The sequence below is a fragment of the Paenibacillus sp. FSL R10-2771 genome (assembly GCF_038000205.1).
Classification (GTDB): Bacteria; Bacillota; Bacilli; order Paenibacillales; family Paenibacillaceae; genus Paenibacillus_AQ; species Paenibacillus_AQ phytohabitans.
Genome location: NZ_JBBOBM010000001.1, coordinates 2883576 through 2998918 on the forward strand (window position 1 = coordinate 2883576; position 115343 = coordinate 2998918).

Annotated in this window: 113 protein-coding genes, 1 pseudogene and 2 riboswitches (2 of these 116 cut by a window edge); of the genes and pseudogenes, 85 read left to right on the plus strand and 29 right to left on the minus strand. The window is 49.7% G+C overall.

The annotated features are described in order from the left end of the window. A protein-coding gene (locus NSU14_RS12560) for an amino acid ABC transporter ATP-binding protein (RefSeq protein WP_039299084.1) crosses the window boundary here: on the plus strand, positions 1–633 show its 3' portion. The gene continues 90 nt to the left of window position 1, outside the view; the window shows 633 of its 723 coding nt (coding positions 91–723); its start codon lies beyond the left edge, outside the window; it ends in the stop codon at positions 631–633. 128 nt (positions 634–761) lie between these two features. Then, positions 762–2288 carry a Ppx/GppA phosphatase family protein gene (locus NSU14_RS12565; RefSeq protein WP_042137803.1) on the plus strand — a complete coding sequence of 509 codons (1527 nt, stop codon included), beginning with the start codon at positions 762–764 and terminating at the stop codon, positions 2286–2288. Here the strand turns inward: NSU14_RS12565 and ppk1 are convergent. Further along, positions 2236–4356 carry a polyphosphate kinase 1 gene (gene ppk1 / locus NSU14_RS12570; RefSeq protein ID WP_042137801.1) on the minus strand — a complete coding sequence of 707 codons (2121 nt, stop codon included), beginning with the start codon at positions 4354–4356 and terminating at the stop codon, positions 2236–2238. The genes NSU14_RS12565 and ppk1 overlap by 53 nt on opposite strands. Before the next feature lie 392 nt (positions 4357–4748). On the opposite strand from ppk1, the gene NSU14_RS12575 reads away from it, so the two are divergent. After that, on the plus strand, positions 4749–5426 hold the full coding sequence (locus NSU14_RS12575; protein ID WP_039299072.1) for a 3D domain-containing protein: 678 nt from the start codon (positions 4749–4751) through the stop codon (positions 5424–5426). 158 nt (positions 5427–5584) lie between these two features. On the opposite strand, the gene NSU14_RS12580 is transcribed toward NSU14_RS12575, so the two are convergent. Beyond that, entirely contained in the window at positions 5585–6445 is an 861-nt protein-coding gene (locus tag NSU14_RS12580; protein WP_340945096.1) for a polysaccharide deacetylase family protein, read from the minus strand. 193 nt (positions 6446–6638) lie between these two features. Between NSU14_RS12580 and NSU14_RS12585 the strand changes: the two genes are divergently transcribed. From NSU14_RS12585 to NSU14_RS12620, 8 genes are all read left to right on the plus strand, one after another. Then, on the plus strand, positions 6639–7679 hold the full coding sequence (locus NSU14_RS12585) for an NADH:flavin oxidoreductase/NADH oxidase (RefSeq protein ID WP_042137799.1): 1041 nt from the start codon (positions 6639–6641) through the stop codon (positions 7677–7679). Positions 7680–7765: 86 nt separating this feature from the next. Continuing rightward, entirely contained in the window at positions 7766–8470 is a 705-nt protein-coding gene (locus NSU14_RS12590; protein WP_076243028.1) for a dihydroorotate dehydrogenase electron transfer subunit, read from the plus strand. Further along, positions 8463–9395 carry a dihydroorotate dehydrogenase gene (locus tag NSU14_RS12595; protein WP_042137792.1) on the plus strand — a complete coding sequence of 311 codons (933 nt, stop codon included), beginning with the start codon at positions 8463–8465 and terminating at the stop codon, positions 9393–9395. Before NSU14_RS12590 ends, NSU14_RS12595 begins: the two co-directional genes overlap by 8 nt. A 97-nt stretch (positions 9396–9492) precedes the next feature. Next, entirely contained in the window at positions 9493–9831 is a 339-nt protein-coding gene (gene lpdD, locus NSU14_RS12600) for a prenylated flavin chaperone LpdD (protein WP_042137791.1), read from the plus strand. 80 nt (positions 9832–9911) lie between these two features. Further along, on the plus strand, positions 9912–10580 hold the full coding sequence (locus NSU14_RS12605) for a PspA/IM30 family protein (RefSeq protein ID WP_039299055.1): 669 nt from the start codon (positions 9912–9914) through the stop codon (positions 10578–10580). A gap of 126 nt (positions 10581–10706) precedes the next feature. Next, positions 10707–11117 carry a DUF350 domain-containing protein gene (locus NSU14_RS12610; RefSeq protein WP_042137790.1) on the plus strand — a complete coding sequence of 137 codons (411 nt, stop codon included), beginning with the start codon at positions 10707–10709 and terminating at the stop codon, positions 11115–11117. A 166-nt stretch (positions 11118–11283) separates the two neighbouring features. Beyond that, complete coding sequence (locus tag NSU14_RS12615) at positions 11284–11790, plus strand: DUF4178 domain-containing protein (protein WP_039299317.1); 507 nt, start codon at positions 11284–11286, stop codon at positions 11788–11790. Between the two features lie 210 nt (positions 11791–12000). After that, positions 12001–13293 carry a molybdopterin molybdotransferase MoeA gene (locus tag NSU14_RS12620; protein ID WP_340945104.1) on the plus strand — a complete coding sequence of 431 codons (1293 nt, stop codon included), beginning with the start codon at positions 12001–12003 and terminating at the stop codon, positions 13291–13293. 1332 nt (positions 13294–14625) lie between these two features. Here NSU14_RS12620 and NSU14_RS12625 read toward each other — a convergent pair. The 3 genes from NSU14_RS12625 to NSU14_RS12635 all read right to left on the minus strand — a co-directional run bounded on the left by NSU14_RS12625 (position 14626) and on the right by NSU14_RS12635 (position 18234). After that, the gene (locus NSU14_RS12625) at positions 14626–15504 is read right to left on the minus strand and encodes a pentapeptide repeat-containing protein (RefSeq protein ID WP_445670017.1); all 879 of its coding nucleotides are present in this window, start codon (positions 15502–15504) and stop codon (positions 14626–14628) included. Positions 15505–15564: 60 nt separating this feature from the next. Further along, a complete protein-coding gene (gene xerS, locus NSU14_RS12630; protein WP_340948932.1) occupies positions 15565–16659 on the minus strand; it encodes a tyrosine recombinase XerS in 1095 nt (364 codons plus the stop codon). Between the two features lie 546 nt (positions 16660–17205). Then, positions 17206–18234 (minus strand): hypothetical protein, encoded by a 1029-nt coding sequence (locus tag NSU14_RS12635; protein WP_336101481.1) that lies wholly within the window; start codon positions 18232–18234, stop codon positions 17206–17208. Positions 18235–18402: 168 nt separating this feature from the next. On the opposite strand from NSU14_RS12635, the gene NSU14_RS12640 reads away from it, so the two are divergent. The 3 genes from NSU14_RS12640 (at position 18403) to NSU14_RS12650 (ending at position 20351) form a co-directional block, all read left to right on the plus strand. Beyond that, positions 18403–18633 carry a hypothetical protein gene (locus tag NSU14_RS12640; protein WP_336101480.1) on the plus strand — a complete coding sequence of 77 codons (231 nt, stop codon included), beginning with the start codon at positions 18403–18405 and terminating at the stop codon, positions 18631–18633. A gap of 197 nt (positions 18634–18830) precedes the next feature. Next, complete coding sequence (locus tag NSU14_RS12645) at positions 18831–19655, plus strand: hypothetical protein (protein WP_340945106.1); 825 nt, start codon at positions 18831–18833, stop codon at positions 19653–19655. 42 nt (positions 19656–19697) lie between these two features. Then, positions 19698–20351, plus strand: coding sequence for a hypothetical protein (locus tag NSU14_RS12650; RefSeq protein WP_340945107.1), 654 nt, complete (start codon positions 19698–19700; stop codon positions 20349–20351). Between the two features lie 123 nt (positions 20352–20474). Here the strand turns inward: NSU14_RS12650 and NSU14_RS12655 are convergent, their stop codons facing one another. After that, complete coding sequence (locus tag NSU14_RS12655) at positions 20475–20747, minus strand: helix-turn-helix domain-containing protein (RefSeq protein WP_336101476.1); 273 nt, start codon at positions 20745–20747, stop codon at positions 20475–20477. 862 nt (positions 20748–21609) lie between these two features. Here NSU14_RS12655 and NSU14_RS12660 point away from each other — a divergent pair. From NSU14_RS12660 to NSU14_RS12700, 9 genes are all read left to right on the plus strand, one after another. Further along, complete coding sequence (locus tag NSU14_RS12660) at positions 21610–22653, plus strand: DUF4062 domain-containing protein (protein WP_340945109.1); 1044 nt, start codon at positions 21610–21612, stop codon at positions 22651–22653. Between the two features lie 1371 nt (positions 22654–24024). Then, positions 24025–24534 (plus strand): GNAT family N-acetyltransferase, encoded by a 510-nt coding sequence (locus NSU14_RS12665; protein WP_039299018.1) that lies wholly within the window; start codon positions 24025–24027, stop codon positions 24532–24534. Positions 24535–24649: 115 nt separating this feature from the next. Continuing rightward, positions 24650–25681 (plus strand): hypothetical protein, encoded by a 1032-nt coding sequence (locus NSU14_RS12670; protein ID WP_340945112.1) that lies wholly within the window; start codon positions 24650–24652, stop codon positions 25679–25681. 81 nt (positions 25682–25762) lie between these two features. After that, entirely contained in the window at positions 25763–26164 is a 402-nt protein-coding gene (locus NSU14_RS12675; RefSeq protein ID WP_076243033.1) for an RrF2 family transcriptional regulator, read from the plus strand. A gap of 105 nt (positions 26165–26269) precedes the next feature. Continuing rightward, positions 26270–26923: an MBL fold metallo-hydrolase gene (locus tag NSU14_RS12680; protein ID WP_340945118.1), complete on the plus strand. Its 654-nt coding sequence runs from the start codon at positions 26270–26272 to the stop codon at positions 26921–26923. A gap of 24 nt (positions 26924–26947) precedes the next feature. Further along, positions 26948–28054 carry an AbrB family transcriptional regulator gene (locus tag NSU14_RS12685; protein ID WP_340945120.1) on the plus strand — a complete coding sequence of 369 codons (1107 nt, stop codon included), beginning with the start codon at positions 26948–26950 and terminating at the stop codon, positions 28052–28054. 287 nt (positions 28055–28341) lie between these two features. Further along, positions 28342–28971, plus strand: a complete 630-nt coding sequence (locus tag NSU14_RS12690) for a TetR/AcrR family transcriptional regulator (RefSeq protein ID WP_340945123.1) — start codon at positions 28342–28344, stop codon at positions 28969–28971. Between the two features lie 35 nt (positions 28972–29006). Continuing rightward, entirely contained in the window at positions 29007–29885 is an 879-nt protein-coding gene (locus tag NSU14_RS12695) for a hypothetical protein (protein WP_340945125.1), read from the plus strand. 41 nt (positions 29886–29926) lie between these two features. Continuing rightward, positions 29927–30412: a flavodoxin domain-containing protein gene (locus NSU14_RS12700; protein WP_340945127.1), complete on the plus strand. Its 486-nt coding sequence runs from the start codon at positions 29927–29929 to the stop codon at positions 30410–30412. 379 nt (positions 30413–30791) lie between these two features. On the opposite strand, the gene NSU14_RS12705 is transcribed toward NSU14_RS12700, so the two are convergent. Continuing rightward, complete coding sequence (locus NSU14_RS12705) at positions 30792–31727, minus strand: Gfo/Idh/MocA family protein (protein WP_042137774.1); 936 nt, start codon at positions 31725–31727, stop codon at positions 30792–30794. 118 nt (positions 31728–31845) lie between these two features. Here NSU14_RS12705 and NSU14_RS12710 point away from each other — a divergent pair, with 118 nt between their 5' ends. Next, entirely contained in the window at positions 31846–32802 is a 957-nt protein-coding gene (locus NSU14_RS12710) for a helix-turn-helix transcriptional regulator (RefSeq protein WP_340948933.1), read from the plus strand. Between the two features lie 180 nt (positions 32803–32982). Here the strand turns inward: NSU14_RS12710 and NSU14_RS12715 are convergent, their stop codons facing one another. Then, entirely contained in the window at positions 32983–34224 is a 1242-nt protein-coding gene (locus NSU14_RS12715) for an MDR family MFS transporter (protein ID WP_340945131.1), read from the minus strand. A 142-nt stretch (positions 34225–34366) separates the two neighbouring features. Between NSU14_RS12715 and NSU14_RS12720 the strand changes: the two genes are divergently transcribed. Continuing rightward, positions 34367–36142: an ABC transporter substrate-binding protein gene (locus NSU14_RS12720; RefSeq protein WP_340945134.1), complete on the plus strand. Its 1776-nt coding sequence runs from the start codon at positions 34367–34369 to the stop codon at positions 36140–36142. A gap of 142 nt (positions 36143–36284) precedes the next feature. Next, positions 36285–37271: a cation diffusion facilitator family transporter gene (locus NSU14_RS12725; protein WP_340945137.1), complete on the plus strand. Its 987-nt coding sequence runs from the start codon at positions 36285–36287 to the stop codon at positions 37269–37271. A gap of 105 nt (positions 37272–37376) precedes the next feature. On the opposite strand, the gene NSU14_RS12730 is transcribed toward NSU14_RS12725, so the two are convergent. Continuing rightward, positions 37377–37550 carry a hypothetical protein gene (locus tag NSU14_RS12730; protein ID WP_179093450.1) on the minus strand — a complete coding sequence of 58 codons (174 nt, stop codon included), beginning with the start codon at positions 37548–37550 and terminating at the stop codon, positions 37377–37379. Between the two features lie 353 nt (positions 37551–37903). On the opposite strand from NSU14_RS12730, the gene NSU14_RS12735 reads away from it, so the two are divergent. Then, positions 37904–39124 (plus strand): aminotransferase class I/II-fold pyridoxal phosphate-dependent enzyme, encoded by a 1221-nt coding sequence (locus NSU14_RS12735; protein ID WP_340945140.1) that lies wholly within the window; start codon positions 37904–37906, stop codon positions 39122–39124. Positions 39125–39136: 12 nt separating this feature from the next. On the opposite strand, the gene NSU14_RS12740 is transcribed toward NSU14_RS12735, so the two are convergent. Then, positions 39137–40465, minus strand: coding sequence for an outer membrane protein assembly factor BamB family protein (locus NSU14_RS12740; RefSeq protein ID WP_340945141.1), 1329 nt, complete (start codon positions 40463–40465; stop codon positions 39137–39139). A 235-nt stretch (positions 40466–40700) separates the two neighbouring features. Here NSU14_RS12740 and NSU14_RS12745 point away from each other — a divergent pair, with 235 nt between their 5' ends. Continuing rightward, positions 40701–41057 carry a hypothetical protein gene (locus NSU14_RS12745; RefSeq protein ID WP_052770023.1) on the plus strand — a complete coding sequence of 119 codons (357 nt, stop codon included), beginning with the start codon at positions 40701–40703 and terminating at the stop codon, positions 41055–41057. A gap of 127 nt (positions 41058–41184) precedes the next feature. On the opposite strand, the gene NSU14_RS12750 is transcribed toward NSU14_RS12745, so the two are convergent. Beyond that, on the minus strand, positions 41185–42135 hold the full coding sequence (locus tag NSU14_RS12750; protein ID WP_076243045.1) for an alpha/beta hydrolase: 951 nt from the start codon (positions 42133–42135) through the stop codon (positions 41185–41187). A 189-nt stretch (positions 42136–42324) separates the two neighbouring features. Continuing rightward, positions 42325–43641 (minus strand): APC family permease, encoded by a 1317-nt coding sequence (locus tag NSU14_RS12755; protein WP_340945149.1) that lies wholly within the window; start codon positions 43639–43641, stop codon positions 42325–42327. Between the two features lie 117 nt (positions 43642–43758). Between NSU14_RS12755 and NSU14_RS12760 the strand changes: the two genes are divergently transcribed. Continuing rightward, positions 43759–44673: a LysR family transcriptional regulator gene (locus NSU14_RS12760; RefSeq protein ID WP_340945151.1), complete on the plus strand. Its 915-nt coding sequence runs from the start codon at positions 43759–43761 to the stop codon at positions 44671–44673. After that, entirely contained in the window at positions 44670–45602 is a 933-nt protein-coding gene (locus tag NSU14_RS12765; protein WP_340945153.1) for a tyrosine-type recombinase/integrase, read from the plus strand. Before NSU14_RS12760 ends, NSU14_RS12765 begins: the two co-directional genes overlap by 4 nt. A gap of 369 nt (positions 45603–45971) precedes the next feature. On the opposite strand, the gene NSU14_RS12770 is transcribed toward NSU14_RS12765, so the two are convergent. Then, a complete protein-coding gene (locus NSU14_RS12770; protein WP_039298976.1) occupies positions 45972–46895 on the minus strand; it encodes an L-lactate dehydrogenase in 924 nt (307 codons plus the stop codon). Between the two features lie 267 nt (positions 46896–47162). On the opposite strand from NSU14_RS12770, the gene NSU14_RS12775 reads away from it, so the two are divergent. The 17 genes from NSU14_RS12775 to murB all read left to right on the plus strand — a co-directional run bounded on the left by NSU14_RS12775 (position 47163) and on the right by murB (position 65891). Beyond that, positions 47163–48548, plus strand: coding sequence for an APC family permease (locus tag NSU14_RS12775; RefSeq protein ID WP_042137753.1), 1386 nt, complete (start codon positions 47163–47165; stop codon positions 48546–48548). Between the two features lie 25 nt (positions 48549–48573). After that, positions 48574–49866: a WD40/YVTN/BNR-like repeat-containing protein gene (locus NSU14_RS12780; RefSeq protein WP_042137750.1), complete on the plus strand. Its 1293-nt coding sequence runs from the start codon at positions 48574–48576 to the stop codon at positions 49864–49866. A 215-nt stretch (positions 49867–50081) separates the two neighbouring features. Continuing rightward, the gene (locus tag NSU14_RS12785) at positions 50082–50258 is read left to right on the plus strand and encodes a hypothetical protein (protein ID WP_171715899.1); all 177 of its coding nucleotides are present in this window, start codon (positions 50082–50084) and stop codon (positions 50256–50258) included. Positions 50259–50485: 227 nt separating this feature from the next. Next, on the plus strand, positions 50486–50878 hold the full coding sequence (locus NSU14_RS12790) for a DUF2500 domain-containing protein (protein ID WP_042137749.1): 393 nt from the start codon (positions 50486–50488) through the stop codon (positions 50876–50878). 290 nt (positions 50879–51168) lie between these two features. Next, complete coding sequence (locus NSU14_RS12795; RefSeq protein WP_336101464.1) at positions 51169–51591, plus strand: cell wall hydrolase; 423 nt, start codon at positions 51169–51171, stop codon at positions 51589–51591. Between the two features lie 197 nt (positions 51592–51788). Continuing rightward, the gene (gerQ, locus tag NSU14_RS12800) at positions 51789–52193 is read left to right on the plus strand and encodes a spore coat protein GerQ (RefSeq protein ID WP_340948934.1); all 405 of its coding nucleotides are present in this window, start codon (positions 51789–51791) and stop codon (positions 52191–52193) included. 313 nt (positions 52194–52506) lie between these two features. After that, complete coding sequence (locus tag NSU14_RS12805) at positions 52507–53823, plus strand: hemolysin family protein (protein WP_042137745.1); 1317 nt, start codon at positions 52507–52509, stop codon at positions 53821–53823. Positions 53824–54027: 204 nt separating this feature from the next. After that, complete coding sequence (locus tag NSU14_RS12810; RefSeq protein WP_340945162.1) at positions 54028–55947, plus strand: ATP-binding protein; 1920 nt, start codon at positions 54028–54030, stop codon at positions 55945–55947. A gap of 72 nt (positions 55948–56019) precedes the next feature. Next, positions 56020–56796, plus strand: a complete 777-nt coding sequence (locus tag NSU14_RS12815) for a DsbA family protein (RefSeq protein WP_340945164.1) — start codon at positions 56020–56022, stop codon at positions 56794–56796. Next, positions 56793–57227 (plus strand): disulfide oxidoreductase, encoded by a 435-nt coding sequence (locus tag NSU14_RS12820; RefSeq protein ID WP_039298958.1) that lies wholly within the window; start codon positions 56793–56795, stop codon positions 57225–57227. Before NSU14_RS12815 ends, NSU14_RS12820 begins: the two co-directional genes overlap by 4 nt. A 226-nt stretch (positions 57228–57453) precedes the next feature. Next, positions 57454–57613: riboswitch (cyclic di-AMP (ydaO/yuaA leader) on the plus strand. A gap of 128 nt (positions 57614–57741) precedes the next feature. Further along, entirely contained in the window at positions 57742–59559 is a 1818-nt protein-coding gene (locus NSU14_RS12825; RefSeq protein ID WP_340945166.1) for an APC family permease, read from the plus strand. Between the two features lie 198 nt (positions 59560–59757). Then, complete coding sequence (locus tag NSU14_RS12830; protein WP_340945169.1) at positions 59758–60780, plus strand: iron-hydroxamate ABC transporter substrate-binding protein; 1023 nt, start codon at positions 59758–59760, stop codon at positions 60778–60780. Positions 60781–61000: 220 nt separating this feature from the next. Then, complete coding sequence (locus NSU14_RS12835) at positions 61001–62059, plus strand: FecCD family ABC transporter permease (RefSeq protein WP_340945172.1); 1059 nt, start codon at positions 61001–61003, stop codon at positions 62057–62059. An 11-nt stretch (positions 62060–62070) separates the two neighbouring features. Then, positions 62071–63093 (plus strand): FecCD family ABC transporter permease, encoded by a 1023-nt coding sequence (locus NSU14_RS12840; RefSeq protein WP_371916262.1) that lies wholly within the window; start codon positions 62071–62073, stop codon positions 63091–63093. 57 nt (positions 63094–63150) lie between these two features. Then, positions 63151–63957 carry an ABC transporter ATP-binding protein gene (locus NSU14_RS12845; protein WP_039298947.1) on the plus strand — a complete coding sequence of 269 codons (807 nt, stop codon included), beginning with the start codon at positions 63151–63153 and terminating at the stop codon, positions 63955–63957. Between the two features lie 42 nt (positions 63958–63999). Continuing rightward, a complete protein-coding gene (locus NSU14_RS12850) occupies positions 64000–64809 on the plus strand; it encodes a (2Fe-2S)-binding protein (RefSeq protein WP_340945177.1) in 810 nt (269 codons plus the stop codon). A gap of 167 nt (positions 64810–64976) precedes the next feature. Further along, positions 64977–65891, plus strand: coding sequence for a UDP-N-acetylmuramate dehydrogenase (murB, locus tag NSU14_RS12855; protein WP_336101458.1), 915 nt, complete (start codon positions 64977–64979; stop codon positions 65889–65891). 138 nt (positions 65892–66029) lie between these two features. Here murB and NSU14_RS12860 read toward each other — a convergent pair whose 3' ends face one another. Further along, the gene (locus NSU14_RS12860; protein ID WP_039298941.1) at positions 66030–66365 is read right to left on the minus strand and encodes a hypothetical protein; all 336 of its coding nucleotides are present in this window, start codon (positions 66363–66365) and stop codon (positions 66030–66032) included. A gap of 243 nt (positions 66366–66608) precedes the next feature. Between NSU14_RS12860 and NSU14_RS12865 the strand changes: the two genes are divergently transcribed. The 12 genes from NSU14_RS12865 to NSU14_RS12920 all read left to right on the plus strand — a co-directional run bounded on the left by NSU14_RS12865 (position 66609) and on the right by NSU14_RS12920 (position 75476). Next, on the plus strand, positions 66609–67349 hold the full coding sequence (locus tag NSU14_RS12865) for a ZIP family metal transporter (RefSeq protein ID WP_042137733.1): 741 nt from the start codon (positions 66609–66611) through the stop codon (positions 67347–67349). Between the two features lie 90 nt (positions 67350–67439). Then, positions 67440–67483: riboswitch (PreQ1 riboswitch) on the plus strand. Between the two features lie 175 nt (positions 67484–67658). Further along, positions 67659–68159, plus strand: coding sequence for a preQ(1) synthase (gene queF / locus NSU14_RS12870; RefSeq protein WP_340945182.1), 501 nt, complete (start codon positions 67659–67661; stop codon positions 68157–68159). A gap of 48 nt (positions 68160–68207) precedes the next feature. Next, positions 68208–68870 carry a 7-cyano-7-deazaguanine synthase QueC gene (gene queC / locus NSU14_RS12875; RefSeq protein ID WP_340945183.1) on the plus strand — a complete coding sequence of 221 codons (663 nt, stop codon included), beginning with the start codon at positions 68208–68210 and terminating at the stop codon, positions 68868–68870. Then, complete coding sequence (queD, locus tag NSU14_RS12880) at positions 68870–69352, plus strand: 6-carboxytetrahydropterin synthase QueD (protein WP_039298931.1); 483 nt, start codon at positions 68870–68872, stop codon at positions 69350–69352. The genes queC and queD overlap by 1 nt, the downstream gene beginning before the upstream one ends. Next, entirely contained in the window at positions 69345–70067 is a 723-nt protein-coding gene (queE, locus tag NSU14_RS12885; protein ID WP_340945187.1) for a 7-carboxy-7-deazaguanine synthase QueE, read from the plus strand. Before queD ends, queE begins: the two co-directional genes overlap by 8 nt. Before the next feature lie 216 nt (positions 70068–70283). Further along, positions 70284–70445, plus strand: coding sequence for a hypothetical protein (locus tag NSU14_RS12890; RefSeq protein ID WP_340945189.1), 162 nt, complete (start codon positions 70284–70286; stop codon positions 70443–70445). 72 nt (positions 70446–70517) lie between these two features. Next, positions 70518–70916, plus strand: a complete 399-nt coding sequence (locus tag NSU14_RS12895; protein WP_052421903.1) for a VOC family protein — start codon at positions 70518–70520, stop codon at positions 70914–70916. Positions 70917–70934: 18 nt separating this feature from the next. Continuing rightward, entirely contained in the window at positions 70935–71462 is a 528-nt protein-coding gene (locus NSU14_RS12900; protein ID WP_340945194.1) for a cysteine hydrolase family protein, read from the plus strand. Next, positions 71459–72277 carry a VanW family protein gene (locus NSU14_RS12905; RefSeq protein ID WP_042137725.1) on the plus strand — a complete coding sequence of 273 codons (819 nt, stop codon included), beginning with the start codon at positions 71459–71461 and terminating at the stop codon, positions 72275–72277. The genes NSU14_RS12900 and NSU14_RS12905 overlap by 4 nt, the downstream gene beginning before the upstream one ends. Positions 72278–72365: 88 nt before the next feature. Next, positions 72366–73502, plus strand: a complete 1137-nt coding sequence (locus NSU14_RS12910; protein WP_340945197.1) for a zinc-dependent alcohol dehydrogenase — start codon at positions 72366–72368, stop codon at positions 73500–73502. 157 nt (positions 73503–73659) lie between these two features. After that, positions 73660–74574 (plus strand): DMT family transporter, encoded by a 915-nt coding sequence (locus tag NSU14_RS12915; RefSeq protein ID WP_340945199.1) that lies wholly within the window; start codon positions 73660–73662, stop codon positions 74572–74574. A 65-nt stretch (positions 74575–74639) separates the two neighbouring features. After that, the gene (locus tag NSU14_RS12920) at positions 74640–75476 is read left to right on the plus strand and encodes a class I SAM-dependent methyltransferase (RefSeq protein ID WP_340945202.1); all 837 of its coding nucleotides are present in this window, start codon (positions 74640–74642) and stop codon (positions 75474–75476) included. A gap of 509 nt (positions 75477–75985) precedes the next feature. Here NSU14_RS12920 and NSU14_RS12925 read toward each other — a convergent pair. Then, the gene (locus tag NSU14_RS12925; protein WP_052421901.1) at positions 75986–76915 is read right to left on the minus strand and encodes a LysR family transcriptional regulator; all 930 of its coding nucleotides are present in this window, start codon (positions 76913–76915) and stop codon (positions 75986–75988) included. 260 nt (positions 76916–77175) lie between these two features. Here NSU14_RS12925 and NSU14_RS12930 point away from each other — a divergent pair, with 260 nt between their 5' ends. From NSU14_RS12930 to NSU14_RS12965, 8 genes and pseudogenes are all read left to right on the plus strand, one after another. Next, positions 77176–78123 (plus strand): phosphate ABC transporter substrate-binding protein PstS family protein, encoded by a 948-nt coding sequence (locus NSU14_RS12930; protein ID WP_042137717.1) that lies wholly within the window; start codon positions 77176–77178, stop codon positions 78121–78123. A 99-nt stretch (positions 78124–78222) separates the two neighbouring features. Further along, positions 78223–79125 (plus strand): phosphate ABC transporter permease subunit PstC, encoded by a 903-nt coding sequence (pstC, locus tag NSU14_RS12935; RefSeq protein ID WP_039298909.1) that lies wholly within the window; start codon positions 78223–78225, stop codon positions 79123–79125. Beyond that, positions 79122–80018, plus strand: coding sequence for a phosphate ABC transporter permease PstA (gene pstA, locus NSU14_RS12940; protein ID WP_042137714.1), 897 nt, complete (start codon positions 79122–79124; stop codon positions 80016–80018). Before pstC ends, pstA begins: the two co-directional genes overlap by 4 nt. Before the next feature lie 108 nt (positions 80019–80126). Next, the gene (pstB, locus tag NSU14_RS12945; protein WP_039298903.1) at positions 80127–80903 is read left to right on the plus strand and encodes a phosphate ABC transporter ATP-binding protein PstB; all 777 of its coding nucleotides are present in this window, start codon (positions 80127–80129) and stop codon (positions 80901–80903) included. 151 nt (positions 80904–81054) lie between these two features. Beyond that, a pseudogene (gene tnpA, locus NSU14_RS12950) lies at positions 81055–81536 on the plus strand (IS200/IS605 family transposase). A gap of 915 nt (positions 81537–82451) precedes the next feature. Beyond that, positions 82452–83180: an MBL fold metallo-hydrolase gene (locus NSU14_RS12955; protein WP_076243055.1), complete on the plus strand. Its 729-nt coding sequence runs from the start codon at positions 82452–82454 to the stop codon at positions 83178–83180. Then, positions 83173–83757: a TetR/AcrR family transcriptional regulator gene (locus tag NSU14_RS12960; RefSeq protein ID WP_340945209.1), complete on the plus strand. Its 585-nt coding sequence runs from the start codon at positions 83173–83175 to the stop codon at positions 83755–83757. Before NSU14_RS12955 ends, NSU14_RS12960 begins: the two co-directional genes overlap by 8 nt. 24 nt (positions 83758–83781) lie before the next feature. After that, positions 83782–84474 (plus strand): AlkZ-related protein, encoded by a 693-nt coding sequence (locus NSU14_RS12965; protein ID WP_340945212.1) that lies wholly within the window; start codon positions 83782–83784, stop codon positions 84472–84474. 177 nt (positions 84475–84651) lie between these two features. On the opposite strand, the gene NSU14_RS12970 is transcribed toward NSU14_RS12965, so the two are convergent. The 3 genes from NSU14_RS12970 to NSU14_RS12980 form a co-directional block, all read right to left on the minus strand. Further along, a complete protein-coding gene (locus NSU14_RS12970) occupies positions 84652–84825 on the minus strand; it encodes a hypothetical protein (RefSeq protein WP_156118649.1) in 174 nt (57 codons plus the stop codon). Positions 84826–85278: 453 nt separating this feature from the next. Further along, positions 85279–86508, minus strand: coding sequence for an aminopeptidase (locus tag NSU14_RS12975; RefSeq protein ID WP_340945214.1), 1230 nt, complete (start codon positions 86506–86508; stop codon positions 85279–85281). A 53-nt stretch (positions 86509–86561) separates the two neighbouring features. Further along, the gene (locus NSU14_RS12980) at positions 86562–87800 is read right to left on the minus strand and encodes an aminopeptidase (RefSeq protein ID WP_340945217.1); all 1239 of its coding nucleotides are present in this window, start codon (positions 87798–87800) and stop codon (positions 86562–86564) included. Between the two features lie 166 nt (positions 87801–87966). Between NSU14_RS12980 and NSU14_RS12985 the strand changes: the two genes are divergently transcribed. Further along, complete coding sequence (locus tag NSU14_RS12985) at positions 87967–88248, plus strand: hypothetical protein (protein WP_039298880.1); 282 nt, start codon at positions 87967–87969, stop codon at positions 88246–88248. A 132-nt stretch (positions 88249–88380) separates the two neighbouring features. Here the strand turns inward: NSU14_RS12985 and NSU14_RS12990 are convergent, their stop codons facing one another. Next, entirely contained in the window at positions 88381–89727 is a 1347-nt protein-coding gene (locus NSU14_RS12990; RefSeq protein ID WP_042137702.1) for a TrkH family potassium uptake protein, read from the minus strand. Positions 89728–89877: 150 nt separating this feature from the next. Between NSU14_RS12990 and NSU14_RS12995 the strand changes: the two genes are divergently transcribed. Genes NSU14_RS12995 through NSU14_RS13005 form a run of 3 tightly spaced genes read left to right on the plus strand, consistent with a single transcriptional unit; the run spans position 89878 to position 91265 of the window. Continuing rightward, positions 89878–90237 carry a VOC family protein gene (locus NSU14_RS12995; protein ID WP_042137700.1) on the plus strand — a complete coding sequence of 120 codons (360 nt, stop codon included), beginning with the start codon at positions 89878–89880 and terminating at the stop codon, positions 90235–90237. Positions 90238–90295: 58 nt separating this feature from the next. After that, positions 90296–90730: a GNAT family N-acetyltransferase gene (locus tag NSU14_RS13000; protein ID WP_340945221.1), complete on the plus strand. Its 435-nt coding sequence runs from the start codon at positions 90296–90298 to the stop codon at positions 90728–90730. 16 nt (positions 90731–90746) lie between these two features. Further along, the gene (locus tag NSU14_RS13005) at positions 90747–91265 is read left to right on the plus strand and encodes a GNAT family N-acetyltransferase (protein ID WP_083442545.1); all 519 of its coding nucleotides are present in this window, start codon (positions 90747–90749) and stop codon (positions 91263–91265) included. Positions 91266–91375: 110 nt separating this feature from the next. Here the strand turns inward: NSU14_RS13005 and NSU14_RS13010 are convergent, their stop codons facing one another. After that, positions 91376–92698 carry a hemolysin family protein gene (locus NSU14_RS13010; RefSeq protein ID WP_042137696.1) on the minus strand — a complete coding sequence of 441 codons (1323 nt, stop codon included), beginning with the start codon at positions 92696–92698 and terminating at the stop codon, positions 91376–91378. Positions 92699–92813: 115 nt separating this feature from the next. On the opposite strand from NSU14_RS13010, the gene NSU14_RS13015 reads away from it, so the two are divergent. The 5 genes from NSU14_RS13015 to NSU14_RS13035 all read left to right on the plus strand — a co-directional run bounded on the left by NSU14_RS13015 (position 92814) and on the right by NSU14_RS13035 (position 100490). Next, the gene (locus NSU14_RS13015; RefSeq protein ID WP_042137694.1) at positions 92814–93581 is read left to right on the plus strand and encodes a DUF1836 domain-containing protein; all 768 of its coding nucleotides are present in this window, start codon (positions 92814–92816) and stop codon (positions 93579–93581) included. Positions 93582–93663: 82 nt separating this feature from the next. Beyond that, positions 93664–94875: an MFS transporter gene (locus tag NSU14_RS13020; RefSeq protein ID WP_039299274.1), complete on the plus strand. Its 1212-nt coding sequence runs from the start codon at positions 93664–93666 to the stop codon at positions 94873–94875. Between the two features lie 499 nt (positions 94876–95374). Further along, positions 95375–96964, plus strand: coding sequence for a TerB N-terminal domain-containing protein (locus tag NSU14_RS13025; protein WP_340945229.1), 1590 nt, complete (start codon positions 95375–95377; stop codon positions 96962–96964). 8 nt (positions 96965–96972) lie between these two features. Then, the gene (locus tag NSU14_RS13030) at positions 96973–98292 is read left to right on the plus strand and encodes an ATP-binding protein (protein ID WP_042141234.1); all 1320 of its coding nucleotides are present in this window, start codon (positions 96973–96975) and stop codon (positions 98290–98292) included. Beyond that, positions 98289–100490, plus strand: a complete 2202-nt coding sequence (locus NSU14_RS13035; RefSeq protein ID WP_336101451.1) for a DEAD/DEAH box helicase — start codon at positions 98289–98291, stop codon at positions 100488–100490. The genes NSU14_RS13030 and NSU14_RS13035 overlap by 4 nt, the downstream gene beginning before the upstream one ends. Positions 100491–100715: 225 nt before the next feature. Here NSU14_RS13035 and NSU14_RS13040 read toward each other — a convergent pair whose 3' ends face one another. Next, positions 100716–102026, minus strand: coding sequence for an amidohydrolase family protein (locus tag NSU14_RS13040; protein WP_340948936.1), 1311 nt, complete (start codon positions 102024–102026; stop codon positions 100716–100718). Between the two features lie 165 nt (positions 102027–102191). Here NSU14_RS13040 and NSU14_RS13045 point away from each other — a divergent pair, with 165 nt between their 5' ends. The 8 genes from NSU14_RS13045 (at position 102192) to NSU14_RS13080 (ending at position 110179) form a co-directional block, all read left to right on the plus strand. Beyond that, a complete protein-coding gene (locus NSU14_RS13045) occupies positions 102192–102623 on the plus strand; it encodes a MarR family winged helix-turn-helix transcriptional regulator (protein ID WP_042137690.1) in 432 nt (143 codons plus the stop codon). Positions 102624–102867: 244 nt separating this feature from the next. Next, a complete protein-coding gene (locus NSU14_RS13050; protein WP_076243061.1) occupies positions 102868–103245 on the plus strand; it encodes a hypothetical protein in 378 nt (125 codons plus the stop codon). Positions 103246–103271: 26 nt separating this feature from the next. Then, positions 103272–103712: a GNAT family N-acetyltransferase gene (locus NSU14_RS13055; protein ID WP_042137688.1), complete on the plus strand. Its 441-nt coding sequence runs from the start codon at positions 103272–103274 to the stop codon at positions 103710–103712. A 117-nt stretch (positions 103713–103829) separates the two neighbouring features. Continuing rightward, a complete protein-coding gene (locus tag NSU14_RS13060) occupies positions 103830–105203 on the plus strand; it encodes an extracellular solute-binding protein (protein WP_042137686.1) in 1374 nt (457 codons plus the stop codon). 162 nt (positions 105204–105365) lie between these two features. Beyond that, complete coding sequence (locus tag NSU14_RS13065; RefSeq protein WP_039301056.1) at positions 105366–106256, plus strand: carbohydrate ABC transporter permease; 891 nt, start codon at positions 105366–105368, stop codon at positions 106254–106256. A gap of 18 nt (positions 106257–106274) precedes the next feature. Further along, entirely contained in the window at positions 106275–107099 is an 825-nt protein-coding gene (locus NSU14_RS13070; RefSeq protein WP_042137684.1) for a carbohydrate ABC transporter permease, read from the plus strand. 93 nt (positions 107100–107192) lie between these two features. After that, positions 107193–108971 (plus strand): cache domain-containing sensor histidine kinase, encoded by a 1779-nt coding sequence (locus NSU14_RS13075; RefSeq protein ID WP_336101449.1) that lies wholly within the window; start codon positions 107193–107195, stop codon positions 108969–108971. After that, the gene (locus tag NSU14_RS13080; RefSeq protein ID WP_336101448.1) at positions 108968–110179 is read left to right on the plus strand and encodes a response regulator; all 1212 of its coding nucleotides are present in this window, start codon (positions 108968–108970) and stop codon (positions 110177–110179) included. The genes NSU14_RS13075 and NSU14_RS13080 overlap by 4 nt, the downstream gene beginning before the upstream one ends. Positions 110180–110240: 61 nt before the next feature. Here NSU14_RS13080 and NSU14_RS13085 read toward each other — a convergent pair whose 3' ends face one another. The 4 genes from NSU14_RS13085 to NSU14_RS13100 form a co-directional block, all read right to left on the minus strand. Continuing rightward, positions 110241–110606 (minus strand): DUF4190 domain-containing protein, encoded by a 366-nt coding sequence (locus tag NSU14_RS13085; protein WP_042137678.1) that lies wholly within the window; start codon positions 110604–110606, stop codon positions 110241–110243. Positions 110607–110697: 91 nt separating this feature from the next. Then, positions 110698–111450, minus strand: coding sequence for a GNAT family N-acetyltransferase (locus NSU14_RS13090; protein WP_340945243.1), 753 nt, complete (start codon positions 111448–111450; stop codon positions 110698–110700). Between the two features lie 73 nt (positions 111451–111523). Then, the gene (murI, locus tag NSU14_RS13095; RefSeq protein WP_340945245.1) at positions 111524–112303 is read right to left on the minus strand and encodes a glutamate racemase; all 780 of its coding nucleotides are present in this window, start codon (positions 112301–112303) and stop codon (positions 111524–111526) included. A 212-nt stretch (positions 112304–112515) separates the two neighbouring features. Continuing rightward, entirely contained in the window at positions 112516–112686 is a 171-nt protein-coding gene (locus NSU14_RS13100) for a hypothetical protein (RefSeq protein WP_179093454.1), read from the minus strand. Between the two features lie 246 nt (positions 112687–112932). Between NSU14_RS13100 and NSU14_RS13105 the strand changes: the two genes are divergently transcribed. After that, positions 112933–113385 (plus strand): GrpB family protein, encoded by a 453-nt coding sequence (locus tag NSU14_RS13105; protein ID WP_231575149.1) that lies wholly within the window; start codon positions 112933–112935, stop codon positions 113383–113385. Here the strand turns inward: NSU14_RS13105 and NSU14_RS13110 are convergent. The 4 genes from NSU14_RS13110 to NSU14_RS13125 form a co-directional block, all read right to left on the minus strand. Then, the gene (locus tag NSU14_RS13110; protein ID WP_340945248.1) at positions 113345–114505 is read right to left on the minus strand and encodes a C45 family peptidase; all 1161 of its coding nucleotides are present in this window, start codon (positions 114503–114505) and stop codon (positions 113345–113347) included. The genes NSU14_RS13105 and NSU14_RS13110 overlap by 41 nt on opposite strands. 129 nt (positions 114506–114634) lie before the next feature. Next, a complete protein-coding gene (locus NSU14_RS13115; protein ID WP_042137667.1) occupies positions 114635–114958 on the minus strand; it encodes a hypothetical protein in 324 nt (107 codons plus the stop codon). 98 nt (positions 114959–115056) lie between these two features. Continuing rightward, positions 115057–115179 (minus strand): hypothetical protein, encoded by a 123-nt coding sequence (locus NSU14_RS13120; RefSeq protein ID WP_268794596.1) that lies wholly within the window; start codon positions 115177–115179, stop codon positions 115057–115059. 59 nt (positions 115180–115238) lie between these two features. Continuing rightward, positions 115239–115343: the 3' portion of a hypothetical protein gene (locus tag NSU14_RS13125; protein WP_042137665.1), read on the minus strand. The gene runs 117 nt beyond the window's last position; the window shows 105 of its 222 coding nt (coding positions 118–222); the start codon falls outside the window, past its right edge; the stop codon is at positions 115239–115241.

Below are 115343 nucleotides of genomic sequence, written 5' to 3' on the forward strand. Positions count from 1 at the left end.
GTAGTGATCGGTCCCAGCGGCTCGGGCAAAAGCACCTTCCTGCGTTGTCTGAACCTGCTGGAGCAGCCTACCGGCGGTGAGATTTCGTTTGAAGGACAATCGATTACAGCCAAAAAGCATGATATCAACGTGACCCGCGAGAAAATGGGGATGGTGTTCCAGCAGTTCAATCTGTTCCCGCATAAGTCTGTGCTGCAGAACATTATGCTCGCGCCATTGAAGGTGCGGAAACAGCAAGCTTCCGAAGCGGAAAAAATCGCCACGGAGCTGCTCCGCACCGTCGGCCTTGAGGACAAGCGGGATGCGTATCCGGCCCAGCTCTCCGGCGGACAGAAGCAGCGGATCGCGATTGCCCGGGCGCTGGCGATGCAGCCGCATGTGATGCTGTTCGATGAGCCTACCTCGGCGCTTGACCCGGAGATGGTCGGTGAGGTGCTGGAGGTTATGAAACAGCTGGCAGTAGACGGTATGACGATGGTCATTGTGACGCATGAAATGGGCTTTGCCCGTGAAGTCGGCGACCGGATCCTGTTCATGGATGGCGGGGTTATCGTAGAACAGGGGACCCCGGCAGAAGTGTTCGGCAATCCCAAACACGCCCGTACCCGTGATTTCTTGAGCAAAGTTTTATAAAATTACTGGAACGGCCGCTGAAAATTCCTTCAGCGGCCGTTTTTGTGAGGGAATTAAATTTTGGCGGAGCGTGAAATGGGTGATATAGTATACAAATGATCAATCTACTTGAAAGGGAGTACATACAGATGAGAGATGATCTTTGCCGGATAGGCATTATTGATATTGGTTCCAACTCCATACGGCTTGTAATTTATGATACGACGCAGGCAGGCGGCTACAAAATTATTAAGGAATGCAAGTACTCTGCCCGTCTGAGTGAGAAAATTACCAAGGAAGGCAGACTGGAGAAGAAGGATATGGATACGATTATTCCTGTCCTCCACCAGTTCAAAGAGATTTGTGATGATTTCGAAGTGGACAACATCCGCGCAGGAGCTACCGCCGCAATCCGCAACGCAGCCAACTCCGCCGAGATTATAAGCTATCTGTCTGAAGCGTCATCCATCCGGATTGAAGTAATCAGCGGGCATCAGGAGGCTTATTTCGGATTTCTCGGGGTCATCAATGCCTTTGATATTCAGGACGGGTTCGTGATTGACATCGGAGGCGGAAGCACGGAGGTCACCTTGTTCCGCGGACGGCGTTATCAGCACAGCATCTCTTTCCCGTTCGGTGCGGTCAATACGAATCTGATGTTCAGCCAGGGCGGCAACTGGAACGCTGATCAGGTCCGTAAGCTGCAGCTATACGTTACCGGCAGGCTGGTAGAGCATGATTGGCTCACTACGGGCAACGGGCTTCCGTTATATGGACTCGGCGGAACGCTGCGTTCACTCGGCAAGCTGGACCAGAAGAACCGGGAATATTCGCTGCCGAACTCCCATGGCTACGTGCTGGAAGGGGAGACCATAGAGAAGTTCATGGAGACATTGCCAGCGACTCCATATGAGAAGCGCAAGGATCTGGATGGTTTGTCGAAAAGCCGGGGAGACATCATCGTGTCCGGTCTGGTTATTTTCCATACGGTGTACCATTATATCGGGGCCAGCCGTGCTGTAATTAGCGGGGAAGGCTTGCGTGAGGGCATGCTGCATGATCTGCTGAAGCCGGAGCAGCCGGTCCGTGACAGCGCGCTGGAGTACAGCCTGGATACCATTATCCGCTTTGATATCCGTACCTCCAAGCGGCATCTGGATCATATCTATAAGCTGGCACTCGGCCTGCTGGGGGCTTTTGAGAGGGAAGGTGACCGGGAGGAGCATGAGATGCTGATCTACGTGGCGATTATGCTGCACCGTACCGGCTCCAACATTAATTATTATCAGTCCAAGCGGCATACCCGCTACTGGCTGATGAATTCCCCGATCCGCGGCCTGACCCACCGGCAGCTGATTCTAAGTGCGTACATTGCTTCCTACAGCACCAAAAGCCGGAAGCAGAAATTGTCCCAGATGCATAAGGACATTTTGCTTGCTTCCGACGAAGAGTGGATTCATAAGCTGGGTACGCTGGTGCAGTTAAGCATTGCCCTGGACAGCACCGAGATCGGCATTGTCAGCGGGGTCAACGCCCGGCTGCATAACAATACGCTGGATCTGGAGCTGCAGGGCGGACAAGTTCTTATCGGGCTGGAGGACATTGAGAATGCGCTCAAAGCCTTCAGGAATGCTTGGTCGGTGAAGGTAAAGCTCGGCTTCCCTTCCAGCGGGTAACATTCATAGCAGCGAACTGGCTCCGGAACGGGGCCTTTTTGTCGTCCGCCCGTTCGTAATAACCGTTAGGCTGCAGGAAGCTGGATTTCACATTATCCATCAGCGACAGGTCCAGTATTTTGACGATCTGCTTGCGGATGCTGCTGTCCTTCACCGGACACATCAGTTCAATCCGCCGCGTCAGGTTCCGGGTCATCCAGTCCGCACTGGACAGATAGACCTCCGGTTTACCGCCGTTCTCGAAATAATAGATGCGTGAATGCTCCAGGAAACGGTCGACAATGCTGCGGACTGTAATCCGTTCGCTTAATCCTTCAATGCCCGGACGCAGACAGCAGACACCGCGTACAATCAAATCAATCGATACACCGGCCTGTGCTGCGCTGTACAGGTTGTCGATGACCTCCTGATTGGACAGGGAGTTCATCTTGGCGATGATCCGTGCAGGTCTGCCGGCGGCAGCATGCTCTGCTTCGCGCAGGATCAGCTTCTGGAGCGACAGGCTCATATTGGTCGGTGCCACAATGAAGGAGTTCCAGTTATAGTTGGCAGAATAACCGGTCATCTGGTTGAACAGCTCCGAGGCATCCAGGCCGATCTCATGATTGGCGGTGAACAGGCTAAGGTCTGTATACGCCTTGGCCGTGCTGTCATTATAGTTACCTGTCCCTACATGCACATAACGGCGCAGCTCAGGGCCTTCCTGGCGTACAATCAGCGTGACCTTGGCATGGGTTTTGAGACCTACAAGGCCATAGACTACGTGGCAGCCCGACTGCTCCAGCTTACGTGCCCAGGCAATGTTACGTTCCTCGTCAAATCGGGCTTTCAGCTCCACAACTACCGTAACCTGCTTACCTGATTCGGCGGCATTGGCCAGGGCGGTGATCAGCGGGGAGTTCCCGCTGACCCGGTACAGGGTCATTTTGATCGCCATAACCTGCTCATCTTCGGAAGCCTGAATGATGAAGTCCGTCATGGCATCGAAGGATTCATACGGATGATAGACCAGCACATCACGTTCGCCAAGCACCTCGAAGAAGTCCTCATTCTCCTCGAATTCCGCCGGATAGAGCGGCTCGATCGGTGCATGATGCAGGTAGCTGAAGCCCTTGACGCTGCCGGCGAACCCCCGCAGGAAACTGAGATCCAGCGGCCCCTCAATTTCAAACACGAAATCCTCAAGCTCGAATTCGGCCTGCAGCTGCTCCAGGGCATAAGGGTGAATCCCCTTTTGTACTTCAAGACGGGCAGGGACGCCGCGGCGGCGTTTGCGCAGCTCCTTCTCAATCTCCTCCAGCAGATCCTCTGCACCTTCCTCATCAATGGTCAGATCGGAATTGCGGGTCAGGCGGAATTCACTGACAGCCACAGGATCATACCCGCTGAACAAGGTCTGGATATGCTGGCGGATCACATCTTCAATGAAGACAAACTGCCGTTTCTTACTGTTGGAGCGGTGGGGCAGCGGGATACAGCGCGGCAGATTCGACGGAATCTGCAGGATTGCGAAATAAGGTTCTTCTTCCTGGCTGTTCTTGCGTGTCAGCACTACTGCCAGATAGATGAACTGGCTGTGCACAAGCGGAAATGGACGGCTCTGATCCACGGCCATCGGCGTTAAGACTGGATAGATGATATCACGGTAATATTGCTCAATGGATTGCTCCTGGGCATGCGTGAGGTCCTTGTAATCGACGAACACGATCCCTTCCTTGTGCAGACTCCGGGAAATGTCCTTGAAGGTACGGTATTGGTCGGCGATGATTTTGGTGACCCGCTTGATCAGACGCTTGTACAGGCCGGAGGGGGTGTAGCCGGTGAAATCCTTTTTGGTATAACCCGCCCGGATCTGATCCTGAATGCCCGCTACCCGGACACTGATGAATTCATCCAGATTGCTGGACACAATCGCCAGAAATTTGGCCCGCTCCATAAGCGGGTTCTCCGGATCCTGTGCTTCGGCAAGGACACGGCGGTTGAATTCAATCCAGCTCAAATCGCGGTTCAGATAGGCTGTTGCGGGACTGGTGTGGTTGTTTTTTTTCTCTTCTGCATTCACGTTCATTGACCCTCCAAGTTATGCTTCAGTCTCTACATTATCTATCGTATTCTATCATTCTACTATTTGCCAAAGGGAGAAATGTTAAAACTGTGTAAAATTTTCGCGAAAACTTAAAAAAGATTGCCGAAGCCACGATAATTCCAACGCGAAATATTAAGAATATGTAATAATTAACCCGATGAAAACGCTGTATATAGGCAAAATATTTCCAAACGTAACAAAAACATAGCCACTGGTTACAAAGTTGTGATATATTCATAACTGTTAGTTTACAAAGCGCCGCAATTCCAGAGACCTGGCAACAAAAAAGTACATAGGTCCAGCGTTATCTTGGCGTCACTGGCGGAGCCGTATCCGTTATATCCTGGACGCCCACTAATGAAGGAGGCTATTTAATGAAAATCAAGTTCGGAGCCATCACAGCCCTGGCTGCTGTACTGGGACTCGGCACATTGCTCCAAGCCGCCCCTGTTCAAGCTGACAGCGTACATATCGCTGGAGAAGCAACTACCTTTTATACGCTGTCCAATCATTATGACATCAGCGTAGAAGAGCTCATGAGCGCAAATCCGCAGATCTCTGCAAGCAACATCTACCCGGGTCTTAAGCTTGCCATTCCCGGCACTGTTCAGGCCAAGACGGTAGCAGTCACAGAATCGGCAGCCGCCGCCGTTGTAACTAACGCAGACTTGTCAGCACTGAGTGTGGAGCCTGCATCAAACACCGTTCAAGCCTGGGGCAAAGCTTATACTTATGCCAAATCCATACAGGTAAAGGCTTCGGCTTATTCCTCTGCTGCCAGTGAGAATGGAAAATGGGGCGCGGTTGATTATTTCGGCAATGCGCTTAAGCTGGGAACGATTGCAGTTGATCCTAGTGTCATTCCGCTGGGTACCAAGGTTCTCGTTACCGGATATTCTCATCCGGGTCTCCCGAAGCAGGCATTCCTGGCGACCGCCACTGACATGGGGAGCGCGATTAAGGGCAACCGGATTGACATCTTCATTCCCGGCAGCCAGAGCTTTGTAGCCGATTTCGGCTATCAATATGTACAGTTGTATATTATTCAATAACCCGATAAATGTATAGCTGCACCATTTACTAAAGGAAACAAAACCCGGCCGTTCTCCGGCAGGTTTTGTTTCCTTTTTTTAATATATAAAGGGCTTCAAGCTATATTTTATCCCTCTGCTTCTATTTGATATACTGGCTCTCCGGTGCATCAGCCGGTTCATTTGCTTTTGCTGACTTCGAACATTTGCGGAACAGTCACGAAGCTATACCCGCGTTTGCGCATAATGCTGATGACTTCCGGAAGCGCCTGTATGGTACCCTGCAGATTGCTGCCCCGGCCGCCGCCGCCGTGCTGGAGTATAATTGCGCCTTTTCCGGCCCTGGAGAGGATATTGTTCCGTACCTGGGTCTTGGATAAGCCTCTCCAGTCCAGGGAATCGACGTTCCAGTTCACCAGCTTGTAGCCGTGGGCTCTGGCCCATTTCAGCTGCTGCTCACTGATGTCACCGTACGGGGGACGGATCAGCCGCGGTTTGTAGCCCGCAAGAGCCTGGATGATATTCTCGGTACGGATAATCTGGGTGCGGAATTCATTCATCCCCAGTTTGCCGAATTCGGGATGATTGTAGGAGTGGTTGCCAATCGCATGGCCTTCCCGGATGATCCGCGCAACCAGACCGGGATGTTTCTCGGCACGGCTGCCGACCACGAAAAAGGTGGCCTTGACATTATATTTATGGAGAACATCCAGCAGCTGCGGAGTAAAGCGCGGATCAGGCACATCGTCAAAGGTCAGGGCAATAATCTTGCGCCGCGGCCCCTGGGTCTTGATCGTATCCGGATATTTGCGCAGCAGCTGGCTTAGAGAAAGTCCTTTATTTCTTTTGTGGCGCCGGGCTGAAGACTGGGAGGCGGTGGAGCCGGCCGGAACAGCAGGATCTTCTTCCATAGAGACATTCGGCCGGGCGGAGGTTGGAGCGGATGCAGAAGCAGACACAGCAATCGGGAAGATGCTGGGCAGGATCACTATTATTATGAAAATAAGGAGCAAAATGCGGCGGATTCTTGCCAACTTCATGGGTTACGCCTCCTCTGATCACACAGCTGGATATTTTGAAATACAAGGGTTGTTATTCCCAGCCTTTGCGAATTTATGCTGTCAGCATGTGAATCACCTAAAGATTTAACCTGTCCGTAAATACGTGTATACTTAATGAATACGGGGGTAAGCCCGCCAAATGATGAGAGATACGGGAAGGATGGAGACAAGAATGACAGATTTGTTTGCACCTTATGAACTGAAGGCCCTCACTTTGAAGAACCGCGTGGTTATGCCGCCGATGTGCCAATATGCAGTTGAGAAGCAGGACGGGATTCCTACGGACTGGCACTTTGTGCATTATGTCAGCCGCGCTGTCGGCGGTACCGGATTTATCATTGTAGAGATGAGCGGGATTCATCCGGACGGGCGGATTACCAATCAGGATACGGGGATCTGGGAGGACGGGCAGATTGCGGCGTTTAAGCGGATAACAGAGGCTGTTCATGCCCAGGGTGCCAAAATCGCCATCCAGCTCGGACACGCCGGCCGTAAGGCGGTGGATGCCAATCCCCCGGTTGCGCCTTCGGCGATCCCGTTTGATGCACATTCCCAAACGCCCCGTGCGCTGACCCGGGACGGGATTGCAGAGATGATCGGGGCATACAGGGATGCTGCCCGCCGGGCGGTCGAGGCCGGATTTGATACCGTTGAGCTGCATGGTGCTCACGGGTACCTGATCCACCAGTTCCATTCCCCGCTGTCCAATGTCAGGGATGATGAGTACGGCAGCGATCCCGCGCTGTTCGGTGAGCAGGTAGTGGAGGCGGTGCGTGAAGTGCTGCCGGCGGAGATGCCGCTTCTAATGAGAGTTTCCGCTAAGGAATATGTAGAAGGCGGATATAATGAAGCTTACGCGCTGGAATTCTGCCGCCGCTACAAAGCTGCAGGAGTAGACATGTTCCATGTATCATCCGGCGGGGAAGGCCCGATCGGCTCTAATGGAGGTCCTAATGCAGGACCGGCTTATCAGGTGGAGCTTGCTGAGTACATACGCAGCGGACTGCAGGTACCGGTAATAGCTGTAGGCCGTCTGGAATCCTACGGGGAAGCCCAGGCGGTAATTACCGAAGCGAGGGCCGAACTTGTGGCTGTCGGCCGGGGGATGCTTAGTGATCCGTACTGGACTTTGCATGCGGAAGAAGCGCTCGGAGGGGTACATCAGGCCAATTTGCCTAAACCTTATCTGCGCGGGATTTGGAACAAGAAATAGAAGGCTGTGATTGTGAAGTATGTCACAGATTTTAAGCTCCTTCTAAGGCATGGTTAATAAGATTAAATTTGAAGGAGCTTGATAACGTGGCGACGGTGATAAGTAACGAGCGGCTTGGAGACGGAGTATACCACCTGGTGGTTGAAGGAGGTAACGGCGGTGCGATGGGTCAATTCTACATGCTGCGGGCATGGGGAGCCTATCCGCTGCTGTCCAGACCGCTTAGCATACATCAGGTGAATGACAGCGGTGTTGATTTTTTGTATCACGTAGTAGGGGAAGGCACGGAGATTCTTGCCGGACTGAAGCCGGGAGACAAGCTTGAACTCGAAGGGCCATTCGGCACCGGCTTCCCGCATGTGGAAGGTAAGGTTGCGTTAGTAGGCGGGGGCATCGGAATTGCTCCGCTCTATTACTGCGCCCAGGAGCTTCCTGAGAGTGACATCTACCTCGGCTTCAGCAGGGAACCTTTCCGTACCGAAGCCTTCCGTCCGCTTGCTGCCGAGCTAACCGTCGATGTGGGCGGCCACATTCTAGACAGCGTGGATTTCACAGCCTATGATCATATATTTGTCTGCGGTCCCCATCCCATGCTGAAGGCGGCACAGCTCAAGGGCATAGCAGCGGAAACAGCCGGCAAGCGTCCTGACGTATATCTGTCGCTGGAGAACCGCATGGCCTGCGGCATCGGTGCCTGTCTCGTCTGCAGTGTATCCTGCAAGGATGGACAACGGAAGGCCTGCGCAGACGGCCCTGTCTTCCTGGCTGAGGAGGTGCTGTTCCATGATTAATACAACTGCTACTATTGCCGGTGTTCATTTCAAGAACCCGATTGTTATGGCTTCGGGCACGTTTGGCTTCGGCCGTGAATACGGCAAGCTCTATGATGTATCCCTGCTTGGCGGCATCTCCGGCAAAGGGCTGACGCTCCATGCCAAAGCGGGAAATCCCGGTGTACGCGTGTATGAGACAGCATCGGGCATGCTGAACAGTGTAGGACTTGAGAATCCGGGAGTGGAAGCCTTCCTGGCCAAGGAGCTCCCATACTGGGAGACGCTGGACACGGCGCGTATCGTGAATCTGGGCGGCAACACACTGGCTGATTACGTGCTCGGCGCCGAGCTGATCCAGCGCGATGCGGATGCCCGCCTGCTTACAGGCAAACCGGCAGTGGATATGATCGAGCTGAATATCTCTTGCCCGAATGTGAAGGAGGGCGGCATCGCCTTCGGCGTGAAGACTCCGGCAGCACTTGAGGTCGTCCGGGCAGTTAGAGCAGCAACCCGTCTTCCGCTGGCCGTGAAGCTGTCGCCGAATGCCGAGGATATAGCAGAGATGGCTGAGATGTGTGAGGCTGAGGGGGCGGATGCCGTCTCGCTGATCAATACGATCTCAGGAATGAAGATTGATGTGCGCCGCCGCCGCAGTGTATTTAATAATCTGTATGCCGGTCTGTCCGGACCTGCCATTAAACCTGTAGCCTTGCGGATGGTGCATCAGGTATCCAAACGTGTATCCATTCCGGTTATCGGGATGGGCGGCATCACCTCAGCTACCGATATTATTGAATTCATTATGGCCGGGGCAGCCGTCATTCAAGTGGGAACGTACAACTTCATGAATTTACGGGCCGGCAGTACGCTTGTCGAAGAACTGCAGCAGTTTATGGCTGAAGAGAATATCAGCTCGCTGGATGAAATCCGCGGTATTGTATAGCTGGAAGGCTGATCCTGCGATTTCGCATAACTTTTTTGCACAGCCTGAGAGATCTTCACTTGCCATGGTTAATATAATGGGTAGGGGGAATTCTGTTATGACATCCGATCAGCCGCATCCTGATGACATTGAGCTGTCTGAAATCACGGTTGGCCGTGACCTGCTGCTGCTGATTACCGGAGGTGTCCGTCATATCGGTGCGGCAAGCACCGCTTATATGGATGGTGACAATGCCAGGGTCATGACTTCAGCGGTCCCGCATCATAAGGAGCATACCATCAGCGAATCGGTTGCACTCCGGGCAGCAGCTGCGCTGAACGTGACAGTCACGGTTGTGATGGGGATTCATTATGACAATCTGACCAAAGAGGGCATTATGGAGGTCGTAAATATTGTGAATACCAAAGTGGACCAATATTTATTGCAGAAGGTTTAACAATTTTTGAAACGATAGTGGCACTCCCTGCGTAAAAGATACCAAATGAGCAACTAACTTTTATTTTGGAGGAATGAACCATGTCTATATTTAAAAGATTGCGTGATCTGACCATGTCCAATGTGAATGCGATTATTGATAAAGCGGAAGACCCGGTCAAAATGACCGACCAATACATTCGTGATATGACCGAGGATCTGGAAGATGCGGAGAAAGCGGTAGCTGCCCAGATTGCTATTGAGAAGAAGTTCAAGCAACTGTACGAAGAGCAGGAAGCACTGGTGAACAAGCGTAACCAGCAGGCACACGCTGCCGCACAAGCCGGTAATGCAGATCTGGCCCGCCGTGCATTGGAAGAGAAGAAATCGGCTGAAGCCAAGCTCGTAGAGTACAAAACCAGCTTCGATCAGAACAAGGCTTCAGCGGACAATCTCCGCGGCAAGCTAGAAGAAATGCGCAAGCAGCTTACACAGATGAAGAACAAACGTGAGACCCTTGTTGCCCGTTACAACGCAGCGAAGGCGCAGACTGAAATCAACAAAGCCATGAGCGGATTCAGCTCCGATTCGGCTTCCGCCGGTCTCAAACGGATGGAAGACAAGATGCTTCAGGCAGAAGCGCAGGCAGAAGCCAGCAACGAGATGAGCTCCGGCAACAAATCGCTGGATGATGAATTCGAGAAGCTGGGTAAAGACCAGGCGGTAGAAGATGAGCTGGCTGCACTGATGAAGCAGTACGACAAACAATAATATATTGGCATAAGCCGGAGTTCAGGCGGTTGTCCACAGGCGAAGGGGAGACAGAACTAGCGGTTTCTCCTTCGCCTTATCTTTGTCTTACCTGGAAGGTAATCTGAACAAGCGGGGGCTAAAGCAATGGATTTCCATACCCTGGTGTCCATGGTAGTGTGGACGGTCAGCGGCGCAGTACTGCTGTGTGTGCTGATGTTCGTGGATTCGCTGTTTACCCGTTATGATGATTTGGAAGAACTCAAAGCAGGCAATATGGCAGTCACTACGCGCTTTGTGCTGAAGCTGGGGGCTCAGGGCTATATTTTATCGTCATCCATTGCTGCGGCTAGCCGGCTGGGGGAAGCGCTTGTTGTCTCTATTGTATCTTTTGTACTGTTGTTTGTTCTGGAAAAATCAGCCGAGCTGCTGCTGGGCAGGGTAGGCAAGCTTGATCTCGATCATGGCACTCAGCTGGGCAAAGTCGGCTACGGTCTGCTTGCAGGCTCTTTGCATGTAATCGGGGCTTTAATTATTGCTGCATTTATTCGTGGATAACATACTTACTCTGACACAACTAAGCAGATGCTTTTGAAGCGAGTTTTGCGGAGGGAAATCGATGTAGTGTATGCTGACACAACTAAGCGGATGCTTTCGAAGCGAGTTTTGCGAAGGAAAATCGACGTAGTGTATGCTGACACAACTTTTAGGAGGATTGATGGCTTTGGGTTTATGGAAAAGGATCGGTAATATGTTCTCGAAGCCGGAGGCGCCCGCTGCGCCCAAAAGCATGCTCGACCTGTCTCCCGGAGATATTTGCGAAGTATCTTTGGTAACTTACGAAGTAACGGGCCGGACGAAGACCAGCGGCCGCAATGCTGCTGTATTGACGCTTCGCGACGGAAGCCAGATTTCCTATCTGTATATTGAAGAACGGGAACAGCTGCAATACAGATTGTATCATCCGATCGACGGGCGTCTGGATAGCCCTTCCGAGGTACCGGCTACATTGGAGCTGGATGATTGTACCTTTTATCTGGAGGAAGAATACGAGGGGTATGCAGCAGTTACAGGTCAGACTCCTTACATGAATGGCGGAGAGCAGCATGTCTGGCAGTACCAGTCGGATGATTCGCGGCTGCTGCGCGTGGAATGGCAGAATGGCCGGTTCATGCTCTATGAAGGTGAAACTGTCATTCCGGCTGATGTCAGAGTGATTCGTGCGTCTTAAGGTTAACATGGAGCAGAAGAGATCAGTCTGCTAACAACTGAAGCGTATTGAGATTAAGGGATGCAACTGCCTGCTACAGGCCGTGTGCGTCCCTTTTTGCGCGCGAGCCAGCCGGAGCTGAATTTCCCTTTGTAGTGCCGCATGTTAAAATGGGCGTAGCTCAGCAGATGCAGGAAACTGCCAACTTAACAAGGAGGATGGACTACTTCCATGGTTAATCCAGAGAACCATAACAAGGAATATACCAATGATAAATTTCAGCGCTCGGCGCTTCAGGTGACAGAGGCTCAGGTCCGGCTGACAGCATATGCAATCCCCCTTTCGGATGAAGAGGTTCCTTTGAATCAAAGCTGCGGGCGCTATCTGGCCCAGTCTGTTCATGCACCGCATCCTTTTCCGGCATTTGACCGCTCAAGTATGGACGGCTATGCAGTTATCGCAGCAGATACAGCATCTGCTGGTGATAACAGCGTGCTGTGGCTTGAGGTGGTAGATGTTATTCCCTGCGGCGTAGTAGCGTCAAGAGAGATTTCGACGGGGACTGCTGCGCGGATCATGACCGGAGCGCAGGTTCCGGATGGAGCGGACACTGTAATTATGTTGGAGGCCACAGAGAGCCGGATGGAAGATGGTGTTACTTATGTGGGCATTCGCAAGCCGCAAGCGGCGGGTCTTCATATTACGCCGTGCGGCCTGGAGCTGGGGACAGGAGAACTGGTGCTGTCTGAGGGGAAAATAATCGGTGCCGGTGATATCGCTGCACTGGCTGCGCTGGGGGTCGCGAATGTTCCCGTGCATCGCAGACCTAAGGTAGCAATCTTCGCCACCGGGACTGAACTGCTTGAGGTGGACGAGCCGCTGGCTCCGGGTAAAATCCGCAACAGCAACTCTCCTATGCTGGAGGCGCTTGTACGGGAAGCAGGCGGCGAGCCTGTAATGCTGGGTGCGATTGTTGATGATCTGGAGCTTGCCCGAAGTAAAGTGCAGATGGCTCTGGAGAGCTATGATCTAGTAATTACTACTGGAGGTGTGTCCGTCGGAGATTATGACATTATGGGTGATCTGATCCGCGAGCAAAGCGGCGAAATGCTGTTTAACAAAGTAACTATGCGACCGGGCAGCGTTACAACTGCAGCAGTACGTGGAGGGACTATTCTGCTGGCCTTATCAGGCAACCCGGGAGCCTGCTTTGTAGGGTTCCAGCTGTTCGCCCGGCCTGTCATCGGGCTGATGCAGGGGGCGGCGCAGCCTTTTTTGCCGGAATGGACTGCTGCGCTAGGCGTGGATTATAAGCGGGAGAACTCCTTCACCCGGTATGTCCGGGCCCGGCTGGAGATCCGGGAGGGTGTTCTCTATGCTTATCCTGCCGGCGTTGACGAATCCTCCGTGACGGTTACGATCAAAGACAGCGATTGCCTCATCGTCATTCCGCCGGATAGCGGTCAGATGAATTCCGGGAATAAGGTAACCGTACTTAAGCTGCCGGGGGAGATCCGGGGGTGAGTAGTGGGGAGACAGGAACCTCAACAGAAGCGCATATCAGCTTTGAAAGGAAAGTCTAAGAAACTGTACTGAAGCAATTAGAGCAAGTAGAGCAAGTAGAGCAAGTAGAGCCCGGGCGCGAACCCCGACTTTAACCCGAACCGGAATTTGGACAAACCCTCATAGATGGGCGCTCACCAGCATGGACAAGCGTATGGCCATGCTGAGTATGTCATTTTGTGAGAAAATGTAAGGGGAATACTGGGGTTGAATAACTTATGAGTGCGGATAAAACGTAGGCGCTTAATGTATTTTAACGTTTGATGACTTATTATCGTTTGATGTTACTATCGCTTGATGTGTTACTATCGCTTGATGTGTTACTATCGCTTGATGTGTTACTATCGCTTGATGTGTTACTATCGCTTGATGTGTTACTATCGTTTGATGTTTGGTTTTATAATTTATTTAATATTTTCACCATATGAAAAATTCATAATAGAAAAGTGACTTACTGGTAGTGCATGAGATGCTGTCGTGGATGGGATGATGCTTAAGTTTGCTTAAGTTTCATATCGTAGCGGCTTAAATGTTGTACGTAATGCAACTCGGACCCCAAAATATCGGGGTGTTCGGACAGATTGTTGTATGAAATACAAGAATTGGTTTGTTCAACGGCTTGGGGGAGAAGAATTGATGCCTTTTGTACAACAATTCTCGATTATAGCCGGAATCATAAGGGAATTGTTGTATTCTGTGCAGGATTTGGCAAAATAATCAGTCTTCCTCACACGTCACGGGTTGAAAACGTAAAATCTTGCCCCAACAGACTAACAGGTCCAATATTTACTGTGATGAAGGCTAAACTTGATGTGAATATTTTCAATTCTGCTATGGGCAGCAACGAGGCTAATTCTAATATTACAACATATGAAAAATTCACAATAGAAAATCAAAAAAGTAGAGCAACCTGCCAGCAGGATCATCCCATCGTGCTCCTATTTTCATAATGCGCATCCCGAAAAACGGGTTACAAGGGAAAGCCCTAAGTTCTCAGAATACTTAATGAAAATCAAAAAGAAACCCGGATCAACTACGATCCGGGTTTCTTGATAATCTAAGCTCAGAAGCAGAAGTATGCTTCAAACTGCTACTTTGTCGCGTAAAGCCCAATTCAGGCCTAAGGATATCATGATCATCCGCATGCGGCTGGAAAAGGGAGAATCAGGTGTACAAACGCGCTTGTATCCGAAGATATGTAACAGGCAGACTGAAAACCTCAATCAACACACAAATACGCCAGTAACTAGTCACCTGTTGCTATATAAAACAGCAGAGCAGCCTAACTTAGTCTCACCCTTTGTCCGCTAACCAGTGCTCAGGATGCGTAAGCGATCCCGGCAGCTTGGTAGCCGAATCTCCCTTAGCGGCTTGCAGCTGCGCTTGGGTAAGGAAGAGGCTATCCCGCAGATCGGCGCCGCTCAGATTCGTGTCGCGGAGGTCAGCGCCGATCAGGTCGGCATGCCGCAGATCCGCACCGCTGAGGTCAGCGGCGATGAGATATGCGCCGCGTAAGCTGACACAGCGGAGATCGGCCATACGCAGCTTGGCGCCGATCAGATCAGCCCAGCGGCCGTAGTTTTTCTGCCGCTTGGGAGCGGGTTCCAGCTGCGCCCGCGCGGCATTACGTGCCAATTCGCTGGCGCGCAGCAGCAGTTCGTTGACTTCAGCGCGCTGAACTGGCACATCTAGCGTCAGGAGTTCTTCTGGGCTGAGTGTAGTCAGGTTCAAGGTTCGTTCAATCATCAGCATAAGAGAATCACGCAGAATATCAGCGCCGGGGAATGCTATCGCCTCCCGCAGATACCATAGCAGCTCATGAAGCTGGCGCATCACCAGGAAGACCTCGAACATCTGCCCGGCGGTTTCAGGGGCCTGCCGCCAGTCACGGCCTCCATAGGTCAGATTGGAGACCTTCTGCCCGGCTCCGAAGCAGTCATACACTGTGCAGCCCCGGAAGCCCTTCTCCCGCAGTTCCGTGTGAATTCCGCAGCGGAAGTCCTCCCGCAGATTGGGGCAGGGCTGTCCGGCATTCTTATCTATTGCGAAGTCGGAGGAAGCGGCAAAAGGAAGCGCCGCGCAGCAGAGGCCAAAGCAGTTCAGGCAGTCAGAATGCAGCTCATGCAGTCCAGTGTCCTGAGTTTCAGTCCAATTTAAATAATTTTCTATCAAAGGAATAATACCTCCACATGAATAATGAGTTTCAGCCCGGAGCTTTTCGCAAATGTTAGACTATTGGGGGGATTCACTCTCCAGACGGCGCTCAATAGCTTCTGACATTGTTTTGTCCGTGAGATGGGCATAGATTTCGGTGGTTTCAGTTGAAGCATGTCCGAGCTGTTCCTTCGTCCTGTAAATATCATTTTGCAGATAATAGTCGGTTGCGAAGGAGTGCCGCAGCTTGTGTACGGTCAGATAAGGTTTGCCAAACCGCTTGGCGTATTTGATAATCATTTCTTGAATCGCCCGCTTGGTCATCCGTTTGCCCTCAGTGCTGCCATTTGGCAGGGTGATGAAGAGCGCTTTTTCCCGTTTCGGAGTCTTGTATCTGGACTGGCGGAGGCTGAGGTACAAGCTGAGATCGTCCTTGGCCTGCTCGCGGAAATAGACCGGGGTCTTGAAGGTTTCGTCATTATGACCCTTGCGGAAGACATAGAGCAGCTTGTTGTTCACATCCAGATCATCCACATTGAGATTGACTACCTCGGATACGCGCAGGCCGGAGTTCAGAATCAGACTGGCAATACAGGCATCCCGCTCACGGTTCAGCTGAAAAGAATAATAAGCCTGCTTGTTGGCTTCTACATCTTTGCCATAACCCTCGTAGATATAGCCTACGAATTCCAGCAGCTCCTCATCCTCCAGAATTTTGCCCTTCAGCTTGGCGGCCGTATCCTTCGGTTTGTGAATCCGTTTGATCTCCACCTTGGCCATAATATTACGCTTAAGCAGCGGATAAAAGTTCTCATCCTCCGCAATCTGGCTTAAGTAGTGGAAAAGGGAGCGAAGCGCGGACAGCTTGCGGGACACGGTAACGCGTGTATTCGCACTCTCAGCCCGGGTTGTCAGATGCAGGCGGTAGCCGACGATGCTGTCCATATGCAGGGTCTCCAGATCGAGCAGCGTAATTTCAGTATTGCTGGCAGCCACGGACAGACCTTCACCGCGCAGCCATCCGAAAAAGGATTCATAGTCACGGATATACTCCAGCAGCGTGGAGGGGGACAGATCCGGACGTTTATAATCAATGAACTGCTGGACGAACCAGGGCATCTGCGGCAGACGCTGGTCGAGGTTTTTCCGGTCGGTGGTTTTTTGAATACTGATAGGAATCACCTTCTTTATAGTTTGCCGGAAGCCCGATAGGGCTGTCATTCTATCTTAACATGTTTTAGCATTTTATGGCTTGAATCTGCTTCCGGGAAAGGCAGTGCCCTTGCTCCTGATGTGACAAAGTTATATGATGTGAAGTAAAAATCATATAGGCTAATTTTCGCCTCTTGAAAGCACCTTGAAAACACTGAGAAAGCTTACTGTTAAAGGGTTTGTGATGAAATCCTATTTACTGATTTTTACTGATTAATGACTGAAAATACACCGTTTTGACTGCTTTTTGTGACCTATTTGTGATTTGTAAACCGAGTCAAAGCATGTGACTATGCTGGGTTTATTGCTTGTTTTATCAGTTTTCTAATTTGTTTTTTGTGACTTTTCAAATTTAAAAATGCATCAGAAAGATGATAATTGAAATTCTTCTTCATTTACAGGTACATGTACATCTATTGAATACAGATGCATGTACTTTTTTATTGGATTTAACGAATTTGGGATAAAGAAAAAGCCCACTTGTGAGTAGGCTAATAAGAGGAGCTACTAATATTGTATGGCGGTAACAATCCCATCTTCTAAATATATATATCTGTAGTTTGAATAAACCCATTGCTCAGATACTCTATATTCTGTAATTGTTTTATTTACATCTTTTGGTGTACCCCATTTCGAATTAATCACTTCATCTGCGGTCATTCCGATAGAGGGGGAAGGTAATGTTGATTCGGCTTCTTTCTCACTTGTAGATTTAACCGACTTATATTTCTTTTGATTAAGATAATCTTCTTTCCATTCTTCTTTATTTTTCATTTGAAGCTTTTGTTCTAAAATCACATCAGAAAATTTTCCATTATAATCTATTGGAATTTCGTTTAAATAATAAAACATCATATCATCATCACCATCTTGCCCACTAACAACTGATTCGGCAAAATTATAGAGGGCAGAAAAATCTTTATTTGTGTCTTTCAACATTACAGTTTCTGAAATAACAGTGTTAAAATCACCTTGATTTATTGCATTTTCTATTTTGTTCCATGTCACCAATTCTAATTTTTTATTTTCTTTAACTTTTAGCGCTTCATTGATTTCCGCTAACGAATTATAGTAATCATTTCGTTCCTTCTGAAACACTTCAACAAATTTGGTTGTCTGATCTTTAAATTCACCAGAGTAATCTTCAAGTTTGAGTTTGTTTATCTTAGCCAAAATAGGTTCATACAATTTAAGTTCATCATTACTGTTACTTAAATCTGCAAATTCTATTCTGATTTCAATATACGATTTTAACAATTCTAAATCTGCAACATTATGTGAAGTAATGTCTGATGTGTACTTTTTTGCTTCAGTCCACTTTTCTTCAGTTATGTATTTATAAAGAGTGATTTGCTCTATAGAAGGAGGGATAGGGGTGGCAATCGAAGATGTTGTTATTTCATCAGTAGGGGCAGTTTCAATTATCTGAGTAGAACTATTATGTTTCTCTTGTTGGGTTCCATTGCACCCAGTAAGTCCCATCAAAATTATCAATCCTATAATAGCCAATGTGTTTTTATTTCTTGATATATTCAAATCAAACCTAAACCTCCAAAGTGTTTTTCCTAAATTCTACCACTCTAAATATATCAGGTATATAGCAACTCTCACATTTCGCAATACTTTAGCAACCAAATATTAGATGCTAACGTACTATCTTCCGTGGTAAAATATTACTAAAATACTTAGATGGGGGATATTACAATGAATAAATTTGAATATGGACAACTCTCAAAACGGATTGACAGAATAGGATATATGTGGACTTTTTATCTTATTGGATCTGAAAGAGGGTTTGATGATAATTTAGAATTTTTAGATGTTCTAAATATATTAGGACAAGAAGGATGGGAACTTGCAATTAAGGAATCAAGTAATAATGATACTGGTGAAAGAGAGTATATACTTTATAGAGAATTATCTGGAAATGAATAATCTTTTTATACTCTCATTCTCTGTAGCTACTGGTTCAATCATTATGTTGGTACTAAATCTGATATTCTTCACTAATAGTTTTGCCACTACAATACTTGGTGCATCTACAGTGCTGAACTGTGCTGTATTAGCAACTTACTATAAAGAGGAATCATTGGAAGCTTTGAAAAGGTTGTTTGGAAGGAAGTGATAGATAAGTGTGGGAGCAGTTAGCGGGATTATCCATAAAAACATTAAGTTGGGGCGGTTTAATTGCTTTTCTAGCAGCTCTAATTCCAGTAGTGAAAAAAATACAGCCTATTACTACACTAACTTCATCAAATTTTGAAAGGACATTGCTAACAAAAGAGAAGAGAATGCTGGTAAAGTTATTTAGGTTTATAATACAGTCAATAATCTACATGGCAGTTATCGGATTCTTGCTTTATTGCTTTTATGGGTTGTACTCCAACACATATTTTGAAATTCCTAAAAAAATTATGATTGTGTTACCGAATGTCTTTTCATACATATTGGTTATTTCTAGTATGATTTTGATTAACACAAGCATTTCTGAAAAAAGTCTTATAGAGAGGATAACAAGTAATAAGAAAATTCATGCTATAACATTTCTGATATTATTATCTGTATTTATATTATCTGCTACGCTTTTTATCCCCTTGCTATTTGCTCCACTTTTAATTAATGGGGGGATTAAATATAGCAACAATTCTGAACTATTTGCTGTCTTCTTGGTGTTTGTAATGATTTTCTTCGTTTATAGTATTGTAATAATGGGTGGAATGAAATTTTCGCTTACACAGTTTGAAAAAAAGAGAAATATGGAAAGTGGGGATTACTTTTATATCCAAGAGAATGATACTTCTGAGAAATGGTATGTATACTATCCGACAAGTGATGATTTGTACTTATTAGGAGATACACCTTCAACTAAAGAAACTAATGTGTTTAAGACAATGGCAAAGAAAGAGCTGTTAACACAAAAAATTCATGTTCAAAGGCTACAGGAAGAAACCGAATAATTAATTACATAGAATATCCTATAGTTGATGAGGTGAGGATTTATGGATAGTAAAACTATAGTTACTACAACAAGGTTTCTTACACTGATTACAGAACAAAATATAAGTAATATTGAGAAAATACATAATCAAGTAAGAAAAAGTAGGTTCATTGGAATTAATCTGTTCTTTATTTTAAGTCTATTCTTAATACTAACATGTATTTATTTGTTATCTTTAGGAACTGTAAATAATAAAAATTATTTTATTCTAATTCCTATAATTGTAATGTCTCCAGTATTTCTTATTGTAAGTCAAAATAAAAGTCTGAATGAATTTATAAAAGCTATTACGGCAATTGTGTATTGGATCTCTCTTGAAATTTTTCTTGGTGGAATATTGTATGTTTCTATAACTATTTATGGTTTTAATTTTAATATGGAAATATTAATTGGCTGTTTTTTTTCAATTATCCTAATTTCTTTTGGCTTATATTTCTTATTTTCAATGTCCAAGAAAATATCAGAACTATGGATACAAACTTTTTTCAACAAGAAGTATTTGTTAACTGCTAATCTTATTAATGGTCAAAATGTAGCTGGTAGACTCGTGACAATCACTAGAAAAGGAGATTATATTATTAATCCTGCTGAAGATAGTTGCGACTTATTAATAAAAAATGTAGCAATTAGCACCTTGTCGATTCAAGAAATTTGAATAAACACAAGCTCTGAGACAATTCTCTAGGGCTTTTTCTTTGTGTATGTAAGGTTGAACCTCGGACCATTGGTCATTAATTACAACAAGTTGTGTAAGCTATGAATGGTATTCCAGTATGTACTATTCGTTTGGTGATTCATTGGTAATATAGTCAATTTCCTTTATTTCAAATAGATCATTCGGAGTAATATCAAAGTATTTGCACAACTTTACTATCAATGAAGCTGGAATGCGTTTGTTTTCCATATCCTTGTTATGTAAGAGGTCAATAATCGTTGATCTTCGGTGGCCTATGTCTTCTGATAGTTTGTTTGTAGATATATCGTACTTTTCAAGTAGTTCGCCAAGCTTACAATACAAAATATAATTGTTCTCATTATCTTCTTTAAACATTTATATTCCCCCAATTTTATTATTTAGTGCTTGTGCGTTAAACGGACATATGATATATTGTCTTTAGGATAATTGTACGTTAAACGAACAATTTAATAATACCATTTAAAAATAGGAATGTCACCATATTCCTCTATTTAGTCATGCCCATGTGTCCAATCCACCAAACTACAACCAAAAGGGAGATAACAACGATGGAAACAGATTACTATACGACAAGTTGCTTTAGCTATTAATATCAATCAATCAGCCTTTATGATTATGGATGAAATGGAAACAGTGTTAGATACTCAAAGTGAAATGAATGGGTTTATGGAGTATACAATTGGATTGGATTGTAATCAGCCTAGAGATAGACGCGAGGTAGGTAACATACTCAAGAAGCTCAGAAGTCAGAAGCAACTGGATTACAGCCTATCGCTATCCGAGTTTTTATACTGGCATGAGATTGATCCTGTGTTAGCGCTCAGTCATTTGCTGGTCGAGAAAATCAAGCCTATACATATTAGAAGAATCAAATAATACATAGTAAGTCCTAAACAGATATATGAGCGGCATGTGAAAAATCCAGATATGTGTCTGTTTGGCCTATTACATCTGATGTAGTTGATAAACGACAAGAGGGGAAGGGATATAGTGAAGCGTTATAGAACGGGAAGGCTGCTAAATGGCAAATTGTATGTAAAGACGAAGGGGAATAACTGGATTGAGTTGAAGGGAATCATTGGATTGATGAAACTGGAAGGCTGTCACTGATTAATGGTGATGGTCTTTTTTTATGGATACATTTATTATATTTGTATGATGAACCCTGTAACATATTGTATAATTATCTGGAGAAATATACATAAGGAGAATGTACATGAAGAAGAAGCTCCAGGTTTTTATATCGTCAACATACACAGATATGATTGAGGAACGACAAGCGGCTGTCTCAGCGGTTCTTAATGCTGGTCATATTCCTGCTGGTATGGAGCTGTTTAAGTCTGGTGACAAGTCCCAAAAGGTGACTATACAACGTTGGATACAGGAATCTGATGTGTACATGCTTATCCTGGGTGGGAGATATGGAAGTATTGATGAAGAGACGGGAAAGAGCTATACACACTGGGAATATGATTATGCTGGCGAATTAGGAAAGCGTAGATTTGCGATTGTGATAACAGATGATAAATTGCTTGAGAAGACAAAAGTAGATCCGAATAATAGGGAATATGAACACTATAAAGAGTATCAAGCCTTTAAGACTGAAGTGTTAGGGAATATTTCTAAATTCTATGAAGACTTAAAGGACATCAAATTAGCAACAATGGAATCTCTGAAGGAGTTTGAATCAGACGATAGCTTGATTGGATGGGTTAAGGCTGATCAAGTGGGCAATTCAGAAGAGACATTAAAAGACAATGTGGCCCTGTTAAAGGAAAATGCAGAGTTGAAGGTTGAATTAGAAAAGGCAAAGGAGCAGCAGAAACAGAAAGTTATGATTGGTGATTGGGATTATGACGAATTGAAAGAGACACTGATGAGGATAAGGTTCAAATTACCCGAAAATTTGTCAGATAAACAAGAAGAGATTAGTGCCTTACAATTTTTCATTCAATATTCAGAGAAATTAAGTATAGGGGTCAACAACAGTCCAAGCAGTAAGGGAACAGAGAGACTCACTATTTTTCTTAGAATTGCACCGAAATATTTACCATACGGATTATTAGAGAAAGTAAAAGTGGCGAATGCGGCTTGGGAAAGAATTCAGACATCGAAAGAAGGGCATAAATTTTTAGCCATATATCAAATGGAAAATGCAAGAGAAGATTCTATATCGAAAATTAAACCGAGAATAAAAACTTCAGGGACAAGACCAAAAGCAAAAGTAAGTACAGAAACTGATACAGGTGAAAGCGTGTAAATACGCCTATATAACACTTCGACTCTGCGATTATAGTTATTCATTCGATGCGTATTTTAAATTACAAGAACCCTTATAAATTAAGGGTTTTTTCTTATGTGTATTTATTGAATGAATATACATTATAATGCATAAATACTGCATAAATATCGAATATTATGTATAAATCCGCCATCTCATGCACGATAATGATTTCGATGCCATAAATACTGGCTATTTTGCGCTACTAGATTACGCATAAACGTATACGTAGCATAGCTTCTTTCCTCAATTTTCGATAATGTATCTCGATTCATCGCATACATACTCCATCAACTCCTTATGGTACTCCGTATCGGTAAACCCATTGCCACATATGGGAATGCTAATCTCGCTTCTGCTTTATTTTCCACATATGTGTGGAATTCTGTACCCTAAACAGCAATAAAGCCTTGTGCAGCCTACAGTTTACCGATAAGGAGTAGCTTGAATTAGCATAAAACCCAATGTTTATATGGAAATGTAGTTGAAAACCTACGATTACCGATAAGGAGTTGAAGCTGCTTCATGGGAATAACCGCGCGCGGTCAATGGAGAGTAATGGTTATGGTCTCATTTGAAATGATGGCACCTAATAAATCTAAATTACAAGATGACTTGTAATATGAAATAGGTATCTTTGCTTATGAATCTCTTCTATATATCTATTTCACAGCAAAATCACTCTAAAATTATAATGCCACATAACAACAATTATGTTGCATGATGGTCTAATTATTAATTCGCAGATATATGTAACACCACTTAATTTATAGAAAATCAGACAATATTCAATGCAACATAATTGCTGGTACCATGATTAATAAATGCTGAAATTATTTTGATGCTGCTAATTCAAAATGCTTCCCTGACTCCTGTATGACATTGAGACGGTAAGATAATATTTCATATAGACAATCTAATTGTAAATATAAATTATTTAAAGATAATATTTAGAAATTAATTGTGTCTAAAGCAAAGATCATGTACTTAGAACGGAACTCATCAGAATTAAAATCGATACATTGGCAAACAGTTTTACAAGGTGTATTTGTTTGTTAATATAAGAAGAAGTAAAATAGTAAGTGTAGTTGAAGACAAATTTATGAGCTGATCAGGCTATTTAGATAAGACCTTGCTTCTCAAGATTTATAACATTTTTCATTCTCGAGCATAAAAAAATCATTTGAGTGCCTATGAAATGTTGAGGAAATGAAACGAAAAATTGCACAATTTAACTAATGATAAGATGAATAGCTAAAATGGGTAAACTTATAAACATAAGCTTAGACACATAACCTTGTATGGTAAATGTGTCTAAGTTAGTGTTATCAAACGGCAGAGGTGAACCTGATGGAACTTGGAATCGAGCTGGTTCCTAAAGAGCAGAAGCAGATTATAAGCAGATTAATGCAGTTCTATTTGTATGATTTTACGCGGTACCTGGAGCTGCAGGTGGACCGTGATGGATTGTTTCCGTCTTATCCCGGGCTGGAGGCCTACTGGAACAGCGGTCTAAACAAGTTTGCCTACTTATTCACGGTAGACGGCAATATTGCCGGCTTTGCGCTTGTAGACCGGCTACTGCGTGATCCGGAGGGACAGTTCTATATGACGGAGTTTTTTGTGATGCAGAAATACCGCCGCAGCGGCGTAGGAACCTGGGCTGCACACCGGCTGTTCGATATGTTCCCCGGCGACTGGAAGGTCTCGCAGATCCGTGCGAATACGCCTGCGCGTAACTTCTGGCACCGGGTGATCGGTTCCTATACAGGAGGGGAGTTCCAGGAGAGGTTCAACTCCCGGCAAGGCAACCCCAGCCAATACTTCAGCACATTAAATACTAATAGGATTAAGAAATAAATGCGGAATGCCTTAACATGGATGAATTCACTGGTTCATCACATACAATTCCCAGAATGGCGCGCAACTTTAAGGCGCTTCCAGCGTCTGGTAAATGAGGTGATCACAAATGTCCATGTGTAAAAGTGCACTCGGAGCGGGCTGCATTACAATGGTATTAGCGCTCAGCACAGGCTGCGGCAACGGGGCAGAGATTAATTCGTCCGGTGCCGGGGGGATGGCACAGCCGTCCGCAACGACAGCTGCAGTATCCGTTACTCCATCTCCAGCCCCTGCTACCCCGGCAGTAATTCAAACAGAACCGCCTGCGATCAAATCAGTCGCGCTGATTCCGGCAGTACTGGATTATAGCGAGAGCGGCAGAGGATATGTGATTAAGGGAGAGGTTGTACAAGCTTCATTCTCGGCAGATCAGATTTTGCCTTTGGGGCTGTTCATGCCCGAAACGATGGTGCGGTTTGAACAGGACGGAAGGACTGCCTGGGGCACACCGGATAAACAGAATTATATTACTTTAATTAAACTTGATGGAGCGGATACGGCAGCTGGTGATGGAGAATTTGGGCCAGGCAATGATCTGGTGCTGCTGAAATATAAGGAATACCTCGGAAGCAAAGTAGAAGAAAGCAAAGTAAAAGGAAGCCAGACGGCCGAAGCATTCAAATTCACGGCGAAAGATCAGGCTTACAGGGCGGAAATCCATATACAGGATGAACAACGTACAACTTTGCTTCCTGTGTTCATTGATATGCTTAGAGCTGTTGAATATATGAAGAAGCAACCGCCCATCACTCCGGGTGTGTTCTTAACAGCGCCGGATGTAGGAAGTGATCCCGGGAAAAAGCAGGCGCTGCAGGAAACGATGGACTGTCTTGAAGCCTGGGCGGCAGGGGATAAGGAGAAATTCGACTCTACTCTGTACTCACCGCAGCTTAATGAAGCTCTGCAGTTTTTTCTGGATCATAAGAATGTCTATCATTTCTCCGAATTGACCGTCCGGGGCATTCCTATGGAAGGGGCCAAACGGGCTGCCTTCATCGTCAGCTATACCCGGATGACTTCAGAGGGATATATTGTTGATGGAGCTAATGAGATCTCTCTGCTCAAAAACAAGCAAGGTGAATGGAAGATAGCTAGTATTGATTAGCCGGTTAATAAGGTTGTATGCAGATATTAAGTGTGCTATGATTTGCACATATTAGTAGCAGTGAAGGAGTTAGTACTTCCCATGGCAGAGCTCAAACGATTTGGTTATGGATTGCAGGCGTTAGTCGTGCTCGCTTCAGCTAAGGAGCAGTACTCAAGCAGGGAGATTGCTGAACAGATCCGCTGCGAGCCGACAGCGCTGCGCAAGATCCTGTCCCGGCTTACTGAAGCCGGTTATATTGAGGTACGTCAAGGCCGGGGCGGAGGCTATATGCTGGCTAAACAACCCGGAGATATTACCCTGGCAGAGGTATACCTGTCCATGCATGATGATGTACCTATGCTGGACGGCATGCTGGACACTACCGGCAATCATTTGTTTGGACAGAAGGTCCGCCAGTCCTTCGATCAGATTATGACGGATATCCGTTTCCAGGTTGAGCATGTGCTGAAATCCTATACGGTTGCTGATTTGGTGGAGTGACGGCTGAGATTCCGTGGCCGTTCTCCAAACACATGCTTTTTTTGATTTAAAATGTGCAAATAAATGCACAATTTAATAGCACTATTCAATTATGGAGGAGATTAAATGAGAATACACTGGTTTGGACACTCCGCATTTCAGCTAACATCTGAGCAGGGGACGGTAATTCTGATTGATCCGTACGGGAAATTCCTAGGCTACCGGATGCCCCGGGTTAGGGCGGATATACTGGCAGTCACCCATGATCATAAGGATCACAATCAGGTTCATATCGCTGAAGGCGACTACGAACTAATTAATAACCCAGGGCATTTCAGTGTAAAAGGAGTGGAGATTCATGGGGTGCCCACTTATCATGATAATGTTGAAGGGGCCAAAAAAGGCAGCAATACGGTCTTTGTCTTCACCGTCGACGGACTGCGGATTTGTCATGCCGGTGACCTCGGCCATATTCTGACCCCAGGGCAAGTGGAGCAGATAGGGGAGGTTGATGTGTTGATGATTCCTGTCGGCGGAAGAATGACGCTGGATGGTACTGGAGCAGCGGCAGTGGTGAAGCAGCTGCAGCCGGCAGTTGCCATTCCTATGCATTACAGCACCAAAGCGCTGGGACTGCCCGGCCGGTTTTATTTTGCCAAAGCGGATAAGTTCTTGCAGGCTGCAGGCCGGCCTGTTAACGTTGTAGAAGAGCTGGTGATTACCGGTGAGACCCTTACCGGACTGAATCACATCTATACTCTCCAATATGAACCAAGCTGAATGGGCTGGAAAAGAGGATTGTTGATGTCAACCCTATCTGTGACCCGGCGTAAACCGCTATATGTTCTGATTACCCTGATTACCGCTTTGGCTGGCGGGGGGATCTTTATGCTGCTGCATCTGCCGCTGCCTTGGCTGCTCGGCCCTATGATCGCTGTGCTGACCGGTTCCAATCTAAGTAAGCAAGTATATATCTGGCCCGGACAAATACGGAATACCGGGATGATTATTGTCGGCTATACAATTGGACTCTCGTTGATCGGTTCTGCACTGAATCAAATAGCTTATCAGCTGCCCTCTATGCTGCTTATGACTACACTTCTGCTGCTGTTCTGCGCCGGAATTGCGGTAATTGTATCTAAGGTGTCGGGGACCAACTACAAGACCATCCTGCTGGGAAGTATCCCCGGCGGCTTAACCCAGATGCTGGTGCTGGCCGAAGAGTCGGAGGATATCAATCTTACGGTTGTAACCGTCATTCAGGTGGTCCGGCTGATGATGATTATTATCTGTGTGCCGCTGCTGATCTACAGTCCCTTGTTTGCCAGCCATGCTGGCGGGGGAGAGAGTACATCTCTTCTGGTTGAAACTGCGGCCGGGTGGGGAGCGCTATTCCCGAATATCTTTTATTTTGGCGTGGCTTGTACGGTATGCGGAATTGTAGGCCAAAAGATTAAATTTCCCACCGCGTATCTCCTCGGTCCGGCTATTATTACGGCTATTCTGCAGATCAGCGGTCTTCAGGGGCCCACGCTTCCGGATGTTCTGATCAATGCCGCGCAGCTGATGATTGGGGTATATGTCGGACTGCTGCTCGATCCGCGTAAGCTGAACAATAAACTGCTGACACTATCGCTGGCTGTATGCAGCGGGGCAGTGCTGATAGCAGGGGCGTATGGCCTGAGTCTGCTGTTCGCTTATCTGGATTCGGTATCATCAGCAACTGCGTTTCTCAGTCTTGCTCCCGGAGGGATGGATCAGATGAGTCTGATCGCGCATGAGGTAGGGGCGTATTTGCCAACGGTGGCGGGCTATCAGTTATTCCGGACGTTTTTCATCTTTTTTGCGGTTCCGCCGTTGTTTAAATTGATCTTCCGGGAGAAAAAACGCAAGACAGCAGCAGTTAGTTAACATAACTATGATTATGTTAACTAACTGCTGCGTTTGGTCAGCTAAAGCGGAATTGAAGTGAAAAGAGAACTTAAAAAGAGAACTAAAAGTGAACTTAAAGCAAAGCTTGGGATGCCCTCCGGGGGCTGTCCCAGGCTTTTTCTGCACATGCAATTGGGGAATTTCTCAAAATGTAAAAATAGTCACATCTTTTAAGGTATCCCGGTGCATATAATCTGTATTGAACAGTGTTTAAAAACATTACAGTGTTAAATTAAATAACACCTTGTTAAAGGAGTCTTACAATCATGGGCAAAGAAGAGAGACAAGAGCAGGAACGGAAAGCGATGCGCAATTTAATTCTGACAACGGCTGGTGAACTAGTGGCCGAGAAGGGGATTGAGCAGCTGTCTATCCGCAAGATTGCTGAACGGATGGAGTATTCCGCCGGGATCATTTATCACTATTTTCAGGGAAAAGAGGATATAGTGGAGCAGCTTCTTCAGCAGGGGTACATGAAGTTGATGGGCGGGCTAACAGCCGGATCAGACACTGTGCGGAGTGAAGTATCGGCTGAGGATAACTTAAGCCAGTCGCTGTCACAGTTTATCCGGATGACCACCGCGGAAGGATCACAGTACCGGAATGTGATGCTTAATGATTCGCCTGCTGTACTTAAACATACTGCAGTACTGCATAAAGGGGCTGCACTGGAGCGTAATGCGATCAGCATGCTCTGCAGGACTCTACGCCAATTCAGAGGGATGGCAGCCCGCAAAGAGGAGGAAATTGAACTTACTGCCCAAGTGATCTGGAGTGCGGCATTTGGACTGATCATGAGGCTGAGCGTCGAGAAGAATCTGCCGGAGGAGCAGAAGGAGGCGCTGATTGCCCGGCATATCGAGGTAATGCTGCTTATTGCAGGGAGTCGGGAATGAGTTTTTACGATTATTCGGCTAAGGGGTAGAAGGCGATGGGGTATAGACGGTCAGTTGGCATTTTAACGGGATTAATTATTATCCTTGCGATAGCCGCGTCGGGGTACGGAATACTGTCAGGTCACGGACCGGGGGAGAGAGGGAGTTCTGAATCATTTACCTCAATCCGGGGTGAGAAGGTCGAATTATATGGTAGTGGAATCTATAAAAATGATTCAATTTCCGTCGTTGCCCAGGCCAAAGCCCAGGATGGAGTTACACTGGTACTGGGGGTTCCTTTGCTGCTCGTTTCACTTGTTATGAGCATCAGAGGGCGGGTCAGAGGGCGGCTGCTGTTAGCTGGAGCCTTAGGATATTTTACATATACTTATGCGTCTTACAGCTTCCTGTCTATGTACAATAACCTGTTTCTAATCTATGTAATATTGTTCTCATCCAGCTTATTTGCATGTATTCTGACCCTGCTGTCATTAGAGAAGGAGAAGGTAGAACGTTTCTTTAGACCAAGTTTACCGGCACAAAGCATAGGTGTATTCCTGCTTTTCACCTCATTAATGATCATGTTGTTATGGCTGGGCAGGCTCGCTGGTTCTTATCGCCAAGGGATAGCACCTGAAGGATTGGAGCATTACAGCACATTGGTGATTCAGGCACTCGATTTAGCCATTGTTGTTCCGCTATCTTCAATTACCGGGGTACTGCTCATTCGCAGACGGCCTTATGGTTATCTGCTTGCTTCTGTAGTCATAGTAAAAGCTGCGGCCCTGCTAACCTCCATCACTGCCATGATCATTGGGATGCTGAGGGCGGGAGTAAGTGTATCTACAGTAGAGCTGATAGCGTTTCCTGCGTTTAATTTAGGTGCTATTGTTTGTTTATACCTTGTATTAAGCAATGTACAGGAACCGGGATAGTCTTCAAACCCATTTACCATAGATAAGGAGCGGCGGATAATATGAGTAATAGAACACTGATTTTATATGCAGGCAAGTATGGATGTACCGAGAAAGCGGCATTTCTGTTGAAATCGAGGCTTGGAGAGGCTGAGGCTGTGAATCTAAAGTATGCCAAAGTGCCGGCGCTGGCTGCCTATGACACGGTGATTCTGGGCGGTTCCATCTACTACGGTACAATCCGTAAAGAAATGGCGGCATTCACTTCCAAAAACGTACAGGAGCTGTCGGGTAAGCGGCTCGGGTTGTTCATCTGTGCAGGGATGACAGGGGAGAAAGCGGAGCAGGAGCTTCAGCAAGCTTATCCGGAGGTTCTGTACAAGAAGGCACTTGCCAAGGAAATCCTGGGCGATGAGATTTATCCGGAGAGAATTTCAGCACTGGACAAATGGGTTCTGCGGATGGTCAAGGGGAAAGGGAATGAAGCTGGAGCTGGATTATCGATGAATAAGCTCGAAGGATTCGCGCGTGCAATGACAGTGAGTTAGATTGGCTACAAGCAAACGGCAGGGGCTGGAATGATACAGTTTCTGTAAAAGAGCGGCAGCTAAGGGAATTGATCCTGTGCAAAGAGCTGCCGCTGCATTGATTTTGGGAAGATATAGCATTCAACTCTATTTAGGGTAACATAAATATAATTATGTTAACTAACAAACTGTATTTATCTCTAAAAATAACAGACCGTCCCCTTATATATTATACTATTTCAACATATGAAAAATTCATAATAGGAAAGCCTTCCCCAATTACTCCACTTAGCTACCTCACTCGCCTGCAAATTAAATATGTACCTATCCACAAATAGATAGAAAAAGGATGATATTACCACAACCAGCTACAGAAATAAACAGTATTTATTGCGATTAATTAACGGAGCTCTTCCGTCAATTTTGATGCCATTTCCAGTGACCTCAGCGCATGCTGCAGAGAAAGGATGGAGTCCGTACCGTCCTGCAGACATTGGAGTGCATGGCGTAAGCTTTTTTCATAAGGATTGTTAGGAGGCAATGGAATACTCTCTTTGCCTATAGACGTATATGCGGTTAAGCTGGCCTCTATATCCCCGTTCGCATAACCGACCTCGTGGAACACCAGCTTCGCCTGATCGAAATAAGCTTCATAACCGACGGTAAAAGGATAAGACTCCGGCATCTGAGAAGAGACAATCAGCTGTGCGCTCACCTCAGATTGAAGGAAGGAAGCATGCACCAATGCTTCACCGTCTTTAGCTCCAGAGGTACCCCAGACCGCAGAAGGTGCAGGTGAATCCAGCAGCCATTCGATGAAATCCAGATCATGAATCATCAGATTAGCTGCGATCTTGGAGAGGCCCAGGTCCCCCCATAGCGGTGCCGTTTCCCGGCGCAAGGTGACTTGCAGCAATTTGCCGTATGTAAGCTCTTGAACTGCCTTATATAAGTACTCATAGGCATAATCGAATTTGATGAATTGATTGACCAGAATTCTCCGGCCGTATTGCTGTTCAGCCAAGAGCATCTCCCGTGCATCTTCCGGCTCCAGGGCAACCGGCGTTTCGCAAAATACATGCTTCCCGCGTCTCAGTGCCTCCACAGCATAAGTCTTATGAAGCGCAGAAGGCAGACAGATATCTATTACATCCAACCCGGGATCAGACATTATATCTTCTATAGACAATGTGATCTCTACCCCAAGCTCTTCCTTCAGCTTCAGCAGCTTGGCTTCATTTCGTCCGAAGACGACCACACGGTCTGTAGACTCCAGTTGCTTCAAGATCGATGCATGATATGCTCCAAAACCTGTTCCCAATATGCCAATATTCATTTACAGCAGCTCCTTAGATTTGATACATTCATCATAACGTCCTATTGTTGACAACAGAGTGGCAAGAATAGAGTTGTGAAATGATGCGTCTTTGAAATGTAGAAAAAGGAGGGATATGATGCGGCTGCACCGCTTGATTGCAATTCTTTTATTGGTTGAATCCAGGGGCAGGATGAAGGCAGCTGCTCTGGCAGAGGCCCTCGAAACGTCCGTCCGCTCCATTTACAGAGATATTGATGTCCTGGCTGAATCGGGCATTCCTCTCGTTACCACAACCGGGCCGAACGGCGGAATTTCATTGATGGAGGGCTATACGGTGAATCTGCGGCGGCTGCATGGCGAAGAGGTGGTTCAGCTGTTTTTGACAGGGATGGGGATGCCAGCAGGCGGTTCGGGCGAGACCGGTATTCTGCTCCAAAATGCTCTGCTGAAGCTCGAAGCAAGCTTGCCCGCTCCTTATCAGGAGGATATCCGTACCGCGCAGAGCCGTTTTCTGTTCGATGATACACCGTGGTGGAGTGATCGGGCGGTAGTGCCATATCTGGAGGCGCTGCGCACTGCGGTGTGGCGAGGCAGACGAATTGAGACGAAGTACCGCAAAATGAATGGAGATCTCTCCTGCCGGAAGCTGCATCCCTATGGACTTGTTGTCAAGCAGGGCGAATGGTATCTGGCCGCTTATTGCGAGGGCGCGGAGGCTGTTCGTACGTTTAAATGCGAGCGGTTTGCCGCGGTGTCGTTAATAGAGGGAACCTATACTATCCCTGAACACTTCTCCCTGCAGGAATACTGGAAGGAAGGAGAGCTTGCCTTCATTAATGCCAGCAAAGCACGGGAAATCTACCCCGTAGTCATCCGCACGCCAGTGCATAATCAGGGGATCAGTAAGAGGTTAGAAGTTATGAATACGGAACCAGAGGGTGAATTCCAGATCATCACTGCGAATATGTACGACTATGAGACTGCGTGTGAGAAGGTGCTGCCCTTGCTCGTCCAAGCTGAAATTATGGAACCGGCAGAGCTTCGGGAATACATTGGCAGTCAGGTGCGTATATGGAATAAAATGTATTGTTGAGATTGATATTGTTGTGAAATGGTAACATAATTAATATTATGTTAACTTATTAATAGTGAGTGGTTGTTAAGCAATAGCTCGCGAGTGAATTTATGGTAGCATGTTAGTGTTATAGAGACAGGTAGTCAAAATAATCCCCAGACCTAAGCTTCTCAGCGGGGTCTGGGGATTAGTCATGTCTTAGGCACTTAAGTTAGCCTTATTGCCAGCTTCGGCAAGCTCTCTGCTCCGGAGCCTTTTGTGCGCCGTAATCAGGAAAGGCAGACCCAGCGCGGTAGTCAAAGCCAGCGGCACGAATACGGCCGGACCATTCGCCGTACCGAATTGATCGAGCAGCAGGCCTCCCAGAATAGGCGCCATTACATTGCCAAGGTTATTGAAGCCGATGGTGCCGAAATAAGTACCTTTCCACTCCGGACGGGCAATCCGGTCTATCAGCATATCCATCATCGTGAAGAGCAGGACTTCCCCGACTGTGAACAGCACGACACTGAACATAATGAGCGCGACTCCGCCAGGCATGCCAAACAGCAGCAGACTGAGAGCAACGCAGCTATTACCCAGGATCAGAGGAATGACCGGCGGGAATTTGCTGGCTGTACGGACGATCGGATACTGCACAATCAGCACCGTTACCGCATTCAGAGACAGCATGTAGGAGAAGAGCTGTTTGCCATTACTGAAATGGGGGTTGTTCGCCAGATATTGCGCCAGTGTTGAACTGAAGTGCCCATATCCCAGCACGCAGAAGATCGTACCGAGCAGAACGGGCAGGAAGACCTTATCCCTTCCGGTGGTGGACAGCGCTTCAAGCAGCTTCGGTGTACGGGCTTCGCCATGAACCGGCAGGCTGGCACGGTGTACAGAGAATTGCAGGAACAGTACAAGTCCATAGGCGATATAGACGATCCCGGCGATCATGAACGGGAATGTGGATTTGGCTGAGCCCAGCTGCAGGCCAATGATCGGCCCGAATACCACACCCAGATTGACCGCTGCATACCGCAGATTGAAGACCAGCAGCTTGTGATCCGGAGGTGTAATATCCGAGAGTAAAGCCCGCGAGGTCGGTTCGAATACTGCACGGCATAGCCCATTTAGCGTATTGACGAGGAAAAAGACCCATAAATGCTGCGCGGCTGAGAAGCCGAAGAATACGCAGGCCCAGCCGAACACGGAGACCAGCATAACGATTTTGCGGCCGATCACGTCAGATATGTAACCGCCGTAGAAGCTGATCAGAACACCTGCCAGAGAGCTGACGGCTACCGTAAATCCTGTTTGGGTGGCAGTAGCGCCCAGGACTTGTGTCAGGTAAATCGATAGAAAAGGGATACTCATGGAGGTGACCAGCCGGCCAAACATCGTTCCGATGATAATGGTCCAAGCCAGAGGATGAATGTGCCGCAGATGCTGTTTCATAGAATCAGATGTCTCCTAATCGGGTGATTGAATTTGGCGAATGCTTCTTGATGCTGAATTAAGTATAATTGTATAGATAAAAGGATGAAATAAAAGTGTAAGAATTTCATGTGACTTTTCACCTTTAAAGGAGCCTGGATATATGGACAATAGCAGCATGAATTATCTCTGTTTGGCCGCAGCTTTAGACCCGGCTTTCAGTATACAGCAGCCCATTCCGGTCACTATTGAGCAACTAACCGGCATCCTGTGCTGCACGCCGCGCAATGTAAAGTTTATTCTGCGGAAGCTTGAGGAACAGCAATTGATCACATGGATACCCGGCAGAGGCAGAGGGAATTATTCGCAGCTGACGTTCCTGCGCAGTGTGGACGAGGTGCTGGAGGAGAAGTTTCAGGACATGGTCCATAAAGGCCGGATTAAACCGGCGATCGAGTTAATTGGCCAATATCAGGTGAACGAGCCGCTTAAGGAACGCCTGCTGGCAGTACTCGACAAACAAATGGGCTTCTGGAGTGAGCCGGACTCCACATCCGGGCAGGAGGTGCTGCGGATTTCCCGTAACCGCCCGATGGAGAAGCTGGACCCGGCGATGGTGTACACAGCTTTTGAAACCTATTTGCTGGGGCATATTTGCAGTACATTAATTACCTATGATGCAGAGAATGGCAGCTTTCTGCCTGGGCTGGCGCATACTTGGGAGGCCAATCCGGACAGTACAAGTTACCTGTTCTATTTGCGTAAGGGGGTAAGGTTTCACCACGGACGGGGGATGACTTCACGGGATGTCAAAGAGACCTTGCAGCGTCTGACCGATCTGAATAGTCCGGCGATCAGCCATTTTAAGGATATCTGTCATGTCGAGCTGGAAAGTGATTATCGAATCCGGTTTGACCTCGTGCAGCCCAATACCTTTTTTCTGCATCTGTTCAGTTCAATCTATATGTCTATTCTGCCTTATGATGTGGATTTCGCCGCTAATCCGGTAGGGACGGGGCCATATCAGGTACTGGATCTAAATGAGGATGTACTGGTGCTCGGTGCATACGACCTCTATTACGGAATCCGCCCACTGCTGGACCGGGTAGAAATCTGGTATTTACCGCATTTGGGATCGAGTGTCCGCCAGTATCAGCTTACGGATGCCGGGCACAACCCGCTTCCTGCCGGGGAAGAGCAGGGCCATAGCATTGATTACCCGGCCTTGGGCTGCCGCTATATCCTGTTTAACTTTAGAAGAGAAGGACTTCACCATCAGCAGGCTGTACGGCAAGCGTTACGGATATTGTACAATCAGCCGGCCATGATCCGGGAGCTCGGGGGCAACCGGATTATGCCGGCGGACAGCTTTTTACCCTGGAAGAGTAATCAGCAGGAGTTCAGAGAGCCATTGCTTGAGGAAGCAAAAGCGCTGCTTCAGGCTGGCGGCTACGGTGGAGAAGTGCTGACGATTGCCTGCCGGAGCCGGAAGGAGGATCAGGAGGAGGCTATATGGCTGCAGGAACGCGGCGGGAGGATCGGACTTAAGCTCCAGCTGCATCCTTTGACCGAATACGATCTCGCAGATATCATGGGCTATGCTGACTTGCTGATTGCCGAAGAGGTGCTGGAGGATGACTGGCAGTGGGGGATGATCAATTATTTCCGCAATGAGTCGAACTATCTGCATGATCTGCTGCTGGATCGTCAGAAACTGGCGCTGCAGCGGGTACTGGAGCATTTCTCCCGACTGCCTGCTGAAAAGCGGGCGGAGCTGCTGGATCTGGCAGAAGACCAATTGCGCGACAACTGCTGGGTGCTCTATGGCTGCCATATGAACAAAAAAGCGCAGCTTAGCCAAAACCTGTTCGGACTGCAGACCGGCTCTTTCGGATTTCTGGATATTTCGAAGCTATGGGTTAAATCGGGATTCCAGTAATTCAACCTCCAACTCACCGCAGCTGATAGAAAATTGCCGCATGGGGTAAATAGATACATAGACCACGGCGGGAGCCGTACGAAATCAGCTGCGGAGGCGTCTGCCGGATTTCGGTATATGAGCTTAAGGAGGCTGCCGGATAATGGAGCAGACAAACGAAAGCATAAGAAGCTTAATCAAGAAGGGCAATAAATCCTCAGGCTCGGCTGCTATCGGCAATACAGGGATTGCCATCGTTAAGGGAATCGCTTTTGCACTGACAGGCAGCGGTTCAATGTTTGCCACAATGATGCATTCGATTGCCGACGCTGTGAATCAGATGTTTGTATTTACAGGCAGTGTGCTGGCTGAGAAAAGACCGACACGCCGCTTCCCGGACGGTTTCGGCCGGGTGATTAACCTATTCTGTATGGTGGCCGTAATTGTCGTGACCATCATGGCGTACGAGACAATGCATGAAGGTTTCCATCTGCTGAAGCATCCGGCTACGGATTCGCAAGGCTACTGGATCAATGTGCTGGTACTTGTGCTGTCGATCGCGGCAGACGGATTCGTCTGGGTTAAGGCGATGAATGAGGTGCTGCATGAATCACGGGTTGAGGCCAAAGGGCTGGGCAAGTTCACGGCTTCCCTCAAAAATGTGAAAAGAGCCGCCCCGCCTACCCGGCTTGTCTACTATGAGGATCTGGTCGCAACAAGCGGCGGCCTGCTCGCCATGATTGCCATTCTGGTTACCGCTTTTACCAATTTCAAGCTGCTGGATGGTGTGAGCAGTATTCTGATTGCCTTCATGATGATCGGGGTGGCCTTCCGTGTAGGCTACGACAACATGGTCGGGTTGATCGGTGTGGCTGCACCGCCGGAGATTGAGGAGCGGGTGGCGAAGATTATTTTTGATGACCCGTGGGTGACGGATATTTATCAGATGCGGATTCTGCAGGAAGGGCGTTATTATCACGTCGAAGGACTTATCGAGCTGAAACGGGGAATGACGCTCGCCGATGCCGATGACATTAAGTTCAAGGTAAGGGACAAGCTGCTTGCAGACCCGCATATTTCGGATGTGACGCTCGGCATACTCGAGGATAATGGAATTCGGAACTGGGTACCGCAGCTTGATCTGCAATAGTCTCTGCTTAAGCTGGAACAGGAGAGAGGGTTTACTTGAAGAAACGGCTGCTTCCCCTAGGGGACAAGCAAGCCGTTTCTTTGTGCAGGCGAAGCCGGGATTAGCTCAGACCGCTGCCTGCTGCTTGCCGTCACATTTCTTGCAGACGGTGAGCTTCTCGCCCGCAGGACCTTTTCCGAAATACAATAGCTTAATACGGGTGCTCCCGCAGATCGGACAGGTGCCTCTTGCTCTGGAAGGAGTGCGCCAGAGTGCTTTACCGCGCTTGTTTTTGGCCATGATACGTCCCACCTTTGTAATGTATACCCCTATCCTATGCCCAGAGGGAACTTACGGTTCGGCCGGAGCTGAAATCATTTGAAAGGAAGAGAAGTCCGTTGAAAAAGGGGCTAAAATGGCCGAAATATGCCCCAAAAAAACAGCGTATAACATAAATTATACGCTGTTTCAGTTCTGAGGGACTTTTATATGAATTCAGGCACTAGTGATCAGCTCAAATAGAGTCAATTTCATAGAATAATAATATATTATTGTAATATAATCCCATTCGTGAAATTTGCTTAGGCTTTCCTGGTATCTGCGCTCTGAACGCATGCTATAATAATTGGAAAACAAATGCTGGAGGTATTGTATTGGCACATAGCAGCCCGAAACATAAATGGAGATCGGACAAGCTGTCTCATCTGGGGTCATCAATTTTTGCTGAGGTGGCCGCTTGGAAGGCGGAAGCACGAAAGTCTGGACTGGAGGTCATTGATCTCGGGATTGGCAGTCCGGACCGGGCTCCTCTGCCTGAAATCCGTCATGCCTTAAGCGAAGCAGTGCTGCGGGAGGACAGTTATTCGTATCCGGCTTCCAAAGGAAGCGATGCGTTCCGTAAGCAGGCGGCCAAATGGATGAAATGGCGTTTCGATGCTGAAGTTGATCCGGATGAAGAAATCGTAGCCCTGATGGGTTCGCAGGACGGACTGGCACATCTCGCACTCGCGGTCTGCAATCCTGGGGATCTGGCGATTGTGCCGGACCCCGGCTATCCGATCTATTCAGGGTCACTGGCTATAGCCGGCGTTAGAACGTGGCCGCTGCCGCTGCTGGAGGAGAATGCCTTCCGGCCCGATCTGGAGAGCATCCCTGATGAGGTATGGCGTGAAGCGGTATTTATATTACTCAGCTTTCCCGGCAATCCGATTTCGGTCACAGTAGATCTGGCTTACATGGAGCGGTTAGTAGAGCTTGCTCTCAAATGGGACATGCTGATCATTCATGACCTGGCCTATTCGGAGATGGGCTTCGATGGCTACCGGCCCGTCAGTATCCTTCAGGTCCCTGGAGCGCTGGATACGGCCGTTGAATTTCATTCCTTCTCCAAAAGCTTCAATATGGCCGGCTGCCGCATCGGCTTCATGACGGGCAATGCTCAGGCCGTTGGGGCGCTGCGGGAGCTGAAGAGCAATGTGGATTACGGTGTCTTCGATCCCATCCAGGAAGCGGCAGTCGCAGCGCTGGAACAGGCGATGACTTCCGGACCGGAGCAGGGAGTGGCTGCGCTGTATGAACGCCGCAGGAATGTTTTTGTGGAAGCCTTGGCATGTGAAGGCTGGAGTGTGCCATTGCCGGAAGCAACGATGTTTATCTGGGCGAGGCTGCCGGAGACCTATGGGGTGAACGGTGAAGCGGGAAGATCACAGAGCTTCGCTCATGAACTGCTGCTGAAGACCGGGGTAGCGGTAATTCCCGGAAGTGCTTTTGGCAGCCAGGGAGAGGGTTTCGTCAGAATAGCGCTGGTTGAGGATGAAGAGCGGCTTCTGGAAGCCGCCCGGAGGATAGGGGAGTTTCTGCGTACGAACGTTTAAACTTCGCGTATGTTACTGATATTCTTGTGGCAGGGCAACGGCTAAGATATGGTGTTCAGTAGGAATCAGCGCGGTTCCATGATCGATGGTTATATTGCCGAAGTATGGATACTTTGAACCGCTGTTGATCATCCCCAGCAGTGCGCCGGTATCGGAATGGTTAATCGAGATATAGCCATTCTTGTAAATGGCGAATACAGCCTTGCCAACGTGCTGCAGGTGCTCCACCTTGTCTGCCGGATGATCGAACGCAACGACATTGCCGTTCGCAATATTGATTCCGCTAATCTGTGTCTCATGCTGGAAGAAGGCCATTCCGTTCGCGGGACCGGCCAGCCAGTTGCCGAAGCTAGCATAGCTTGTGGGGGCCGTATCGGTATCCGCTCTACGCTTAAAGCGCGTAAGAGTATATCCATCCTGGTCGAGATTGCCGTCTGCCGTATAAACATAAGAGTTCTGGATGGAGGTAGCGGCTCTCCCCAATCTGGAGATGTCGTCCAGCGGATTATAGTTTTCCCGGCCGGAAATCTTGCCTGTAGCGGGATTCAGCTGTACCAGAGTCAGCTGGTAACCCGGCACGGCCGTTGCCGTATTCCCCGCTGCAGTCTTTGCCTGCTCACGGAGTAATAGTTGTCCATTCTGATAAGTTACATAACTATATACCCCCTCAATTCTCCACAGCCGCTTCCCGGTAGCCGGATCAAGGCCGTAGAATTGGGTGCGGATGTTATCGACCGTGCTGGAAACGACAAACACACCTGAATATTCTCCATAAATGGTCCCCGCATACATAGGAATATTCTTATTCTCCCATAGTTTCTTTCCGGTAACCGGGTTATAGGCCGCGACAACGCCGTACTCATTGGCAAAATAGACTTTTCCGTTAATCAGGCGGGCCTGTGCCCCAATCTCTATAGGCCGCTCCGACACCTTAACCTTCCAGATCAGCTTTCCGGTTGCAGCGGACACTTTGACGAGCTGTTCCTGATTGTCGATGAAGAATACGGAGTTATTCGTGACGATTTGCGGATGCGCCCCCTGTTTATAGGACCACTGAACTTTGCCGGAGGCTATATTTTTGGCGTAAAGCGTATTGTTGATGTCTGAGTAGTAGAGAATTCCGTTCATAATAGGCGGCTTGCTGTCATACATGCCCATGCCATCCGTGGCTACTTGCCACTTCAGCGGCAGCAGCTTGTCTTTGGAGACCGCAATGACTGCATTGTTCGCGGAAGCAGCGTATACAGTACCCGGCAAAAGTTCTGCTGAAGAGAGAGCGGTGACGGATGAGAGCAGGGAAAGGGCGAGTATGCTGGTGAGGATGGATTTCATTGGCGGCATCTGAGTCATCTCCTTGATGTGTCTTGTTCTAAATAGTAAGACGCCGGGAGCAAGGATTGGTTGCTAAAATAAGGAAGACAATATTGTAACCGGAGGTAAAGCCACAACGATAACCATAACCATAACTACAATCATAACAATAACGTAACATAACATACATTATGTTAACTAGGTAATTCGCTGAGCGGTATTTAGGGTAATAAGGAGCAACTACAGTTATCAGGAGGTTGCCTTTATGGGATTCAATTTCGGAGGCTTTGGCGATAAAATACAAGGATTAGTGGATACGTTCAAAGAGGGCGGAGTCGGTGAGCTGCTGCAAAAGCTTCCGCTAGATCAGCTGCCTGTCGATCAATTGCTGGAGAAGCTGCCGCTGGATCAATTGTTGTCGGGTTCTTTTCTGCAAAAGTTCACACCGTTCGAATCATTGACGGAGCTTCTGCAAAGCGGGGGATTCTCTGCCGGATCAGCAGAGGAGCTGAAATCGCTGCCGCAGGATCAGCTGAACGAGCATGTCACGAAAACTACCTCCTTCAGCTCACTGAAGGACATGCTGGTCAAAGCGGCGGAGTTCTATTCCCAGCGGAAGTAGCGCGTTTATCTCCATAATTAGACCAGCGGGAACTAGTCTAATTCAATAAAACAGCGGCAGCTCCGGATGTATATCATCCATGGCTGCCGCTGTTTTCATTATGTGATTTCGTATTTTAACGTAATCTCTATTGCTTGAGCCAGGCCGTTGCCAGCAGCAGGGCCCCTTTTTTGGCATGGGTCTCTGCCAGGGCGTTAAGCATCACGAAGTCGTGGATGATGCCCTGGAACCGCACTGCCGTAACCGGCACTCCTGCTTCGCGGAGTTTGGCGGCGTAGGCTTCGCCCTCATCCCGCAGCACATCTGCTTCGCCGGTGATGATTAAGGCTTCCGGCAGACCGCTCAGCTGCTCCAGGCTGGCCCGCAGCGGGGACGCGGTAATCTGTGCCCGCTCCTCCGGATCAGTGGTATACTGATCCCAGAACCATTTCATGCCGGTGCGCTGCAGGAAATATCCTTCGGCGAACAGGTGATATGATTCTGTATCGAAGGCTGCATCGGTCACCGGATAGAACAGCAGCTGCTTGGAGATTGCCGGACCGCTGCGTTCCTTGGCCATAAGTGTGATGGCCGCAGTCATATTGCCGCCAACGCTGTCTCCGGCAACGCTAAGCTTGGACGTATCCAGCCCGTAAGTGGAGCCTTCTTGGGCAATCCATTCCAGTACAGCGTAGATTTCTTCAATGGCTGTAGGATATTTGGCTTCGGGAGAGAGGCTGTACTCCGGGAAAACGACGGCAGCTTCGGCACCGACGGCCAGCTCGCGGATTAAGCGGTCATGCGTATGGCTGTTGCCGAATACCCAGCCGGCTCCATGAATATAGAGTATGACCGGGAGAGAAGTAGAAGCGGAGCCGATAGGACGGACAATTCGTACCTTCACCTCACCACCAGGTCCGCCGGATACCGTCAGATCCTGGATATCGGCTTCGGGCTTGAATATTTCACTGGATTGGACTGTATTTACCGTTTCGCGGCCTTTCTCAGGCCCAAGGTCGGGCAGAAAGGGAGGCTCGGAGTTGTCATCAGCGAATTTCTGGGCTGCAGGTTCGAGAACAATCTTCTTGTCTTCTGGCATGGTTTACAGTCTCCTTCTTAGATCTGATTTAGGTCAGGCTCTCCTTCATCCATAACCATCTGACACTTTTCTGAAACGTAAAGCGAACGGAAGCTCTGGTCAAGGGCTGGAAACTCCGCCGCTTATATATAGATAAACAGGCTGCATCCTCAAATAAGGAGGAGTGCAGCCTGTTTCTGATAAGCGCCCTTATAATGCGCGCCGTGAAATCTTTTCAGCATCACTGGCTACAGGAATATTTCCTGCACGTTTACGTCCCTGTCTTAAATAATCCACCAGAACAAACAACAGTGTAATCAGCAGTGGATACATGATCGCCCAGCCTGTAAACGGAAACACGGCTACCGTAGCGGCAAAAGAAATCCAGCTGATCGTTACGCCTGCCCGGCTGCCACGCAAGAGGCGGATTCCTGCAGCACAACCGCCAATATAGGTGAGGATGAAGGTGGCATTGGGAAATTTAATCAGTGTCGTAATCGAGAGCAGGCCGCTGCCGTAGAGCGATAATACTGCTGTGAAGCAGAGGGTCAGGAAGCCGATCGCTCCCACAGGTGTCTGATAGCGGTCTGATAAGCGGCCCATCCATTTCGGGGCATAGCTCTGCCGTGACAAGGCATAAGCTACGCGTGATGCAGCGCTTGAATAGGCTATGATCGTCGCCGTACAGATGAAAAGTCCGGTGAGTCCGGCAATGAATCCGCCCCAGGCTCCAAGCGGCTGGCTGATGATCCAGACCAGTGAAGAGTCGGCACCTCCGCGCAGATAGCTCTGCGTACCGACTGTAGCGAGTGCCGAGAGGAAATAGAGGACTCCGACAATGACCGCAGCGATGGTGACACCCTTGACCGCAGCGCGCTGCGGGTCCTTGAATTCTTCAGACAGATGTGAAACGGCCTCCCAGCCGATGAAGCACCAGAAGAGAATCGCTGCCGCCTGCCCAACGCTCATCCAGCCATGCGGAACAAATGGGGTGAAGTGAATACTCTCCATTCTTGGCAGAGCCGCAGCAAAAGAGAAGACCAGTACGGCAACAATCGCGATAACCACGGCGATCTGCACTTTACCGGCAACCTTCATGCCGATCCAGTTGACAATCAGGCCAATGGCCAGCATTCCTGCAGCGATGGCAATTCTGGCCGGATCGCCCCAGCCCATGGCGGCTGTCATATAGCCCGCTCCGGTCAGTGCAGCGACAGGACCGCCAATCGGCACGGACATGAGGAAGAACCAGCCAACCAGTGCGCCTGCCTTCGGGCCGAAGGCCAGGGTGACGAAATGGGATACCCCGCCGGCATTAGGGAATTTGGCCGAGAGCAGACCCATGGACAGCGCAAGCGGGAGAATCAACAGGGTCATGAATCCCCAGGCCAGCAGCGAAGCGGGACCAGCCATCTCCGCTGCCAGTCCGGGTACGATTAACACACCTGAGCCGAGGACGGCTCCTATGTACAGGGCAATAGCCTGCGGCATCCCGATATTCCGTTGTAATGATTTATTTTCCTTCATATAAATAGTCCCGCTTTCCTTGTATTTAAATATAGAGTATCAGATAATAGATCCATTGGAAAAACGGAATTATCGAATGGAATCCATTCGAATAACCGATAGGTTGAAGGAGGTACTATGGAGTCTAAGCATCTGTTCACCTTTCTCGTTGTAGTTGAGACCGGCAGCTTTACCCGCGCAGCCCAGAAGCTTGATTACGCCCAGTCCAGCATTACCGCACAGATTCAGGCGCTGGAGGCAGAACTGGAGCAGCCCCTGTTTGACCGGATCAGCAAAAAGATCATTCTCACCGATGCCGGCCGCCGCCTCCTGCCGTATGCCCAGGAAATCTCCAAGATGCACACGATGGCCGAGAACGCCCTGCGGTCGGAGACGGAAATATCCGGTTCGCTGCGGATTGGTGCACCTGAATCTTTGGCGGCCTTCCGCCTCCCGGGGATTATTAAGGAATTCCGCAGCCGGCATCCGCAGGTGCAGATTACGCTGAAGCCGGGAGCCTGCTGGGAGCTGACGGAATTCGTCCGCTCAGGAGAGCTTGATCTGGCCTTTCTTCTCCAACCGGAGACGGAGTATAAGGAGATGTACTGTGACACGCTGATCCATGAAGCGATGACGCTGGTCGCTCCACTGGATCACCCGCTGCTGGAATTGGAAGAAGTAGAACCGCTGCATCTTAAAAATGTAACGATTCTGCATACGGAAACAGGCTGCACCTACCGTACCTTATTTGAGCGCCATCTGAACAGCCATGGAGTGTTCCCAGATCCGAATCTGGAGTTCTGGAGCATTGAAGCGATCAAGCAATGCGTAATGGCAGGACTCGGTATCTCATTCCTGCCGATGATTACGGTCCGCAGGGAATTGGCGGAAGGCAAGCTGGGCCGGCTGAACTGGAATGATGAATCCCAGCGGGTGGCGACCCAAATTGCCTATCACAGTAAAAAGTGGAAATCCCCGGCGTTAAGTGAGTTTCTTGGAACGGTACAGAAGCATGCTGTAATGTGGAGGGAAGAGGAGGAGCACAGGGCATGAATGAGCCGGAGCTTGAATATGAAGAAGAGCTGGATGCCTTTCTGATCTGGATGAAGGACGCCGGCTACACAGCATATACCCAGAAATCCTATCTTGCTGATGCACGGGAATTTCTGGGCAGTCTGAACGGGCGGGAGCTGGGTACTGTCAAAAAACTGCAGGTTGTCTCCTATCTGACTTCTGTGCGGGAACGCGGGGTAAGTGATGCGACACGTAACCGCAAGCATGCCTCAATAAGCTGCCTCTTCAAGGCACTGACGGAGCTGGAGCTGCTGAATATCAACCCGGCCGCCGGAATCAAGAAGTCCAAGACTGAAAAAAACCGTGAGCCGGTCTATCTGGATGAACAAGACCTGCAGCGGTTTCTGTCAGCGGTAGACGGCAAATACAGAAGCCGCAATCTGGCTGTTTTTTTGCTGATGTCGTATATGGGTCTGCGGGTAGGAGAAGTACATACGCTGAATCAGAGTGATTATAATGTAGAGAGACGTTCACTGCGTGTCTTCGGCAAAGGACGCAAATGGCGCAATGTCCCGGTTCCTGAGGATATTTCCCCGTATCTTGACGAGGCGCTGAAGGACCGTCTTAATCCTTGGCACAGCAAGGAGGAGGCGATGTTCATCTCGCAAAAAGGCCGCCGGCTCTCCATCCGCGGCATCCAAGGGATTGCTGCAGATACATTCAGCCGCTTCCAGAGTGAAGTGCCTTTGTCCCAGCGCCGGCCGTACTCCAGCCATAAGCTGCGGCACTCCTTTGCCACTATGCTGCTGCGTAAGGGAGCGGATCTGCGCACGGTGCAGGAGCTGCTGGGCCATTCCTCGATCCAGACGACCACTGTATACACACATATTACGAGCCGTGAGAAGGAAGAAGCTATGTCCAGACTGCAGATCGGCATGCCGTATAAGACAGGCAGCGGTGACTCGTGAACCTGGGGCTAACAGCGTCAATACACACTATGAACTTTTGTTCAAAACATAACGCATAAATCACACGGAATGTGCATTTTTATAATGACAACACCGCCGTGAATTGCTACCATGAGAAGGGGTTATTATTCAGGGTAGAAGGCGGAGAGGGACAAGCCTCGAAGTCGTAGACACAACGATTAGACCATGGATAAAAGAAATCGATAAGCTGGACAGCAATTCTGACTTTAATTGGTTAACGCGTCTGTGCACGTCTGATGGTAAGGCGGGCTGGAGAAGAAGCAGAGTCTGAATCTTGAATCTCTTCCTATAAGTAAAATAGCCGCCAATCCTCAGAGGATTGGCGGCAGGCTTGTCCACACACGGAGATTACAGCTCCAGCTTGGCAATCTCACTTTTGAGCTTATCAGCGGATTGCTGGAACAGAAGCTGTTCTTCGTCACTGAGCGGAAGATCAAGTACTTCACGCACGCCGGAACGGTCTACGACACATGGAGCGCCAAGGAACACGTCTGATACGCCGTTGTAGTTGTTCAGCAGTGTGGAGACATTCAGGACGGAGCCTTCATTGTTCAGGATGGACGCAACAATCCGGTCCAGTGCCAATGCGATGGCATAGGAGGTAGAGCCCTTGGCATCTATGATCTCGTAGGCGGCATTCTTGGTGTCCTCAAAGATCTCATCACGTTCCGCTTCATCGAAGCCAAGGTCAATTCCCGCGACATTGGCGAGACTCCAGACCGGCAGCTCGGAATCGCCATGTTCACCGATGATTTGTCCATGAATACTGCGCGGATCGATTTCCTTATGAAGCCCAATCAGGTAACGGAAGCGGGCGCTGTCCAGTACAGTACCGGAACCGATAACCCGTCTGCGGTCGAAGCCGCTGATCTTCAAGGTGGCATAGGACAGAATATCGACCGGATTTGTGGCAATCAGCAGGATAGCGTGATGATTGTATTTCGTGATTTTTTGGATGATATCTTTGAAGATCGAGATGTTCTTGCGCAGCAGGTCGATCCGGGTTTCACCAGGCTTCTGGGAGGCTCCGGCAGTGACTATGATGATGTCCGCTTCCTTGCAGTCCTCATAGGTGCCGGCCCACAGCTTCACACCGCCGACAAATGGCATGCCGTGGTTCATATCCAGCGCTTCACCAAGCGCCTTCTGATGGTTCACATCGATGAGTACTAGTTCGGGCATGCGCTTACGAAGCAGCAGCGTATAGGCTGTCGTGGTTCCGACTGCACCGGTGCCGATCACTACGACACGATTGGGCTTAAATGGGGCCATTGTTAGATCTCCTCCAGCTTTCGAATTTTGAAATATAAGGGTTTATAAGTTAAACGCCATCATTCATCCTTATATTTCTCGCTGAAACGGTACCGTCCTATATAAGGAAGGCAGAGCCGTTTCCACTTGCGGTCCAATCTTATCCATCATAATCTCTAGGGATAGTGTTTTCAAGCTGTCCGCTTTTAATCCATTACCCCAAAACGGGCATGCTAACAATGTATTTCTTATTATCCACTCAACCACTTGACAGGAGCGAATTTCAGAATGGATTTATTCCGCAAAAAACCGCTGGCTATTCCCCAGAATACCGGAGCGGAGAAACTTAGCAAGACACTGGGTGCAATGGATCTGACCATGCTCGGTGTAGGGGCCATTATCGGCACCGGAATTTTTGTAATGACGGGAGTGGCTGCTGCGGAGCATGCCGGACCGGGACTTGTGCTGTCCTTCATCATCGCCGGCTTTGCCTGTGTGTTATCCGCACTGTGTTACTCCGAATTTGCTTCCACACTGCCGGTATCCGGCAGCGCTTATGCATACAGCTATGTCGCCTTCGGGGAACTGCTGGCCTGGATTCTCGGATGGGATCTGGTGCTTGAATACGGCGTAGCCGCAGCGGCGGTAAGCAGCGGGTGGTCCGGTTATTTCCAGGGACTTCTGGAAGGCTTCGGCATTCATTTGCCCACCGCTTTGTCAGGGGCGTATAATGCAGATAAAGGAACCATTATTAATTTACCCGCAGTTGTCATTATTCTGCTGATCTCTTACCTGCTGACACGCGGGGTCAAGGAGACCGCCCGTTTCAATGCAGTGATGGTTGTGATCAAAATCTCGGTGGTGCTGCTGTTTATCGTCACCGGTATATTCTATGTGAAGCCGGAGAACTGGACGCCATTCCTGCCGTTTGGTTTCCATGGTGTGGTGAATGGTGCGGCAACCGTATTTTTTGCCTATATCGGATTTGATGCCATCTCGACTGCTGCCGAAGAAGTGAAGCGTCCGCAGCGCGATCTGCCGATCGGTATTATCTCGTCGCTTGCGATCTGTACCGTACTCTATATCGCCGTATCCTTGGTACTTACGGGGATCGTGCCTTATCAGAACCTCAATGTAAGTGATCCGGTATCGTTCGCCCTGCGGTTCGTTGACCAGAATATGATCGCCGGTCTGATCTCTGTAGGTGCCATTGCCGGGATGACTACCGTGCTGCTGGTAATGCTGTTCGGACAAACCCGTCTGCTGTTTGCCATTTCCCGAGACGGATTGCTGCCGCAGAGCTTGTCCAAGGTCAGCCCCAAAACACATACGCCAGTGCGCAGCACATGGATGGTCGGCGGACTGATTGCCGTTCTTACCGGCTTCGTCCCGCTTGACCGGCTGGCCAATCTGACCAGTATCGGGACCTTATTCGCCTTCCTGGTGGTTTCGCTGGGTGTTATTGTGCTCCGCCGTACGAAAACAGATCTCAAAAGAGGCTTCAAGGTTCCTTGGGTTCCGTTCATTCCGCTCCTTAGTGCGGCAACCTGCGGTTATCTAATGTATAATCTGGGAAGAGAAACCTGGATTGGCTTCCTGATCTGGCTTGCGGTAGGACTGCTAATCTATGGTCTGTACGGATACAAACGCAGTAATTTAAATACGAAGAAATAACGATTAACGGGAAGAGGAGAGAGCATTGTCATCCACAGCTTCAGGTTACAAGGTTCTGAGAAGGGTGCTGCTGCTTCTCCTGACCTTACTTATTCTCTCGGCTTGTTCTTCTGCTCCTGCTCCCGAGCCTTCCCAGCCCCCGCAGCCGACGGAAGCGCCGGAAGAAGGGCAGATGATTACGGTCATCACACCGGATGCCAAGAACGTCGATAATGAGAATGCCCCGAAATATCAGATTCAGACCCGGCTGACAGACTTCAGGCTGCTTAACCCGTCAGCGGGAATAGCCTGGGGTGTCACCAAAAATGAGCTGCGCATGTATATGACCCTTGATAACGGCAAAACCTGGGCCAATATCTCGCCGGCTACGACTGTGCAGTTTCTGAGCAACCCGGTGTATGGCAAAGAGATTTTCTTCACCGATCCCAGCAACGGCTGGATTATACGAAGCTCTTTCGGCACGACCGAGACCGTGGTGCTGCGCACAACAGATGGGGGACACACCTGGAAAGTTTCTGCTTTTCCTGACACCAACACCTTGTCTTCGTTCTACTTCAGTTCACCGTCCCATGGCTGGCTGATGACTTCATGGGATGCCAGCTCCACCAAAGAGAGCAAAGCCTTGTATGCTACGCAGGACGGCGGGGCAACCTGGGCCCTGGTCATGCAGAATGAGCAGTATAATCCGAATCTGCCTAACAATACAATTCCGCTGCCGGGCGTTACGACCGGAATGATATTTAAGGACGGGAGCCGCGGATTCGTAACGCTTCAGACCGGGGCACTGCCTAAGATCTATGTCACCAAAGACGGCGGGGCAACCTGGGCGGCAGGCTCTGAATTTCTGGTCAACGAGAGCTTTGGAGGCTGTGACCGGGTCATTGCCGGTGAACCTGAATTCTTCGGTACGGATCATACAAGCGGATGGCTGTCTGTAGGTTGTCAAAAAGAAAAAGAGGCCAGCATGACCTACAACGGCTATTTCACTGCAAACGGGGGAGAAAACTGGAAGTTTATCAGCTTCAGCCGGCCGGCGTTGACGGGAATTAACCGGCATGTGGCACCTGAATTCCTCAGCTCGCAGGCGGGCTGGTCTTTAGAGGGGAACCTGTTGTACAAGACGATGAATCAGGGACAGACCTGGACGGCACTTCCGGCCAGCAGTGTACTGCAGTCCAAGCTGCTGGAATACCCGGAAGTAGTGAAGCTGCAATTCATCTCGGATGATGTAGGCTGGCTGCTGATCCAGAAAGAAGAGGACCGCAGATCTATCCTGCTGCAGACTACGAATGGCGGAGTGAGCTGGCGGGTTATGTAAAGGTAATTAAGAGGTTGTCCGCATTGGCGGGCAGCCTTTTCTTTTTGATAATACGGTCGCAAAGCCCTCTTAATATAAGGAAAAATCTTATTTAAAATTTTCTTTAAAAATGTGAAAAAAATCACATGACAAACTTTCACTCCTGTGATATATTTAACACATAGAGAACAAGTTCATTTTTTCACAAACTTTCATCCCGAATAGGAGAGATTATTATGAAAACATTTGAAACGGATTATATGACAAGAAACCTGCTGCAATTGTGCTACAACTGTGACGATGCTCACCTGTGTGAAACGGAAGAACAATGCAGAGCTTGCTGGGCGGACAACGGTATGCTGCCGGAAGAAACTAGCGAAACCAGACAATTGCTAGACCTCGTACATGCTTAATGTGATTGCCTCTCTTGGTATAATGAAGACCATTTAGGTTCCCGGATATAGGGGGATTTAGGTGGTCTTTTTGGCGTGCTGTCATCACCCCAAGTGAAGATTCTCTCGGAGCAGATGGGGGTGTTACACATTTGTTATGCTGTCTTCAAGGGAAGAGGCATATACATGTAGAGAAGACCTGCCAAGGGCAGGGAATCTAACCAGATGGGAACAAGGGGGAAGAGACCATGGGAACGGGACCGGATCCATCCTGGATGTTTGATTTTACAGGAACGGTATTGCCGATATTCCTCGCTGTAGTCGTGGGGATTATCGCTGTGTCTGCAGGCAGAGGACTGCTTCAGTGGAGCCGGAACAATAATGCCCCCCTGCAGTCCATACCCGCCCGCATTGTCAGCAAGCGCAGCGAAGTCCGCCAGCAGCAGGCACAGGATGAGAGCAGCCGCACCAGCACAACCTACTACCTGACGTATGAAGCGGAGGATGGTGTCCGCAGAGAGTTCAAGGTGGACGGCCATGAATATGGTATGAGTGCTGAAGGGGACAGGGGAGTGCTGACATATCAGGGTACAAGATATCATGGCTTTCAGCGGCGCCCGCATTACTCCACAGCGGAATAGTGAACAGGCTTGCTCATGGATAGTGTGATGATTATTTGAAAAGCATTCAGCAGCACCCCCTTGTAACCGTCAGCGGTGGAAGGGGGTATTTGGGTTGTGCTTGCCTCGGCTCAAAAGCAGGTATTTCATGGTATACAAGGTATTGCTGCAGACCGCAAGAAATTGGGCGGGGACTGTCACCACTTAGGCGAATGCACATACAATACAGCGAGCAGTAAAGAACAACGGATGCTTGGCGTTACAGCTTTGTTCCATAACTGTCAATGAAGTGATTACAAGGAGGAGAACGCGTGGCCGTCATCAAAACGAATTCGGAGGATGTAAGGGTGCTTGCGCGGCTGATGCGGGCCGAGGCCGAAGAGGATGGGGAGTCAGGCATGCTGATGGTCGGTAATGTCGGGGTCAACCGGATTCTCGGCAACTGTCTGGACTTCAACAACATCCGCAGTGTGAATGATATGGTGTACCAGAGCCCGGGCGGCTTTGAAGCCCCGCAGAAGGGGTACTTCTATCAGCGTGCACGGGAGGCCGACATCCGTTTGGCAAAACGCGCTATCGCCGGGGAAAGAACCTGGCCAGCATCAAATGCACTGTGGTTCTTCCGGCCTGTCGGGGCCTGTCCGGCCAACTGGTACAACCAGCAGAACACCGGCCGCTACAAGGCACACTGCTTCTTCACTCCGACCCAGGCGGATTGCCCGTCATTATTCTAGGTACGCTTAAGTGAATGCTAATTCAAATTTTAGGAGGTTATTCGTAAATGATCGTTCAACCCTACCGTCCCGTTAATTATATGATGGGCAGCAACCCAGCAGGTGGCATGAGCAACATGAACAATATGAACAACATGAACAATATGAACAACATGAACAATATGAACAGCATGGGCCCGATGAATACTATGGGTGCCATGAGCAACAAGGGGAACATTGGAAACATGGGCACCATGGGTACTATGAGCAGCATGCCGCCGCAGGTCACCAGCGGCAGCCCCATGACGCCAGCCGGAACCGTGGTCTCAACAACTGCACCGGTGTTCGAACAGTCTTATGTGGAGAACATCTTCCGCCTCAACCTTGGCAAGATCGGCACCTTCTACTTCACCTATGAGAACAACAAAGACTGGAACGCCAAGGTCTATACCGGCGTGCTTGAAGCTGCGGGCCGCGACCATCTGATTATCAGCGACCGGGCGACCGGACAGCGGGTTGTGCTGCTGATGGTAAATTTCGATTATGCCACCTTTGAAGAGCCGCTTGTCTATCAATATCCGGGAGTTATCGGAAATCCGGCGGTTGTACGGAGCTGCCGATAAGCTTTCTGGCCATTTATCCATAGAATAACGCAAAAACGGCTGTCCACCTTTGTTTAAAGGCGGTCAGCCGTTTCTTTTGCTACCGTACGCACATATGCTGTATTTTTCGAGGGGACACGCATGCTTGCTGTTTCACCTAATATATTTATATAATAAAAGTATTATTTATAATCCGTGATTTATGTACTGGAGATGAAGGCATTGGGAAATTGATACGGAAAGGAACAGCTGGCATGATCCAGTCTGACATTTTGAACAAACGAAGGAGGTGGGCCTATCCGCCCGCACAGGAAACGGTGGATAGGAGTATAAATTGAGCGACCCTTTACCCGGTATATTAAATGTAGGTCTTATTATTTTGATTGTGCTGCTTAACGGTTTTTTTGTTTCGGTTGAGTATGCGATGGTGAAGGTGCGCAGCGGGCGCATCGATTCACTGATTGAGGAAGGCAGCAAGAGAGCCCCTGCAGCAAGACAGATCGTTCATAATCTGGATGGTTATCTGTCGGCCTGTCAGCTTGGCATAACACTTGCCTCGCTTGCGCTAGGCTGGCTCGGAGAACCGGCGATTGCTACGATTGTGGGGCCGGTTATTACGAACCTCGGCTTCGGAGAAACAACTGTTTTTGTGGTTTCGCTTATCATAGCCTTTATGTTCATCACTGTTCTGCATATTGTACTGGGCGAGCTTGCCCCGAAGACCATTGCAGTGAATAAAGCCGAGGCTGTACTTCTGCTTGCTGCAGGTCCGATGAATGTCTTTTACCGGATCATGTATCCCTTCATCTGGGTGGTTAACGGCCTGGCTCGCGGGCTGTTGCGTATCTTCCGTCTGACGCCGGCATCGGAGCTGGCTACAGCACATACAGAGGAAGAAATACGCATTCTGATGCAGGAGAGCAACAAAAGCGGATTGATCGACAACACGGAAATGACCCTGGTGGATAATATCTTCGAATTTGCCGACACGATGGCCAGGGAGATTATGATTCCGCGCACGGAAATGATCTGTCTCAACACACATCTGGAGACGGACGAGAATCTTGAAATTGCCTTTGACGGAATGAGAACCCGTTATCCGGTCTGCGACGGAGACAAGGACCATATTCTCGGCTTCATTCATATCAAGGATATGATCCGTGATAATGCGCCCAAGTATAACGAATTGATCCGTCCGATATTGACTGTACCGGAATCGATTCAGATTAGCAGCCTCCTCAAGGTCATGCAGCGTGCCAAGACCCAAATCGCTATCCTGATTGATGAGTATGGCGGTACCTCGGGTATGGTTACTCTGGAGGATATTATGGAAGAGATTGTCGGAGAGATTCAGGATGAGTTCGACGAGGAACGTCCCGGCATCGAGAAGCTGGGGGAGGATGAGTTCTCTATCGACGGCCTGATGCTTATCGAGGAGATCAATGATACGCTCGGAATCCACATGGAGACGGATGATTACGATACGATAGGCGGCTGGCTGTATTCCAAGCTGGAGGTCAATCCTCCGCAAAAAGGCCAGACGGTGGAGTTCGACAATCATTTATTTGTGGTTGAAGAGACGGACAATAAGCGGATTTCCCGGATTAAGCTGCTGAAGGTGCAGTTTCTGACGGAGGAAGCCGGAGCTTAATTACGAGATGACAAGAGCATGGCGCTATTACAGCGCTGTGCTTTTTTTAGTATTCAGGGGCTCTCGTTTTGTCAGCGCTTCCCTTAAGCAAAAACTGTCTGTCCTATTAGGCACAATCTACGATTCGACTGGTTTCACCCAGGGTAAGGTTAGTGTAAATAGGTGAAATGCAATATCTTAAAGTTCATGAAAGGAGAGAGGCCTATGGAGCATCATCCGAATCATTACAATGATCTGCTTGTCCTCTTATCTGTTGCTATAGCATTTCTATCGTGCTTCACAGCCCTGGATCTGGCGGAACGGCTGCTCCGTGGCCGCAAGGGGAATCTCTATATTCTGCTTATCTCTGTAGTGCTGGGCACAGGGATGTGGAGTATGCATTTTATCGGAATGCGGGCGATGGATTTGGGAGTTCCGGTATCGTATGATCTGCTGCTGCTTGTGTTCTCGCTGATCATTCCTGTGGCCGCTTCTTATATGCTGTTTGCAATGCTTGGCAACCCCCATACCCGCAGCCGTGTCTATCTGGGTCTTGGCGGCATGCTGTTCAGCAGCGGAATACTGATCATGCATTTCAGCGGTATTCTGGCGATGAAGCTCTCGGCAACGTATGAACAAGGGTTCTTCTCCATTATCCTGTCTATCCTATTCGCCCTGGTTGTCCCTGTAATTACTGCATCCTACGACCCGAAATGGCTGGGGAATGCCTACAATATGCTTAGTGTCAAAAAATTGCTGCTCGTGTTAACCCTAACCGGAGCGTTCACAGGAATACATTATTCTGCAATGGCCGGCGCATCCTTCACAGTAGTAGACTCCTTCTTGTATACAGGGCGCGCTCCGCTCTTGGATGATTCACTGCTGGGCATTATTCTGGGCGGTTCCTTCTTGTTCATTGTGACAATTGTGCTTGGCCTGCTCTATAGGGACCGGCAGCATGTGCTCCGCTTTGCAGCATTTAATGAGCAGCGTTATATGGCCTTGTTCGAGCATAGCCCGGATATGGTGCTGTGTATTGATCCGGCCCTTAAGAAGATCATCAGTGCTAATCCTTCCCTGCGGTATACCACCGGATATGGAAGAGAAGAACTGGGGGAATTCAAGAACATCCTGTACAGTGCCCGGGATGAAGCTGCGGTCAAGGAAGCTGTGCGCAATGCCTCCCAAGGGAAGTCCTCCAAGCTGGAGCTGAGGGTTATCACCAAGGACGGCCAGCAGATGATCTGCAGCGTAACGGTGTTTCCATTGCTTCATAATAAGGAACAGCTGGTCTATCTCGTTGCCGAGGATGTCACTGCCCTGATGCAATACCAGCATGAACTGATTCAGGCCCGGGATGCGGCAGAGAGTGCAGCCAGGATGAAAAGCGAGTTTCTGGCGACGATGAGCCATGAAATCCGTACACCGCTGAACGGAATTATCGGCATCAATCAGCTGCTGGCCGAAGAGATCAGCAAGCCCGAGCATCTGGAGCTGCTGAAGCTGCAGAGTACCAGCAGCCAGGCGCTGCTCCATGTAATGAGTGATGTTCTCGATATCTCCCGCCTGGAAGCAGATGGTCTCGTGTTGAACCAGGAGCCGTTTCAGCTGACTGTGCTGCTGCAGGAGTGTATGGATCTGTTTGAAGTAATTACCAGAGATAAGCAATTGTCGTTTGTGCTGGCGGTAGAAGAGGGTCTTCCCGGCAAGTTCGTGGGAGACATTGCGCGGATCCGTCAGATCCTGGTTAATTTAATCGGCAATGCGGTGAAATTCACTCCTTCGGGAGCGGTTACAGTTACTGTTGAGTCCGCCGGCATGAAGGGAGCTTCTCAGACGCTGCAATTCAAAGTGCATGATACAGGCATCGGCATTCCGCCGGATAAGCTGCAGCTGCTGTTCCAATCCTTTTCCCAGGTGGATGCTTCCCACACGCGTAAATATCCGGGTACCGGTCTGGGATTGGCCATTTGCAAGAAGCTGGTGGAGCTTATGCAGGGAGAAATATGGGCGGAACCGGCGCCGGGCGGCGGGACCCAGTTCTTTTTCAGAATTGTACTGCAGTCGCTGGATTCATCGCCGGAGCTGATTTACAACCAAGAAAATGAAGACAGCGGAGTGCCTGCGGCAACAAAAGCTGTATAATGTAGGGTTTGCCAAGGAGAGAACTTTAATTATATAATTTTAAAGTAACTTATCTTTTATCACGACAGTCCTATGGACAGAAAGGAACTCTCTTTGAGCAAACCGAATAAGAACAATGTCGCGCTTCCCCAGATGAGCAAGCAGGAGAAACGCCGGGCAGAGCAGGAACAGCAGAAGCAGAAAACGAGAATTCTGATCGTGAGTACAGTGGCATTAGTCGTAATTATTTTTGTAGGATTATTCATGCTGGCCTCGAAGGACGGCTCAACCACAGGATCTGCTGCGGCTCCCGTTGACTTCAATTACAGTGAAATGGCACGGCTGGGCAAAGAAGATGCTCCAGTCAAAATCGTTGAATTCGGCGATTACAAATGTCCGGCTTGCGCCCAGTTCACCGGGGTGATTAAACCGCAAATCGTTCAGGAGTATGTCAATCAGGATAAAGCAGCCTTTTACTTCGTCAACCTGGCCTTTATTGGTACGGATTCGAGAACAGCCTCACTCGCGGCACTCTCCGTATACCATCAGAATCAAGAGGCTTTCTGGAAATTCTTCGATGCCATCTATGCTAACCAGGGTGAAGAAAAGGTGGAGTGGGCAACACCGGACTTCCTGGTAAGTCTGGCACAGCAATTAGAACTGCCCATTGACTTCGACCTGCTGCGTAAGGATATTGAAGACAAGACCTACGAAAGCGAATTGGAGAGAGATATCCAGCTTGGCACTGACACCGGCATAACCAACACGCCGTCATTGTTTGTCAATGGAGTCAAAGTGAATGAACCTTTTAATATGGAGGAAATCGATGCTCAAATCCAGGTAGCTGCGGAAGCTGTGGCTGGACAATGAATAAATTCTCTGCATTCTGCCGCCGGAATTGTCTCTACTTGGCCTGGTTCGTCTCGGTTGTTGCTGTAGCAGGCAGTCTGTATCTCAGTGAAGTGCTGAAATATGAGCCCTGCAAGCTATGCTGGTTTCAGCGGATATTTATGTACCCGCAGCTGATTTTGCTCGGAATCGCCACTTACCGGGGGGATAAGCGCATTATCCCGTATGTCCTTCCCTTAAGTTTGATTGGCGGAAGCATTTCGATCTATCATTACGCAGAGCAGAAAATTCCGGCACTCAGCAAGGTGCTTCCATGTACAATCGGTGTGCCGTGCAACACGGATTATCTGAATTATTTCGGATTCATCACCATCCCGCTGCTGGCACTCATTGCGTTCGCATTAATCACAATTCTGCTATGGACAGGGCGTAAAGAGGATGCAGGTGAGTAAGAAGCCGTCAGGCAGAATGAAGAGTAACTATTTCCCTTAAATTAAGTGTAAATTATTATGCAGAAACGCTGTAAAATCACGCGATAAAGGGATAATGAAAGAGAATGAAAGATCAAGACATACCGGATCATGGATTTGGTTGTTTTGGTTGTTTTTCATTCTTTTTTCATTTGTTTCAACGCTTTACGGAAGAGGCATTGTAGATTAATATTAGTCCTTGTGAGAAGTTGAATATGCGCTGAATTTTCCGGAAGGAAAAACGGGGGAACCAAACTTGGCCGAGTGCCAACGGGGTGAATCGGAAGCGGGTCAGCAGACTCGAAAACCGTAGGGCTACCACAGCCCGAATCCGCCAGCTAACCTCGTAAGCAATAGTGGGATAATGACCATGCACTCAAGGCATGCGGATCATTTCCGTATGCTTATTTTTGTGCCTGCATTTATGAAATCCACTTATGAAAACAGCGCGCGGTACTGCCGTTTCAACTTAACAAAGAGAGGAACTGTTACTACAATGGTAAGCAAGGTAAAACGACTATTGATCGGGCGTCCGATGAAGTCGAACGAACTCGATCATGAAAAGTTATCCAAGGTGAAAGCACTGGCTGTCCTGTCTTCTGATGCGCTCTCGTCTGTAGCCTACGGAACAGAACAAATCTTAATCGTACTTGTGGCCGCAGGTTTCACAGCTATCTGGTACTCATTGCCAATTGCATTAGCCGTATTGGGCCTGCTGGCCATCTTAATCCTGTCTTATCGGCAGACCATTTTTGCTTATCCGCAAGGCGGGGGCGCCTATATTGTTGCCAAAACCAATCTCGGGGTTCATACCGGCTTGCTTGCCGGCGGCTCTTTGCTGGTGGATTATATTCTTACGGTGGCGGTAAGCGCCTCGGCGGGAACGGATGCGATCACATCAGCGTTCCCGAGTCTTCATAATCATAGTGTACTCATAGCGGTTACTGTCATTCTGCTCTTAACGATTGTCAATCTGCGGGGTGTTACTGAATCTGCTTCATTCATAGCCATTCCGGTATATCTGTTCGTCGTCTCCATCTTTGTACTGATTATCGCGGGAGTCTTCAAGTATGCAACCGGCGGTGCTCATGCCCAGGTTCCTGAGATCGGCTCGGCGGTATCGAACGTCAGTATGTTCCTTCTGCTTAAGGCCTTCAGCTCCGGCTGTTCGGCACTGACCGGGGTAGAAGCGGTCTCCAATGCGATCCCTAACTTCAAAGCACCGGCTGAGAAAAATGCGGCTAAAACGCTGATGCTGATGGGTCTGATTCTCGGGGCTATGTTCACGGGGATTACGCTTTTGGCTTATTGGTACGGTATCATGCCGGACGAGAAAGCAACGGTTGTGTCACAGATTACCGAGTCTACCTTTGGCCGCGGCGGTTTGTACTTCTTCATCCAAGGCATCACCGCAGTAATCTTGTTCCTGGCGGCGAATACAGCGTATTCGGCCTTCCCGCTGCTGGCGTTCATGTTCGCCAAAGACAAATATTTACCCCACGCCTTCATGGTGCGCGGAGACCGGCTGGGATTCTCCAACGGCATTATTTTCCTCGGCGTAATGTCGGCTGTGCTTGTAGCTGCTTTTCACGGAAATACCGAAGGGTTGATTCCATTATACGCCGTTGGGGTATTCATTCCGTTTACCCTTTCACAGCTTGGCATGATGGTCCAGTGGTACAGAACCAAGCCTAAGGGCTGGCAGAGCAAATTCGCTGTGAATACAGTAGGCATGCTCACAACCTTAACCATTACGCTCATCTTCATTATTACTAAATTCTCGAGTGTATGGATGGCCTTCATCTTCCTGCCGCTTGTAATCATCGTGTTCCACCGGATTCACCGCCATTATATGAATATTGCCGATCAGCTGCGTATTTGTCCGGCTACGGATAAACCTTGCATTAAAGGAAGCACAGTGGTTGTACCTGTTGCCGGTGTCACCCGTGCAGTACTGCATTCGATCAGCTATGCGAAGTCATTGACTGAGAATGTAGTGGCTGTATATGTCGGATTCGATGAAGAAGAGATTCACAAAATGGAACAGAAGTGGGAAGAGTGGAACCCTGGGGTGCGCCTGATTGTACTCCGCTCGCGTTACCGCAGCATCATCCGCCCGCTGGTGAAATTCATCGATACGGTGGAGTGGAAAACCGCTTCTACAGACCACATTACTGTACTCATTCCGCAATTTGTTACGAAGCATTGGTGGCAGGCGATTCTGCATAATCAGACCAGCTTGTTCATCCGCTCTTATCTGATGAATCAGAAGGATATCGTTATAGCAACTGTACCGTATCATTTGCACAAATAGACATACCCTTTATATGTAAAACGGCTGTTTCCGCAGGTTGCGGGAATAGCCGTTTTTTGTTATGCGCAGGGTGAGTATAAATGGAATCAGATAATTTAGTTGACATAGAGAATGAGAATCAATATCATCAGTTTATGTGAGGCGAAGGCCGCAATCACCTTTGACCAATAATGAATGTATATACAGGAGGGGTAATTAATGTTTTCGTTCAACCTGCAAAGATCAACAAGCATGAAGCTGGCTATGGCCGGACTCATGACCACGACGTTGTTATTATCCGCATGCGGAAATAACAATGCAGCCAATAACGGAGCTGCGGCAACTACGGCACCTGCAGCAACTGCAGAAGCCACTACTGCACCGGCAGAAACAACAGCTCCAGCGGTAGAGCAAACAGTAACGGATGCCATGGGACATAAAGTCACTGTCCCTGCGAACCCGCAGCGTGTGCTTGCTTCTTATCTGGAAGACTATCTGGTCGCACTTGGCGTGACTCCGGTTGCCCAATGGTCCGTGACAAACGGCACTCAGGATTACCTTGCAGCTGAGCTTAAGGACATTCCAACCATCAGCTATGACCTTCCACTCGAAGCTGTAACCAGCTTCGCACCGGACTTCACTATTGTACAATCGGAAGGTACTGTCCAGAACGGTCTGTATGACCAGCTGAACAAAATTGCACCAACGTATGTAATCGGCGACGAAGTCAGCAAGGACTGGCGCAAATCGCTGCTCAAGATCGGCGAGCTTTTGAACAAAACGCCTGAAGCTGAAGCAGCCATTGCTGCCTATGATCAAAAAGCGGCTGATGCCAAAACAAAAATCTCCGCTGCGATCGGCGATGAGTCCGTTGCCATTCTCTGGCTGGTATCCAAGAACTTCTATATAGTAGATGAAACCCGCAGCAGCGGGGCAGTCCTGTATGGTGATCTTGGCGTGAAGCTTCCGAATCTGGTTACCGAAATTCCTGCTGAGTCCAGAGCAACGTGGAATCCGATATCACTTGAGAAATTGTCTGAGCTGACTGCAGATCATATCATCCTTGTGAACAGTGACGGGGCGGATGCTGCTGAAGTTACGGATGGCGCGATCTGGAAGGGGATTCCGGCTGTTAAGGCGGGGAATGTTCATGAGTTTAGCAGATCAACCAGCTGGCTGTACAGCGGTCCTATAGCTAACTCCAAAACAATTGATGATGCTCTGAGCAGTCTTGTAAAATAAGATGCGTTCAAAATGCCGGTAATCAGCCTCTGCCGGTATAGAGTGTGCAGGTCCTTGTATCCCCGGATACGATGATCTGCACCTTTTTTTAAATGGAGCGATAGATGAGGGCGTTCAGCATAGATTACGCGTTATCTGCTTGTACAAAATTCACATATTTGCGATAATGAGAATGATAATCAATTAGAAGCAAGTAATAATCCTGTTAAGGAGACGGCTTATGGTTTCATCCACACGTTCTAATCTCAATCCTTCTACGGCTGCAGAGGATAAACCCATCAAGTCGCGGCCGTTGGCTGCAGCTACGATACTGCTGCTCGGAATAGCTGTCATCGTCTTCGGGCTGATGTTGTCTGTATCGGTAGGAGCAGCAGATATCCGGCTGGCTACTGTATGGGAAGCTGTTGTCCGCTTCAATCCGGAGCTGGCGCAGCATCAGGTCATCCGGGAGCTGCGAATCCCCCGGGCTTTGTCCGGAGCACTGGTGGGGGCATGTTTTGCTGTTGCCGGCGCGATCATGCAGGGAATGACCCGGAATCCGCTGGCGGATTCGGGGCTGCTGGGACTCAACGCCGGAGCCGGTGTCGGCCTGGCATTGGCTTTCGCCTTTGCGCCTTCGCTGTCTTTCATGTATATCATGATCTACTGCTTCATTGGAGCGGCTGTGGCATCGCTCTTAGTCTTCGGCATCGGTTCGCTGTCCCATAGCGGGCTGACACCGCTACGCCTAACCTTAGCGGGTGCTGCGGTCAGTGCTATGCTGCTGGCGCTCAGCCAAGGCGTCGCCATTCTGTATCACCTCTCCCAGGATATCGCGTTCTGGATGGCAGGCGGGATTGGGGGAGCGAACTGGACACAGCTCAAGATTATGTCCCCCTGGGTTGCAGGTGCGCTTATCGGGTCGCTGGTGCTCTCGCGTTCCATCACGCTGTTAAGCCTGGGAAGGGATGTTGCCGCTGGACTGGGGCAGCGCACACGGCTGGTACAGACCGCAGGGATGATCATTGTGGTCATTCTTGCCGGAGCGGCGGTCTCGACGGTGGGCCCGATTGCTTTTGTCGGATTAATGGTTCCGCATATTACCCGTTATCTGGTGGGGGTGGATTACCGCTGGATCATTCCTTGCTCGGCAGTACTCGGGAGCGTCCTGATCCTCTTTGCCGATATCGCTGCGAGAATGATTAATGCGCCTTATGAAACACCGATAGGTGCCCTGATTGCAGTAATCGGCGTACCGTTCTTCATCTATCTGGCCAGCAAGCGCAAGGGGGAGCTGTAATGAACAGGACCATGTCTGTACCCTCAGTGAAATCGCGCCGCACCAGAGAAGCCGGTATTCTAACGCTGCTTGCTGCACTTATCGTCATTATTTTTATTGTCAGTATGAATACCGGCTTCATGCGCTTATCACCACTTGATGTTCTACATACTCTGCTCGGTGAAGGAACCAAACAGCAGAAGCTGATTCTGTTTGATTTCCGGCTGCCGCGTATAGTGATCTCACTGCTCATCGGGGCGGGTTTCGCAGTATCCGGATCTATTCTGCAAGGCCTGTCGCGCAATGCTCTTGCTGAACCCTCTACCTTAGGGATTAACGCCGGAGCGGGATTCGCAGTGCTGATCTTCATTTCATTTGTCCCGGCAACCACAGCGGGGCCCATCTTTGTTCTTCCGCTGCTGGCGCTGGCAGGTGCAGCGCTTACGGCCACGCTGATCTATTTTCTCTCCTACCGGAGAGCCGACGGACTCTCGCCGACACGGCTGATCCTGATCGGAATTGCCGTAGGTGCCGGCATTTACGCTTTTCAGCTGATCCTGTCGTTAAGACTGGACCCGCAGAATTATCAGTTCGTAGCCATCTGGCTGGCCGGCAAAATCTGGGGCGGAGACTGGCGGTTCGTGCTGGCATTGCTCCCCTGGATATTGATTCTGCTGCCGTTCGCGTTCTACAAAGCCCGGGTGCTTAACGTACTAAACCTGGGGGATGAAACCTCCAAGGGACTTGGGCTGCCGCTGGAGCGGGAACGTCTGCTGCTCTTGGCTGCTGCTGTGGCTCTCGCAGGCGCCTGCGTCTCGGTCAGCGGAGGCATCGGCTTCGTCGGACTGATTGCACCGCATCTCGCCCGCAGACTTGTAGGCCCGCGTCATCAGATCATGCTGCCTGCAGCCGCTCTGATAGGCGCGCTGCTGCTGCTCACCGCAGACACCATCGGGCGCTGGATTCTGCAGCCTACAGAGATACCTACAGGTATCGTGGTGGCGATCATCGGAGCCCCGTACTTTTTATATCTTTTGGCAAAATCTAAGGCTTAACATAGGCATTCATAGGCGAATTATCATGAAAAATTAAAATCCTGAGGAGTGAGTATCATGTCGGAACGTTTGAATACAGAACAGCTGAGTATCGGATACGCAGAGGCAATGATTGTAAAGGGGCTGAACCTGTCACTTCCGACAGGGAAGATTACAGCGCTGGTTGGAGCGAACGGCTCAGGTAAATCGACTATCCTGAAGACGATGGCACGCATCATGAAGCCGAAGAGCGGCAGCGTCATGCTTGACGGCAAATCCATTCATAACCTGTCCACCAAAGAGGTGGCCAAGCAGCTGGCGATTCTGCCGCAGAATCCTACAGCACCTGACGGTCTTACTGTATCTGAGCTTGTGGGTTACGGCCGCTACCCCCATCAGAAGGGCTTCGGCACCATGACGCCTGAAGACCGCAGCATTATTGCCAATGCAATCGAAGTTACCGGTATGACAGAGTTCCATGACCGACCGATTGACCGGCTCTCCGGCGGACAGCGTCAGCGGGCCTGGATTGCCATGGCTTTGGCGCAGCAGACAGATATTCTGTTCCTTGACGAACCGACGACATTCCTGGATATGGCCCATCAGCTGGAGGTGCTGCAGCTGCTGCAGAAGCTGAATGAAGAAGAAGGCCGGACGATTATTATGGTGGTACATGATTTGAACCATGCATCCCGTTATGCGCAGCATATGGTAGCGATCAAATCCGGCAATGTGATCAGTGAAGGTGCGCCGGTTGATGTAATGACACCGGTAGTTCTGCGTGAGGTATTCGGCATTGAAGCCGATATTGTGCCTGATCCGCGTACCGGAGTGCCGCTGTGCCTCCCTTACGAGCTGGCTGCGTACAAGGCAGCGGGACTATAAGCGCGAGCTGTGCAGGCTAGTGGAGCGGAGAGGGGCAGTGCAATGAATGAACAATTGATTAAGGAATTCACCACTAAGTTTGACCTGCATCCTGCGGTACCGGAGGGAGCTCTGCACTCCTTCGCTGCAGCTGAACTGGTGCATGAGCAGGGTATGAGGGCATTTGTAGACACTTACGGGCCGTTAATGAAAGCACTGGACGATAAAGCGGTTGCTGCATATTTCGGCGGCTATCTGTCCAATCTGGCGCTTGCGGTTCAGTATTCAGTCACAGGATTCTCCTTCGTTCCTGAGCTCAGCCTAGCGAATCTGGGGATTCATCTCATTCCGGCAGACGGATATTGCCGGATTGCCTTCTCCCTTCACGCGTGGAAGACTGAGCAGGCTCCTGAGGAACAGCAGAGCAGGGACGCGTGGCGAAATGATGTGTTTGCCCGCTTTTATCAAGAGACTGCCGGGCCGCTGGTACGCTGTATTTCACAGGTGAGCGGTTTATCACCTGGTGAGATATGGGGACAGATGCCGTCCAAATTCAATTATTATGTGGAGTCCTTTGCAGCCGGAATTACCGATCCTGCAGTGCTTAAGCGGATTGAAGCAGATTACAGCTATCTGAAAGATGAACTGCCTGCTGAAGTATTCCAGATGCCCCGGAATCCGTTTCATGTGAAGGTACGGAGAATTGAATCGCTCGTTGACCCGGAGCAAACTGTACAGATGCGCAACCGCTGCTGTATGTACTACCGGACAGAAGGCGGCCGTCTATGTTATACCTGCCCCCGGATGAAAGAAGAGGAACGTGCAGCGAGAAGGGAAGAATTCCGTTCAGAGCGTGCTGCGGCCGGAAGTTAGGTTATAAACGGGAATGATGAAACATAATAATGCTGTATGCAGCTTCCAAACAGGCTCCTGTCATTGACAAGGGAGCCTGTTCGTTGTTAAAGTTGTGGTTGCCGCGATGCAGTTGAGGCAGGCAGATGATCACGGTCATCATTTTCATAGAGTTAGGGGCATGATGTATGAATATCGACAACATATATAAGGACCTGCAGCAGCTGGTCACAGCAGGCTCGCTGAAGCGCCACGAGAGTCTTAAGCATCTGGTGTATACCCGGATGGGCGGGGAAGCGGATATTTGGGCTGCTCCGGCAACCTACGATGAAATTCAGAGAATATCTACATATGCGCATGATCATCATATTCCGCTTACTGTACTCGGAAACGGCTCGAATGTCATTATCCGGGACGGGGGTATCCGCGGTATTGTGCTTCAGACCTCCGACATGACGGAAATGGGCATCCGGGACGGACTGCTCTACGCGCAGTGCGGGGCGAAGATTATCGATGCTTCAAGATATGCGCTGGAGCTGGAGCTGACGGGGCTGGAGTTCGCCTGCGGCATCCCCGGCACGGTAGGCGGGGCGCTGTATATGAATGCCGGAGCTTACGGCGGTGAGGTTAAGGACGTGCTGCAAAGTGCACTTGTGATCGACAAGGACGGACAGCTTATTACTATGCAGGGCGACCAGCTTCAGTGGGGATACCGCAAAAGTATCTTTGCCAGCGGAGAGTATATTGTGCTGGAGGCCAGATTTGCGCTTCAGCCGGGTGATCCTGCTGCGATCAAGACCTCCATGGATGAGCTGACCTATCTCCGCGAATCCAAACAGCCGCTGGAATATCCTTCCTGCGGCAGTGTGTTCAAGCGGCCGCCGGGCCGCTATGCCGGCCAGCTGATTCAGGAGAGCGGCCTGCAGGGAACACGCATCGGCGGAGCGGAGGTATCTCGCAAGCATGCCGGATTCATCGTCAATGCGGATAATGCGACAGCCAGTGACTACATCGGACTGATTCAGCATGTGCGTTCAACGGTGAAGGAAAAATTCGATGTCGAGCTGGAGACGGAAGTTGAGATTCTCGGGGAAGAAGCATAAATCAGCTAATAAATTCTTGTATCTGAATCAATAGACGTGTGTAAGGCCATGGGTGTGTTTCACCCATGGCCTGTATGTGTCTCAAGTAGAGGGGAAATAAACATGACGCGCACAACTTTCCTGTAATACTTAGATCATTCAGCTTAAGGCTAAGGAATATTTCGCTCTGTCCGTCTCCAGCTCGACATTATCCTCAGCTACTGTATTCAGCTTCAGCCCGCTGACCGCGATCTCATAATTAGGCTGCGGAAGCGGCACAAGCTCACCGTCTGCATTGAGTGTATTTCCCGTTCCCCGCAGAATCAGTGCACTGCCCAGGTATTCATCAAGAACATCCTCGGCATTGCGGTAGTCTACGGTGTCCAGATTAAAGTGAACTGTATCCAGATCATCCAGCTCCTGCTTCTTGATCACCAGGGTTGCATGCTCCTGCGCCTCCAGCCAATCGATAAGTTTCTGTACGTTTTGTTCCATATAGGATCCCATCCTTTGGTTAGTAAGAGATTGATAATTCTAAGTTACCCTTTTCCGGGCAAATGAATCCATCGTATTTATTAATGATATTAATAATTAACATAATGAATAATATATAAGCGTAAAAGAATAGATCTCGAATAGGTGCCCGCCGGAAGATGCATTGTTTGCAGTTCCCCATTAGGGTGTAAACTACATCTATGCACTTCTATTAACAATACATAAACGGGGAAGGTGAGCATAATGTGGGGTGCATTGATGTGGGGCGCCATTTCCGGCTCAGCTGTGTTACTCGGGGCGCTGCTCGCTCTGTTCCTGTCCATTCCCACCAAGCTGATCGGCTTCATTATGGCTTTCGGGACAGGCGTACTTATTGGAGCAGCTGCTTATGAACTGCTGGAGGATTCCGCGAGTGACGGCGGGCTGACCCCGACGATCATCGGTTTTACCGCAGGAGCGTTGGTGTTCACGCTGTTTGACTGGTATATCTCGCGGAAAGGCGGAGCCGGCCGCAAACGCTCAGCCAGAGCATCAGGGAAGACGGAAGCTAAAGGCGGGAGCGGCATGGCTATTTTTGCCGGAACGGTACTGGATGCTATTCCTGAGTCGATCATGATCGGGGCCAGTCTGATTGCCGGCCAAGGTGTAAGTCTGCTGCTGGTTATTGCTATTTTTATCAGCAATATTCCGGAAGGGCTGTCGAGCACGGCAGGGCTGAAGCAGGACGGCTACGGCAAAAGAAAAATTATGCTGCTCTGGCTCGGCGTACTGGTAATCTCCACCCTGGCTTCAGGCGCTGGCTATACATTTATGGACCATGCAAGCGGGTATACGGAGGCGATGATTGCTTCTTTTGCCGGGGGCGGGATTATCGCGATGGTCTCCTCTAGCATGATGCCGGAAGCCTATGAGGACGGTGGACCGCTAACGGGATTTATCGCCGCCATGGGGCTGCTGTGCTCGCTGATCCTGGATCAGCTGTGAGGGTTGTCAAGCCTCCGGCAATCATGGTATAGTTCAAGACGCACCATATGTATAGTCATAAGCACAAAGAAGGAATCTGCGCGCGCAAGCGCAGGAGAGGTTCGCAAACTCCCTCTATAAAAAACTAAGACCGCTACAGGCATGAGCAGCTTTCCGGATATCCGGGGGCTTAAGGAGTACGGGCATTTGCCTGTACTTATTTCTTGTTATGCCGCGCGTGTCTCATCTTAGTAGAGCCAGGTTTTCGAAATCTCGTTCTTCTTTCCAGTTCAGGCCGTGAGCCTAGGGAAAAGAGAGGGGTTTTTTGTCATGTCAGAAGGCAGACTGAAAGAGGAAATGCAGGAGGTTACCCTGCTGGGTAATCAAGGTACGAAGTATAATTTCGGCTATGCTCCGGAAATTCTGGAGGCGTTCGATAACAAGCATCCCGGCCGTGATTATTTTGTCAAATTCAACTGCCCGGAGTTCACCAGCCTGTGTCCGGTTACCGGACAGCCGGATTTCGGTGTGATGTACATCTCGTATATTCCTGATATCAAAATGGTTGAATCCAAATCCCTGAAGCTCTATCTGTTCAGCTTCCGCAATCACGGGGATTTCCATGAAGACTGTGTCAACATTATTATGAATGATCTGATCTCGCTGATGGAGCCCCGCTACATTGAGGTCTGGGGCAAGTTCACGCCGCGCGGCGGCATTTCCATCGATCCTTACTGCAACTGGGGGCGTCCGGGAAAGAAATATGAGGGCATGGCCGAGCACCGGCTGATGAACCACGACCTGTATCCCGAGAAAGTGGATAACCGTTAATCCGGGAGATCCGCAGCACACAGAACAATAAGGAGGAGAGAACTTACGATGAATAAAAAAGCACTGGTCGTCTTCAGCGGCGGCCAAGACAGCACCACCTGTCTGGTATGGGCTTTGCAGCAGTTCCAGGAGGTTCAGGTGGTTACTTTTAATTATAATCAGCGCCATGCGGCAGAGATCGAAGTCGCCAAGGAGATTGCCGCGAAGTTTGGGGTGAAGCAGCATATTCTCGATCTGGGACTGCTGAATCAGCTGGCCCCGAACGCGCTAACCCGGGACGATATCGAAATCGCTGCCGGGGAGGGCGAGGAGCTGCCGAGTACATTTGTAGACGGACGGAACCTGCTGTTCCTGTCCTTTGCAGCGATTCTGGCCAAGCAGCTGGGCTATAGCAATATCATCACCGGTGTCTGCCAGACGGACTTCAGCGGATATCCGGACTGCCGGGATGTGTTCGTGAAATCACTGAATGTTACACTTAATCTGTCGATGGATTATGAGTTCGTGATTCATACCCCCCTGATGTGGCTGGACAAAAAAGAAACCTGGAAAATGGCCGACGAGCTTGGCTATTTCGACTATATCAGTGAGCAGACTCTTACCTGCTACAACGGGATTATCGGCAGCGGCTGCGGCACCTGTCCGGCATGTCTGCTGCGCCAGCGCGGCCTTGAGCAGTATGAGGCGGAGCGCCAGGAGGCTGGACTATAATGCTGGGCGAAGTATCTGTCTGCAAAATCTTTACCTTTGACGCCGCCCATCAGCTGATAGGGCACAAGGGGAAATGCAGTAATCTGCACGGGCATACGTATAAGCTTGAGGTTGTACTGAAGGGCGTTCCGTCCGTGGAGCACGGCCAGTCGGATGAGGGGTTTGTCATCGATTTCAGCGATATCAAAGCGACGGTGAAGCAGCTTGTAGTCGACCAGCTGGATCATGCTTTCCTGGCCATGGGCAATGAGCCTGTACTGGAGACACTTACGGCTACTGGCTCCAAGGTAGCACTGCTGTCGTTCCGTACGACGGCGGAGAACATGTCAGCATACATCGCTTATGAGCTGAAGCGGGCTTCCTTACCGGTCTATTCGGTCAAGCTGTGGGAGACTCCGACCTCCTGGGCGGAGGTGCTGGCGGCAGACATTCCGGAAGCGGGGCCGTCTTACCGTCTGTACGGAGGCTGCGACCATGAGTAAAATACCCGTTATCGAAATGTTCGGCCCGACGATTCAGGGGGAAGGGGCGGTCATCGGTGTCAAAACGATGTTCGTCCGCACCTACGGCTGCGATTACCGCTGCGGCTGGTGTGATTCCGCCTTCACCTGGGACGGATCGGCGAAAGATAAAGTAACCCTGATGGAACCGCAGGAGATTCTCGCCGGGCTGCTTGAGCTGGCAGGAGATAATTTCAATTGCGTAACCATCTCCGGAGGCAATCCGGCGCTTATCGGGGAAGCCATGGGTGAGTTCATCACCCTGCTCCACGAACGCGGTATCCAGGCGGCCATCGAGACACAGGGCAGCCGCTGGCAGGATTGGTTCAGTGATGTCGATGTGCTGACGATCAGCCCCAAGCCGCCAAGCTCCGGGATGAAGACCGACTGGGATAAGCTGGATGAGATTATGCTTAGAGTCGACAGCAGCGGCAAGGCTGCCCATAGCCTGAAGGTGGTTGTTTTTAGCCAGGAGGATTATGAATATGCCCGGAAGGTACATTTCAGGTACCCGGAGGTCCCGCTGTTTCTTCAGCCGGGGAACGAAAATGTCACCGAGGAAGGCGACATTTCAGGCCGCCTGCTGGGCCGGCTGGAATGGCTGTTTAATCTGGTGATTGCCGACCTGCAGATGAACAAGGCGCGGGTGCTGCCGCAGCTTCACGCACTAATCTGGCATAATAAGCGGGGCAAGTAAGGCTTGCGCATTATATATTGAATGAAGACCGAACCTCTGCGATGCGGAGGTCCGGTCTTTGTGTTATAGTCCCCCGGTCCGCCTGCTCTTCCTTCGGGGTGCCGGTACCCAATACCTTTTAATGTAATTATTAGGATTAATGTAACAAGCGGAGGTGCATCACCCATTCTAGGCGTAATATTCTTGATGGATGATCAAGTATGAGGGGGAATTGAAATGGAGAACGGATACTACGCAGGCTGGGGAACGCTGGCACTGATTAATGCGGGAATTGCCCAGGGGAAAAACCGGAGCGGATTAAACTGGTTTCTGCTGTCATTGCTGCTGGGACCGCTGACTACCTTTATCCTGGTGATCTCGGATAAGCTACCAGAGTGAATTATCAGTTATAATATTAGGGAGTATTAGTGCTTAAACGCCATGGTTACAGCATCTGGAGGAGGGAATGAAATGGAATTCAAAAGCCCGCAGATTAATCTGTATGTCACAGATTTAGCCCGTTCAAGAACTTTCTATGAAAAGCTAGGGTTTAAGTTGACTTTCACTGCGGAAATCGAGGGTGAAGCCGTGCATCATGAACTTGTGCTGGATGGCTTCAAGCTGGGGCTGGCCAGCAGGACTTCAGCGAATAAGGTACATGGGCTGACGCCTGGAACCAACACTGGCAGCGAGCTGGCCCTCTGGACAGAGGATACGGATCTGGCGCTTCAATACCTGCTGGAGAACGGCGGTACACTTCTTTCGGCAGCACATGATTTCCTAAATGATCTGCGATCCGCATGGATAAATGATCCGGACGGCAATCCGGTCCAGCTGGTATGCAGAAGAAAGTCTGCAGCAGGAGAATAACAGTCCGGGGAGGAATTGATGATGTCAACCGCATTACTGATTATTGATGTTCAAGAGGCGATGTTTGCTTATCCTGATATGAAGCTGTTTGACGAAGAAGGGGTTCTGGAACGGATCAGCTCGCTGCTGGACAAGGCCCGCTTAGCCGGGGTTCCGGTGATTTACATCCAGCATACTGAAGAAGAGGGGGAATTTGTGAAGGGGATCCCTACCTGGGAGATCAGCAGCCGCATTGCACCGCAGGCAGGGGAGACGATAATCGAGAAGACAACTCCGGACTCCTTCCATCTCACCGGGCTTCAGGAAGAGCTTGAACGGCTTGGAGTGACGGAGCTGATTATCTGCGGGATGCAGACGGATTACTGTGTAAATGCCACCAGCAGACGCGCACATAGCCTTGGGTATTCCAGCGTCCTGGTCAAAGATGCACATAGTACCTTCGATGATAACCATCTCACAGGTGAAGAAATCGTGAAGCAGCATAATGATGCGCTTGGCTCCGGAATTGCTGCGCTGCGCTCGGAACAGGAAGTAACCTTCCGATGAATCCGGTAATTACCGCAATGAAGCCGATCCGCCGCTCCAGGCTGAGATTATTTGCCGGCAAGCGCTATTTTATCTGGAAAAGATATTGGAAATGGATCACAGCACGGGGCAGGCTCGCCAAGGAACTTCGCCCGGAAGCTCTGCCTTATGAGGCGGCCAGCCATGCCACACCTCTGCTTCGGAGCCTGCGTAATGTCGATATGCAGCTGCAGTATAATAAAATAACGAATTTGCGCCTGGCTGTTGCCAAGCTTGACGGACTCGTCATCCGTCCCGGCGAGACTTTCTCCTATTGGCGGAGTATCGGAAAGCCGACCCGCAGGAAGGGATATCTGGATGGAATGGTTCTGCATTATGGCGGCTTCCGGTCCGGAACGGGAGGCGGACTCTGCCAATTGTCGAATCTGATCTACTGGATGGCGCTGCATACACCGCTCACGGTTACTGAACGGCACCGGCACAGCTATGATGTTTTTCCCGATGAGCAGCGGACACAGCCTTTTGGCAGCGGGGCCACCTGTTCCTATAACTATCTGGATTTGCAGCTTAGAAATGATACGGAGTACACCTACCAGCTGAAGCTTCATCTGGATGAGACCCATCTGCACGGGGAGTGGCGTTGTGACAGCCGGCAGCTCTACAATTATGAGGTCTATGAAGACGGCCATGTGATCAGCCTGGAGCCGTGGGGAGGATATGTACGAAGTAACGCTATCCGCCGCAGGGTGCTTACCCATACAGGAGAGCTCGCGGGTGATGAGGCTGTCGCCGAGAACCATGCACTGATGATGTATTCTCCGCTGCTGCACGGATAAAGCCGGAGGATTTGGGGTTATAACATAGTGTAGCGTGAATTTACAGCTGCGATGTCCATACCCAACTTCTGAAGGAGTGACTCTCAACATGAAGGCAGTAACCTATCAGGGCAAGAAGAAAGTCGAGGTTAAGGAAGTCGCTGATGCGCGGCTTGAGAAAAAGGATGATATCATTGTCCGCATTACCTCAACCGCCATTTGCGGATCGGATCTGCATATCTATAATGGCGAAATCCCCGGCATGCATGATGATTACATTATCGGGCATGAGCCTATGGGAATAGTGGAAGATGTGGGACCGGAGGTCACCAAGGTAAGGAAGGGTGACCGTGTCATTATCCCTTTTAATGTAGCCTGCGGGCAATGCTTCTTCTGCCAGCACGAGATGGAGAGCCAATGTGACCACGCGAATGAAGCCAAGGATACCGGCGGCTATCTGGGCTATTCGGATACTTACGGCGGATTCGCCGGTGGGCAGGCCGAACTGCTGCGTGTACCGTACGGAAATTTCGGCCCCTTTGTCGTTCCGGAGGATGCTGAGATGGAAGACGAGAAGCTGCTGTTCCTCTCGGATATTGTACCTACCGCCTGGTGGGGGGTTGAGAATGCCGGCGTGAAGCCCGGAGATACCGTAATTGTGCTCGGATGCGGGCCGGTAGGTCTGCTGACACAAAAATTCGCCTGGATGAAAGGCGCATCCCGGGTCATTGCCGTCGACCATATCCCATACCGGCTGCAGCATGCGAAGCAAACGAATAATGTGGAGATTTTTAATTTTGAGAAAATTAAAGAGTTCGAGAAGCACATGAAGGAGATCACCCGCGGCGGGGCCGATGTGGTCATTGATTGTGTAGGTCTCGACGCCAAGAAGACGGTTGTAGAAAAGGTGGAGACCACATTAATGCTGCAGGGCGGCTCACTAGGGGCGTTCCGTATCGCCTCAGAGGTGGTCCGCAAATTCGGTACGATTCAGCTTGTAGGGGTGTATGGGCTGAACTATAATATGTTCCCGCTAGGTCATCTGTTTGAGCGCAATATTACGCTGAAGATGGGACAGGCTCCGGTCATCCATTATATGCCGGCGCTCTACAGGATGATTAAGGAGAATAAGTTCGATCCTACAGATATCATCACCCACCGGCTGCCGATCAGCAGAGCAGAGCATGGCTATAAGGTGTTTCAAGAGAAGGAAGAGGACTGTATCAAGGTTGTACTTAAGCCATAGATACAGATGCTTATTAGCACTGGTATAGCTCGTATGAGGCATGGAACCCGCTGAAAGACGGATTCTATGTCTCTTTTAATGAAAAATGCTGCTTTTTTCTGCAATTTGCGTTAAATTAACATAATGAGTCTTACAAAACACGAAGGGGCAACTACGTATGATTCCCAAAAAACCGCCCGTTCCCGTACCGCTGCTGATGGTGATCGGAATTGTGGCCATATCCTTTTCTTCTATCTTCATTAAATGGTCGTCTGCTCCGGTGTCGGTTCAGGGGATGTACCGGCTGCTGTTCACCTCACTGCTGATGCTGCCGTTCGCCCGCCGCTATAGCGGAGCAGCTTGGGCGCTGCGCCTGAAAGACTGGTTGCTGCTGGGCGCTTCCGGTGTAATGCTGGCCCTTCATTTTCTGCTCTGGATGGGCTCGCTGAATTACACGTCAGTGGCCAGCTCGACAATGATCATGGCTCTGGAGCCGTTATTCATTATGCTCGGTGCGTACATACTGTATAAAGAGCGAAACAGCGCCTCTGCTATGCTGGGTATGGCTATTGCAATCTTTGGGGTTGTCTTTATCGGCTGGGGCGATATCGGATTGTCCGCCGAGAACCTGAAGGGTGACATGCTGTCGGTTGGCGGAACGGTAGCTGTAGCCGCACATTTACTAATCGGTCAGAAGCTGGTGGCGCATATGCCTTCCTATTTGTACAGCCTGATTGTATTCATCTCTGCGGCCATCGTATTTGCTATTTACAATCTGGTAACAAGTACACCTTTCTTCGCTTATCCCGCCCGGGAATGGGGCATCTTTGTCCTGCTGGCGGTGGTACCAACCGTATTCGGCCATATTCTGTTTAATTGGCTGCTGCAGTATGCATCAGCGACTACAGTATCGATGAATATTCTGGGAGAGCCTGTCGGCGCTAGCATTCTTGCTTTCCTGCTGCTGGGGGAACAGTTGAGCGGTTTACAATGGGCAGGAGGTGTGCTGGTCATGGCCGGCCTCGGGGTCTATCTGTATTCCGGACGCAGGAAGGCGCTCAAGCTCCAGGAAGCTCTGCCTAATGCGTCATAATGCGTTAGAACGGTGGAGCGATGACATTTTTTTCACAGAACATATATAAAGGGGTAACGAACGTAATGAATGAACAAGATCAGAACGAACCTTCAGGTCTAAACGGCGGGGCTGCTCCTTCCAGTGAAGAATTGTGGAATGAGGATACCTATGCGGCATGGACTAGCCGGTTCGGATCACCAGCCGAGGCAGCAGAGAAGCTGGTCAAAGATCCGGCTGGGAAGCTGTTCCCGCTGAATGCCTATATGGGAGATGTGCAAGGCCGCAAGATTATGAACCTGATGGGTTCGAAAGGCATGAAGGCGGTAGCGCTGGGGCTGATGGGGGCAGAAGTGACGGTTGCTGATTTCTCGGAGGCGAATGGGCGTTATGCTGCTGAACTGGCGCAGGAAGCCGGAGTGAAGCTGGATTATATCGTCTCAGATGTGCTGGGACTGCCTGAAGCCGTCTTGGACGGCTCGTATGACCTGGTGTTTGCGGAAATGGGAATTGTCCACTATTTCACTGACCTGGCTCCGTTTATGACTACGGCATACCGGCTGCTGGCACCCGGCGGGAAGTTCGTACTGCGCGATTTCCACCCGGTAACGACCAAGCTGATCTCCTCCAAGGGTTCAACTGCCAAGGTGCGCAAGCATAAAGTGAACGGTGATTATTTCGATACGGCACTGGAAGAGAAGCAGGTGTCCTACTCCAAGTATATGCCTTCTTCCGGAGAAGCAGCGGGGGCAGACAGACCTAATGTAGTCTACTGGCGGCGCTGGACACTCGGCGAGATTGTAACGGCTGCTGCGGCCAGCGGGCTTGTTATTCAGGAACTGGTGGAAGAGCCCAACCTGTCGTCGGATGTATATGACAAGGGAATTCCCAAGACCTTCACTCTGGTGGCGGGAAAAAGATAATAAACGAAGTGGAAACGGCTTTGCCGTCCTTTTTTAAAGACAGCAAAGCCGTTTCAGCGGGAAATAGCAGTAATTTATAGTGTGAAACCTAAGAAGTCATATGTTTCAAACAAACGGTATCTCTTGAAGCACGGTTACGTTCGTGCGCTAAGGGATACCGTTTTTGTTATGTAAATGTAAATTTCAATTCTTTACATTTGATTCGTTACGGCAGAATGGTGACTTCATAGTACGGTACTAGTGAGTGAAGTGTTGTACGTTTTACAACTTTGATGTATGGATAGCCAGGTGTTCAGATCGATTGTTGTATGAAATACAAGAATAATCCTGCTCAGCCGCTTGGAAAAGATGAAATGCTGCCTTTTTTACAACAATTTTAGTTTCGGGTCAATATAATGAGGGAATTGTTTCATTATGGGCAGGATTTTATATAAAGTTACCAGATTCCTGCTCAGGAATGCGGATAATCTGGAAATCCCTGCGATGACATCCACCGCCCGGAAGTCCAGCTATTCACTGGATATCAGATCTTCGCGCTGGTCCTCCTCCTGTAATCCGTCACTGCCTGCCATTCCGGCAAAAGCCTTCTGTAGCGGGGAGAGGGTGTAGTCTTTGCGCCAGGCCAGCACAAATGCACCATCCCCGGGATGAAGTCCCGGCAGCGGGGCATAGGCCAGACTTCCGGCCGCCACCTCGGCCTCAATCCCTGATTTGGAGAATACTCCGACCATCCCGCCGCCGCTAATCATACGTTTGACCGCCTCCGGCGAGCTGAGTACGGCATGGTTCCACACTTTCACATGATTGAGCTGCGTCCACTTGTCGGAGATTCCGCGCAGGAAGGAGGCGGCTTCATGCTGCACCCAGGGTTCTCTTGCTGCCGTTTCTACCGTAATTTCCTGCGCTCCGGCAAAAGGATGTCCAGGCGCAAAAATCAGCACCGTTTCATCTCTGGCAATCACTTGAGTATGGAAGGAATCATCCTGTCCGTCCGCACTGTGCAGCACAGCCAGCTGAATCTCCCGGCTCCGCAGACGCTCCCTGACAGCATCATCCGGCAGTATGGACAGGAACACATCAATTCCATCATGCAGGCCAGTGAATTGGGACAGCAGTTTAGGCACAAGATAATTACCGGGGATGTCGCTTGCTGTAAGCTCCAGATTCCCCGACGCCAGAGAGGTAAACTGCTTAACTGTCCGCTCTGCTTCTGCCGTCAGCGATACAATCCGCACAGCATATTGATACAGGGCGCGTCCGGCATCGGTCAGCAGCACCCGGCCGCTCCGGAACTGGAACAGTGAAGCGCCAAGCTCACTCTCGAGACTCTTCATATGGAAGGAAACGGTCGGCTGCTTAAGTCCCATCTCGGCGGCTACGTCCGTTACCTTTTTATATTTTTCAATCAGGACTACAATTTGTAATTTCACAAAATTCATGCTGATTCCTCCGGTTAGATGGCGATAAATTAGCGATTGTTGCTTATATATAGATTATATCTATGGCGTTATTCATAATCTATTATAACTTTTATCTTCCGCTTTACAAACTCAGTACTTTTACATAACGAACGAGCCCTAGAATAAGAAGAGTCAGAAGAGAAGCTGACATGAGCACAGACAATGCTTCCAAAGTGAGTTTTGTACGAAGCAGACCAATGAAGCAGACACTCACAAAACCTTTAGGAGGAAAAAAAACAATGCAATTCAGAAAATCTTGGATCATGGCTTTGGCTTTAACAAGCGTAGTAGCACTTTCGGCATGTGGCAACGGGGGAAATAATGCGGCAACCAATAACGGAGGCAATGCAGCTGCAACAAATACACAAAACAGCAGCGGCGCCGAACTAAGCGGATCTATCCTGGCTTCGGGCTCCACAGCACTTCAGCCGCTCGTAGAGCAGGCAGCAGAGAAATTTATGGATGCCAATGCAGGCGTGGATATTCAGGTTCAAGGCGGCGGAAGCGGAACAGGCTTGACACAAGTAGCTGAGAAGCAAGTGGATATCGGTAACTCCGACGTATTCGCAGAAGAGAAATTGAAAGATGCTGATGCAGAAAAAGCGGCAGCGCTGGTTGATCATCAGGTAGCCGTTGTAGCTATCGCAGCAGTAAGCAATCCGGATGCAGGCGTAGATACACTGACTAAGCAGCAGCTGGTTGACATCTTCACTGGCAAAATCAAGAACTGGAGCGAAGTCGGCGGCGCTGACCAGGCGATTCAGATCATCAACCGTCCTGCAAGCTCAGGTACACGCGCAACCTTCGAGAGCTTCGCGCTTGGCACCAAAACGGATGATCTTCCAGGATCTATTCAAGAGGATTCCTCCGGTACTGTTAAGAAAATTATCGGCGAAACACCGGGAGCTATCGGTTACCTGGCTCTGTCCTACCTGGACGATTCCGTTAAAACCTTGAGCTATGACGGCGTTGAACCTTCTGTAGACAACGTAATTTCCGGTAAATATCCGGTATGGGCTTACGAGCACATGTACACTAACGGTGAGCCGAATGAAACAGTAAAAGCATTCCTGGACTTCATGATGACTGACGAAGTACAGACAGGTGACGTAGTAGAGCTTGGTTACATCCCGGCTTCGCAGATGCAGGTATCCCGCGATGTAGCAGGAACTGTAACAACTAAGTAAGTACTACAGATTCATTCACAGGTATCATCCATTAGAACTTCATGTGATTAGAGGCGGATTTCTTCTGCCTCTCTTTTCACTTTAGAAAGAGGGAGCATCTTGAGGGTAAAACCAAAGAAAACGCGGTTTGAAAAACATCATATAGAGAATTTTATCGGACGCGCTTATATGTCCTTTTGTGTACTGCTATTGATTGTAATCATTGTATCGATGGTTTATTTTGTAGCCTCTAAAGGAATTGCGAACTTTGTAAGCGGTGAGGTTAAGGTTTCCGATTTCCTGTTCGGCACAAAATGGTCGCCTGAAGCGGATACGCCTTCTTATGGAGCTTTTCCGTTTATAGCCGGTTCCTTCCTGGTAACACTGCTTGCCGCGCTTATCGCAAGTCCGCTTAGCATCTGCGCCGCATTATTTATGACTGAAATCGTCCCTGGGTGGGGCAAAAAACTGCTGCAGCCGGTTATTGAGCTGTTGTCAGGTATTCCGTCTGTCGTATACGGATTCGTTGGCTTAAGTGTCATTGTGCCTTTTCTGCGGAATACATTGCCCGGACAGGGCATCGGGGTTGCTGCAGGCGCGCTAGTACTGTCGGTGATGATCCTGCCGACCATTACCAGCGTGGCTGCAGACGCGCTTGCTTCTTTGCCGCAAAACTTGAAAGAATCCTCATTTGCGCTCGGTGCCACTCGCTGGCAGACGATCTCCCGTGTCATTCTCCCGACGACCTTCCCGGCTATTATGACGGGGGTGGTACTGGGGATGGCCCGTGCATTCGGTGAAGCACTTGCTGTACAGATGGTTATCGGTAATGCTCCTTTTGTGCCGCGTTCGCTGTTCGAATCCGCGTCTACTCTGACCAGTGTTATTACGCTGGGTATGGGGAACACGACGATGGGTTCACCGCAGAACAACGCGCTATGGAGCATGGCTCTCGTGCTTATGCTGATGACATTTGTATTCGTATTGCTTGTTAGAATGCTCGAAAGGAGAAATAAAATTTGAAGCCGAGAACAGCAGACAAAATTGCCACTGCTATTATTGTAACGTTCGCTTTGCTTATCGTAGCTATTCTGGTTGGCCTGCTTGGATATATCCTCATCCGCGGGATGAGTCATATCAGCTGGGACTTTCTGACTTCGGCACCACAGAAGATCCGTGCAGGAGGCGGGGTAGGACCTCAGCTCTTCAACTCCCTGTTCCTGCTGGTGCTGACCCTTATTATTACTATACCGCTTGGACTTGGAGCGGGGATATTCATGGCAGAATATGCCCGTCCCGGCAGACTGACTAACTTCATCCGTCTGGTTGTGGAAGTGTTATCTTCCTTCCCGTCCATCATCGTCGGTCTGTTCGGTCTTTTATTGATCGTCAATACCTTCAATCTCGGATTCTCCCTGATCTCGGGAGCACTCGCGCTTACCTTCTTCAACCTTCCGCTGATGGTTCGTATCACCGAGCAGGCTTTCCGCACGGTGCCTAAGCAGCAGAAGGAAGCAGGCTTCGCGCTTGGTTTATCCAAGTGGAAGATTGTGACTTCGGTACTGCTCCCGGTAGCTCTACCAACGATCATTACGGGAACGATCCTGTCCGCCGGACGCGTCTTCGGTGAAGCGGCGGCATTGATGTTCACGGCGGGGATGAGCAGTCCGCGTCTGGACTTCAGCAACTGGAATCCGCTTAGTCCTTCTTCACCGCTTAACCCGTTCCGTCCGGCAGAAACACTGGCGGTTCATATCTGGAAGGTCAACAGCGAAGGTCTGGCGCCGGATGCGCTGCAGATCGCAGCAGGTGCTTCGGCAGTGCTGGTGCTGACCGTATTAATCTTCAACCTGGCTGCCCGTTACTTCGGCAGATTCATCTACCGCAAGCTTACCGCTTCCAAGAGAATGAACTAGGCTAATAAGAAGCGGATGCTGACAAAACTAAGTGTATGCTTTCGAAGCAAGTTTTGCGAAGGTGATGCAAGAAGCGGATGCTGACAAAACTTTTAGGAGGAGTAAGAGATGGGCATAGCGGAACCGGTGGTACGCGAATCATTTCAAACTGAGGATCTGAGTATTTTTTATGGCACTTATGAGGCGGTTAAAGGAATTAGTCTTCCCTTCGCCCAGAATACGGTAACAGCATTGATCGGCCCTTCCGGCTGCGGGAAATCAACCTTTCTCCGTTCTCTTAACCGGATGAATGATGATATCTCCGGCTCGACTACCAAAGGCAGCATCTGGATTGACGGTATAGATATCAATGCTTCAGGAACAGATGTCATTAAGCTGCGGCAAAAAATCGGCATGGTCTGGCAGAAGCCGAACCCTTTTTACAAATCCATCTATGACAATATCGCTTTTGGTCCTAAGTATCATGGAATTAAAGGCAAAAAAGCACTGGATGAAATCGTGGAGAGCAGCCTGCGCCGCGCCGCCCTGTGGGATGAGGTCAAAGACCGCTTGAAGGACTCTGCACTGGCATTGTCCGGCGGACAGCAGCAGCGTCTGTGTATTGCCCGGGCATTGTCGGTTAACCCTCAGATCCTGCTGCTCGATGAGCCGGCTTCAGCACTTGATCCTGTATCGACAGGCAAGGTGGAGGAGCTGATTAAGGAACTGAAGGAAGAGCTGCGGATCGTAATCGTTACCCATAACATGCAGCAGGCAGCGCGGATCTCGGATTATACAGCCTACTTCTATCTGGGCTCGCTTGTGGAATATGACAAGACCGAGAAGGTCTTCAGCAATCCGGAGAATCAGATGACCCAGGAATATATTATGGGCCGTTTCGGCTGACGGACAGGCATCGGAAGCATCATCCTTGGGGTGGTGCTTTTTTATGGCTTTAGCCAGTTGAGCGCGTGAAACGCGGGAAACAAAAAACCACCCGCTATGCGGGTGGAGGGAGCGAAGGTTTGACCACTAAGACCATTCCGATAGAATTGAGATGTTTAGGCTCGAACGAAAGGAATGGTCAAAGACGGCAAACAAGAGCTATAGTCTAGCTCACACGAAGTGGATGTGCAAATACCCTATAGACGCAAAGAAATCTATACTCAAGTGAGGAAAGATCTAATCGAAATTTTCTGACGTCTATGTAAGTATAAGGGAGTCGAAATCCTAGAAGGCCACATGATGCCGGATCATGTACACATGCTGGTAGCGATCCCACCGAAAATTGCGGCTCAACGTTTATGGGATATCTAAAGGGAAAAAGTTCGCTCATGATATTTGAGAAGCATGCCCAACTCAAGTATAAATACGGAAATCGGAAATTCTGGGCAGAAGGATACTATGTAAGCACAGTAGGTCTGAATGAGGCAACAGTAGCCAAATATATTCGTGAACAAGAAGCACATGACCAGGCGATAGATGAGTGTAAAAGAGTACGAAGATCCATTTAGCGATAAAAGAAACAAAAAGAAATAAACCCGTTTAATGGGTAAGTGAAAATGACAAATTACACTGAGCCTGAACAAATGTGTGGTCAGGCTAGCGTCTTTAGGCGCAGTTTGGCAACAAGGGGTTATACCCCAAGAGCAAACCACCCGTTGGACGGGTGGTCCTGACTGTATAGGAAATTACGATATGCGTCTGTTGTGAATAAGTTTCTCTGGAATTTGAAGCAGGTCCGTCTGAAGGATGAATGTGTTTTTGTATCCGGAATTCCACAGAATCCCCAGAAGTCGGAGGCTTGGAAAATCAAAGGGATAAATCCCTCTGATTCTGCCGAAAGCGGACGGTATGAGGAAATTAAAGGGATAAATCCCTCTGATTCCGCCGAAAGTGGGTGGTATGAGGAAATTAAAGGGATAAATCCCCCTGAATCCGCCAGAAGTGGGCGGCAGGCGGGAATGAGGGGCAAAAGTACCCCTGAATCCGCCAAAAGTGGGTGGTAGGCAGGAATGAAGAGCATTAGTGCCCCTGAATCCGCCAGAAGTGGGCGGCAGGCAGGAATGAGGGGCAAAAGTGCCCCTGAATCCGCCAAAAGTGGGTGGCAGGCAGGAATGAAGAGCATTAGTGCACTCGATTTCACCAGATTCTGCCCCGGAAGTAGTCAGAATAGAGCAATATGAGATGAGCTTAAAATCTACATCAGCTGCACAGGCTGCATAGCTCGGGCTAATTCACCCGTTATGGTGATTTTGTTCATGAAGAGGCGCAGAATCCAGGTTGAACGGATCGCTATCAGCACTGCAGTGGCTAATGATCAAGCGATCCAATAATACTGACAAAATGCTGGATTAGGGGGCAGGATAGACGCGGAATTACAGGTGCCACTTGTAAAACTAATCATATTAGTTTATTATTTAACTAATTACATTAGTTTTGAGGAGGGTCCTTATGAGAGTAACTCAAGAAGGGTATCTGCACCAGCTTACCTGGCTGCCGCGCTTATTTCCCGTTAACTGTTATCTGGTCGAAGAAGAAGAGGAGCTTACTCTAATAGATGCAGGCATGCCATATAGTTTACAAGGTATTCTACAACAGTCCGCCAGGCTTCAAAAGCCGCTTACCCGGATCGTGCTAACCCATGGCCATATGGATCATGTCGGGGCGCTGGATACGCTCAAGAAGCTTGTTCCAGAGGCCAAAGTCTATATCTCGGAGCGGGATGCGGCGCTGCTGGCAGGTGACCGCTCGCTAAGGGCAGGTGAGCTTCAGACCCCGATTAAGGGCAGTGTACCGTCCAAGATAGCAACGAAGCCCGATGTGCTGCTGTACGAAGGGGATACCATCGGTTCATTGACGGCCATAAGTACGCCCGGGCATACTCCGGGATCTATGTCTTTCCGGGATCAGCGCAGTGGCGCACTGATTGTAGGAGATGCGTTCCAGACCTTCCGGGCAACCGCTGTGTCCGGCAAGAAGGTGCCGTTGTTTCCTTTTCCGGCTATGGCGACATGGAGTCTGGAGCAGGCACTGGCCAGTGCCTATAAGCTGATTGATCTAGTGCCTTCAGTGCTGGCTGTAGGACATGGAAATCTGGTGAGGCACCCGGTGGAATCCATGAAACATGCGGCAGCAGAGGCGGGCAGGGTATTGGTGAATGGAGGGAAGGTGCATGGCTAGAGCCGGTTTGGACACATATACTCTGGTGCTGGCAGCAGCAGAGCTGGCTGATGAACAGGGTGTTCAGGAGGTGACGCTGGCTGCACTGGCGGCCAAGCTGGGCGTTCGCCCGCCGTCGTTGTATAATCACATTAACGGACTCGCGGGTCTGCGGACACTGCTGGCGATTCACGGGCTGGAGCAGCTCTATGACGCCATGTCAGCGGCAGCGGAAGGCGCACGGGGCGAACAGGCCGTTCATGCGCTGAGTCAGGCTTACATCGGATTTGCCAGACAACATCCGGGGCTGTACGAAACAACATTGAGAGCACCTGAGCAGGGAGATACCGCACTGGAGGCTGCGGGCGGGAAGGTCCTGTCACTGATTATTCAAGTCCTGTCCTGCTTTGGGCTGGATGAGGAAGGGAACCTGCACGCCGTCCGGGGATTGCGCAGCATACTGCACGGGTTCTCTGCCCTTGAGAATCAAGGCGGCTTCGGAATGCCGCTGGACTTGAATGTCAGTCTTACGCGGCTGATCCGCGCTTATATTGCCGGAATCCGCTGCATGGGTGAGGGAGCAGATGAGCTTGAATGAATTTACATCGAGGAGGCGGAATGAGTGGGTAGTGTAGAAAGCCTAGAGAGTATTACAACATTTGAGGAGATGGCTGAGGTTGTGGCCAAGCTGGGGATCGTACCGCTGGCCCCGTTGATCCCTGGGCATCCTTCTGTAAACGGGCTGACCCTGGCGGAGAACTGGCATACCGGTTCCGAGCTGGACCCCTGGGGCTGGCGGGTGAGATTTCCGGGAGAAGGATTGGCCGGTTATGGAAAGTTTATCAAGAAAAAAGCCGTTCTGGTATCCCGTGAGTGGCTTCCCGCTTATCTGGCGGCAGCAGGAAGTCCGCGTTCCCTGGAGGAGCGGTATGACAGCGGTCTTGCAACCAGAGAAGCGCTAACGTTATTGCAGATTATCCGGGAGCATGAAGGCATAGAGACACGCCAGCTCCGTTCTATGGCTGATATGAAGGCCAAAGAGAAGAAAACGGCTTTTGACAACGCCGTAACCGAGCTTCAGGGCACTCTGGATATTGTAATCTCCGGAGTTAAGCAACGGCTGAATGCGGACGGTGAGCCGAACGGGTGGAACAGTACCTCTTTTGAAACCTCGGGCCACTGGATGAACGAAGCGGGAATTGAATTTTTTGAAGGAACGAGAGAAGAGGCGGTGGCGTGGCTGCGTTCGAGAATGGACGGGAGCTGGACGCCGGAAGCGATAGCCTGGATCAGCAAAGCGTTAGGCTGGAAATAAGCATATTATGGTAGTCCTCGAGATTAGCGGGGGCTACTTTTTTTGTATAGCCGTAGTTGCCAAATTAGAGAGGCTGTTTCTAGAACCCCTATCTGCAAAATAAAACGGCTAATCCATTTCCCTTAGGAACAGACCGGCCGTAAGCGCTTACGGGGAAGCGTATATATTGAAGCAGCCTTATAGCATAGGGGCGAGGTATGCAATCAAAAAGTACAAGAACCCGAACAGCAGCATGATGTAGGCTGTGTACTTGATTGCATCGGAGGCTACGATACTTAAGTCTTTGGGGGCCTGGACTTCCAGACGTTCCGGTTCAGTCGAATCCACTTCTTGGTTAAAAGATTCTTTCATCAGGATTCCCTCCTAAGTGTTTGGTAAGCATAAACTTCCAGCATCACTTCGCAATTCTGGCATCAGAAGCTTCGAGGTAACTTTGGATGCGGAACTTGTAAATACCATCCTTAATTGTATTGTGACATATTTGTGAATTAAATTCAACAATATTGTGAATATTCTTTGAACTAATCTTCAAATTTGGGCTATTGGAGGAATGAACAAGCAGGAAACTAACGATTCTATTTCCAAGCTGTACGATGGGAGCACACCCTGCCAAGGTTACTTAGCGGAATCTGAGTCGGAAAATTCTCGATACACTAACTCCATAGCTCTCTTATACAAAATGACCCCGCCATTCTCCCATAAGGGGAACGGCGGGGCCACAATTCATTAACAAACGTCAAACCACAATCTTCAAGCTACAATCCTCTAGATACTATCCTCAAGCTACAATCTACAAACAAAAGCTTAAGCCCAATCTCCGTTACGGAAGATAGGGTCAACAGAGCCGTCATCGGCAATTCCGTCGATGCTCATCTCCGGGGAGCCCATCATAAAGTCTACATGTGTCAGACTCTGGTTCATGCCTCTTTCAGTGAGCTGTTCCTTCGTCATATTAATGCCGTCCTGCAGCGTGAAAGCATAAGCAGCACCCAGCGCTAGGTGACAGGAAGCATTCTCGTCATACAGCGTGGTGTAGTAGAGAATGCCGCTCTCCGAGATCGGAGAGTGGAAAGGCACTAGAGCCACTTCGCCGAAGTAGGCCGCCCCTTCATCCATAGCCAGCAGGGAAGCCAAGGCCTCCTGGCCGACCTCTGCGGTAAAGTCTGTGACCTTGCCGTTCTCCAGGGTCAAGGTGAAACGGTCGATTATGTTGCCGCCGTAGCTAAGCGGCTTGGTGCTGCTGACCTTGCCGTTAGCACCGGACTTCAGCGGGGCTGTGAACACTTCCTCGGTCGGAATGTTGGCCAGGAAGGACATACCGCGGCTGTTCACCGCACCGGCCTGACACCAGATATGGCCTTCAGGCAGCTCGATCGTCAGATCGGTTCCCGGTGCTGTGTAGTGAAGCTTGCGGTACTTCTTGGCGTTCAGCAGATCGCAGCGCTGCTTGAGGCCGCCCAGATGGCTGCTCCAGGCTGCAACGGGGTTCTCCTGGTCTGCGCGCACAGCTTTGAAGATTGCATCCCATAGCAGTTCAATCTGCTGCTCAGGCGCTGCGTCCGGGAATACCTTGGCGGCCCATGAAGGAGAAGGGAAGGCGATGCCGCTCCAGCTGACATGGTTAGCCATCATCATCTCCCGGTAAGGAGCCATGGCCTGGCCGGCGGTCTTCTGGTTATCAGAGATCCGGCTTGGTTCTACCCCGCTTAGCAAGTCCGGATTAGCCGAGATAATGGTCAGGAACGCAGCGCCATTACGCGCGAGATCCTCCAGCTCATCCGCCTGCCACTTGGGCGGCTCGAGGAAGCTCTCGGATGGAGCAAGATCATAACGTGTCCGTGTAACGAATTCATCGGTATAATTAACCTTTACCAGCTTCGCTCCTGCTTCATAGGCTTGGCGTACAATGAGCCGTACCAGCTCTGCGGAGACGATATCCGCATTGACTACAAGCGTTTGACCGGGCTGAATGTTGACTCCGATCTTTACAGCGAGCAGGGCGTAATTTTCGAGCTTTTGCTTGAAATCCAGCATGATTTCAGCTCCTTTCACTATATTCTATTTTGTAATATGGAGTAGAAAAGGCATTAGAATGCCCAGTTGCCCTTCAGGAATACAGGCTCACGCGTACCGTCAGCAGTAATACCATAAATATCCATCTCTGCTGAACCGATCATGAAATCGACATGGGTTACGCTGGTGTTGAGACCATGGGCGATCAGCTCATCCTGGTTCATTTCTTTGCCGCCTTCGAGGCAGAAGGCATATGCAGTACCGATCGCCAGATGGTTGGACGCATTCTCGTCAAACAAGGTGTTGAAGTAAAGGATGTTGGAGTCGGAGATCGGCGAGTTGTGCGGCACGAGTGCGACTTCACCCAGATACTTGGCGCCTTCATCCAGACTGATCAGATATTCCAGGGCTTCCTGGCCTTGCTCGGCGCTCACGCTGATAATCCGGCCCTGTTCAAAGGTAATCGAGAAGCCGTCAATAATATTTCCGCCGTAGCTGAGCGGCTTCGTGCTTCTGACAGTGCCGTTAACGCCGGTTTTCTTCGGAGCCGTGAACACTTCTTCAGTTGGCATGTTGGCGACAAAAGAATGACCTTTAGCATTGATGCTGTCGCCCTGCGCCCATAGATGGCCTTCAGGCAGCTCAATACTAAGGTCGGTTCCAGGTGCTATGTAATGCAGGCTTTTGTATTTCTTTGCATTGAGAACATCCGCTTTCTGCTCCAGCGTATCCAGATGCTCCTGCCAGGCGGCTACAGGGTCTTCGCGGTCCAGGCGTACAGTGTGGAAGATCGCTTCCCAGAGTTTGTCTACGCGCTCTTCGGCAGGAACGTCAGGAAACACCTTGTCAGCCCAAGGCTGGGACGGGATGGCTACAATGCTCCAGCTGACTTTATCGGACATCTGCATTTCGCGGTATTTCGTAAGTGCAGCCCCCCGGGTCTTCTGGAAGTTGGCAATCCGCTCAGGATCAATGCCTTTGAGCGCGTCCGGATTCTCGGCAATAACGTTCAGAAATGCAGCACCGTTCTCGGCGAATTCGGTCACTTCACCCGCGAACCAGGTTGGAGCCTTGGTGAACACTTCAGGTGCAGCATGCTCGAACTGCTGGCGCGTAATGAACTCGTCACTCCAGTTAACCTTGACCTGGCTTGCGCCGATGGCATATGCTTTGGCGGTAATCAGGTGGACGAACTCGGCTGCGGAAATCGGAGCATTCACGACCAGGATTTGCCCCGGCTGAACATTTACACCGATCTGCACAGCCAGATCAGCATATTTACTTAGCTTGGATTGAAGCTCTGTTTGAGTCATTGCGATTTCCTCCATTACCATAATTTTAGCTCGGAATAAGCATTGTACTAAATTATTAACCGCCGGATGAAAAAAGTCAATTACAGCGCAAAAGGAAAGGAATTGCTTACATATCAATGTTATACTGAATATTGTGGGCATGATCAGATGAAAGGAAGGAAAGAGTATGAACCTAGAAATCACCAAAGCAGAAATGAAACGCGTAGAGGATAGAAGTTTTGTCGGGAGAACGGTGTTTACACTGGAGAATCACAGCTCCCCTTATGAGATCACTTTCTTCAGTTCACGGGGAACCGAATGGGATTACAGCCTGAGCTTCGCCGGTGAACCGGGAAGTGAAGAGCAGTTCCTTGAGGTGGATGCCCTGCTGGAGAATGATGACGATGTATACAATCAGCTGCTGGACGCGGCACTCGACACTCAGGAGATTCCGGAAGAGGAAGCCTAGACCCTTTCCGGATAGCCTTGTCATACAATAGACTTTCTATGTACAAGCTGTTATTAAAAAATGCGACTCCGTTCCGGCAGAATAATCTTGCCGCACAGGGTCGCATTTCACATTTCAAAGGTAACGCAGAGTTTAGCCGATGGTAATATTGCCTTCAGGGTACCGGTAGAGTTCCTTACTATTCTTCGGTTTGAGTGCATAAGCAAGTGTAAGTGGTCCTGTCCGGCCGACAAACATCAGAATGATCACCAGCACCTTACCGATTGTTGTCAGCTCTGTAGTCAGTCCCATTGTTATACCGGAAGTACCGAAAGCGGAGACTGCCTCGAACAGCACGGTCAGAAAATCCGCACTTTCCGTCACGGACAGCAGCATGGTCGAGATGACCACCAGCATCAGTGACAGCAGAGTCATTGTAATCGCCCTGTAGACATTCTCCTTCGAGATCCGGTGGCGGAACATCACGATATCCTCTTTGCCCCGAAGCTTGGCATAGGCTGTGCTGGCCAGAATCGCAAAGGTGGTAATCTTAATTCCGCCGCCGGTGGAGCCGGGAGCTGCTCCGATAAACATCAGCAGAATCATCAGGAATTGCGTGGATTCACGGAGCAGCGGGATCTCGATCGTTGTCACCCCACCAGAGCGTGGCGTAATCGCCTGCAGGAAGGAAGCCATTATCTTGCCTCCGGCATGCAGCGGCTTCAGCGTGGAATTCAGCTCCAGCCAGAAGAAAATAGCCGCGCCAATCACAATGAGAGCAGCAGAAGTGGTAAGGACTACCTTGGAATGAAGAGTCAGCCGCTTACGTTTCGGAAAGTCGATTACATCAGATAATACAATAAAGCCGATACCGCCGAGGAAGATCAGCAGCATGGAGGTAATATTCACAATCGGATCTTCGACATAGCGGGTTAAACCGCTGAAGGGCCCGTGAACATCCCCGAACAGATCAAATCCGGCATTGTTGAAGATGGATATACTATGGAATACTCCGTAATACGCTGCTTTGCCAAAAGGCATGTCCATCATAAATCTTGCGGCAAGAAGAATGGCCCCGGTCAGCTGAATCACCAGCGAGTAGATCAGCACCCGGCGGATCAGCTTCACAATTCCCTGCATGGAATTCTGATTCATGGATTCCTGCAGCAGCAGGCGCTCCTTCAGTGAGATCCGCTTGTTCAGCACCAGCGTGATCAGCGTCGCCATCGTAACGAACCCGAGACCGCCGAACTGGAATAGCACGAGCAGTACAATCTGTCCAAAAGCCGTCAGCTGCGTTCCTGTGTCGATGACAGCAAGTCCGGTTACACAGGTCGCTGAGGTTGCCATGAACAGTGCATCAATGAAAGAGATTCTTCCGCCAGTAGAAGCAGCAGGGAGACACAGAAGCAGGGTGCCGGCCGCGATTAGTATTGCAAAGCCCAGTGATAGTATTTTGGGCGGCGTCAGCCTGAGATACCCAAAGGATAGGTTAGCCAAGTCTCATTCTCCTGACATCTGGATAGGATCTGACAAGATTATAGCATAACTTATATTCCCGTCACCAAAGAGGCAGGAAATTGACATATTTTATCGAAATGATTAAAGGCTCCACCTACTACTGTACTTTTAGAGGAGGCTCTACTTGCTGTGACAAGTCCCATACGGAATCAGGTTGGCGCTGTCTTCATCCCGGTTAGTGATATCGAAAGGTCCAAAAACTGGTATTGCAGCTTGCTTGGACTGCCGCTAGACGGTGAAATTTTGTTCGGGCATCTGTATGACGTGCCGATGCAGGGTCCGGGAATCGTGCTCGACAGCAGAATTTTTACAGCTGAGGCTGTGCTGAAGGTGCCTTCCTTCCATCTGCTTACCGACGACATTGATGCTGCCTATGATTATGTCAAAGCTACCGGAGCTGAAATTCTCACAGATATTGAACATGATCACTGGTTTAATTTCAAAGATCCGGACGGGAATGTGCTGATGATTTGCCGTTCAACCAACTAATTAATTGCATTAACTATATTGATTAATGTTGTTAATTATAATACAGGGAGTATTGCGAATGATAAGAGAAGCCACACCGGAGGATGCCTACGGCTTAGAGAAGCTGTACCGGATTCTGCTGCCGGAGCACACGGATATCCAAGTATCGCCGCAAAGAATCAGCCAAATTGCCAATAATCCGGACAGCCTGCTGATCGTATACGAAGAATACGGGGAGGTAGCGGGTACGTTACATCTGCACTTGTGCATGGATGCGCTTAGCGGTGACCGCCCGTTCGGAGTCATAGAGCGTGTTGTAACTGACCCGCAGCTGCGCGGCAAGGGAATTGGAGCCTCACTGATGCAATTCGCAGAAGAGGCAGCAGCGGCCAGAGGCGCCCTTAAGGTAATGCTGTCCAGCAAGAGCTGCCGCACGGATGCCCACCGCTTCTACGAGCGCCTGGGGTACGACGGAGAGGGAAGCAAGCTTTTCAAAAAATACATACCGGTCTAAATGCAGGAGGAATGTAATGGATATCATACTGAGGGAACTGATTCCTGAAGACGCCGCCGCACTCTTAAGTCTGCAGCACCGGCTGGATCAGGAAACTTCGTATATGCTGCTTGCACCCGGAGAGAGGCAGACCGGAATTCCGCAGGTGGAAGAAATGATCGCAAGCTTCGGGAATGCTCAAACCTCTATCCTGATCGGAGCCGAAGCTGACGGTGAGCTGGCGGGATACCTGTCAGTCAGGGGAGGAAGCGTCAGCCGCAATAAACACAGTGCCTATATAGTCATCGGCATCCTGAAGCAATATCAGGGCATGGGAATCGGCAGCGCATTGTTCCATGAGATGGACTTGTGGGCGAACCGGAGCGGCATTGTGCGTCTGGAGCTTACGGTAATGAAGCATAATGAGCGGGCTGTTGCGCTGTATACGAGGTATGGTTTTGAGATTGAAGGCGTGAAGAAAAAGTCGCTGCTGGTGGATGGGGAATGGGTAGACGAATATTATATGAGTAAAATATTTAACCCCGCCTCTATATAGTTAATGGTATTAATTATAGGCGTGATTACGTTAGTACTCACCAAAGTATGCAAGAAAGGCGCTTCCCCTGGGAAGCGCCTTTCTGTATTACTGCAGCGTATCTATCCGCTTTAGTCGCTGTGTACTGCGGCATCTTCGGTGACCGGAAGATCAATCTTGATCTCAACCTTACGGATACGGTGGCGGTTCATCTCACGCACAGTCAGAGTGACATGCTCATACACATGGCTTTTGCCGACAACCGGCTCTTCCAGGTGACTGTACAGCCATCCGCCGATCGTAGTCACTTCGTCGTCGTGGAAATCAAGACCTGTAAGATCTTTGATCTCCAGCAGAGACACATTGCCGTCAAACAGATAATGGGTCTCGCTCAGCTTCTCTACATTTCTGCGTTCGTCCCCGTCGAATTCGTCTCGGATCTCACCGACAATCTCTTCCAAGATGTCTTCGATCGTAATGAGGCCGGAGGTTCCGCCGTATTCATCCAGCAGCAGGGCGATATGCACGCGCTCCTTCTGCATACGGGTCAGCAGCGTCTTCACCGGCGTTACTTCCGATACGGTAAGAATCGGCAGAATCAGGCTTTTGAAATCAAAATCAGGGTTGTTGTCATATTGCAGGTACAGCTGCTTGGTATTAATCATACCGATGATATTGTCTTTGCTTCCGTCTGCTACAGGGAAACGCGTATACTGCTCCTTGCGGATAATAGAGATATTCTCCAGCAGCGAGTGGTCGGTGAACAGACATACCATATCTGTCCGGGGAACCATGATTTCTTTGGCCAGCATTTCATCAAAGGTGAAGATCCGGTTCACATAACCGTATTCCGCTTTGTTGATTTTGCCGCTCTCATAGCTCTCGGACAAGATCAGGCGGATCTCGTCTTCACTGTGGGCATCGCCATGTTCACTGGCCGGCTTCATTCCGAACATACGGACGAGCAGGTTGGCGGAACCGTTCATGATCCAAATCAAAGGGTACAATACTCTGTAGAACCAAATAATCAGCGGTGCGGTAATCTGACCGATTTTCTCCGGAATGTTTATAGCGGCCGTCTTCGGTGCAAGTTCACCGACAACGACATGCAGGAATGTGGCGATAATGAAGGCCAGTGCAAAAGCAATAGGCTCACTAACGCTGTGGCTCAGGTTCGTCAGGTCGAACAATGGTATCAGCAGCTGCTCAAATGCAGGCTCTGCCAACGCCCCGATCCCGAGTGCAGTAATGGTGATTCCAAGCTGACAAGCAGACAGATATCCATCGAGGTTAGCAGATACCCGCTGTACCGCTAGCGCATTCTTCTTCCCGTCGAGTACCATCTGGCTGACCTGGCTTCCTCTTAATCTCACTACTGCAAACTCCGTTGCTACAAAAAATGCGGTTAAAATAATCAAAATTGCCACGAGCGTCAAACTAAGTCCTATACCCATATAATCTTTACCATCCCTTTCGTCCCTAAAATAGGTTATACTCATATTATGAGTTCATATGAACCTATTGTACGAACTTTTCAATGAAATATCAAATGGTGGAGGGTTGCCATCTATGGAAGCATTTACACTTAGCCGGATAGAGATGTCCGGACTATTACTGTCTCTAAGCGAAAACTCGGAGCGGAAGCCGCTCCATATTCTGCAGGAAGCCTGGACCAAGTTCCACCGTGAAGAGGTGCGGGAGGGGACGTCACTGCCGGCTTTTCTCTCTACGGATATTCCCCCGATCCTGCAGAAATTGATCAAAGGCAGCGGCATCAAAGGGTTATCCCTTGGTGAAATCGCCTCGCTCGGCAGTCTGATTGAGTATTCCACATTATCTGTTACGGCTATGCAGAACTGGGTAAAGCGTGACTTCAAGGAATATCTCGGGGCGCCGCGTGAAGGGAAGAAGTATTCCATTAATCAGGCTGCGCTTCTATTTATAATTGATGATCTCAAGGCTGCACTCGATTTCGAGAGCATCCGCCAGCTCTTCCGTATGCTGTTCCTGGCGCCTGAGCGTGATGATGACGACCTGGTCGAGCCGGCACAGCTGTATCACGGGTATGCAGAGCTGTTCGAGGAGATCAAGACCCGCTCCCCGATGCCGGTGCAGGGGCAGGCTCAGCCTGGTAACCCCAAAGAGTATTTGCTGAAATCCGACAGTGCGCTCAAATCGGCGATGGACGGAATGATGAAGCGGCTCAGCCATCTGACCAGATCACAACGGGATGCCGTGCAGAATATGCTCCTGATCGCGGCCATATCGGTTCAGACCTGTTATTTTCAGGCGATGGCCCGGCAATATTTCAATGCGGTGTTATTCCTTGATTTTTGAACCGTCCGATTCTAGAATGTGTAAGTGAAACTAGTCTTACTCCGAGACTTAGCGGGAATCAGGGAAGAGGGTGCTTGTTATGATGAATCAAATGTCGCTGCTGCAGAATCCGAAGCAAAGAAAACTGCTCTTCAGTGCAGGACTCAGCTGGATGTTCGATGCGATGGATGTGGGGATGATATCTTTTGTGGTGGCTGCGCTGGCCAAGGAATGGTCGCTGGGACCGGAGAAGATCGGATATTTAACCAGTATTAACTCGGTGGGTATGGCGGTGGGAGCGGCTGCAGCCGGGATTCTCGCGGACCGGTTCGGCCGCAAATCCGTACTGCTGTGGACGCTGCTGATCTTCTCCATAGCAAGCGGCCTGTCGGCATTCGCCGCAGGGTATGTAATGCTGTGCGTGCTGCGCTTCATTGCCGGCTTCGGGCTGGGCGGTGAATTGCCGGTTGCCTCGACACTGGTGTCCGAGAGCATGCCGGTCAAAGAAAGAGGACGGGCCGTCGTACTGCTGGAGAGCTTCTGGGCGCTTGGCTGGATTCTGTCCGCGCTGATCGCTTATTTCGTTATTCCGGATTACGGCTGGCGGATTGCCTTCGCGATTGGTGCAGTACCGGCGCTCTATGCGCTCTACCTGCGTAAGGCAATTGATGACTCGCCGAAATTCGCCGAGATCAAGAAGGCTCCGGTATCCCTGCGGAACCGGATTACGGCAGTCTGGTCTGCGGAATACCGCCGTTCGACGATTATGCTGTGGATTCTGTGGTTTACGGTTGTTTTCTCCTACTACGGTATGTTCTTGTGGCTGCCGACAGTTATGGTGCTTAAGGGCTTCAGTCTGGTCAAAAGCTTCGAGTATGTGCTGATCATGACGCTCGCCCAGCTTCCGGGATATTTCACCGCCGCTTATTTCATCGAGAAATTCGGCCGGAAGTTCGTGCTCGTGATCTATCTGCTGCTGACAGCTGTCAGCGCCGCCTGGTTCGGAAATTCCACGACCGAAGGCATGTTGATGGCCGCCGGGATCTGCCTGTCCTTCTTCAACCTGGGGGCATGGGGCGGGATGTATGCTTATACACCGGAGCTGTATCCGACTACCATCCGTTCAACAGGTGCAGGACTGGCAACCTCGTTCGGCCGGATCGGGGGTATTATTGCACCTACACTGGTCGGCGTGATGGTGGGGAATTCGGTCGCGATCAGCACAATCTTCATGCTGTTCTTCGTAACGATTATTATTGGTGCGCTGGCCGTGCTGTTCCTGGGGAAGGAAACGAAGGGCACAGAGCTGCTCTAAGAATAATTGGAAAAACCATCAGGAGTTATACTCCAACAAGGCCAGCCGGAGCTTCCGGCTGGCCTTTGTTGTGGCTTTAGCCAGTTGAGTGCGTGAAATGCGCAATACAAAAAACCACCCGCATAGCGGCTGGAGGGAAGCCTCCGCTATTGCAGCCCATAGGGTGAATATAGTATATTCTTAAGGAAGACACAAACGAACGTTCTCATTGTCCGGCAATGTGCGGTGACAGACACTCTAATCTAGGATCTTGAGGGGCCAGTCTCTCAAGGTCTTTTTTGAAATATACGCCAGCATGGATATGTTTACGCCTGCCGAACTTGCTTGATTTGTTCCAAGTAGCGGTTTTTCAGTCCGGCTTACCTTTTGACGGAACGGCTTGAGCAAGAATAGCTCCATTTGATGCCCCTAGTACAGGACTGGAGACCGCTGCATCACCTCATAAGGCATATGGTATAATGGTAAAAATTATTATGGCACACTAATGGAGCGGGTAAGTATGGCTAAAGACAGGCAGGGCCTGCATTTCACGGAGCTGGTCTGGGAGAGCACGGAGCAGAATATGGCAATTCCGCCGCGGAGTTCTGCAGAAGCGGTTATACCGAAGCCTCCGGAAGGTCCGGGCAAGAAGAAAACGTCCCAATATGATACAGTACAGCTCCAGCTATGGGATATGGAAGAGACACAGGAGCCGGTAACCACTACGGAGAGCCAGTTTGTCCAGCGGGCCCGGGAACTTGCGGATCATAAGGAGCCTGCGGCTTTATTTGTTCCCTTTAAGAGCTATTGGCCGACTTACGGCCATATGACAGGTGCGCAGAGCCGGTGGTATTTCTTCTGGCGGGATGAAGTCCGGCAAGGGAGACACCCTAAGACCGACCTCTCCTATATTTTTCTGCATATATATGAGCTGATTAACGGTGTGGGCTGGGATGAGCCGCAGGATGGATGCCGTCAGCTCGGCTTGCTCTGGGAAGCCTACCGTGACATGTATAAACGTCTGGATCAATACCTTGGCGGATGGATTGCGGATTTCTCATTCGTGCATAAGCTTGATATCCCGCTCTCGGAGATTGTGATCCGTACACGCGGGCTTGCCGGGGACTTGGCTGAGCTTGAGCTTGTCCGCTGCCTGTCTGCTGCCCCGGAGCAGCTTAGCATCGAGGTGCTGAGTGTGATGTCGGATTATGATATCAGCAAATCGAAATTTTATACAGGTGAAGGAAAAGCTGCTGCGGAAAAGTACATCCCCCAAGTAGTGGCACTAATTGATACGTATGTCGCGCGGAAGCACGGCTCGAATCTGATCACGATGTTCCCGCCCGGTCCGCCGGTTGTCCGTGAGCGGTATTTGTTCCGCAGCGCAGTATATGATATCTCACTCTATGGCTACTCTGTTCTTATACCTGTCGTACGAATCAGCAAATCGCCGCCGCTGCGCAGTCTGATTACACGCTTATTCCGGCTGACCGAGAACAAGCTGCGGGCACTTATGGGTTATCGCGGACGGCTCAAGGATGTCAAAGTTGATGCCGACATGGAGGACTTGGTGACCAAGTTCCTGCAGCGTGAATTCCGCAAGGCGGAGCAGGAGGAGAAGGGTCCGGCAGTTGTGATTGATCAGCGGAAGCTGGAACAGCTGAAGAATGACTCCGAGGTGGTGCGTTCGCTGCTCACGGTGGAGGAAGCGCTGGAGAAGGATGATGAAACGGATTGGGAACAGGAGACAGCGGGTGAAGAAGAGCCAGCGGTTAGAGAAAGTGACGAAGAGAAGCTGGACATTATTGTTGAAGAACCTGCTGTGCGAGGACAAGCAGATTCTCCGCTGCCAATTATTGATGGCGAAGCGGACAGCTGGACGTCCTTCGCTTCTGAACTGAGTCTGCTGCAGCGGGATGTGCTGCTTGCGCTGGCAGAGGAAGACGGCCTGGTGAAGGTGAACCGGCTGGCAGCGGGCGGCGGGACCATGGCAGAGCTGCTGTTTGATGAGATTAATGAACTTGCTATGGATAGTCTGGGGGATCTCGTCATCGACGGTGAAGAGCTGACCGAAGAATGTATATCCATGCTGCACTTTATAAAGAGGTGAAATCAGGAATGAACCCACTCAAAATACCGAAGCGGATGACCACGGCGCTTGTCAACTCTTTGACGGCGGGAGTTGTGCCGCGTATCGGTCTTGAATATATTGCCGTCGGCCGCCGGCCGGAGGTTGAAGCCATTCTCCGCGATATGGATAATATCGCCGAGGGCGGAGCCGCCTTCAAGCTGATTACGGGCAAATTCGGCAGCGGCAAAAGCTTTCTGCTGCAGATTATCCGCAATTACGCGATGGACCGGGACTTCGTGGTCGCGGATGCGGACTTGTCGCCGGAGCGGCGGCTTGTCGGTACGAAGGGGCAGGGGCTTGCCACCTACCGCGAGCTGATGAGCCATCTGTCAACCCGGACGCGCCCCGATGGCGGGGCACTGGAGATTATGCTGCAGAAGTGGATTATGTCTCTGCAGCAGGCCGTCATGCAAGAGAAGGGCTATGGGCCGGATGCGCTGGAGCTTGGTGAAGAAGTGGAGCAGCGGATCTATGCGGTTGCCTCCGAGATGCGCGGGCTTGTGCATGGCTTCGACTTCGCGAAGGTGCTGGCCTCTTACTGGAACGGGCATAAGCTGGCTGATGACGCACTGAAGCAGGATTCGCTGCGCTGGCTGCGCGGCGAGTTCGCGACCCGCACGGAAGCGCGCAAGGCGCTGGGTGTGGGCGTTATTATCGATGACGACAACTGGTATGATTATATGAAGCTATGGGCGGAATTCACCGGGGCCATCGGCTATAAGGGGTTGCTGCTGTTCATCGATGAGGGAGTCAACCTCTACAAGATAACCAACAGCATCTCCCGCCAGAGCAATTATGAGAAACTGCTGACCATGTTCAACGATACGATGCAGGGCAAGGCAGAACGGCTGGGGATCTTCGTCGGCGGCACACCGCAGTTCGTTGAAGACCATCGGCGCGGCTTATTCAGCTATGAGGCACTCCGTTCCAGGCTGGTAGCCGGGCGGTATGCCGGTGCCGGACTGAATAACTTCACCGGACCGATCATTGCGCTGGACATGCTCTCCCATGAGGAGATTCTGATTCTGCTACAGAAGCTGCGGGACATTCACGCGCTACACTACGGGTATGAAGCCAGACTGACGCAGGAGCAGCTGGTGCATTTCATGGAAGAGGCTGTGAACCGGCTGGGTGCAGATGAGCTGCTTACCGCGCGTGAGGTCGTGCGCGACTTCATGGATCTGCTGCATACGCTGAACCAGCATCCGGAAATGTCGTTCGAGAAGCTGGTCGGGGAGCGGACTCCGCGGCCTGCCGAGACCGGGCAGAATGAACTGGACGGATTCCTGGCGGAGTTTGACCTATGAGTGATAACCCTTTCTACCGGCTGGCTCCGTTCATTAAAGAATTCATCTACAAGAACCGCTGGGATACGCTGCGTGAGGCCCAGGTAGATGCTTGCCGGGTGCTGTTTGACACACCGCATCATCTGCTTATCGCTTCCGGAACCGCTTCGGGCAAGACAGAGGCGGCTTTTTTCCCCGCGCTTACGGAGCTGTATGAGCGTCCGTCCGCATCTGTAGGTATTCTGTATATCGCTCCGCTGAAGGCGCTGATCAACGATCAGTTCACCCGGTTAAATGATTTGCTCCGCGAAGGGAATATTCCGGTCTGGCACTGGCATGGCGATGTGCCGCAGGCGGATAAGACGAAGCTGATGCAGAACCCTTCCGGGGTGCTGCAGATTACACCGGAATCGCTGGAAGGTCTGCTGATGAACCGCCCGAATGCCATCCCGGCGCTATTCCATGATCTGCGCTTCATCGTAATCGATGAAGTGCATGCCTTCATGGGGGCGGACCGCGGCATTCAGGTGCTGAGCCAGCTGGCCCGGATCTCGCGGATGGCCGGCTGTCATCCGCGGCGGGTGGGTCTGTCCGCAACGCTGAGCGACTACGCCTCCGTCACGGAGTGGCTGGCGGCGGGCACGCGGGAGAGCGTGGAGGTCAGTGCACCGCAGGGCGGGCGCAAGCTGCGCCTGAGCGTGGAGCACTTTTCTTTCCCGGATGCGCGGAATGAGGAAGAAGCCGAACATCTGGAGCGGGCGCGACAGGCTTATTACGGCTTCATCTACGACCATACGCATGTGAAGAAGGCTTTGATCTTCACGAACAGCCGCACGGACGCCGAGGAGGCGATTCTGGAGATGCGGCGCATTGCCGCTAAGCGCGGTGAGCGGGATGTCTTCCATGTGCATCATGGAAGCATCTCCGCGATGCTGCGCGAGGAGACAGAGGCCGCGCTCCGCCAGGGTGCGGGGCCGGCTGTGGCTGCAGCGACGCTGACGCTGGAGCTGGGGATTGACCTGGGCGAGCTGGAGCGGGTGCTGCAGCTCGGCGCGCCTTACAGCTGCGCGAGCTTCGTGCAGCGGCTGGGCCGCTCGGGCAGGCGCGGGGACGCCGCCTCCGAGATGATCTTCGTCACGCCCGAGGAGGAGGACGAGGAGGCGCAGCTGCCTGCGCGGATGCCGTGGACGCTGCTGCGGGCCATTGCCGTAATCGAGCTGTACGTGCGCGAGAAATGGGTAGAGCCGCTGGTCGTGCGCCAGCTGCCGGTCGGGCTGCTCTATCATCAGACGATGAGCATCCTCAAGAGCATGGGAGAGGCGGAGCCGGAGGATCTGAAGGAGGCGGTGCTGAGCCTGCCGTCCTTCCGCAGTATTGATCCCGCTGATTATGACGCCTTCATGGAATACATGCAGGGCATGGGCCATATTGAGAAGATGGATGAGGGCAGTCTGCTGATCGGCATGGCGGGGGAGAAGATCGTCAACAACTTCCGTTTCTATGCGGTATTCAAAGACGATGAAGAGCATGTTGTCTATAATGGCACCGAGGAAATCGGTTCAATTACTACAGTGCCGCCTCCGGGCTACTGCTTCACCCTGGCCGGCAAGCTGTGGAAGGTGGAAGAGGTGGACAACCGCCACAAGGCGGTCTATGTCAAAGGATCACGCGGCAAGGTAGACACCTTATGGCTTGGAGCCGGAGGGGATGTCCACACCCGGATCATGACGAAGATCCGCGAAGTGCTGGGATCGGCAGCCTTATATCCGTATCTTGCGCCAAGCGCGGCCACCAGACTGGAGCGGGCCCGCAGGCTTGCCAAAGAGAGCGGACTCTTGACGCGTTCTGTCCTGCCTGCCGGAGGAGACTCCATGTTCATCCTTCCATGGGCGGGCAGCCGGCAGTTCCGTACGCTGGAGCGCCTGCTGAAGAACAATCTGAAGGGACCGCTCGGTCTGCGGTCCGTCGTACCGATGGAACCTTATTATATGGTTGTCGCCGGCAAGGCAGATGCAGAGACGCTGGAGGAAGAGATCATTGCTGAAACCGCTGCAGCTACGGATGCTATTTCACTGCTCGGACCGGATGAAGCCCCTTACCTCGGCAAATACGATGAATTCATCCCGCATGATCTGCTGCGCAAAGCTTTTTCGCTCGACGGGCTGGATGTTCCGGGATTGCTCAGCGTGATTAAACAGTGGAAGCAGCCGCCAGCATAATTGATATAGTAATATATAACAAGAAGCAGCCGATTCTAACGTGATCGGCTGCTTCTTTTGAATAATTAGTGGCGAAAAGTAATGCTTGCTTTCAACGGGATGCTCCAATGAAATTCATGGACCCAGCGATCAGAATGTTTTATATGTTTGTAGGGCGGCCGTGTAATTATTTCGTTTACACTAAGTAATCGCTCTGACGACATAGTACGGGGATATCGGCTCTGATTAATATCGTTGTTGCACACCTTTGAACCACACGGATTTGATCGACAAGGTATCCGAGATGTTGGTTGTCGGATCACCGGTTACTAAAATAAGGTCAGCGCGTGCGCCTTCGGCAATACGACCGCGATCGTTAAGACCAAAGCAACGGGCCGGTTTTGCGGTAGCTGACTGAAGCGCTTCTATCGGAGTGAACCCGGCCTTCACCAGCAATTGCATTTCATGATGGACGCTGGCTCCATGAGCAAGGCCGCCAAGATTCGGAACAGGAACCGGCGCGACATCCGTCCCTACCAGAATATCAACTCCGGCACGGTGAAGGTCCATCACATTTTTAAAGCTGTTCTCCATATTGCCTTGCGGAAACGTATTGAAGCTTGAGTTCAAGATATCGATCCAATCCGAACTTAACTTGGAATGAACACGCGGATCATTCGCCAATTCCGATGCCGGATTTCCAAGGATAGATGAATTCAACACCAAGCACGGTGTAACAAAAGCGCCTGAAGCCGCTATGGACATTACTAACCCGGACGTATTCTCGGGTCTGTCGATAAACAAGTGGCCCAAACCGTCGACTCCAAAATCGATGGCCTCTTGCGATGAAAGAGCCGTCAATACGTGGGCGATGACCAGCTTATCGAACTTGTGGGCTTCTGTCACGGCTGTTTTTAGAATCTCCTCGCTTAGTACAGGCAGGCCAGGCGCACCCATGACCGTTCCTTCTTCAATCATGATCTTAATATAGTCGGCGCCATTCTCCACTTGGGTATGCACATGTTTAATCGCTTCTTCCACCGTTGTCACTTGCGGTATTTCTTCGTGATCGTGAGCGTATGCAGCCAACATCGATTCCCGGTCTTCCTCCGATAATTTCTCTAGTTCCTTTAATATGAATTCCGGTATTTCATCTCCATCTGGCAATAATTCATCTGGGTGTCCGCCCGGAGCGGTGATCGCTGTGCCAGCAGAACGGACGTCTGCGACGTCATTCACATTTTTTAACTGAATCTCGCGCCCTCTTTTTGTAAAATCGCCGTTCATTTCGAGTTCTGTTGTCACGCCGAATTTTAGTGCATCTCGTAATCCGCCGATCGAAGTGTGGACATGTGCATCAATGAAACCAGGCATTAGAGTCGCATTTTCTCCATCGATAATCGTTGCACCAGCCGGAAGGTCTCCGCCCACTGAAATTATGGACTCCCCCTTAACGACAATATGTCTTGGCGCAATCATTTGATTTCCATCAAAAATACGTATATTTGTAATTGCCGTAACTTGTTCTAACGCAGCATTTTGTGTGACCCTATCCATCTCCATATGAATTCCTCCCAAGTGTTTGTAATTTGAACAATTCGAAGTATAACTATTAGTTAACTAACTGTCAATAATCTAATTATTCTTTTGACAAGCCTATAGGATCACTGTATAGTTTATTTGCTTACAGTTAGATTCCTAACAATCACAGGGGGGAAGATCATGGAATCCCGAAAGGATACGCCTTATCTGGATTTGTTTCAGATTATCGGTCTTAAGTTAAAGAAAAGAGCGGACGAAAGTATAAAAGAGCAGGGGTTAAACGCTCAACAAGGAAAAGTAATCGATTATATTTACCAGAACCAAAATAATCATATTATTCAAAAGGACCTTGCCGATAGGTTTCATCTACGTGGGGCCAGCATTACAAGCATGCTTCAAGGTCTAGAGCAAAAAGGGTTCATCGAGCGCAAAATCCCGGCCAATAATGAACGGCAAAAAAATATATATGTATTGCCAAAAGCGATTGAACTGATTGCAGACTTTCAAGACTCATTCCAAAGGGTGGAGGAAGAAATCGTTCAAGTCCTTACCGAGGAGGAGAAGCAAATCTTGAAGGAAATATTGATCAAAATTAATGAAAGATTATCATAAAGGAAAAAACCTGCTCGACGGCTGCTTTCAAAGAAATACCGAAATAAGGGATTAGTTATTACAGGATAAAATCATTGAACTCCATAACGGGGTAACTATAGCTTAACAATCATTTAACCGAGGTTGCCGGTATGAGACGGCAGCCCCGGTTAGCTATGGGCAGACGTTGAAGTGAGTGGATATTTGTCAAGATGAATGGCTTCGTTACCATAGCTTTGTTCAAAATTGGGACGAGGGTGTTTGTATGGCGAAAATAGATAATGGAGCAGGTGATCATCTAATTATTTTGTTTTCCGCTGATGGCTCCATAATAAAAGGCTTCGATCATGAATCTGAATTAAGCCCGTATGGCGTAAAAACAGCTAACTGGCACAAGGGAAAAGTTGAGATTCCAAAAGGTGTAAGCGATGGTTCTGATTTTTTAGTGGGCTGTATATTCCATACACCAGAGGATTTTGTAGAATTTGCAATAGGTTATTTTGAGTTATCACCATCCTTAGATGTTGTTGCAAAAATTTACGATGATTTCCCCATTACGGAAGAGATGATCAATATCCTAAATTCCAACTGTGATGTACAGGAAGTTCTTCAAGAATTAGAGTTGTTAAACTTTAGGGGTTAGATATAGAAATGGAGGGGTGACCGAAGATGGATTCTGTTGCAAATGTACGGCTGGCATCCTTAACCGATGCTGAAGATCTTTCCAGACTAAATCAGGAATTTAACGGTGGTGCACCAAGACCCGCAGCTAAGATAATTGAACATTTGAATATAAATCATAATGAACTGATTGCCGTAGCAGAGATAAATGGTAGAATCGTTGGTTTTGGCTGTGCTCAATGCTTTTCTTCATTTTGTTATGATGAACCCTATGGAGAAATTACTGAACTCTACGTAGAAGAAGCCGCTCGAAGAAAAGGAATTGCAATTGCCATTATTTCTTGCCTGGAAGAAAATTTTAGAGAACGCGGAGTGAAAAGTATAAAGGTACTGACAGGTAGAAGCAACACTGCTGCAACCAGAACCTATGAACAGTGCAGCTATGTTAAAGACGATGAACAGATGTTAGAGAAAAGGTTGGACGATTAGGCTGCTTAAGTGCAGTATACCTAGAAAAAACAAACCTTTATTCTGTAGTTCCCACCTTGTTGGAAGCGCTTCACAGGATGATAATAAGCATATCACGAACACAGGGGGCATCAATTAATGGTCAACAGAAAAATGAAGCAATCCGCTACCATCGCTTTCACCGCAGTTATGGCGTTAAGCCTTGCAGCATGCGGTAACTCGAACAACAACGCAAATGACGGCGCCAAAAACAACGCCGCACCGAACACAACAGATAGCGGAAACGCCGCAGCAACAACTGCTCCAAGCGACAAGAAAGTAACAATTACCTTCCAGAATATCTATCCTGACCCTGCAACACCGGCCTACAAAATGATCAACGAGCTGACCGAGCAATACCAGAAGGATCATCCGAATGTGAAGATTGAACTGGATACGCTGAACACAGACCAGCAGAAAGTGAAGCTCAAAACACAGGCTGCTTCCAAAGAAGTTCCGGACATCACCATCGTTAACCCGGCTGCACAAATGAAGCCTTTCGTAGATGCAGGATTGTTCGCTCCACTGAATGATATGCTCGATCAGAATGGCCTGAAAGACACTTATCAGGAAGGCCTGCTCGATTACTACAGCTTCGACAACAATGTGTATGCGCTTCCTGACGGCAACAACATCGAAGTCGTGTACTACAACAAAGATCTGTTCGCACAAGCAGGAATTGCTGCTCCTCCGACAACCTTTGAAGAATTGCTCCAGGATGTCAAAATCCTGAAAGATAAGGGAATTACCCCACTAGCTATCGGTGAAAAAGATTCCTGGACCGGCTCGTTCCTGTTCATGAACATCCTGCTCCGCACCAACGGCGGCCCTGGATTCCTGCAGGATGTGCTTGACGGCAAGAAAACCTTCGAAGATCCTGCATTCGTAGAAGCTGTAGAAGCATTCCAGCAACTGGTTCAAGCCGGTGCATTCCCGGATGGAGCTACTTCCATTGATGCCAATGCCGGCGGTAACATCTTCAAAACAGGTAAAGCGGCAATGTGGTCGATCGGATCTTGGGAAACAGGCGCAATTGACGCATCGCCTGTAGCCGGTAAAGTTGGAGCCTTCCAATTCCCTACAGTGAACGGCAAGGGCGATCCTAACGAATTCATGCTTGCACCAGGCAGCGCATTTGCCGTATCTGCAAACAGCGAACACCTGCAAGAAACCAAAGACTTCCTGAACTACTTCGCTTCCGAATATCCTAAGAAACAGTTTGAACTGAAAAATGCTGTAGGTATCGGTCAAAAGGTAGACGGCGACCTCAAAGCTGCCGGTTACTCTGATCTGGCTGTTAACATTGCCGGCCTGTTCAACCAAGTTAAAGGCGGCGACCTGGCGTTCGATAACACGATGAACCCTGCAACAGCTCAAGTTCACCTCAGCAGCATTCAGAACCTGTTCGTTCAGAAAATGGATTCCGCTGCGGTAGCGAAAGAGCACCAGGCTGCATTTGAAGCCAACAAATAAGCAATAAGCAATACGCTACAGGCAACCGTAAAGCTGTCCTTCTCGATGCGAAGCAAGCTGATCCAGGCTTCTTCGCATCGAGTTTATCATGAAGATTTTCAATGTGAATATCGTGAATATCGTAAATAGACAAAGAATCTGCTTGTTTAGGAGGCGGGAAAGATGAAAGTACTTAAGGTGCCAGCACGCACAATAGCCGTCTTCATACTGCCATGTCTGCTCTTGTACGTGTGCCTTGTGTTTGTTCCCATACTGGTATCATTATATACGGGCTTATTGAAGTGGGACGGTCTTACTACTGCGGAGTTTATCGGTTTAGGCAATTTCAAAGATATGTTCTTCAATGATCCTGTGTTCTGGCCTTCCGTACGAAGAACCCTGCTGTATGCAGTGGCTTCCATGCTGGAAATTCCACTTTGCTTAGGAATGGCTATCCTGCTTAACCGTTATCTGAAAAAAGCTAATACACTGGTGTCGATCTACTTCACACCGGTGATCCTGTCGGTTGTTATCATTGGACAACTCTGGAAGACCATCTACAACCCTACTTCCATGGGGGGCATGCTGAATGGCGTGCTAGTGTCACTGGGTCTTGACAGCTGGACTCACAATTGGCTCACCGAGCCGAACATCGCCATGTATTCCCTTTATCTGGTATCACTCTGGCAGTTCTTCGGCTACCATCTGCTGATCCAGTATACCGGAGTGCAGAATATTCCTGATGAGCTATATGAAGCGGCCAAAATTGACGGAGCAGACGGCTTCAAAGCGGACCGTTATATTACCCTCCCGCTGATTGTTCCGATCTTCAAAATATCGATTATCCTGGCGTTTATCGGCTCCCTGCAGGCCTTCGATCTGGTCATGGTCATGACAGGCGGCGGTCCGGCGCATGCGACAGATGTCATCTCAACCCATATGTATAACAGTTCCTTCATGTCCTTCAAGTATGGATACGGCAGTGCGATCGCAACGTTCCTGGTTGTTGTCTGTCTCATCTTTACCGGAGTGATCAATACCATCTTCAATAAACTTGAGAAAAAATACAACTAGGAAAGGAGTGCGCGAATCATGCGTAAATTAAAAAAAGGAATCGTGTATCTTCTTTTTGCCATCCCTGTGGTCACCCAACTGTACCCGCTGTTATGGCTGCTGCTCTATTCACTCAAGACCAACGAAGAAATCATGGACGGCAGCTTCTTTTCTTTTCCCAAAAAAATTCAATGGCATAACTACTATGAAGCTTACACCTCCGGGAGTTATCTGAAGTATCTGTCCAACAGCGTATTCGTTACCGCATTTACGATGATCTGTGTTATCCTGCTGGCCTCAATGGCAGCTTATGCAATCTCACGGTTCCGCTGGAAATACGGCAATCTCGTGATGACCATCTTCCTGATGGGGATGATGATTCCGATGCAGGCTACACTGTTGCCGCTGATGATTATTTTCAAAAATATGCATATCCTGAATACTCACTGGTCGCTGATTCTGCCTTACGTCGCATTCTCCACGCCAATCGCCGTATTCATCTTAAGCGGATTCATGAGAGCTATCCCGCATGAGATTGAAGAGTCGGCGTTCATCGACGGAGCGAGTGTGTACCGGATCTTCCGCAGCATTATTCTTCCGGTGTCTGTACCGCCGGTAATGACGGTATGTATCCTGACCTTCATCAACATCTGGAACGAGTACATCCTGGCGGCAACGTTCATCTCGTCCGAGAAGCTCAAAACCCTGCCATTCGGGGTCTACACCTTCGTCAGCCAGTATTCGGTCAACTACGGCAACATCGGGGCATTCCTCGTTATGGGTGCGCTGCCGGTTATCCTGATCTACTTCTTCCTGTCGAACCAGATCACTAAGGGCATGGTGGCAGGGGCTGTCAAAGGCTGATCTGCAGAATTATGAATTCACGCGTTGCATATAAAATTGGGTTAGATTTATAATAGGAAACGGCAGGACAGGGTGTTGAAAGGAGAGAGTCCTATGAAGAGCGGCTTTCATTCCATCCATCATCGGTTGTTCTTGCTGTTTCTTTTTTGCATGTCCAGTATTCTGCTTATTGTCAGCTTGCTGTACTATAACCGGACTACGGATCAGCTGCATGAGAAGATCAGTGATTTGTCGCAAAAAAACGTTGCCCAGACCGCAGGGTTGTTCACACTCCTCTACAAGGGCTATGATGCATTGTCCAAATCGCTCAGCAATAACTTCGAGATGATTCGTCTGATTAATGAGAAAACCGATGAGCCGGCGGTGGCTTATATCAATGAGCAGACCGTGACGAATATTATCGGCTCGATTTTTTATTCACGGGATGACCTGGTGGGCATTCATGTGATCACAGACAGAGGGAAGATTTATAATTACGGGAATTATATGAACGTGGTCGATCCGGATTACGCCGATGAAGACTGGTATCACCAGCTGCAGGCCTCGTCAGGTAAAATGGTCTGGCTCGGGGTGTACCAGCATTCCCTGATCGATCAGGTGGAGGACAGCCCGGTGTTCGCCTTCGGCCGGCAGATTTATGATCTGAATGAGCATAAGCCGATCGGGATCGTGCTGTATGAGACGAATCCGCAGCCGGTGCTGGATGCCCTTGAGAACTTGAAGCTCGGTGAGCACAGTCAGGTGTATCTGATGTCCCCGGATGGACGGTTTGTCACTTCTGCTACAGATCCGACGCCGGACGTCTCCAATCTGCCTATGCTGCCGACTTCGCAGAATGTGATGGTTGAGCAGCAAAGCGACCGGCTGGTCGTAGCCTCCAAGCTGTCATTCTCCGGCTGGTGGGTGATGAGTATAACCCCGGACAAGGATTTGAATGTAGAGCTGATTGAGATGAAGCGTTATTTGCTGATTGTCATCTCGGCGCTGATTATTGTCTCAACACTGATTGCCTCGATCGTATCTCAGACCATCTCCTCGCCGCTGAAGAAGCTGATCCGGGAGATGAGGCAGGTAGAGGTCGGTAACTTCCGCGGAATGGTCAATGTCTCCTCCTATCAGGAGATTAATATTCTCGTGGCTTCCTTCAACCGGATGGTCCGGCGGATCGAGGAGCTGATTGAACGGGTGAAGCTCTCTTCCGTCAGTGAGAAGAATGCTGAGCTGCATGCGCTGCAGTCCCAGGTCAATCCGCATTTCCTGTACAATACACTCGATATGATCTACTGGATGCTGGATGAGGAAGGCAATGAGCAACTGGGTGAGCTGGTCTTGTCCCTGTCCTCAATGTTCCGTTACAGCAGCCAGTGGGAGGATGGGGCCGAAGTGAGCCTGCGCGAAGAGCTGGAGCAGATTGGCCATTATCTGAAGATTATCTCGATCCGGCTGGAAGGCCGGCTGCAGATTATTACGGAAATCGATGAACGCTGGCTGGACATCCGTGTTCCCAAAATGACGGTCCAGCCTGTAATTGAAAACGCCGTCAAGCACGGTCTGGAATCACTGGGCCGCCAGGGTATATTGAAGGTATATACCAGTGAAGAAGGTTCCGTTCTTAGACTGATTGTGGAAGACAATGGAAATGGAATGAATGAGGAACAGCTGAAACGGCTGCAGGACTCGCTGAATGGGGACGCTCCTGGTCTCAGTCCCAAGGAGAGCGGCAAAAGCGGCATCGGCCTGCAGAATCTGCACCGCCGGCTGCAGTTCATGTTCGGGGAGTGTTACGGCCTGCAGATTCAGAGTTTCCCCGGAGAAGGGACACAGGTTGCCATCGTGCTGCCGATTTCAGTGGAAGGAGAACAGACTACGTGAATATTCTTATTGCCGATGATGAACGGGTCATACGTGAAGGCATCAAGCGCACCATCGGGCAGATTAGCCCGGAGCATCAGGTATTCGTGGCCGCCCGAGCGGAAGAAGCGGTTAAAATCATGGAAGAACAGCGCATCCACATTGTGCTGACCGATATTCTGATGCCGGGAATGAACGGCCTCGAATTCATGAAGATCTCGAAGCGCCGGTATCCGTATGTGAAATGGATTGTCATCTCTGCCCACAGCGAATTCTCCTATGCGCAGGAAGCAGTCCGGCTGGGTGCGAGAGACTATCTGCTTAAGCCGATCGGCAAAACAAAGCTGACTGAGCTTATTGACAGCCTAACAACGGAAATCCAGCAGGACAATAATATCTCGCGGCAAGGCGAACGGCTGAAGGCCAGTCTGAGATTCCTCCGCGAGGGGGTATTCCAGCGGCTGGCCTCTGGGCTGGATATCGGGAATCTGGATATTGAGCCTTTTATTGAAGATTACAACCACTTCTATCTGGTAATGATCCAGCTGGACCCGGGTGACAAAAGTGTCCGCCTGGAGCATTTCATCGTCGAGAATGTGCTGTCTGAGCTGATCGACCAGCATGGACGGGGATTCGTTGTCAGCTATGACCGGCAGAGTCTGCTGGGCCTTATTACGCCGGGTGAGAACGTCCGGGTGGAGCATTTCCAGGAAGAGGTCAAGGCTCATTTGACGCATTACCTGAAGATTCCTTTCCAGATTATCCACTCCGGGCTCAGCTACGACTTCAACACCGTGCCGCAGGTTGTGAAGCGGATGCGGGAGGCTTCGGCCTCCCAGGCGCTTGAGCTGGAGCCGATGAAGGGCAGCGGGGAGAAGGCCATTGATGTTGCGCTGCACTATATCAAGGAGCATTTCTACGAGGATCTGTCACTGGAGAAAATGGCTTCGGTGGTGTTCCTGAATCCGGCGTATTTCAGCCAGCTGTTTAAGCAGAAGACGGGGCAGGGCTACAAGGAATATGTAACCTCCCTGCGGCTGGAGCAGGCCAAGCTGCTGCTGCTCAATCCCAAGCTGAAGCTGGCTGAAATTGCTGAACGGGTGGGTTATCAGGACATGCGGCACTTCACGCAAATGTTCCGTAAGAAATATCAGCTTACACCGACGGAATACCGTCAGCAGGAGAGCATCAACATTCTCATGAGTAAGGGGACTCCGCCGCAACAATAAAAGGAAGCTGATGCCGGTTATCGAAACCGGTGTCAGCTTCCTTTTATTGTTTTTTCACCCTTTAAAAGCTGTTTAAATTGTTGAAATAATTCACCGTGTCGGTGTCAATATTACCAAACATCACGAGTGCAAGAACAAACAGGAGGATTAGTACAGCGTAAATGATGGTGCCGACAATCCCGCAGACCAGCCCGGCAATCGCCAGCCCCCTGCCTTGCTCATAGCGGAGACGGATCTCCTTGAAGGCGAGTGCAGCCAGAACGATCGCAATAATTCCGAAGATAAGTCCGATATAAGGAACTACGATGGAGAGAATGCCGAGCACCAGTGCTGCGATCGCTTTGCCGTTCGTCCGCTCCTGGCGGGGCGGCGGGGGAAACTGTTGATAAAATTCCTGATCTCCAAAGGGTGGGGGTTGATAACTCATAGATTAACTCCTTCATAGTTTGTGAGCAGAGGCTCCATAGACAGATACATGTTTCTAACAGTATATAATATTTTGAATACAGAGATAACCGTTAATAGTTAATCCAGTGCTCAAGCTTCACTGCGGGGGTAAGACCAATCGATTCAGCCAGACGTATGGAGGCGAGATTGTCTTCAAGTACCTGATACCTCGGAATATATCCCCTTTGCAGAGTATGGTACAATGCTGTGCGGACCACGCGCTGCGCCAGTCCGTTTTTTCTTGCGGCAGCAGCCGTATGTACAGCTCCAATCTCCCAGACAGACTCCTCATTGCGGAATACCATACAAGTGCTGAGCGGCACGTCTCCCTCGAACAATGCTACAGAGAAAGCCCCCTCCTGAAAATATTGACTGATTTCCCCCTGTGAGTAGTCGTTGGCCATCCATAACGGCAGCAGCCGTTCATCTATTGCTTCACTTACGATGCATGCCCCGTCTGCGCTGAAGGTTTGGCCTTCGGCCGTAGAATAGGAATAGAGACTGCGGACTTTATGCAGTGTGAAATGCGGCTCCAGCGCCTGGCGGTACGCATCCTCCTGCAGCTTAAATACGAGCCTTGCGTCCCTTGGCAGCAGCTTCAGCAGGGCGGGGAAGACCTCCGGGCTGCTGTAGTCCATTAGCACAACGGTGTCGGCCTCAGGATAGGTCCGGTGATCGTAGGGGAAGGTCACGGCAGGCATCATCAATAATACTCCCCAGTGATCCTGCTGTTCGATCAGCGTACTGTCAATCTGACTGTGATAGGCAGTCATCATTTTGAGCAGCGTTATATTCTTCAGGGGGTTTCGGCGTAATTTCCCCATGACCGCTTCATAGTGGCTCAAGTCATACACTTCCTTTTCTCCGGTAATCATCAGCAGCTGAACATAATTAAATTCACAGTTCATCCAGAAGTTTAAACAGGCGATGGTAATTGCCTAACGTGCAGGTATCCTCAACTATCACACCAGACTTGAAAAAGATGATATCGCCGGTACCACTCTGGTTAACCTGACCTTTGAGTTCGAGTATGCGTTTCAGATGTCTTGCTGTTCCAATACTGCCTGAGATGAAGTCGACATGAGCAGGAAAAACCTTCTTAAGACTATTCTCGAAATAAGGAAAATGGGTACATCCGAGTACCACTGTGCCGTACTGCTGCAAATTAAACTGGGACAATTCTTGATGTAAATAGGGGATGATTTTCTTTTCATCAAATTCAAAGCTTTCAGCGAACTGCACCAGTCCGGGAAGAGGCAAACTGTCCACAATTTCCCCATGATCTATACGGTGAACTAAATCATGATACTTCTTCTCCTGCAGCGTAAGTCTCGTGGCTAACACCAGAACCTTTTTCTGTTTTCCTTCGGATTGTTCAATGGCAGGCTTCACTGCCGGTTCGATGCCCAGGATAGGAAAGTCATACCGGCTTCTGAGCTCCTCAATCACGATACTGGTGGCAGTGTTACAAGCAATGACCAAAGCTTTTATATTGTGTTTAGCAATGAAATCTACAGCATTTAGAATGTACTCTCTAACTTCTTCTTTTGTTTTCTCTCCATAAGGAACATGTGCAGTGTCTGCGTAAAAGAGGTAATCTTCTTGCGGCAGAAATTTCAGTGCCTGATGAAGCACCGTTAAACCGCCTATTCCGGAGTCAAATAATCCTATTCGCATATTTCCACTCTTCCCGTGATTATTAGAATGATTGTATTATTCTATCACTACATTAACTTTATAACTACATTGCCCGTTCAGATTCACACACTCTAATTCATATATGAATTCTGATTCCCGGCTGTGCTTGAGATCTGGAATTTCATCGGAAAACATAAAAAAGACCGGACTTCCGCCAATGTTTCCATCAGCGAAGCCCGGTCCTTTTACATTCAGCTTTCGTTCTTGGTCACGCCATTTAAGCTTGGCACATAATCTTCGGCTTTATCCGGATTCACCATCTGGGGGATTTCGGTGATGCTGGAGTGATTCTGCTGGTTGTTCTTTTTATCGGCACGGTTATCAGCACGGTCATGCTTCGGATCTGCACTGTTCTTGGGCACACTGTTCACCTCCATATCTGATGGATAGTATGAGATAGCGGTTTGCATTTTATCCCGGCAGACTTAAACGTTACATAGAATACTTGGCAGGCAGGCACATTCCCCGTTGACAGGTGCGCTATAATATATTTACTAAAAACTATTCTCACCAAGGAGGGGAAGATCATCGCTGAGAAAACAAAAGTTGTTGAAGTTGTTCCCTACGACCCGGCCTGGAAGGTTGAATACGCCAGAATTGAAGCGCGGATGCTGGAGATCGCGGGAGATCTGATCATAGCGGCTGAGCATGTGGGCAGTACCTCCATCGAGGGGTTATCGGCCAAACCTGTTATCGATATCGATCTGGTGATGGAGAGCTATGAGAAGCTGCCGGAGATCATCCGGAGATTACAGCAGTACGGTTATGAGCATCAGGGCAATTTGGGGATTGAGGGCAGGGAAGCCTTCCGGAGCGTGAAGGAGGACGGATTTATGAAGTACCACCTTTACGTATGTCCGAAGGACGGGAAGGGATATCTTGAGCATATCGCTTTCCGCAATTATCTGCGTAGCAGCCCGTCTGCCCGTGAGGAGTATCAGGCGGTCAAGCAGCGGCTTGCGAAAGAATACCGTTATGATATCGACTCATATTGTGAGGGGAAGACAGAATTCGTGCACTCTATTCTGCAGAAGGCAGCTGATCCCAGAATCCGGCTGTAGATGGGCGGTTAGGCAGAACGGCTTGATATTCGTAGACTCCGGCCGGGTCGTTGAACCCAAAGGTTCTCCAGCTGTTCAGCTGCGGGGAACCGAAGCAGATATGCGCCTCTCGGGCCGAGTTATCACAGACCATGGACCATAACGTTCCGAAACCCTCACTGTAATGATGACAGCAGACTCCCTTAGGGTATTCTGTGCCTGCGATGGCTTGCATGGCTCCCACGGGGCTTTGGAGGGCAACTTCGTCCGTAAGTGCCGACCGCAGCGCTTCATACCTTGTCCTCGAATTCTCCATCACCTGCAAATTATGAACCTGCATGGATGGAAGGGTATAATGGTTGGCTGAGAGGACAAGCTGGTTGCAGTTCCCGCCAGCCGCTGCCGGATAATACTGGACCTCTTTTTGCGTACCGGCAGTTTCAACTAGTGTGATATCGCCTTTGGCGTCCGAGATCAGGAAATTCCGGTAGTCGGAGACTGGCATGCTGCGTATCAGCAGCGCCGCTTCTTCCGCCGTGGTGCAGTTGTCGAGCAAGGCGCGGACCACTCTCGGAAAAATAAAGCCTTCACCGGTCATCTCCGGACGGATTCTCCCCGATGTAGTTGTTACAGTAAGCCCTTCATCGTTCATTCCGTCATAACGGCCGAACAGCTGGAGCGCAAATCCGGTATGCGCAGGTTTGCCCTTTACCCGAGTTGTACTGAGCAGCAGCTGATTATAGGGCTCATCCTCCCAGCCAAAATCGTAGTTACGCATATGACAGGTATGTCCGCCGTTATCCGGACTTGTCCGGTATGCAGCCTGTGTACAGTGACCGGATGGCTGGAAGTAGGAGTAATAGAACACAACCCTGCCGGGTTCAATACCGGTCTCGTCGGCGAAGCCTTTGATTTCTTCGTTCATGCCGGGGCAATACTTCTCGAAGCTCTCCATGACTCTATCTGCCGCAGACGGCAGCAGCGGGGAAGCCCCCATGAATGGAGAGGATAAGAATGAGATGAGCTCGGAATTATGCTTGTAATGAGCGCCCAAGGCACGGCCGACCTCATAATGAGTGCCTTCCGTAACGATATGGGAATATTGTGCGGTCCTGCGTTGAATAGGGGGATTAGCATCCATTGTATAAGTACCTTCTCTCGTTTACTCTCTGCGCAGAGTAGGTTCATTATAACGGGCGAGCTCTTCAGTCGGCAAAGTCCGTTCCGGCCGAAATACCCGCATGGGCTGCTATACAGGGAAGCGCAATCATTATAGGGTCTTATTTTCTTGGACGGAGTAGGAAATACTTGTATTATTGTCATTTTTAAGGTAACTTATTGATATAACTTCCGGATTAACTTTTGCCGGAGGCGCAGTTCCAATAACGGTATATGTAAGCCGAAGAGGAGCATTCCCCCAATGCTCCTTTTTGCGTGAATGAGAATCTTTACTTTCGCTGGAGGGAAAATCCCAAAAATCCTGCACGAAATACAACATTCTTCTCTTGAAATTGAGCTTGAACGAAAAATGTTGTACAAAATGCAGGATTTCCCCGTATTCATGCTGTTGTGCTTGGAAATTGTTGTATTTCATACAACAAACCTTACAAATTCCCTTATATCTATGAGTCCAAGTTGTATTACGTACAACATTTCAAAGCTAATTAGTGACTCGACATCCACAGCCACCCCCTAAGGCCCAAACGAAACATTCTGAAGAACATACCGGATAACGAAGAAGGCAATGATCAGCACTGACGCAAATCCCAGCAGAAAAGAAACAATGTCTCTGCCTGAACGTTTGTATTTTCTCATTTACAGTCACCTCGTATATGAATAATAAAGACCCCTGTTGAGGGGTCAACTCTGGGGCATCAGACTGTTGTTGCAAATTTCAAGAGTTCATCAGGGACTGCGATTTCACCCAGAACCGCTTCTGCGGCTGCCCAAGCCTGACTGAACTCTTTTCCGCTGTAAAG

What these genes read in the sequence shown, in the direction of transcription:
- NSU14_RS12930 (WP_042137717.1), top strand. Translation starts at nt 77,176, where the DNA reads ATGCAATTCAGAAAATCTTGGATCATGGCTTTGGCTTTAACAAGCGTA.
- NSU14_RS12720 (WP_340945134.1), top strand. Translation starts at nt 34,367, where the DNA reads ATGGACAATAGCAGCATGAATTATCTCTGTTTGGCCGCAGCTTTAGAC.
- NSU14_RS13040 (WP_340948936.1), bottom strand. Translation starts at nt 102,026, where the DNA reads ATGGATAGGGTCACACAAAATGCTGCGTTAGAACAAGTTACGGCAATT.
- NSU14_RS13010 (WP_042137696.1), bottom strand. Translation starts at nt 92,698, where the DNA reads ATGGGTATAGGACTTAGTTTGACGCTCGTGGCAATTTTGATTATTTTA.
- NSU14_RS12960 (WP_340945209.1), top strand. Translation starts at nt 83,173, where the DNA reads ATGGCTAGAGCCGGTTTGGACACATATACTCTGGTGCTGGCAGCAGCA.
- NSU14_RS12695 (WP_340945125.1), top strand. Translation starts at nt 29,007, where the DNA reads ATGGGGTATAGACGGTCAGTTGGCATTTTAACGGGATTAATTATTATC.
- NSU14_RS12730 (WP_179093450.1), bottom strand. Translation starts at nt 37,550, where the DNA reads ATGGCCAAAAACAAGCGCGGTAAAGCACTCTGGCGCACTCCTTCCAGA.
- pstB (WP_039298903.1), top strand. Translation starts at nt 80,127, where the DNA reads ATGGGCATAGCGGAACCGGTGGTACGCGAATCATTTCAAACTGAGGAT.
- NSU14_RS12690 (WP_340945123.1), top strand. Translation starts at nt 28,342, where the DNA reads ATGGGCAAAGAAGAGAGACAAGAGCAGGAACGGAAAGCGATGCGCAAT.
- NSU14_RS13055 (WP_042137688.1), top strand. Translation starts at nt 103,272, where the DNA reads ATGGATTCTGTTGCAAATGTACGGCTGGCATCCTTAACCGATGCTGAA.
- NSU14_RS13030 (WP_042141234.1), top strand. Translation starts at nt 96,973, where the DNA reads ATGAACCCACTCAAAATACCGAAGCGGATGACCACGGCGCTTGTCAAC.
- NSU14_RS12975 (WP_340945214.1), bottom strand. Translation starts at nt 86,508, where the DNA reads ATGCTGGATTTCAAGCAAAAGCTCGAAAATTACGCCCTGCTCGCTGTA.
- NSU14_RS13045 (WP_042137690.1), top strand. Translation starts at nt 102,192, where the DNA reads ATGGAATCCCGAAAGGATACGCCTTATCTGGATTTGTTTCAGATTATC.
- NSU14_RS12915 (WP_340945199.1), top strand. Translation starts at nt 73,660, where the DNA reads ATGATTCCCAAAAAACCGCCCGTTCCCGTACCGCTGCTGATGGTGATC.
- NSU14_RS12925 (WP_052421901.1), bottom strand. Translation starts at nt 76,915, where the DNA reads ATGAATTTTGTGAAATTACAAATTGTAGTCCTGATTGAAAAATATAAA.
- NSU14_RS12770 (WP_039298976.1), bottom strand. Translation starts at nt 46,895, where the DNA reads ATGGCCCCATTTAAGCCCAATCGTGTCGTAGTGATCGGCACCGGTGCA.
- NSU14_RS12905 (WP_042137725.1), top strand. Translation starts at nt 71,459, where the DNA reads ATGAATCCGGTAATTACCGCAATGAAGCCGATCCGCCGCTCCAGGCTG.
- NSU14_RS13035 (WP_336101451.1), top strand. Translation starts at nt 98,289, where the DNA reads ATGAGTGATAACCCTTTCTACCGGCTGGCTCCGTTCATTAAAGAATTC.
- NSU14_RS12580 (WP_340945096.1), bottom strand. Translation starts at nt 6,445, where the DNA reads ATGAAGTTGGCAAGAATCCGCCGCATTTTGCTCCTTATTTTCATAATA.
- NSU14_RS12670 (WP_340945112.1), top strand. Translation starts at nt 24,650, where the DNA reads ATGTGTAAAAGTGCACTCGGAGCGGGCTGCATTACAATGGTATTAGCG.
- NSU14_RS13015 (WP_042137694.1), top strand. Translation starts at nt 92,814, where the DNA reads ATGGAAGCATTTACACTTAGCCGGATAGAGATGTCCGGACTATTACTG.
- NSU14_RS12715 (WP_340945131.1), bottom strand. Translation starts at nt 34,224, where the DNA reads ATGAAACAGCATCTGCGGCACATTCATCCTCTGGCTTGGACCATTATC.
- NSU14_RS12790 (WP_042137749.1), top strand. Translation starts at nt 50,486, where the DNA reads ATGGGAACGGGACCGGATCCATCCTGGATGTTTGATTTTACAGGAACG.
- NSU14_RS12765 (WP_340945153.1), top strand. Translation starts at nt 44,670, where the DNA reads ATGAATGAGCCGGAGCTTGAATATGAAGAAGAGCTGGATGCCTTTCTG.
- NSU14_RS13090 (WP_340945243.1), bottom strand. Translation starts at nt 111,450, where the DNA reads ATGGGGAAATTACGCCGAAACCCCCTGAAGAATATAACGCTGCTCAAA.
- NSU14_RS12745 (WP_052770023.1), top strand. Translation starts at nt 40,701, where the DNA reads ATGGGATTCAATTTCGGAGGCTTTGGCGATAAAATACAAGGATTAGTG.
- NSU14_RS13050 (WP_076243061.1), top strand. Translation starts at nt 102,868, where the DNA reads ATGGCGAAAATAGATAATGGAGCAGGTGATCATCTAATTATTTTGTTT.
- NSU14_RS12760 (WP_340945151.1), top strand. Translation starts at nt 43,759, where the DNA reads ATGGAGTCTAAGCATCTGTTCACCTTTCTCGTTGTAGTTGAGACCGGC.
- NSU14_RS13115 (WP_042137667.1), bottom strand. Translation starts at nt 114,958, where the DNA reads ATGAAATACAACAATTTCCAAGCACAACAGCATGAATACGGGGAAATC.
- NSU14_RS13085 (WP_042137678.1), bottom strand. Translation starts at nt 110,606, where the DNA reads ATGAGTTATCAACCCCCACCCTTTGGAGATCAGGAATTTTATCAACAG.
- NSU14_RS12890 (WP_340945189.1), top strand. Translation starts at nt 70,284, where the DNA reads ATGGAGAACGGATACTACGCAGGCTGGGGAACGCTGGCACTGATTAAT.
- NSU14_RS12650 (WP_340945107.1), top strand. Translation starts at nt 19,698, where the DNA reads ATGGATAGTAAAACTATAGTTACTACAACAAGGTTTCTTACACTGATT.
- NSU14_RS12620 (WP_340945104.1), top strand. Translation starts at nt 12,001, where the DNA reads ATGGTTAATCCAGAGAACCATAACAAGGAATATACCAATGATAAATTT.
- NSU14_RS13005 (WP_083442545.1), top strand. Translation starts at nt 90,747, where the DNA reads ATGGATATCATACTGAGGGAACTGATTCCTGAAGACGCCGCCGCACTC.
- NSU14_RS12835 (WP_340945172.1), top strand. Translation starts at nt 61,001, where the DNA reads ATGGTTTCATCCACACGTTCTAATCTCAATCCTTCTACGGCTGCAGAG.
- queD (WP_039298931.1), top strand. Translation starts at nt 68,870, where the DNA reads ATGCTGGGCGAAGTATCTGTCTGCAAAATCTTTACCTTTGACGCCGCC.
- NSU14_RS12845 (WP_039298947.1), top strand. Translation starts at nt 63,151, where the DNA reads ATGTCGGAACGTTTGAATACAGAACAGCTGAGTATCGGATACGCAGAG.
- NSU14_RS12895 (WP_052421903.1), top strand. Translation starts at nt 70,518, where the DNA reads ATGGAATTCAAAAGCCCGCAGATTAATCTGTATGTCACAGATTTAGCC.
- NSU14_RS12710 (WP_340948933.1), top strand. Translation starts at nt 31,846, where the DNA reads ATGCGGCTGCACCGCTTGATTGCAATTCTTTTATTGGTTGAATCCAGG.
- NSU14_RS12785 (WP_171715899.1), top strand. Translation starts at nt 50,082, where the DNA reads ATGAAAACATTTGAAACGGATTATATGACAAGAAACCTGCTGCAATTG.
- NSU14_RS12815 (WP_340945164.1), top strand. Translation starts at nt 56,020, where the DNA reads ATGGACAGAAAGGAACTCTCTTTGAGCAAACCGAATAAGAACAATGTC.
- NSU14_RS12585 (WP_042137799.1), top strand. Translation starts at nt 6,639, where the DNA reads ATGACAGATTTGTTTGCACCTTATGAACTGAAGGCCCTCACTTTGAAG.
- NSU14_RS12955 (WP_076243055.1), top strand. Translation starts at nt 82,452, where the DNA reads ATGAGAGTAACTCAAGAAGGGTATCTGCACCAGCTTACCTGGCTGCCG.
- NSU14_RS12640 (WP_336101480.1), top strand. Translation starts at nt 18,403, where the DNA reads ATGAATAAATTTGAATATGGACAACTCTCAAAACGGATTGACAGAATA.
- NSU14_RS13060 (WP_042137686.1), top strand. Translation starts at nt 103,830, where the DNA reads ATGGTCAACAGAAAAATGAAGCAATCCGCTACCATCGCTTTCACCGCA.
- ppk1 (WP_042137801.1), bottom strand. Translation starts at nt 4,356, where the DNA reads ATGAACGTGAATGCAGAAGAGAAAAAAAACAACCACACCAGTCCCGCA.
- NSU14_RS12860 (WP_039298941.1), bottom strand. Translation starts at nt 66,365, where the DNA reads ATGGAACAAAACGTACAGAAACTTATCGATTGGCTGGAGGCGCAGGAG.
- NSU14_RS12680 (WP_340945118.1), top strand. Translation starts at nt 26,270, where the DNA reads ATGAGAATACACTGGTTTGGACACTCCGCATTTCAGCTAACATCTGAG.
- NSU14_RS13020 (WP_039299274.1), top strand. Translation starts at nt 93,664, where the DNA reads ATGAATCAAATGTCGCTGCTGCAGAATCCGAAGCAAAGAAAACTGCTC.
- NSU14_RS12740 (WP_340945141.1), bottom strand. Translation starts at nt 40,465, where the DNA reads ATGCCGCCAATGAAATCCATCCTCACCAGCATACTCGCCCTTTCCCTG.
- NSU14_RS12775 (WP_042137753.1), top strand. Translation starts at nt 47,163, where the DNA reads ATGGATTTATTCCGCAAAAAACCGCTGGCTATTCCCCAGAATACCGGA.
- NSU14_RS12700 (WP_340945127.1), top strand. Translation starts at nt 29,927, where the DNA reads ATGAGTAATAGAACACTGATTTTATATGCAGGCAAGTATGGATGTACC.
- NSU14_RS12655 (WP_336101476.1), bottom strand. Translation starts at nt 20,747, where the DNA reads ATGTTTAAAGAAGATAATGAGAACAATTATATTTTGTATTGTAAGCTT.
- NSU14_RS13120 (WP_268794596.1), bottom strand. Translation starts at nt 115,179, where the DNA reads ATGAGAAAATACAAACGTTCAGGCAGAGACATTGTTTCTTTTCTGCTG.
- NSU14_RS12820 (WP_039298958.1), top strand. Translation starts at nt 56,793, where the DNA reads ATGAATAAATTCTCTGCATTCTGCCGCCGGAATTGTCTCTACTTGGCC.
- NSU14_RS12850 (WP_340945177.1), top strand. Translation starts at nt 64,000, where the DNA reads ATGAATGAACAATTGATTAAGGAATTCACCACTAAGTTTGACCTGCAT.
- NSU14_RS12705 (WP_042137774.1), bottom strand. Translation starts at nt 31,727, where the DNA reads ATGAATATTGGCATATTGGGAACAGGTTTTGGAGCATATCATGCATCG.
- gerQ (WP_340948934.1), top strand. Translation starts at nt 51,789, where the DNA reads ATGAGCAACAAGGGGAACATTGGAAACATGGGCACCATGGGTACTATG.
- NSU14_RS12725 (WP_340945137.1), top strand. Translation starts at nt 36,285, where the DNA reads ATGGAGCAGACAAACGAAAGCATAAGAAGCTTAATCAAGAAGGGCAAT.
- NSU14_RS12610 (WP_042137790.1), top strand. Translation starts at nt 10,707, where the DNA reads ATGGATTTCCATACCCTGGTGTCCATGGTAGTGTGGACGGTCAGCGGC.
- lpdD (WP_042137791.1), top strand. Translation starts at nt 9,493, where the DNA reads ATGACATCCGATCAGCCGCATCCTGATGACATTGAGCTGTCTGAAATC.
- NSU14_RS13065 (WP_039301056.1), top strand. Translation starts at nt 105,366, where the DNA reads ATGAAAGTACTTAAGGTGCCAGCACGCACAATAGCCGTCTTCATACTG.
- NSU14_RS13070 (WP_042137684.1), top strand. Translation starts at nt 106,275, where the DNA reads ATGCGTAAATTAAAAAAAGGAATCGTGTATCTTCTTTTTGCCATCCCT.
- queC (WP_340945183.1), top strand. Translation starts at nt 68,208, where the DNA reads ATGAATAAAAAAGCACTGGTCGTCTTCAGCGGCGGCCAAGACAGCACC.
- NSU14_RS12840 (WP_371916262.1), top strand. Translation starts at nt 62,071, where the DNA reads ATGTCTGTACCCTCAGTGAAATCGCGCCGCACCAGAGAAGCCGGTATT.
- NSU14_RS13105 (WP_231575149.1), top strand. Translation starts at nt 112,933, where the DNA reads ATGCTGGAGATCGCGGGAGATCTGATCATAGCGGCTGAGCATGTGGGC.
- NSU14_RS13110 (WP_340945248.1), bottom strand. Translation starts at nt 114,505, where the DNA reads ATGGATGCTAATCCCCCTATTCAACGCAGGACCGCACAATATTCCCAT.
- murB (WP_336101458.1), top strand. Translation starts at nt 64,977, where the DNA reads ATGAATATCGACAACATATATAAGGACCTGCAGCAGCTGGTCACAGCA.
- NSU14_RS12980 (WP_340945217.1), bottom strand. Translation starts at nt 87,800, where the DNA reads ATGACTCAAACAGAGCTTCAATCCAAGCTAAGTAAATATGCTGATCTG.
- NSU14_RS12985 (WP_039298880.1), top strand. Translation starts at nt 87,967, where the DNA reads ATGAACCTAGAAATCACCAAAGCAGAAATGAAACGCGTAGAGGATAGA.
- NSU14_RS12910 (WP_340945197.1), top strand. Translation starts at nt 72,366, where the DNA reads ATGAAGGCAGTAACCTATCAGGGCAAGAAGAAAGTCGAGGTTAAGGAA.
- NSU14_RS12685 (WP_340945120.1), top strand. Translation starts at nt 26,948, where the DNA reads ATGTCAACCCTATCTGTGACCCGGCGTAAACCGCTATATGTTCTGATT.
- queE (WP_340945187.1), top strand. Translation starts at nt 69,345, where the DNA reads ATGAGTAAAATACCCGTTATCGAAATGTTCGGCCCGACGATTCAGGGG.
- NSU14_RS12660 (WP_340945109.1), top strand. Translation starts at nt 21,610, where the DNA reads ATGAAGAAGAAGCTCCAGGTTTTTATATCGTCAACATACACAGATATG.
- NSU14_RS12750 (WP_076243045.1), bottom strand. Translation starts at nt 42,135, where the DNA reads ATGCCAGAAGACAAGAAGATTGTTCTCGAACCTGCAGCCCAGAAATTC.
- NSU14_RS12565 (WP_042137803.1), top strand. Translation starts at nt 762, where the DNA reads ATGAGAGATGATCTTTGCCGGATAGGCATTATTGATATTGGTTCCAAC.
- NSU14_RS12920 (WP_340945202.1), top strand. Translation starts at nt 74,640, where the DNA reads ATGAATGAACAAGATCAGAACGAACCTTCAGGTCTAAACGGCGGGGCT.
- NSU14_RS12810 (WP_340945162.1), top strand. Translation starts at nt 54,028, where the DNA reads ATGGAGCATCATCCGAATCATTACAATGATCTGCTTGTCCTCTTATCT.
- NSU14_RS12595 (WP_042137792.1), top strand. Translation starts at nt 8,463, where the DNA reads ATGATTAATACAACTGCTACTATTGCCGGTGTTCATTTCAAGAACCCG.
- NSU14_RS12825 (WP_340945166.1), top strand. Translation starts at nt 57,742, where the DNA reads ATGGTAAGCAAGGTAAAACGACTATTGATCGGGCGTCCGATGAAGTCG.
- NSU14_RS12900 (WP_340945194.1), top strand. Translation starts at nt 70,935, where the DNA reads ATGATGTCAACCGCATTACTGATTATTGATGTTCAAGAGGCGATGTTT.
- NSU14_RS12970 (WP_156118649.1), bottom strand. Translation starts at nt 84,825, where the DNA reads ATGAAAGAATCTTTTAACCAAGAAGTGGATTCGACTGAACCGGAACGT.
- NSU14_RS12865 (WP_042137733.1), top strand. Translation starts at nt 66,609, where the DNA reads ATGTGGGGTGCATTGATGTGGGGCGCCATTTCCGGCTCAGCTGTGTTA.
- NSU14_RS12665 (WP_039299018.1), top strand. Translation starts at nt 24,025, where the DNA reads ATGGAACTTGGAATCGAGCTGGTTCCTAAAGAGCAGAAGCAGATTATA.
- NSU14_RS12605 (WP_039299055.1), top strand. Translation starts at nt 9,912, where the DNA reads ATGTCTATATTTAAAAGATTGCGTGATCTGACCATGTCCAATGTGAAT.
- NSU14_RS12830 (WP_340945169.1), top strand. Translation starts at nt 59,758, where the DNA reads ATGTTTTCGTTCAACCTGCAAAGATCAACAAGCATGAAGCTGGCTATG.
- NSU14_RS12675 (WP_076243033.1), top strand. Translation starts at nt 25,763, where the DNA reads ATGGCAGAGCTCAAACGATTTGGTTATGGATTGCAGGCGTTAGTCGTG.
- murI (WP_340945245.1), bottom strand. Translation starts at nt 112,303, where the DNA reads ATGCGAATAGGATTATTTGACTCCGGAATAGGCGGTTTAACGGTGCTT.
- NSU14_RS13000 (WP_340945221.1), top strand. Translation starts at nt 90,296, where the DNA reads ATGATAAGAGAAGCCACACCGGAGGATGCCTACGGCTTAGAGAAGCTG.
- NSU14_RS12575 (WP_039299072.1), top strand. Translation starts at nt 4,749, where the DNA reads ATGAAAATCAAGTTCGGAGCCATCACAGCCCTGGCTGCTGTACTGGGA.
- NSU14_RS13075 (WP_336101449.1), top strand. Translation starts at nt 107,193, where the DNA reads ATGAAGAGCGGCTTTCATTCCATCCATCATCGGTTGTTCTTGCTGTTT.
- NSU14_RS13025 (WP_340945229.1), top strand. Translation starts at nt 95,375, where the DNA reads ATGGCTAAAGACAGGCAGGGCCTGCATTTCACGGAGCTGGTCTGGGAG.
- queF (WP_340945182.1), top strand. Translation starts at nt 67,659, where the DNA reads ATGTCAGAAGGCAGACTGAAAGAGGAAATGCAGGAGGTTACCCTGCTG.
- NSU14_RS12755 (WP_340945149.1), bottom strand. Translation starts at nt 43,641, where the DNA reads ATGAAGGAAAATAAATCATTACAACGGAATATCGGGATGCCGCAGGCT.